90 protein-coding genes, 1 tRNA gene and 2 pseudogenes (1 of these 93 running past the window's edge) are annotated in these 115,343 nt (G+C 63.3%); 33 read left to right on the top strand and 60 right to left on the bottom strand.

The window, feature by feature from the left end:
- Both B9A11_RS12145 and B9A11_RS12140 read left to right on the top strand, forming a co-directional pair.
- Positions 1 to 188 carry the final stretch of a cytochrome b/b6 domain-containing protein gene (locus tag B9A11_RS12145; RefSeq protein WP_306345508.1) on the top strand. 1,000 nt of this gene lie to the left of the window's left edge, so 188 of the gene's 1,188 nt are visible here — the last part of the coding sequence; its start codon lies off the left edge, out of view; it ends in the stop codon at positions 186 to 188.
- A 185-nt stretch (positions 189 to 373) separates the two neighbouring features.
- Positions 374 to 754, top strand: a complete 381-nt coding sequence (locus B9A11_RS12140) for a hypothetical protein (protein ID WP_058248317.1) — start codon at positions 374 to 376, stop codon at positions 752 to 754.
- Positions 755 to 894: 140 nt separating this feature from the next.
- Here B9A11_RS12140 and B9A11_RS12135 read toward each other — a convergent pair whose 3' ends face one another.
- Both B9A11_RS12135 and B9A11_RS12130 read right to left on the bottom strand, forming a co-directional pair.
- The gene (locus tag B9A11_RS12135) at positions 895 to 1,467 is read right to left on the bottom strand and encodes a YceI family protein (RefSeq protein ID WP_058248316.1); all 573 of its coding nucleotides are present in this window, start codon (positions 1,465 to 1,467) and stop codon (positions 895 to 897) included.
- Positions 1,468 to 1,580: 113 nt separating this feature from the next.
- Positions 1,581 to 1,820: a hypothetical protein gene (locus B9A11_RS12130; RefSeq protein ID WP_058248315.1), complete on the bottom strand. Its 240-nt coding sequence runs from the start codon at positions 1,818 to 1,820 to the stop codon at positions 1,581 to 1,583.
- Positions 1,821 to 2,079: 259 nt separating this feature from the next.
- Between B9A11_RS12130 and rpsF the strand changes: the two genes are divergently transcribed.
- The 4 genes from rpsF to B9A11_RS12110 all read left to right on the top strand — a co-directional run bounded on the left by rpsF (position 2,080) and on the right by B9A11_RS12110 (position 4,856).
- Entirely contained in the window at positions 2,080 to 2,442 is a 363-nt protein-coding gene (gene rpsF, locus B9A11_RS12125) for a 30S ribosomal protein S6 (RefSeq protein ID WP_058248314.1), read from the top strand.
- Between the two features lie 21 nt (positions 2,443 to 2,463).
- Positions 2,464 to 2,691, top strand: a complete 228-nt coding sequence (rpsR, locus tag B9A11_RS12120) for a 30S ribosomal protein S18 (RefSeq protein ID WP_005852865.1) — start codon at positions 2,464 to 2,466, stop codon at positions 2,689 to 2,691.
- 12 nt (positions 2,692 to 2,703) lie between these two features.
- Positions 2,704 to 3,312: a 50S ribosomal protein L9 gene (rplI, locus tag B9A11_RS12115; protein WP_058248313.1), complete on the top strand. Its 609-nt coding sequence runs from the start codon at positions 2,704 to 2,706 to the stop codon at positions 3,310 to 3,312.
- Between the two features lie 179 nt (positions 3,313 to 3,491).
- Positions 3,492 to 4,856, top strand: a complete 1,365-nt coding sequence (locus tag B9A11_RS12110) for a methyl-accepting chemotaxis protein (protein ID WP_058248312.1) — start codon at positions 3,492 to 3,494, stop codon at positions 4,854 to 4,856.
- Positions 4,857 to 4,936: 80 nt separating this feature from the next.
- On the opposite strand, the gene tig is transcribed toward B9A11_RS12110, so the two are convergent.
- Positions 4,937 to 6,262 carry a trigger factor gene (gene tig, locus B9A11_RS12105; RefSeq protein ID WP_058248311.1) on the bottom strand — a complete coding sequence of 442 codons (1,326 nt, stop codon included), beginning with the start codon at positions 6,260 to 6,262 and terminating at the stop codon, positions 4,937 to 4,939.
- A 297-nt stretch (positions 6,263 to 6,559) separates the two neighbouring features.
- Here tig and B9A11_RS12100 point away from each other — a divergent pair, with 297 nt between their 5' ends.
- From B9A11_RS12100 to B9A11_RS12090, 3 genes are all read left to right on the top strand, one after another.
- Positions 6,560 to 7,453, top strand: a complete 894-nt coding sequence (locus B9A11_RS12100) for a class I SAM-dependent methyltransferase (RefSeq protein WP_058248310.1) — start codon at positions 6,560 to 6,562, stop codon at positions 7,451 to 7,453.
- Between the two features lie 328 nt (positions 7,454 to 7,781).
- Entirely contained in the window at positions 7,782 to 9,443 is a 1,662-nt protein-coding gene (locus B9A11_RS12095) for a peptidase domain-containing ABC transporter (protein WP_058248309.1), read from the top strand.
- A complete protein-coding gene (locus B9A11_RS12090; RefSeq protein WP_058248308.1) occupies positions 9,440 to 10,765 on the top strand; it encodes an HlyD family type I secretion periplasmic adaptor subunit in 1,326 nt (441 codons plus the stop codon). The genes B9A11_RS12095 and B9A11_RS12090 overlap by 4 nt, the downstream gene beginning before the upstream one ends.
- A 41-nt stretch (positions 10,766 to 10,806) precedes the next feature.
- Here B9A11_RS12090 and B9A11_RS12085 read toward each other — a convergent pair whose 3' ends face one another.
- On the bottom strand, positions 10,807 to 11,658 hold the full coding sequence (locus B9A11_RS12085; RefSeq protein ID WP_058248307.1) for a hypothetical protein: 852 nt from the start codon (positions 11,656 to 11,658) through the stop codon (positions 10,807 to 10,809).
- Positions 11,659 to 11,879: 221 nt separating this feature from the next.
- On the opposite strand from B9A11_RS12085, the gene B9A11_RS21410 reads away from it, so the two are divergent.
- Positions 11,880 to 12,053, top strand: a complete 174-nt coding sequence (locus B9A11_RS21410; protein ID WP_159452495.1) for a hypothetical protein — start codon at positions 11,880 to 11,882, stop codon at positions 12,051 to 12,053.
- 114 nt (positions 12,054 to 12,167) lie between these two features.
- Here B9A11_RS21410 and B9A11_RS21405 read toward each other — a convergent pair whose 3' ends face one another.
- The 7 genes from B9A11_RS21405 to B9A11_RS12060 all read right to left on the bottom strand — a co-directional run bounded on the left by B9A11_RS21405 (position 12,168) and on the right by B9A11_RS12060 (position 16,028).
- Positions 12,168 to 12,326, bottom strand: a complete 159-nt coding sequence (locus B9A11_RS21405) for a hypothetical protein (RefSeq protein ID WP_159452494.1) — start codon at positions 12,324 to 12,326, stop codon at positions 12,168 to 12,170.
- A 235-nt stretch (positions 12,327 to 12,561) separates the two neighbouring features.
- Positions 12,562 to 12,723: a hypothetical protein gene (locus tag B9A11_RS22145; RefSeq protein ID WP_186009212.1), complete on the bottom strand. Its 162-nt coding sequence runs from the start codon at positions 12,721 to 12,723 to the stop codon at positions 12,562 to 12,564.
- Positions 12,724 to 12,789: 66 nt separating this feature from the next.
- Positions 12,790 to 13,044 carry a hypothetical protein gene (locus tag B9A11_RS12080; RefSeq protein WP_058248306.1) on the bottom strand — a complete coding sequence of 85 codons (255 nt, stop codon included), beginning with the start codon at positions 13,042 to 13,044 and terminating at the stop codon, positions 12,790 to 12,792.
- Between the two features lie 73 nt (positions 13,045 to 13,117).
- Complete coding sequence (locus tag B9A11_RS12075; RefSeq protein ID WP_058248305.1) at positions 13,118 to 13,429, bottom strand: hypothetical protein; 312 nt, start codon at positions 13,427 to 13,429, stop codon at positions 13,118 to 13,120.
- A 165-nt stretch (positions 13,430 to 13,594) separates the two neighbouring features.
- Entirely contained in the window at positions 13,595 to 14,716 is a 1,122-nt protein-coding gene (locus tag B9A11_RS12070; protein ID WP_058248304.1) for a cupin-like domain-containing protein, read from the bottom strand.
- Positions 14,713 to 15,192, bottom strand: coding sequence for a toxin-activating lysine-acyltransferase (locus B9A11_RS12065; RefSeq protein ID WP_058248303.1), 480 nt, complete (start codon positions 15,190 to 15,192; stop codon positions 14,713 to 14,715). Before B9A11_RS12065 ends, B9A11_RS12070 begins: the two co-directional genes overlap by 4 nt.
- On the bottom strand, positions 15,186 to 16,028 hold the full coding sequence (locus tag B9A11_RS12060; protein ID WP_058248302.1) for a hypothetical protein: 843 nt from the start codon (positions 16,026 to 16,028) through the stop codon (positions 15,186 to 15,188). Before B9A11_RS12060 ends, B9A11_RS12065 begins: the two co-directional genes overlap by 7 nt.
- A 583-nt stretch (positions 16,029 to 16,611) precedes the next feature.
- Here B9A11_RS12060 and B9A11_RS12055 point away from each other — a divergent pair.
- Together B9A11_RS12055 and B9A11_RS22470 are read left to right on the top strand one after the other, a co-directional pair.
- Entirely contained in the window at positions 16,612 to 18,804 is a 2,193-nt protein-coding gene (locus B9A11_RS12055) for an esterase-like activity of phytase family protein (protein ID WP_058248301.1), read from the top strand.
- A gap of 400 nt (positions 18,805 to 19,204) precedes the next feature.
- A complete protein-coding gene (locus B9A11_RS22470) occupies positions 19,205 to 21,259 on the top strand; it encodes a calcium-binding protein (protein ID WP_058248300.1) in 2,055 nt (684 codons plus the stop codon).
- Positions 21,260 to 21,282: 23 nt separating this feature from the next.
- Here the strand turns inward: B9A11_RS22470 and B9A11_RS12045 are convergent, their stop codons facing one another.
- The 21 genes and pseudogenes from B9A11_RS12045 to B9A11_RS11950 all read right to left on the bottom strand — a co-directional run bounded on the left by B9A11_RS12045 (position 21,283) and on the right by B9A11_RS11950 (position 54,804).
- Positions 21,283 to 22,296, bottom strand: coding sequence for an alginate lyase family protein (locus B9A11_RS12045; RefSeq protein ID WP_058248299.1), 1,014 nt, complete (start codon positions 22,294 to 22,296; stop codon positions 21,283 to 21,285).
- Between the two features lie 3 nt (positions 22,297 to 22,299).
- On the bottom strand, positions 22,300 to 25,077 hold the full coding sequence (locus B9A11_RS22135) for a tetratricopeptide repeat protein (protein WP_058248298.1): 2,778 nt from the start codon (positions 25,075 to 25,077) through the stop codon (positions 22,300 to 22,302).
- A gap of 25 nt (positions 25,078 to 25,102) precedes the next feature.
- Complete coding sequence (locus B9A11_RS12035; protein WP_083499886.1) at positions 25,103 to 25,744, bottom strand: alginate O-acetyltransferase AlgF; 642 nt, start codon at positions 25,742 to 25,744, stop codon at positions 25,103 to 25,105.
- Entirely contained in the window at positions 25,741 to 27,099 is a 1,359-nt protein-coding gene (locus tag B9A11_RS12030; RefSeq protein ID WP_058248296.1) for an alginate O-acetyltransferase AlgX-related protein, read from the bottom strand. The genes B9A11_RS12035 and B9A11_RS12030 overlap by 4 nt, the downstream gene beginning before the upstream one ends.
- Complete coding sequence (locus B9A11_RS12025; RefSeq protein WP_058248295.1) at positions 27,096 to 27,914, bottom strand: hypothetical protein; 819 nt, start codon at positions 27,912 to 27,914, stop codon at positions 27,096 to 27,098. The genes B9A11_RS12030 and B9A11_RS12025 overlap by 4 nt, the downstream gene beginning before the upstream one ends.
- Positions 27,911 to 28,963 carry an alginate O-acetyltransferase AlgX-related protein gene (locus tag B9A11_RS12020; protein ID WP_058248294.1) on the bottom strand — a complete coding sequence of 351 codons (1,053 nt, stop codon included), beginning with the start codon at positions 28,961 to 28,963 and terminating at the stop codon, positions 27,911 to 27,913. The genes B9A11_RS12025 and B9A11_RS12020 overlap by 4 nt, the downstream gene beginning before the upstream one ends.
- 9 nt (positions 28,964 to 28,972) lie before the next feature.
- A complete protein-coding gene (locus B9A11_RS12015; RefSeq protein WP_058248293.1) occupies positions 28,973 to 30,424 on the bottom strand; it encodes an MBOAT family O-acyltransferase in 1,452 nt (483 codons plus the stop codon).
- 4 nt (positions 30,425 to 30,428) lie between these two features.
- The gene (locus B9A11_RS12010) at positions 30,429 to 31,883 is read right to left on the bottom strand and encodes a right-handed parallel beta-helix repeat-containing protein (RefSeq protein WP_143595873.1); all 1,455 of its coding nucleotides are present in this window, start codon (positions 31,881 to 31,883) and stop codon (positions 30,429 to 30,431) included.
- The gene (locus B9A11_RS12005) at positions 31,873 to 33,285 is read right to left on the bottom strand and encodes a mannose-1-phosphate guanylyltransferase (RefSeq protein ID WP_083499885.1); all 1,413 of its coding nucleotides are present in this window, start codon (positions 33,283 to 33,285) and stop codon (positions 31,873 to 31,875) included. Before B9A11_RS12005 ends, B9A11_RS12010 begins: the two co-directional genes overlap by 11 nt.
- Positions 33,286 to 33,383: 98 nt before the next feature.
- Positions 33,384 to 34,469: a hypothetical protein gene (locus B9A11_RS12000; protein ID WP_058248290.1), complete on the bottom strand. Its 1,086-nt coding sequence runs from the start codon at positions 34,467 to 34,469 to the stop codon at positions 33,384 to 33,386.
- A gap of 54 nt (positions 34,470 to 34,523) precedes the next feature.
- Complete coding sequence (locus B9A11_RS11995; protein WP_058248289.1) at positions 34,524 to 35,993, bottom strand: glycosyltransferase; 1,470 nt, start codon at positions 35,991 to 35,993, stop codon at positions 34,524 to 34,526.
- Positions 35,994 to 36,004: 11 nt separating this feature from the next.
- Complete coding sequence (locus B9A11_RS11990) at positions 36,005 to 37,324, bottom strand: nucleotide sugar dehydrogenase (protein ID WP_058248288.1); 1,320 nt, start codon at positions 37,322 to 37,324, stop codon at positions 36,005 to 36,007.
- Between the two features lie 198 nt (positions 37,325 to 37,522).
- Complete coding sequence (locus B9A11_RS11985; protein ID WP_083499884.1) at positions 37,523 to 38,218, bottom strand: LuxR C-terminal-related transcriptional regulator; 696 nt, start codon at positions 38,216 to 38,218, stop codon at positions 37,523 to 37,525.
- 526 nt (positions 38,219 to 38,744) lie between these two features.
- A complete protein-coding gene (locus B9A11_RS22465; protein ID WP_058248286.1) occupies positions 38,745 to 44,990 on the bottom strand; it encodes a calcium-binding protein in 6,246 nt (2,081 codons plus the stop codon).
- Positions 44,991 to 45,670: 680 nt separating this feature from the next.
- Positions 45,671 to 48,070 (bottom strand): annotated as a pseudogene (locus B9A11_RS22115) (hypothetical protein); the annotation flags it as partial.
- An 847-nt stretch (positions 48,071 to 48,917) separates the two neighbouring features.
- Positions 48,918 to 49,904, bottom strand: a pseudogene (locus tag B9A11_RS22570) (hypothetical protein); the annotation flags it as partial.
- A 152-nt stretch (positions 49,905 to 50,056) separates the two neighbouring features.
- Positions 50,057 to 53,245, bottom strand: a complete 3,189-nt coding sequence (locus B9A11_RS11970; protein WP_186009211.1) for a calcium-binding protein — start codon at positions 53,243 to 53,245, stop codon at positions 50,057 to 50,059.
- Entirely contained in the window at positions 53,172 to 53,633 is a 462-nt protein-coding gene (locus B9A11_RS11965; RefSeq protein ID WP_058248283.1) for a hypothetical protein, read from the bottom strand. Before B9A11_RS11965 ends, B9A11_RS11970 begins: the two co-directional genes overlap by 74 nt.
- Positions 53,603 to 54,265 (bottom strand): calcium-binding protein, encoded by a 663-nt coding sequence (locus B9A11_RS11960; protein ID WP_058248282.1) that lies wholly within the window; start codon positions 54,263 to 54,265, stop codon positions 53,603 to 53,605. Before B9A11_RS11960 ends, B9A11_RS11965 begins: the two co-directional genes overlap by 31 nt.
- A 59-nt stretch (positions 54,266 to 54,324) precedes the next feature.
- A complete protein-coding gene (locus tag B9A11_RS11955; protein WP_143595870.1) occupies positions 54,325 to 54,633 on the bottom strand; it encodes a hypothetical protein in 309 nt (102 codons plus the stop codon).
- An 86-nt stretch (positions 54,634 to 54,719) separates the two neighbouring features.
- Positions 54,720 to 54,804 (bottom strand) — tRNA-Leu (locus B9A11_RS11950).
- Between the two features lie 261 nt (positions 54,805 to 55,065).
- On the opposite strand from B9A11_RS11950, the gene B9A11_RS11945 reads away from it, so the two are divergent.
- Entirely contained in the window at positions 55,066 to 55,482 is a 417-nt protein-coding gene (locus B9A11_RS11945) for a Hint domain-containing protein (protein WP_234988821.1), read from the top strand.
- A 42-nt stretch (positions 55,483 to 55,524) separates the two neighbouring features.
- Here the strand turns inward: B9A11_RS11945 and B9A11_RS11940 are convergent, their stop codons facing one another.
- Positions 55,525 to 57,039 (bottom strand): bifunctional ADP-dependent NAD(P)H-hydrate dehydratase/NAD(P)H-hydrate epimerase, encoded by a 1,515-nt coding sequence (locus tag B9A11_RS11940; RefSeq protein WP_058248279.1) that lies wholly within the window; start codon positions 57,037 to 57,039, stop codon positions 55,525 to 55,527.
- Positions 57,040 to 57,207: 168 nt separating this feature from the next.
- Between B9A11_RS11940 and B9A11_RS11935 the strand changes: the two genes are divergently transcribed.
- From B9A11_RS11935 to B9A11_RS11910, 6 genes are all read left to right on the top strand, one after another.
- Complete coding sequence (locus tag B9A11_RS11935) at positions 57,208 to 57,546, top strand: P-II family nitrogen regulator (protein ID WP_058248278.1); 339 nt, start codon at positions 57,208 to 57,210, stop codon at positions 57,544 to 57,546.
- Between the two features lie 43 nt (positions 57,547 to 57,589).
- Positions 57,590 to 58,996, top strand: coding sequence for a type I glutamate--ammonia ligase (gene glnA / locus B9A11_RS11930; protein ID WP_058248277.1), 1,407 nt, complete (start codon positions 57,590 to 57,592; stop codon positions 58,994 to 58,996).
- Positions 58,997 to 59,246: 250 nt separating this feature from the next.
- Positions 59,247 to 59,741 carry a hypothetical protein gene (locus tag B9A11_RS11925; protein WP_058248276.1) on the top strand — a complete coding sequence of 165 codons (495 nt, stop codon included), beginning with the start codon at positions 59,247 to 59,249 and terminating at the stop codon, positions 59,739 to 59,741.
- Between the two features lie 266 nt (positions 59,742 to 60,007).
- Positions 60,008 to 60,835 carry a hypothetical protein gene (locus B9A11_RS11920; protein ID WP_058248275.1) on the top strand — a complete coding sequence of 276 codons (828 nt, stop codon included), beginning with the start codon at positions 60,008 to 60,010 and terminating at the stop codon, positions 60,833 to 60,835.
- Positions 60,836 to 60,925: 90 nt separating this feature from the next.
- Positions 60,926 to 61,726 carry a lytic murein transglycosylase gene (locus tag B9A11_RS11915; RefSeq protein ID WP_058248274.1) on the top strand — a complete coding sequence of 267 codons (801 nt, stop codon included), beginning with the start codon at positions 60,926 to 60,928 and terminating at the stop codon, positions 61,724 to 61,726.
- A 207-nt stretch (positions 61,727 to 61,933) separates the two neighbouring features.
- Positions 61,934 to 62,740 carry a hypothetical protein gene (locus B9A11_RS11910; protein ID WP_058248273.1) on the top strand — a complete coding sequence of 269 codons (807 nt, stop codon included), beginning with the start codon at positions 61,934 to 61,936 and terminating at the stop codon, positions 62,738 to 62,740.
- On the opposite strand, the gene B9A11_RS11905 is transcribed toward B9A11_RS11910, so the two are convergent.
- The 3 genes from B9A11_RS11905 to B9A11_RS11895 are packed head-to-tail and all read right to left on the bottom strand — an operon-like array spanning position 62,737 to position 64,864.
- On the bottom strand, positions 62,737 to 63,453 hold the full coding sequence (locus B9A11_RS11905) for a heme-dependent oxidative N-demethylase family protein (RefSeq protein ID WP_058248272.1): 717 nt from the start codon (positions 63,451 to 63,453) through the stop codon (positions 62,737 to 62,739). The genes B9A11_RS11910 and B9A11_RS11905 overlap by 4 nt on opposite strands.
- 9 nt (positions 63,454 to 63,462) lie before the next feature.
- A complete protein-coding gene (locus tag B9A11_RS11900; protein ID WP_234988819.1) occupies positions 63,463 to 64,002 on the bottom strand; it encodes an NUDIX hydrolase in 540 nt (179 codons plus the stop codon).
- Positions 64,003 to 64,012: 10 nt separating this feature from the next.
- Positions 64,013 to 64,864, bottom strand: coding sequence for an endonuclease/exonuclease/phosphatase family protein (locus tag B9A11_RS11895; protein ID WP_058248270.1), 852 nt, complete (start codon positions 64,862 to 64,864; stop codon positions 64,013 to 64,015).
- A gap of 91 nt (positions 64,865 to 64,955) precedes the next feature.
- Between B9A11_RS11895 and B9A11_RS11890 the strand changes: the two genes are divergently transcribed.
- On the top strand, positions 64,956 to 66,167 hold the full coding sequence (locus B9A11_RS11890; protein WP_058248269.1) for a bifunctional alpha/beta hydrolase/OsmC family protein: 1,212 nt from the start codon (positions 64,956 to 64,958) through the stop codon (positions 66,165 to 66,167).
- Positions 66,168 to 66,238: 71 nt separating this feature from the next.
- Here the strand turns inward: B9A11_RS11890 and B9A11_RS11885 are convergent, their stop codons facing one another.
- Complete coding sequence (locus B9A11_RS11885; RefSeq protein WP_058248268.1) at positions 66,239 to 66,838, bottom strand: biotin transporter BioY; 600 nt, start codon at positions 66,836 to 66,838, stop codon at positions 66,239 to 66,241.
- Positions 66,839 to 66,977: 139 nt separating this feature from the next.
- On the opposite strand from B9A11_RS11885, the gene B9A11_RS11880 reads away from it, so the two are divergent.
- Positions 66,978 to 67,595 carry a class I SAM-dependent methyltransferase gene (locus B9A11_RS11880; protein ID WP_058248267.1) on the top strand — a complete coding sequence of 206 codons (618 nt, stop codon included), beginning with the start codon at positions 66,978 to 66,980 and terminating at the stop codon, positions 67,593 to 67,595.
- A 90-nt stretch (positions 67,596 to 67,685) separates the two neighbouring features.
- Here B9A11_RS11880 and B9A11_RS11875 read toward each other — a convergent pair whose 3' ends face one another.
- From B9A11_RS11875 to B9A11_RS11855, 5 genes are all read right to left on the bottom strand, one after another.
- Entirely contained in the window at positions 67,686 to 69,161 is a 1,476-nt protein-coding gene (locus B9A11_RS11875; RefSeq protein WP_058248266.1) for an NAD(P)(+) transhydrogenase (Re/Si-specific) subunit beta, read from the bottom strand.
- Positions 69,162 to 69,176: 15 nt separating this feature from the next.
- Complete coding sequence (locus tag B9A11_RS11870; protein ID WP_058248265.1) at positions 69,177 to 70,748, bottom strand: Re/Si-specific NAD(P)(+) transhydrogenase subunit alpha; 1,572 nt, start codon at positions 70,746 to 70,748, stop codon at positions 69,177 to 69,179.
- A 126-nt stretch (positions 70,749 to 70,874) separates the two neighbouring features.
- A complete protein-coding gene (locus tag B9A11_RS11865) occupies positions 70,875 to 71,324 on the bottom strand; it encodes a methyltransferase family protein (RefSeq protein WP_058248264.1) in 450 nt (149 codons plus the stop codon).
- 65 nt (positions 71,325 to 71,389) lie between these two features.
- The gene (locus tag B9A11_RS11860) at positions 71,390 to 71,806 is read right to left on the bottom strand and encodes a rhodanese-like domain-containing protein (protein WP_058248263.1); all 417 of its coding nucleotides are present in this window, start codon (positions 71,804 to 71,806) and stop codon (positions 71,390 to 71,392) included.
- A 232-nt stretch (positions 71,807 to 72,038) separates the two neighbouring features.
- A complete protein-coding gene (locus B9A11_RS11855; protein ID WP_058248262.1) occupies positions 72,039 to 72,992 on the bottom strand; it encodes an MBL fold metallo-hydrolase in 954 nt (317 codons plus the stop codon).
- A 112-nt stretch (positions 72,993 to 73,104) separates the two neighbouring features.
- Here B9A11_RS11855 and B9A11_RS11850 point away from each other — a divergent pair, with 112 nt between their 5' ends.
- The 6 genes from B9A11_RS11850 (at position 73,105) to B9A11_RS22460 (ending at position 81,852) form a co-directional block, all read left to right on the top strand.
- On the top strand, positions 73,105 to 73,854 hold the full coding sequence (locus B9A11_RS11850) for an SDR family NAD(P)-dependent oxidoreductase (RefSeq protein ID WP_058248261.1): 750 nt from the start codon (positions 73,105 to 73,107) through the stop codon (positions 73,852 to 73,854).
- Positions 73,855 to 73,966: 112 nt separating this feature from the next.
- On the top strand, positions 73,967 to 75,160 hold the full coding sequence (gene kynU, locus B9A11_RS11845) for a kynureninase (RefSeq protein ID WP_058248260.1): 1,194 nt from the start codon (positions 73,967 to 73,969) through the stop codon (positions 75,158 to 75,160).
- A gap of 141 nt (positions 75,161 to 75,301) precedes the next feature.
- Positions 75,302 to 76,132, top strand: coding sequence for a tryptophan 2,3-dioxygenase (locus B9A11_RS11840; protein ID WP_058248259.1), 831 nt, complete (start codon positions 75,302 to 75,304; stop codon positions 76,130 to 76,132).
- 90 nt (positions 76,133 to 76,222) lie between these two features.
- The gene (locus tag B9A11_RS11835; RefSeq protein WP_058248258.1) at positions 76,223 to 76,678 is read left to right on the top strand and encodes a (2Fe-2S)-binding protein; all 456 of its coding nucleotides are present in this window, start codon (positions 76,223 to 76,225) and stop codon (positions 76,676 to 76,678) included.
- 3 nt (positions 76,679 to 76,681) lie between these two features.
- On the top strand, positions 76,682 to 78,904 hold the full coding sequence (locus B9A11_RS11830) for a xanthine dehydrogenase family protein molybdopterin-binding subunit (protein ID WP_058248257.1): 2,223 nt from the start codon (positions 76,682 to 76,684) through the stop codon (positions 78,902 to 78,904).
- Between the two features lie 329 nt (positions 78,905 to 79,233).
- Entirely contained in the window at positions 79,234 to 81,852 is a 2,619-nt protein-coding gene (locus tag B9A11_RS22460; RefSeq protein WP_058248256.1) for a Hint domain-containing protein, read from the top strand.
- On the opposite strand, the gene B9A11_RS11820 is transcribed toward B9A11_RS22460, so the two are convergent.
- Positions 81,849 to 82,379, bottom strand: coding sequence for a flavodoxin domain-containing protein (locus B9A11_RS11820; protein WP_058248255.1), 531 nt, complete (start codon positions 82,377 to 82,379; stop codon positions 81,849 to 81,851). The two genes, B9A11_RS22460 and B9A11_RS11820, sit on opposite strands and share 4 nt — an antisense overlap.
- A 103-nt stretch (positions 82,380 to 82,482) precedes the next feature.
- Positions 82,483 to 83,259 (bottom strand): gamma-glutamyl-gamma-aminobutyrate hydrolase family protein, encoded by a 777-nt coding sequence (locus tag B9A11_RS11815; RefSeq protein WP_058248254.1) that lies wholly within the window; start codon positions 83,257 to 83,259, stop codon positions 82,483 to 82,485.
- A 209-nt stretch (positions 83,260 to 83,468) separates the two neighbouring features.
- Between B9A11_RS11815 and B9A11_RS11810 the strand changes: the two genes are divergently transcribed.
- On the top strand, positions 83,469 to 83,693 hold the full coding sequence (locus B9A11_RS11810) for a hypothetical protein (protein WP_143595869.1): 225 nt from the start codon (positions 83,469 to 83,471) through the stop codon (positions 83,691 to 83,693).
- 209 nt (positions 83,694 to 83,902) lie between these two features.
- Here B9A11_RS11810 and B9A11_RS11805 read toward each other — a convergent pair whose 3' ends face one another.
- From B9A11_RS11805 to B9A11_RS22095, 3 genes are all read right to left on the bottom strand, one after another.
- On the bottom strand, positions 83,903 to 86,050 hold the full coding sequence (locus B9A11_RS11805; RefSeq protein ID WP_058248252.1) for a malate synthase G: 2,148 nt from the start codon (positions 86,048 to 86,050) through the stop codon (positions 83,903 to 83,905).
- Positions 86,051 to 86,285: 235 nt separating this feature from the next.
- Positions 86,286 to 88,097 (bottom strand): ABCB family ABC transporter ATP-binding protein/permease, encoded by a 1,812-nt coding sequence (locus tag B9A11_RS11800; protein WP_058248251.1) that lies wholly within the window; start codon positions 88,095 to 88,097, stop codon positions 86,286 to 86,288.
- A gap of 123 nt (positions 88,098 to 88,220) precedes the next feature.
- A complete protein-coding gene (locus B9A11_RS22095) occupies positions 88,221 to 89,663 on the bottom strand; it encodes a LysM peptidoglycan-binding domain-containing protein (RefSeq protein ID WP_058248250.1) in 1,443 nt (480 codons plus the stop codon).
- Between the two features lie 121 nt (positions 89,664 to 89,784).
- On the opposite strand from B9A11_RS22095, the gene B9A11_RS11790 reads away from it, so the two are divergent.
- Entirely contained in the window at positions 89,785 to 90,336 is a 552-nt protein-coding gene (locus B9A11_RS11790) for an LOG family protein (RefSeq protein WP_058248249.1), read from the top strand.
- On the opposite strand, the gene rarD is transcribed toward B9A11_RS11790, so the two are convergent.
- The 7 genes from rarD to B9A11_RS11755 form a co-directional block, all read right to left on the bottom strand.
- The gene (gene rarD, locus B9A11_RS11785) at positions 90,279 to 91,217 is read right to left on the bottom strand and encodes an EamA family transporter RarD (protein WP_234988817.1); all 939 of its coding nucleotides are present in this window, start codon (positions 91,215 to 91,217) and stop codon (positions 90,279 to 90,281) included. The genes B9A11_RS11790 and rarD overlap by 58 nt on opposite strands.
- 118 nt (positions 91,218 to 91,335) lie before the next feature.
- A complete protein-coding gene (locus tag B9A11_RS11780; protein WP_058248247.1) occupies positions 91,336 to 91,935 on the bottom strand; it encodes a superoxide dismutase in 600 nt (199 codons plus the stop codon).
- Between the two features lie 100 nt (positions 91,936 to 92,035).
- On the bottom strand, positions 92,036 to 92,452 hold the full coding sequence (locus tag B9A11_RS11775) for a hypothetical protein (RefSeq protein ID WP_058248246.1): 417 nt from the start codon (positions 92,450 to 92,452) through the stop codon (positions 92,036 to 92,038).
- 103 nt (positions 92,453 to 92,555) lie between these two features.
- Entirely contained in the window at positions 92,556 to 93,128 is a 573-nt protein-coding gene (locus B9A11_RS11770) for a sarcosine oxidase subunit gamma (RefSeq protein ID WP_058248245.1), read from the bottom strand.
- Positions 93,121 to 96,138 carry a sarcosine oxidase subunit alpha family protein gene (locus B9A11_RS11765; RefSeq protein WP_058248244.1) on the bottom strand — a complete coding sequence of 1,006 codons (3,018 nt, stop codon included), beginning with the start codon at positions 96,136 to 96,138 and terminating at the stop codon, positions 93,121 to 93,123. Before B9A11_RS11765 ends, B9A11_RS11770 begins: the two co-directional genes overlap by 8 nt.
- Positions 96,139 to 96,199: 61 nt before the next feature.
- Positions 96,200 to 96,529, bottom strand: coding sequence for a sarcosine oxidase subunit delta (locus B9A11_RS11760; protein WP_058248243.1), 330 nt, complete (start codon positions 96,527 to 96,529; stop codon positions 96,200 to 96,202).
- A gap of 19 nt (positions 96,530 to 96,548) precedes the next feature.
- A complete protein-coding gene (locus B9A11_RS11755) occupies positions 96,549 to 97,793 on the bottom strand; it encodes a sarcosine oxidase subunit beta family protein (protein ID WP_058248242.1) in 1,245 nt (414 codons plus the stop codon).
- A 179-nt stretch (positions 97,794 to 97,972) separates the two neighbouring features.
- Between B9A11_RS11755 and ccmI the strand changes: the two genes are divergently transcribed.
- The 3 genes from ccmI to B9A11_RS11740 all read left to right on the top strand — a co-directional run bounded on the left by ccmI (position 97,973) and on the right by B9A11_RS11740 (position 100,051).
- Complete coding sequence (ccmI, locus tag B9A11_RS11750) at positions 97,973 to 99,205, top strand: c-type cytochrome biogenesis protein CcmI (protein WP_058248241.1); 1,233 nt, start codon at positions 97,973 to 97,975, stop codon at positions 99,203 to 99,205.
- 131 nt (positions 99,206 to 99,336) lie between these two features.
- Positions 99,337 to 99,807, top strand: a complete 471-nt coding sequence (gene ruvX / locus B9A11_RS11745; protein WP_058248240.1) for a Holliday junction resolvase RuvX — start codon at positions 99,337 to 99,339, stop codon at positions 99,805 to 99,807.
- A gap of 10 nt (positions 99,808 to 99,817) precedes the next feature.
- The gene (locus B9A11_RS11740) at positions 99,818 to 100,051 is read left to right on the top strand and encodes a DUF1289 domain-containing protein (RefSeq protein WP_058248239.1); all 234 of its coding nucleotides are present in this window, start codon (positions 99,818 to 99,820) and stop codon (positions 100,049 to 100,051) included.
- Positions 100,052 to 100,053: 2 nt separating this feature from the next.
- Here the strand turns inward: B9A11_RS11740 and B9A11_RS11735 are convergent, their stop codons facing one another.
- The 4 genes from B9A11_RS11735 to B9A11_RS21140 form a co-directional block, all read right to left on the bottom strand.
- Positions 100,054 to 101,181 (bottom strand): calcium-binding protein, encoded by a 1,128-nt coding sequence (locus B9A11_RS11735; protein ID WP_058248238.1) that lies wholly within the window; start codon positions 101,179 to 101,181, stop codon positions 100,054 to 100,056.
- A gap of 154 nt (positions 101,182 to 101,335) precedes the next feature.
- The gene (locus B9A11_RS11730; protein WP_058248237.1) at positions 101,336 to 102,151 is read right to left on the bottom strand and encodes a sulfite exporter TauE/SafE family protein; all 816 of its coding nucleotides are present in this window, start codon (positions 102,149 to 102,151) and stop codon (positions 101,336 to 101,338) included.
- Positions 102,152 to 102,153: 2 nt separating this feature from the next.
- Positions 102,154 to 103,164 (bottom strand): tRNA dihydrouridine(20/20a) synthase DusA, encoded by a 1,011-nt coding sequence (gene dusA, locus B9A11_RS11725; protein ID WP_370736541.1) that lies wholly within the window; start codon positions 103,162 to 103,164, stop codon positions 102,154 to 102,156.
- Positions 103,165 to 103,567: 403 nt separating this feature from the next.
- Positions 103,568 to 104,104, bottom strand: coding sequence for a hypothetical protein (locus B9A11_RS21140; RefSeq protein WP_143595868.1), 537 nt, complete (start codon positions 104,102 to 104,104; stop codon positions 103,568 to 103,570).
- 132 nt (positions 104,105 to 104,236) lie between these two features.
- Here B9A11_RS21140 and B9A11_RS11715 point away from each other — a divergent pair, with 132 nt between their 5' ends.
- Positions 104,237 to 111,649 carry a UvrD-helicase domain-containing protein gene (locus B9A11_RS11715; protein WP_143595867.1) on the top strand — a complete coding sequence of 2,471 codons (7,413 nt, stop codon included), beginning with the start codon at positions 104,237 to 104,239 and terminating at the stop codon, positions 111,647 to 111,649.
- 685 nt (positions 111,650 to 112,334) lie between these two features.
- Here B9A11_RS11715 and B9A11_RS11705 read toward each other — a convergent pair.
- The gene (locus B9A11_RS11705) at positions 112,335 to 113,531 is read right to left on the bottom strand and encodes an IS256 family transposase (RefSeq protein ID WP_058248232.1); all 1,197 of its coding nucleotides are present in this window, start codon (positions 113,529 to 113,531) and stop codon (positions 112,335 to 112,337) included.
- A gap of 237 nt (positions 113,532 to 113,768) precedes the next feature.
- A partial coding sequence (locus tag B9A11_RS11700; RefSeq protein WP_084662803.1) for a recombinase family protein occupies positions 113,769 to 115,343 on the bottom strand: 1,575 nt, incomplete at its 5' end.

Below are 115,343 nucleotides of genomic sequence, written 5' to 3'. Positions count from 1 at the left end.
TCAAGGACCAGTCCGTGCCGCTCACCCTGCCCTTTCAGCTGCACATCGACGGCGACACCGCCCAGATGGAAGGCCGCGTGACGCTGGACCGCCGCGACTTTGCCATCGGCAGCAATATGACCGACGAAGGCCAGCTGGGCTTTGCGGTGGCGTTGATGGTCAAACTGACCGCCACCCGCGCGGACTGATCGGGGCGACAGACTTCGGGCTTTTGAAATCCACCGAAATGACGACATGCCAAGGCGCGGACAACGCCTTGGCTTTTTTGCTTTGGTTCGAGGTCTGGCGGAATAATTGTCCGCTTCAAGCCCAACTTGCGCATTCGAAATCCCTACTTTACTGATTTTCAGATGCTGATTGGAGCTGATGCGGTATGACCAAAATTTGGGTAGGCTTTTCTGAAAGCCTCGGCTTCCGGGACTTGATCCCTACGTATATAGATCCGTTTTATGGACCCGTTGAAGAGCACAATGACGATCCCGTCGGTCTGTTAGAGCTTGAGTTTGGGGCTTCACCGAACGGTCCAGGCTCTTTTGAAGCCTATGAAAAGACACCGGAAAACGAACAACAGTTTGGTTTGGAGCACATCATGACCCAGTTCCCATTTGAGGAAGTCCCCGTTGGCTTGCGCACGGTCAACTGGAGTAACGTAAAAACTGTGTTCTTCATCATGAATGACAAAGATCCGAAACGAACAACTGATGGGCGCGTCTCGATCACAGATGTTTTGGACGTCAAGTTCGATTGGGAGTAAGCGGCAGTTTCGTCCGCTTAGCCGACCAAATTGGCTAGCGCACCTTTTGGCGGAATGCCCCACAGAAACAAAAAGCCCCCAACCCGAAAGGGTCAGGGGCAAAAGCCAACCGATCTTTTGGAGATCACGACTGAGACAGATCAGTCGGCCTTCATAGCTTCGATCGAGATGAACAGCTCGACTTCGTCGCTGACATAGGGGGCAAATGCGCCAAGGTTGTAATCCGAACGGATCAGCGTGGTGGTCGCCGAGAAACCGGCCCAGGGCTTGCCTTCCATCGGGTGATCGCCCGCCTGGTTCAGTTGCGCGTCCAGCACAACCGACTTGGTCACGCCGTTCAGGGTCAGATCGCCGGTGATGTTGGCGGTGGTGTCGCCCGTGACTTCGATGCCGGTGGAGGCAAAGGTCACCATCTCGTCGTCGCTCGCGTCAAAGAAGTCGCCGGACATGAAGTGGCCGGTGCGCGCTTCCCAACCGGTGATCATCGACTTGACCGGGAAAGAGACTTCGACGGAGGAGGCAGCCGGGTCTTCCTGGTCGAACTGGATGGTGCCCTCAAAGCCCGAGAACATGCCGTAGGTGGTCGAGAAACCGAGGTGCTCGTAGTTGAACACCACCTGCGAGTGCGACGGGTCGAGGGTGTAGGTTTCGGCTTCGGCAAAAGCGGCGAACGGGGCTGCGGCCAGAGCGGCGGCGAAAGCGAGGGATTTCATAATCTTGGCACCTTTTCGTGTGTCACTGAGATGAACAACATTTGGGGCCTAACGCCTTTGCGCTCAATTGCACGAAAGCCAACAGAGTCTGTGCAAATCCGCGCGGAACGGGCTTACCCGCGCCCGCTGCGCGAGATCACCAGAGAGCACATCCCAGAGATCAGCATGAACAGCGACACGCCCAGCCGGATCAGCGACAGCGCAGGCGCATCCGGCTCGCCGGGGACCAACCACAGCCCAAAGGCCGCCATCACCAGCGCCGCACCGGCCACGGTCAGCACCCCGCGCATCAACAGGCCAAACATCGGCGTGATCGGGGCGGCGGTCGGGCGCGTGGCCATCTGGACGGTCATGGGAAAAGCTCCTGTTGGTGAATATTCCCTTAACCTCGCCGCCGAAATCGGCAGGATTGGGGCAGCCTTGGGGTAATTGCTTGCCGCCAAATCGCGTCAGGTTTCCGCACCCCGGATCAACGCTTGAACTGCGCGCAAAACCGTGTATACCGCGCGGACCTTTCGCGACTTTATATTCATCGCGCAGTCTCTCGTGGGTCGGGGCGAAAGGGGTAATCCCGCACCCTATGAAATGCGCCTAGATAGAAATGGAGAGCACATGCCGCTTTACGAGCATGTTTTCATCTCGCGCCAGGACTTGTCCAACGCGCAAGCCGAAGGTCTTGTTGAACACTTCAGCACCGTGCTGAGCGACAACGGCGGCAAAGTCGTCGAGTCCGAGTACTGGGGCGTCAAGACGATGGCCTACAAGATCAACAAGAACCGTAAAGGCCACTATGCCTTCCTGAAGACCGACGCACCGTCGGCCGCCGTTCAGGAAATGGAACGCCTGATGGGTCTGCATGACGACGTGATGCGCGTCCTGACCATCCGTGTCGACGAGCACGCCGAAGGTCCGTCCGTCCAGATGCAAAAGCGTGACGAGCGTGGCGAACGCCGCGAGCGCCGCCCGCGCGACTAAACCCAGAAAAGGAGTTAAACCATGGCTGCAAAACCGTTTTTCCGCCGCCGCAAGGTCTGCCCCTTCTCGGGCGACAATGCACCTGCGATCGACTACAAGGACACCCGTCTGCTTCAGCGCTACATCTCTGAGCGCGGCAAGATCGTCCCGTCCCGCATCACCGCCGTTTCGGCAAAGAAGCAGCGTGAACTGGCCCGCGCCATCAAGCGCGCCCGCTTCCTCGCCCTGCTGCCCTACGCCGTGAAATAAGGAGCGACTGACATGCAAGTTATCCTTCTGGAACGTGTGGCCAAGCTGGGCCAAATGGGCGACGTCGTTGACGTCAAGCCGGGTTACGCACGCAACTACCTGCTGCTGCAGGGCAAGGCGCTGACCGCATCCAAAGAGAACATCGCCTCTTTCGAAGCGCAGAAAGCCCAGCTCGAAGCACGCAACCTGGAAACCAAGAAAGAAGCCGAAGCGCTTGGCGAAAAGCTGGACGGCCAGCAGTTCGTCGTGATTCGCTCGGCCTCCGATGGTGGCAACCTCTACGGCTCCGTCACCACCCGTGACGCCGCCGAAGTGGCAACCGCCGAAGGTTTCTCGATCGACCGCAAGCAGGTCATCATCCGCCAGCCGATCAAGGTTCTGGGCCTGCACGAAGTCGAGGTGCACCTGCACCCCGAGGTCATGGTCACGATCTCGCTGAACGTTGCGCGTTCGCCCGAAGAGGCCGAGCTGCAAGCGTCCGGCAAGTCGATCCAGGAACTGGCTGCCGAAGAAGAAGCACAGGCCGAATTCGAAGTGTCCGAGCTGTTCGACGACATCGGTGGCGCTGCCTCCGACGACGACGATGCACCGGCCGCTGCCGAGGCTTCGGAAGAAGACTAAGTCTTATTCCTTACCAAAGATTGAACCGCGCAAGGCCCTGCCCTGCGCGGTTTTTCTTTGCCCGGTTTTTGGCGGGCCGATGCCGCTTAGTTCAAATTGCCAGTTTATCAAGTTGTCAGGACTTTCAGTTTAGGCCTGTGCTCCAAGGGGTCCGCTTCCAAGACCCAAAGGAGACTTATATGAGTTTTTTCAAACGCGCGGCGACCACGGGACCCACCGTGACGGACACTGAAAAAGCGCTTTTGCAGATGGTCGAGCGGTCTCAGGCCGTCATCTACTTCAATCCGGACAGCACAATCGTCGACGCGAACCAGAATTTTCTGGATGTCATGGGCTATGAGATTGACGAAATCCGCGGGCAGAAACACGCGATTTTTGTGCCGCCAGACGTGCTTGAAAGCCCCGAATATGCTGCCTTTTGGGAAGATCTGCGCGCAGGCAATTTCTTTACGGACCAGTACGCGCGCAAGCGTAAGAACGGCGACACCATTTGGATTCAGGCCACCTATTCTGCGGTCACCAACTCCAAGGGAGAGGTGACCAAGGTCGTCAAGATCGCCACCGACATCACCGCCCGGCAGACAGCCATTTCCGACCTGTCCAAGGGGTTGAGGGAGTTCAAGAAAGGCAACTTGGGCTATCGCGTGGAACACAGCCCTGGCTCGCGCATGGGGTTCGTGATTGACGCCTATAACGAGGCGGCAGAACAGATCGCTTCCATGGTGACAAAGGTACAGACCGTCAGCAGAACGATCACCGAAACCGGGGCCAAGCTGCAAACCTCTGCGGTCAACCTGTCGTCGCGCACTGAAACGCAGGCCGCCACCTTGGAAGAAACCGCCGCCGCCGTGGAGGAACTGACCACAACGGCGACCGCTTCGGCCGATAACGCCCGCGCGGTGGATGAAACCGCCGCCAAGACGCGCAGCGCCGCCCGCGACAGCGGTCAGGTGGTGGAAAACGTGATCAAGGCCATGAGCCAGATCGAAACCTCCTCCGAGGAAATCTCGCAGATCATCACCGTCATTGACGACATCGCCTTTCAGACGAATCTGTTGTCGCTGAACGCAGGGGTCGAAGCGGCCCGCGCGGGCGAAGCGGGCCGTGGCTTTGCCGTCGTGGCCTCCGAGGTGCGCAGCCTCGCACAGCGCACCGCCGAATCCGCCAAGGAAATCAAGGAACTGATTTCTCAAAGCACCGACCACGTCAGCAACGGTGTGCATCTGGTTGGCGAAGCATCCAGCGAGTTGAGCAAGATTTTTGAAGGCGTCACAGAGATTTCCGACAACATCCGCGAAGTGTCCAACGGTCTGAATGAGCAGTCCCAGACCTTGGTGGAAATCAACGCCGCCATTAGCGAACTGGACCGCGTGACCCAGAGCAATGCGTCGATGGTGCTCGAAGCCACTGACTTTAGCGAAATTCTGTCGCGCGATTCTCAGCGACTCGCTGACGAAATGGCCGTTTTCCACAACACCGGCCCTGGCGAGAACGGGTGGGATGTCGCAGAGCCGGGCGATGCGAGCCTTTCCAAAACAGGCTGACCCCTCGCGCGCAGCCGTTCAACCACAATGCAAAAAGGCCGCCCAAAAAGACGGCCTTTTCGTTTACCTGAAGGCAAAGATTACTCTTCGTCGAGCGCTTCAACAGCCTTCTGAAGGTCTTCTTTCGACACTTCCTTTTCGGCCACGGTGGCGGATTCGGCGATGTGGTCGATGACCTTGTCTTCAAAGATCGGCGCGCGCAGCTGCTGCTGCATCTGAGCGTTCTGCTGAACATACTCAAAGAACGCACGCTCTTGGCCCGGGTACTGACGTGCCTGGTTCATGATCGCTTGAGACATCTCGGCTTGGGTCACTTCGACCTCTGCCTTTTGACCCAGCTCGGCCAGCAGCAGACCCAGACGCACGCGGCGCTCGGCCAGCTTGGTGTGCTCTTCGGTCGGCTCGATGGTGTCGTGGTTGTGGTCGTGCACTTCCGGGTGCTCTTCGTGCCACAGCTGGTGCGCGATCTGGTCGGCCTCGGCCTTGACCAGCGACGGCGGCAGGTCAAAGGACACCATGCCGTCCAGCGCGTCCAGAACCGCGCGCTTCATCACCTGACGGGCTGCGCCAGCGTATTCTGCTTCGAGACGCTCACGGATCTGGCCCTTGAGAGCCTCCAGATCGTCCGCGCCGAATTTCTTGGCCAGCTCGTCGTCGATCTCCGCGGCTTTGGGCGCTTTGACGGCCTTGACGGTCACGTCGAACACAGCGTCCTTGCCGGCGAGGTTCTCTGCGCCGTACTCTTCGGGGAACTTGACCTCGACGGCCTTTTCCTCGCCCGCTTTCACGCCGACCAGCTGCTCTTCGAAGCCGGGGATAAAGGAGCCAGAGCCCAGACCCAGCGGGTAATCTTCGGCTGCGCCACCTTCGAACGCCTCACCGTCGACCTTGCCAACAAAGTCGATCACGACCTGATCGCCGTCTTCGGCTGCGCCGTCTTTGTCTTCGAATTCCTGCGCGGTCTCGGCCAGGGATTTCAGAGCTTCGTCAACGGCTTCGTCTTCGGCTTTGACAACCAGCTTTTCCACGGAGATCGCGGTCAGGTCGACTTCGGGCACCTCGGGGAGCGCTTCGTAGGTCATCTCGACGTTGACGTCGTCGCCCTCTTTCCAGTCCTCGTTGGTCATCTTGACCTCGGGCTGAAGCGCCGGACGATCGCCGGACTTTTCAAAGTGCTCGTTCATCGCGCCGTCGATGGCCTCTTGCATCGACTCGCCCAGAACGCGCTGGCCGAACTGCTTTTTCAGCAGCGCCATGGGCACCTTGCCCTTGCGAAAGCCCTTCATCTCGATTTCCGGCTGCGCTTCAACCAGTTTCTCGTTGACCTTTGCTTCCAGCTCGGCCGCCGTCACGGTGATGGCGTAACCGCGCTTGAGGCCTTCGTTCAGCGTCTCGGTGACCTGCATATCTCTTCCCTCAGAATTGCGGAGCGCCCCGGAAATCAGGGCGCGGGTGTTCGAATTTGGCACCTTCTATTGTCCGAAAGCCCCCGGCGCAAGACGGATTCACCTCTGTTTGGTGGGGAATCCCGCCGCAGCCCGGCCCAAAGCCCAAAGTTCAGCGAATGTTAACCAAAGTGAACGTCAGCCACAGGCATGGCAAAGCGGCCACGCGTCCCGGCAACCGCCTTCGCGGCGCGCCATGCCCGTAGACAGGCGGGAATCGGCCCCGTAGAATCACTAAAAAACCGTTAAGAGGCAGGCATGAAGAGCACCGATCCAACGACCCTTTTAGAAAGGGAGCGCCGGTTCCCGACCGGGCATCGCAAAGGCTATCAAGGGTTCGTCGAAGAGATGGACAAACTGCGCGCACGGCAGCTGACCGGCTGGCGCGACGCCCGCAGCGACGATCTGTTTACCATCAACGATTTCATCGCCGCCTATGACCGCCTGCCCCCGCAAAGCTTTGCCGACCCCTATGACATCGCGCAAAGCGACATGGACAAGCTGGAGCACGTGCAAAAGAAATACCTGCTGCGGTTCAAGAACATCCGGCGGTCCTGGGTGCGGCTGCTGCGCTTTGCCCCCGAGACGATGAACGGCCATAACCGGTTCAAATGTCTGGAAATGTCCACGGCGCACGGCGCGACGCTGGAAATCCTGCACCACTTCGGCCACGAGGTGACCGGTACCGATTACACCAACGAAGGCCTGCGCGCCGCCAATGGCAAACGCTCGATCGACCGCGATCTGGGCGAGACGATCATCGACGCGCAGACCGACACCCGCGACTGGCCCTACAAGCCGATCATCGACAGCATCGGCGCGCGGGTCGATCTGTTCGACGCAGGGATAGTCCCCTACCCGTATGAGGACGCCGCCTTTGACTATCTGTTCTGCTTCGACGCGCTGGAACATTACTGCCATCCCAAGGACTGGATGCAGCTGATCGAGGAATTCACCCGCATCACCAAGCGCGCCATCGTTCTGGAAATCAACCCGATCCGGCGCGAGCGGCTGGACCTCGAAGGCGACTATTACCTAGCCTACAAGACCTTTTACCAAGACATCCTGAACTGCAACGTGAACGGCTTTCAATGCGTGTCCACGGCGGCCAGCTTTAACCAGCCGCGGTTCTTCAAACTGATGAAGGTCTAAGCCACACGGCCAGACAGGCAGATCAGACCGGGCCGCGGGCGGGTGCCTTGCGGCCCGGTTTGCGTTTCATTATCGGGTTTTCTAAAACACATATCCCCCGACAACCGGATAAAAACCGATAAACGGTCGCTAAACTTATCAAACTCTACTTGCAGCTGCATCATGTTCTACTTAAAAGGGATCGCGCGGGTGCAGGTGGGGGATTCATGCGCAAGCTTATTCTATCCGGTGAGTTTTTTCGAACACACGTCAATCGCGACTTCAACAGTATATCGCCGCAGATCAATTGCATCTTTTCCAGCCAATTCGATAGATCGCAGGCCGCCTGATGTCCGGCAATAATGACAAAGATCGCGAGATTCCGCTTTCGTGGTTTACCAAATCCCTGTGGAAATACGCGCCGCTTTATATCGAGTTGGTATTTCTGGCGATTTGCCTGCGTTTGATCGGATTGGTCGAACCCTTTATATTCCAGGTCATCATCGACCGCATTCTGCCCTTTCAGCGCGAAGCCTCTCTGATCGTGGTCGTGGCGATCTTTGCCGCGGTCAGCGTGTTTCAGGTCGGTTTCGAAGTGTTGTCCGGCCTGCTTGGCCTGCTGACCGCCAACCGGGTGACCCGCGAATTCGGGATGCGCATCTTTGACCACCTGTTCAAGCTGCCGTTCAGCCACTTTCGCAAGTGGTCCGTGGGCGAGACCATCGCGCGCATCAGCGAAACGGACACCATCCGCAACTTCCTTGTGGGGACGACCACCGGGGTGTTCCTGGACCTGATGTTCGTGGTGATTTACCTCGGCGTGCTGCTGTCGCTGTCGGTGCCTTTGACGATGATCGTGCTGGCCGCCCTGCCCTTGCAGGCGCTGATCTACTTTGCCTTTGGGCCGTTCCTGCGCCAACGCCTGCGGGTGCAATTCGACGCCGGCGCGCGCCACCAGACCCAGATGGTCGAGAACATCTCTGGCATTGCCGCGGTCAAGGCGCTGAGCGCCGAGGCCAAGATGCTGGGCCGTCTGGATGACACCTTGGGCCAAAGCCTGCGCGCCAGCTACCGCGTTGGCTTGCTGAGGATTTTCAGCAGCAAGCTGACGTTCATGGTCGAGCGCGGCGTGACCATTTCGATCATCTTTGTCGGGGCCAATCTGGTCTTTGCCGGGGCGATCACGCTGGGGCAATTGATCGCCTTTCACCTGCTGGCGGAAAAGGTCACCGCCCCCATCGCCAACTTTTCCAAGCTGTGGGAAAGCTGGCAGAACATCAAGGTGTCGCGGCAGCGGCTGGGCGATATCGTCAATTCCCCAAAGGAGCCCTTTGGCGCCCTCCCCCGCCTGTCCCCGGACATCGAACCGCGCCTGCGGTTTGACAAGGTCAGCTTTGCCTATGTGCCCGGCGCGCCGATCCTGCGTGAGTTCAGCTTTGAGGCTGCGCCCTGCACCTTGACGCTGGTGGTCGGGCCGTCGGGGATCGGCAAGTCGACCTTTGGGCGGCTGGCCTCGGGGATCGACGTGCCGTCCGAAGGCAAGGTGCTGCTGGGCGGCGAAGACATTGCCGGGTACGAGCCGCACGACGTGCGCAGCAAGGTCGCCTATATCCCGCAAGAGCCCTATCTGTTCAGCGGCACCCTGCGCGATAACCTATTGATCGGCAGCGAAGATGCGACCGAGGATGACATCCGCGACGCCCTGCGCACCGCCGCCGCCGATACGCTGGTGGCGCGCCTGCCCATGGGGCTGGACACCGACGTGGGCGAACGCGGCTCGGCCCTGTCGGGGGGGCAGCGCCAACGTATCGCCATCGCGCGCTCGCTGCTCAAACGGCCCAAGGTGATCATCCTCGATGAGCCGACCAGCGCGCTGGACGACGTGGCGCAGCGCACCATGGCCGCCGAGCTGGAGCGGCTGACCCAGACCACCACCTTGATCATCATCACCCACCGCCCGGACGTCTTTGCCGCGCCCGATCAGGTGGTCGATTTCGAGAGCCTGTCATGACCGCCTTGCCCGAGCCCATGCGCATCACCTCGCCGACGCTGCACGCGACGATCTGGTTCACCATCTCGGTCTTTGCGGCACTGGTGATCATGGCCTGCGTGTTCAAGGTCGAGGTGGTCGCGCGCGGGCAAGGCAAGGTGGTGCCGGTCAGCCGCGTGCAGGTGGTCCAGCCCGAGTTCGACGGCAAGATCACCGCCATCCATGTGCGCAACGGCGACGCGGTGGCGCGCGGCGATGTCTTGATCGCGCTGGACCCCACCGACGCCGAGGCCGAGCTGAACACGCTGACCGCCGAAATGGCCCGCCTGCGGATCGAAGGCGCGCGGATCAGCGCGCTGGTGGCGGGGGTCGACGGGGGGCAGATCCAGTCCGCCGGGTTTGCCGCACAGGTCGCGGGTGCCTTTGCCGGGGCCGCCGATACCGCCCACACCTTTTACCCCGAACAGGCGCGCCTGCTGGCCGCCGAGATCGACGATCTGCAAGCAGCCATGGCCCAGATCGCCGCGCGCGTCACCGCGAACCAGCAATCCATAGCCGTCACCGGCGCGAATATCGACCGCATCACCGCCGCCATCGCCATCCAGACCGAACGGCTGGAGGTGGCGCAGAACCTCTTGGAGCGCGGCACCTCGAGCCGGGCGGCGTTTCTGGACGTCCAAGAGGGCTTTACCGCGCTGGAAAAGGAACGCGACATCGCCCTGCGCGAGTTGGACCAAAAGCGCAGTCAGGAAACCGCCCTGCTGGCCGAACGCCGCAGCATCCTGACCGCGCAGCGCAACCAACTGCTGCAACGCCGGGCCGAGATCGAGGCCCGCCTTGCCACGCTCGAAGAGCAGCTGCGCACCGCCGAGCGCCGCAAACAGGGCGCGCAGCTGACCGCGCCCATGGACGGCGTCGTCGACCAGCTTGAGGTCTACACCATCGGCGCGGTCGCCCGCAGCGGCGAGCAGCTGCTGCGCGTGGTGCCAAAGGATCAGAACGTCGAGATCGAGGCGGTCTTTACCAACGCCGACATCGGCTTTGTCGAGGCCGGCCAGCAAGCCAATATCAACCTCGAAGCCTACCCGTCGGAACGCTTTGGCTTTGTCAAAGGCAAGGTGTCAGACGTGGCCGCCGATTCCACCGAAAGCGCCGAGGGCCTGTGGACCTTTGCGGTGCGCATCACGCCTGATCGCAATGTGCTGGACACCGGCGAACAACAGTTCGCCCTGCGCCCCGGCATGACCGCCGCTGTGGACATCACCACGGACAAACGGCGGCTGATCAGCTACTTCTTTGCGCCCATCGTGGACACGATCAACCAGTCTTTAGGGGAACGCTAGGCCGCCTTTGCGTCTGTTGACGCGGGGAAGATCGGGGGTCTTTACGGAACGGTCCAAGAGCACGTCTTGGCGAGAATGCGTTCCGCGTCCTGAGCGGTCTTCTGGTCACGGGCGATAGAAATGGCAGGTATAAGCGACAGCAGATAGTCAGACAGGCCAATATCGCGCAACGGGATGTAGATCAGGTTTTTCTCTTTGTGGTGTCGGGGTCTTTGGTTCGAAAGGATGTGCAAAAGCTGCAAGTCAAATCGGCACACCCCGTCCGGGCTTGTGTTGATTTTGGCGGGGCTGTCCATGCCCCTTTTGGCGGGGCTGACTTCGTGCAGGATCGAAAAGGCTTTTGCCGTTTTATCAATGTCCTGACCGAAAGAGACGGCATGAAACAGCTCTTGCACCAAAGCCTCTCGAAGCTCCCCCCGCGCCTTTAGGTCGGGCCCGTTGACCCAGGCAAGCGATTTCACATTGCGATCCCGGTCGTAGAAAAACGTACTGAACCCAAAACGGGAAGGCGGCGTTTCGATCAGCGCGGTGGCATCCACGGCGCGGGCCGCGTCCGAGAAAGCCGAGAACGTCTCGGGATTTATGGCCTCGGCGCTTACAATAATGTCACCATCGCGCAAGCACTCGGGATACCTTTTGTTGGGCTGTACCGACGCGTCGATGTCGAAGCGCCGCATGAGATCGACAAACCCGTCAAGCACGGTGTGAGCCTGCGCATCCAGTCCCACGGTGCAAAGCCGTATGGGCGTGTCCCATGACACCAGAAATTGCCTCTCATCGACGCCCGGTCGTGCGGTTTGGTGCAAAAACGCCGTGAAGCTTCGGAAATCCATAGCAGCAAAGGCTGCTATGGACCCGAAGGCGAGGATCAGAAATGCTTTCGCCTTAGACACGATTACCTTGCATACGGATCGTCGAACGGGTTGTGGCAAGACGTGCAGTTTGTGGTTGTGGAAATGTCAACGCCTGAGGTGCCGAATGTTGCCGAGGTGCCACCGACCAAGTGGTGCCCAATATGCTGGGCTGTATCAGAAAGAGAGCTCCCACTGCTCGGGTAGGACCCATTGGTCAAACCTGTGTGCGACGTACCGTAGGCCGACACCGGGTTCGGACCATGGTTGACGACACCGGAGTTGTGGCCGCCACCACCGCCGCCACCGCCAAAGGACGCGGTGCCAAAGGACGCGGTGCCAAAGAGGTCATCGGACGAAGTTTGTTTGTAAAAACGGGACATGATTTGTCGTCCCTGTTTGATGTGGCCAATGTCAATCGACTTGGCCTTGCCTGAAGAAGCCGGGCGCGTACCCGGCGGCTTGACCGGGCGGTGGGATGGTTCAGACCCTGCCGCCCTATTTGCAACCGCCCCCTGCGGCGCGGGTGCAAAATCCTTGGAGGATGTGCCTCAGCCGTTGGACTTGCGCAGCACCGTGATCGCTGCCGCCGCCATCACGAGCACGCCAAGGACCAGCAGGTTTTTGCTATCCGAGGCATAGCCTTGCCACGCGGTAAAGGCACCTGCGATGCCAGCAATGATGGCCAGAACCGTGGAAATGACCCTCATTTTCTACCGTCGCTCCCCTTGCAGCAAGGCTGCGGCGTCACTGCGAAAAGAGGGCCGAAGCCCACTCGGCCGTCGCGAACCCCAGCGCGAAAAATCCGATGTATAACAGTACTTTCTTGATTGCTCCGCGACTCGTCAAGGTTCGGTCCTTAGTGTTGGGGCCAATGGTTCCGCCACGTTTTTTTTACTGCGCAATGTCGCTCAAGACCCGATGCAGCCAGCCGCAGATTGGACGTCACTGCGACGTAAAAAATTTCTTGGAGGCCAGCATCGCGCCACAAGAGATGGCCGCAATAACGGCATAGTGAACCAGCGACAGGTTCCAAAACTCGCGCGCGAGCGCCCCGAGGATCACAAAAACCGCGAAGAAAACAAGGAACAGTCTAACGCGATACATTGCGTGTCCTCTGTGTGAGATTGCAAGGATCCCCTAGGCTCAGTGCACATTTGCAAGACGCGCGTTTCAGCGAACACCGACATAAACAAACACACAGCACACCGCCAAAAGAAAGGTAGCAGCCAGCAGTTCCGCGTTCTTGGTGGTCAGAACCGGGGGCAAAGGCATATTCTGCGTGGCTGTTGCAATCTTGTCTTTGCCAAGCATCAAGAACCCAAAAAGCGCAATGCCGGCCGCTCCAAGCGCACGTGCGCTTTCAATATCCAACAACCCAAGAATCACAAGGATCGAGGCCACGGTTGTAAAAGCTAGGAATACCATTCTGCTCTCCATCTGAGCTGATGTTCAATGGTGTTTGCCCGCCGAAAGCTCCAACGGGCAAACGATTGATATCTTACGACATCGCCGGCGCGCAGTAGGCCTCGCCAATTTGGTCCGCAGCATAAGAAACGACACCTGCGCCGGCGCCGACCACACCGGCTGCGACTCCGACAGGCGCCGACACCACTCCAGCGGTCGCCGCAAGGCCCACCGCACTGGCACCAATACCAATCACGGCAAAGCTGTCTGCCACGTTGTCCACGCCCTGACACACGGTCGGCGACCAGCTGCCGCCGCCGCCACCACCGCCACCGCCGCCACCGCCGCCAAAGGACGCGGTGCCAAAGAGGTCATCGGAAGAAGATTGCTTATAAAAACGGGACATATTTTGTCTCCCTATCCATATTAGCCAATGTCTGCTAAACTTGGCCTTGCTTGAAGATGCCGGGAGCTTTCCCGGCGGCTTTGAAGGGCGGTGGGTTGGTTCAGAACCTGCCGCCCGTTTTACGTCTGCCCCATAAAGGCGCGGACGTAACCGGGGTCCGGCGCGTCAGTAGCGCCAGAAATAACTCACGGACATGTTCGGGCTGTCCAGCGCGTGCACCTGGTGGAACCAGCCTGCGGGCTGCACGATCATCTCGCCGGGGTTCAGCGTCACCGACAGGCACTTGGCCTGCTGCGCCTTGGGGAACACCTCTGGGTCCGGCGCCTGCGGGCGGTACCAGCAGGGCTGGTAGTTGTTGTAGGCTTTGTAGGGGTACAGCAGGTCCTCTTGGTCGGCGGAATACAGGTCCAGCCGCTTGCGCCCGATCACCTGCAACAGGAACCCACAACGCGGATCGCGGTGCAGGCTGGAGGTCGGCACATGGGTCGGCACCGCACCCAGCCACAGCTGCGGCGGGATGAAATCCTCGCGGTCAAAGAACAGCGGGCCAAAGTCGTCCCACATCTGCTGCGGCAGCTGCGCGCCTTCGGTGTAGGGCTTGACAAAGCCTTCGACCATCTCGTCGTAGGGATTGGCCATGAAGTCTTTGAGTTCGCGCACAAAATCGCGCATGGTCTGGCTCTGAGTGGCAGAGCGCACGCGCACCACCGCATCGCTGTAATGCTGCGCCAGACGGTCCAGCGTCCAGTCCTTGCAAGGCGGCGACGGCTCTAGCCCGGTGATCACCGCCGGGCAGCTCTCGGCGATCAGCTCGAGGATTTGCCGCTGCGTCGGGCGGTGCAGATAGGGCACCTCTGTCAGGTCGCGATAGCCCTTGGCCCGGTGCAACGCCCCCACCGCGCGGAACCAATCAACCGTAAAGGTGCTGGGCCGCAGGCAGCATTTCGCGAGGTGGTTCGCCAGGTCCAGATTGCCCGAAAACTCCATGGTGCCGATGATCGCAGGATCGCGAAAGTCGATGACCTCGAACTCTCGGAAGAGCCGCTTGAGCGTGGCGATCGGCACGGTAACCGTGGTGTCGGTGGCGCGGTCCAGATCTGTCCAGTCGATGTGCAGCTGGGCGTCCAGCCGCGCGACAAAGCTGTGCTCGGGCCGTTCGGGCACCCGCAGCTTGACCGTGCCGCGCACCCCAAGCGGGTTTTGGTAGCCGCCGATCAACAGCTCGGCAAAGCCCTTGATCGCGGCCACGTCGCTTTCGAATTCCTGTTGTGGGTACAGCGCGTTCATGCGGCGGCTCCCTTGGCGGATCGGCCAGCGCCAGATTGTTCCGCGCGACGCACGTTGATGCCCGTCCAACGGTTGATGCGCCGGACAGAGCCGTCTTGATTGCGCCGCAGGCTGGTCGCCTCGGCGGTATCGGGAAAGACCACGTGCAGCATGTCGTGCAGCACCTCGCGGATATTGCCATAAGGCGTGATCCAATCGTTAAAGAACAACCGGTCGCCGCAGGTCCACTCGGCGGCCCGCAGCGCGCGGCCCGTGGAATGCACCTCTTGCTGCACCTCTTCGCTCAGCCACGCCCAGGTGACCATCGCCGTCGGAACGCCTTGCTCCGTCAAGTAGACGCGCGATTGCCCCCTGCGCAGGGCCGGGAAAATCTCTGTGTGAAAGTAGGTGTTTAGCGGATATTGCTTGTGGTAGCGCGACCTGGCCAACAGTTCGAGCGCAAAGCCCGCGCTTGCGTAGACGTCCTGCTTTACCATGCGGTCTGCTCCTGTCTGGCGCTGCGCGGATGATGAGACCGGGCGCACGCGGTGGCAGGCAATTGCGCCTGAAGCCGCTCTTGCAGTTCAAGATGATCGCCAAAGGGCGCGGCCTGTCGTTTCAGGGTGATAAGGTCCGGATCGGCGGGGTCCACATCCCACAAGGCATAGCCAAAGGGCTTGCCCGCGCGGTCCACCGCCACCAGCGAGGTCTGCGCCTGTAGATGCGCCAGACGCGCAGCGTAATAGGTCTCGATCGCCTTGTCCGGCTCGCCCTGCCGCGTCTCGATATCCAGCAAGACCATCATTCCCAGCACGCGATAGGCGTTGATGGCCGGGCGCTCTTGGTCCGGGTCCGGGACGGCGGGCAGCGTGTTCGCAAGACCCGTTTGCCGCCGTGCCAGCATCTCTGGCAGGGTCAGCTGCGCGCGAAAGATCCTCTCCCACAGCGCGGGCTGGCTGCGGGTGGTGACCGCATGGGCCAGATGGCGGGCCACCGGGTAATTCAAGCGATAGTCATAGGCCGCCTGCGGATCGTCCAGCGCCGCCCGCAGCAGGTCGCCGTCCTGCCCCAGATAAATCGCGTCGTCGGCGCGCGCGGCCGCCTTTAGCGGGGCCGCCAGCTGCGGGTCTTCGCGCTGAACATAGCGCAGCAGCACCGCTTCGGCGAGAAAGGCGGCCAGCTCCCGCAGGATCGGCGGGACAAAGCGCCCCTGCGCCAGGTGGTATTGCAGGGCGTGGCCAAACTCATGCGCCACGCACAGCATGTCCGCAGGCGTACCCTGATAGCACATCGAAACGACAGGCGCGCGCCCAGCCCCGCGATCCAGCGTCATCGGGCGGTCTGCGGCAGGCGCATCGAAAGTCGTCTGACATATATCGCGCGTTTCAAAAGCGATCTTGGATAGGTCAGGAATTGAATGGGAAACGCCGCGCGCCGTCATATTCCAAATATCCAAAGCGGAATAATCGCCAAATTTTGAATCTATGGACTGTGCATTTTTATTTTCGGAATGACCGTTTGAATATTCAATGGGCAACATATCTGAAAAAGAGATTACATCCACCTGATGAAGCCGCGCCCAATCCTGAACAGTATATTCAGAAATTGGCTCTTCTTTTATAGGTATATTGTCGCGCATTGTATTCGCACTCATTATCTTTACGGAATAAACATCCGGCATATTTGGGCTGAGGTTTACTGATTCCAAAACGGATTTCAACCTTAAAGTTAGCGATTTGACGCTAACCCGCATAAGGCGATTACTCGACCAGACTGACACATTCTACAGGTCACATATTTGCCCCCCGCCAAAGCAGCCCCCGCAACCGTCAGCAAAGCTTCACCAGACTGTCACCGCGCCGTTACACAGGGCGGCAAGACACGCCGGACAAACGACCCATAGGAAAGTGACCCCGATGTCCAAGATGACGCTGCCGATGGTCTCCGCCGTTGCCCTGATGGCGACGGCGGTCTCGGCCCAAGAGATGAGCTTTAACCGGATTTCCAGCTTTGCCACGCCCTTGAACAATGGCGATCGCGCCGCCGAGGAAAGCTCGGCCGAGATCATCGGGGCCTCGGCGGATGGCATGACGCTGGTCTATACCGACAGCCCGCTTGGCGTGATCGGCCTGATCGACATCACCGACCCCGCAGCCCCTGCGCCCTTGGGCCATGTCGATGTGGGCGGCGAGCCGACCTCTGTCACCGTCATTGGCAACACCGCTTTCGTCGCGGTGAACACGTCTGACTCCTACACCGCCCCTTCGGGCAAGATCCTGTCCATCGACCTGTCCACCCAAGCGATCACCGGCGAGTGCGATCTGGGCGGCCAGCCCGATTCCACCGATCACACCGCAGCCGGGGACCGCATCGCCGTTGCCATTGAGAATGAGCGCGACGAAAATCTCGGCGATGGCCGCGTCGGCCAGCTGCCCGCGGGCTATGTGGTCACCCTTAGCGTGCAGGACGAAACGCTGGCCTGTGACAGCCTGCAAAAGATCGACGTCACCGGCCTGACCGACATCGCGCCCCAAGACCCCGAGCCCGAGTTCGTCGATTTCAACGCTTTGGGCGAGCTGGTTGTGACCTTGCAGGAAAACAACGCCCTCGTGGTGCTGAACACCGATGGCACCGTCCGCAGCCAGTTCTCGGCGGGCGCGGTCGATCTGGATGGCATCGACGCCACCGATGAGCGCGGCGCGTTGATCTTCAACGAGCGCCAAGCGGGCCGCCTGCGCGAACCCGACGGCGTGCAATGGCTGGACGACGACCACTTCATGACCGCGAACGAAGGCGACATGGACGGCGGATCGCGCGGCATCACCGTCTTCCACAAGGACGGCACCGTGGTCTGGGAATCCGCCAACGCCTCTGAAACGCCGATCATTCAGGCCGGCCACTACCCCGACAAACGCTCGGACGCCAAAGGGGTCGAGCCCGAGGGCATGGAGGTCGCCACCTTCGGCGACAAGACTTTTGCCTTTGTGCTGGGCGAACGCTCGTCCACCATCAGCGTCTATGACGTGACCAACCCGGCGGCCCCGCAGTTCACGCAACTGCTGCCCACCGCCATCGCCCCCGAAGGAGCGATTGCCATCCCCGGACGCAACCTGCTCGCCATCGCCAACGAAAAAGACCTGATCGAGGACGGCGGCGTGCGCTCTCATGTGACGCTGTATGAATACCAAGACGCCCCGGCGGCCTACCCGACCCTGACCTCCGCAGGCGCAGACACCCTGATCGGCTGGGGCGCGCTGTCCGGCATGGTCGCGGATCAGGGCATGATCTATGCGGTGAACGACAGCTTTTACGGCTACCAGCCGCGCATCTTTGAAATCGACCCGAGCCAGACCCCGGCCCGCATCACCCGCGCCATCGACATCACGCGCGGCGGGCGCCCGGCGCAAAAGCTGGACATGGAAGGCATCACCACCGACGGCAAGGGCGGCTTCTGGATCGCCTCCGAAGGCCGCACCGATCGCATGATCCCGCATGGCCTGTATAACGTGAACGCCAAGGGCGAGATCAAAAAGGAAATCCCCTTTCCGGCCGAGCTGCTGGCGCATGAAAAGCGGTTCGGGGCCGAAGGCGTGACCCGCGTTGGCGACACCCTGTGGATCGCCATCCAGCGCAACTGGGGTGATGACGCCGGGAACGACGTGAAGCTGCTGGCCTACAACCTTGAAACGCAGGAATGGGGCGCAGTCACCTACCCGACCGAAGCCCCCTCAAGTAGCGAAGCGGTAGGGGCGAACAAAACTGTCCCGGACACAGGCTGGGTCGGCCTGTCGGAAATCGAGGCGCATGACGGCTATCTTTATATCATCGAGCGCGACAACCAGATCGGCGGCGCGGCAGCGGTCAAGCAGCTGACCCGCGTGGCGCTGGAAGGTCTGACGCCCGCGCCCTTGGGCGGCGAGCTGCCGGTGGTGACCAAAGAGCTGGTGCGCGATCTGATCCCCGATCTGGGCGCTTGGAACGGCTATATCCAAGACAAGGTAGAAGGGTTTGCCATCGACGCCGATGGGCGCGGCTGGCTTGTGACCGACAATGACGGTGTCGACGACAGCTCGGGTGAGTCGTACTTCTGGACCATCGGCAAGATGTAAGACACCTTTAGGTTGATCAAAATCAGCGCGACACCCAACAAAAGGTGCCGCGCTTTTTGCATGTGATTAAATGCACGCTTTTGTAGATAACTCCAATTCATTAAAACCCAAAGAAGACAAACCTCTCCCACGACACCCTCGCCGATGCCCCGCACCAACCCCGCCCAGAGGTTGAGCGGAACACATGTGAACACAGCCTTAAATTTCACCATCCGCACAGCAGTTACGCGCCCAATTTTCGGGCGAAACCTGAAAAATTATGCAGTGCATTCAGGTCGTTACAATCGTCGAAAGTCCAATTTGAAAGTTCAGTCCGCAGTCATGTTTTTGCCGAATTTACGGGTCAACCAACAAGAAATTCACGGATAACCCATCGCTAGAAACGGATCTGACGCACATCATGACCCATTTTGACATCGCCGCTGGCGCTTCGGCGGCAGACATCCAAGCCCTCATCGACACAGCCGAGGCTGGCACCGAACTTCGGCTTGCCGCAGGCGTGTACACCTTCGAGACGACCGTGGTCATCGACCGCTCGGACATCACCGTCTTGGGCGCGGGCAGCGGCGATACGGTGATCACCATGGCCATTGGCGCGATTGGCGAGGCAGCCTTTCAGATCGGGCACGCGCTGTATGACACGCAGGTGCGCGCGGAAACGACGCTGGCGCAGGATGCAAGCCAAGGCGGCACGCAGCTGGTGCTGGCGGCCGGGCATGGCGTGCAGGTCGGCGACACGCTGGGGATTGAGACCGCGAACACAGACGCGTTTTTCGACGCCATCGGCGACACGCTCTGGCGCAAGGACATGCCGCTGCGCACCATGCTGGCGCAGGTCGTCGCGGTGGATGGCGACACCGTCACCCTCTCGCGCGAGACGGTCTTTGACCACGCCGCCGCGCTGACCACCGTCCGGGTGCAGGACATGGTCGAGAATGTCACGCTCTCGGGCTTTACCTTTGATAGCGGTCTGGGCGTGGCCGACCCGTCGCTGTTTTCCAACACCGTCTATGACGCCAAGCGCAGCTCGGCCATCGTGGTCGCCGGGGCGCAGGACAGCACCCTGAGCGACATCGAAATCCTCAACCCCGCCTCGCACGGGCTGACGCTGGACGACAGCATCGGCATCACCGTCACCGGGCTAGAGGTCTCTGGCGCGCACAACAAGGGGTCGGGCGGCAATGGCTATGCGGTCTGGCTGCGCAACGTGGTCGACAGCGACCTGACCGACCTGACCTTGATGGACACCCGCCACGCGGTGGTCTTTGGCTCTTGGAACACCGCCATTGGCAACCTGCTGCACGTGCGCGACACCAACCGCGACATCAACTTTCACGGCGGGCGCGACACCGGCAACACGGTGATCGTCGACCGCTCTGTCCGCACCGAGGCCGAGGCCGATTACATGGCCTCCAACCTGTTCTTCAACGAGGGCGAGCGTTATGGCGCGCCCACCGACATCGCCGCCAACACCGTCACCTTTGGAGAAGTCGCCGCCACCGTGCGCCAAGACCTTGTATTCGCGACGGAAAACGGCTCGATGATCATCACGCGCGGGGCGGCGGACACGGTCTATCTGAACACCGGCAACGACAGCGCCGATCTGGGATCGGGCCACGACACGGTGCACGGCATGGGCGGGCTGGACGTGATCGACGGCGGCTCTGGCGTCGATACCTTTGTGACAGAGCGCGCCTTGGCCGACCTGAACATCACCCGCGACGGTGACAGCGTTGTGCTGTGGGACATGCTGTCCAGCACCACGTTGACCTCGGTCGAGACGGTGATCTTTGCCGATGGGACGCTGGACATCGACACGCTCGACGAGCAGCTGGCCGTGACCTCTGTGATCGGCGAAGTGGCCGACGGGCAATACGCCGACCTGCCGCTGATCCAAGGCAGCGATGGCTGGGAACGGGCGCAGATTCCCGGGTCGATCCGCATGGGCGAAGCGCTGGAGGCGGCGAACTACAGCGGCACAGAGGCGATCACGGTGATTGGCTCGGGGCTGAACAACCACGTGATGACCGGCGCAGGCAGCGACCGCATCGAAGGGCGCGGCGGCAATGACCGCCTGCTTGGGCGCGGCGGCGACGATGTGATGCTTGGCGGCGATGGCGACGACATGCTGTTCGGCATGACCGGCGACGACACGCTGACCGGTGGCGCGGGGCAGGATGTGCTGGACGGCGGCGACGGGGCCGACACCTTTGTGATCGACGGGGATGGCGACGTGGCGGTCGACTTTACCCTTGCCGAGGGCGATACGCTGATCTTCAACAGCGCCGGTCCAGAGGCGAACGTGGCGCTGGCCGACTGGCTGGACGGCGGCAGCGCCGAGGGCACGGGTCTGGGCATCAGCGAAGTGCTGTTTGATGACGCAGAGGCGCTGCGCATCGCCTGGGGATCCGAGGCGATCATGCTGCTGGGTCTGGGGCTGGACGATTTCGCCTAAGCGCCCCGGACACCTTGGGTGTCCTAGCTTTCAGGATCCCAAAGCAGCCTCTGATTGCCGCCCAGCTTGGAATTCGACAGCGTTTCCAGCGCGTTGGCCCGCGTCACCAGCGGGCTACCGGGGAACAGCCGCAGGTAGGCGGGCAAAAAGGCCAGCTCGTGCGGCTCAAGGCTTTCGGTGCCGTCAAAGTAGGATTGATCCTTGCCGGAATAGCCCTTGGTCAGCGCCCCGCCCGCGTCATAATCGGCAAAGGCATAGGCCACCACGCGCTGCAACGCGTCGCCGCACAGCCCGGTGATTGGCCGGCCCACACCATCCAGCCGCGCGGCGATGGTGGTCAGCGGCGACAGCGCGTGAAACTGGTAGTGCAACCCGTAGGCGCCGCGCTTGGTTTCCTGCGGCAGGCTGCCGTCCGCGCGCGCGGTGCACAGGATACGCACCGCCGAGGCAGAGGCCCAGGCCACCAGCGCATCGTCCCCCGTGACCTCGCCCACGTTCAGCAGCGCCAGCGCCGCCCAGCCGCGCAGGTTGCCCACCCGCGCGCCGGTGGTGGCCTCTTTTTCCCAGAACGCCAGCTGCTCTGTGGCGCGGGCGTGCAGCCAGTCCTCGATGGTGGTCGCCGCGCTGAGGTCGCTGGCAAAGGGGCGCACCTGCCGGTAGGCCTCGGCGATGCCAGAGATGCGCGCGCCTACCGAGAGCCGCGCGGTAAAGCTGCCCAGATCGGACAGCGCATCGGCGCGCGCCCAATCGGCGATTTGCGCGATCACGCAATCGGCGGTTTCTTGCGCTTTTGCCCCGCCGCGCAGCACGTCGTCGCTGGCACTGGCCAGATCGCGGATGAAGTCATCCACCGGGCGCAGCGCGTCGTTCACCGCCGCGTTGCTGTCTTCGTCCAGGGTCGACCGAGAGCTGTCGCCGTCCTGATAGCGGCTGCCATAGTCAAGCGAGATGACCGGGTCGGGCGCGGCGGCGCAATTGGCCAGCGCCGGGCCTGCCAGCGCGCAACACATCGGGATCAGGGCCAAACATCGTTTCATCGCTTATCCTCCTTGGCTCAGACGCACGAGACGGGTGATCTCGGCCGACTTGGTGCTGCCGCCCGCGGCGGCGCGTTCCAGCCAAACCAGCGCCAGCGACGGGTTGGGCGGCACGCCAATGCCAAAGGCCAGCGCCTCGCCGTATTCCGCCATCGCCGTTGTATCGCCCCACTCTGCCGCCTGTCGCAGCCAATCGGTCGCTTGGGTCAGATCAGCGGGCGTTTTGGCGTTTGCGGTCAAATATTGACCGTAGCTGCGCATGGAATAGACATCGCCATAGCCCGCAGAGGTCAGCAGCACCTGCGGCAGGTCCAGCTGTGCCTCAATCGCTTGGCGGGTGGCGGGGTCCGACTTGCGGTAGCGGCCCAGATAGCCCACCAGCAGATCGCTTTGCTCGGTCTCCATGGCCGCTTCGATCATCCGCACGGCAGCGGTGGGATCATAGGTCGGATAGCCTTCGTCGATGTGCAGCTGGAACAGCTCGCGCCCCGCAGCCGCATCCCCCATGGCAAAGGCGGTGCGCAGCAGCGGTTGCACCTCTGTAGCGGCGGCGCCTTGGTAGAGGTCCAGCTTGGCCCGCGCCAGATCGGTCATCGCCCAGGCGTTGTCCTCGGTCAGGGTGGCGGCCACCTCGACCCAATGGGCATAGGCGTCGCGCTCGCCAACCTTGCGGTGGATGTTCGCCATCAGCATCGCGTTCTTGTAGTCGCAGGACATCAGCCCCCGCGCCCGGCGCAAGACCTTGTCCCGCGCAGCCCCCTCGACCATGGGCGCCGCGAACAGCATCGCCCAGAAATCGCCGTTGCGGTCGATCACCTCGCGGTAGGTGTCAAAGACCGCCCGGCGGCCTTCGGGCGTGTCCTCAAAGCCCGCGAGCAGTTCGATCGCCTTGCCGTTGCCCAGCGCTGCGATGTCCGCCAGCAGGGTCTGCGCCTCGGCCCGGCCCTGCGCGGCCAGTTCGGGATCGTCCAGCAGGCGGCTGTCCAGCAGCGCCTGCGCCAGCGCGAGCGCCGCCGACGGGCCAGAGCGTTTGTACTCTTCGCGCAGCAGGCCAAAGGCGGCCAGACGCTGCTCGCGGCTTTGCGCCAGCTCGAATTCCAGCTTGGCCAGCGCGGCGATCACATGCGCGTAGCGGTCCGAGTAGTCTTCCCAAAAGGCGCGCTGCTCGGCATCGGCAAAGGTGCCTGTTTCCAACAGCTTGAGCCAGCTCGCCAGCGCTGTCGGGCGGCCATACAAGGCGTGAGATTGCAGCGTTGCGATCTGCAAGGGATCGTCCTGCGGGGTCAGTTCCAGCACCTCCTGCGCGCTCAGGTGCAAATTGGCGGTGGCGGTGGCGTCTTCGAGGTAGTGCCAATAGCCCGCCTCGGCCATGCGTGGCGCGTCGGGGGCCTGACAGTTGTAGGCACCGAACAGCGTCTTGAGCGGCGTCACGCCCCCAAAAACCGCAACCCCGCGCGCCAGATGGTTCACGCCGGTGTTGAACTCTGCCTCGGTGCGGGCATCGGCAAGGATCAACTGGCCAAGGTTGGTGATCCCATCCAGATCGCCCAATGCTGCGGCGCGTTCCAGCAGCGCGCGCGCCTCGGCGGCCCCGTCCCAGCGGCCCTTTTCATCCAGCACGATCTGCGCCATGCGGGTAAAAGCCCAGCCGGGCGGGTCCGGCAGCTTGGTCAGCGCTTGCAACATTTCGATCCGGCGCTCGGCCAGGTGCGGGTAAAGATCGGCGTAGCGTTCGATGAACAGCGCCACGCGCGTCAGGCCGGGGCGCTCGCCGATGCTGGCGGCCTTTTCGTACAGCGCCAGCGCGCGGTCCAGGTCTTGGGGCACCAGAGATCCGACCTCGTAGAGGCGGCCCAGTTCGATCTGCGCATAGGGCAGGCCTGCGTCGGCGGCCTTGGTCAGATAGGTCAGAAGAACCGCGTTATCCTTTTGGAATTCCTCGGCTTCGAGATGGTATTCGACCACCTTCCACGCCGCGTAGGCATCGCCCAGGTCGGCGGTAAAGCGGAACCAGTCATGGGCCAACTGCCGGTCCTGCTGCACCAAAACCCCGTTGTGATACTCACGCGCGATGCGCGCCGTGCGGTCGCAGATCGTCGGGTTCAACTCCCCCACGAGAGAGCCGAAGGCCATGCTCACCGCCAGTTCCAGCGGCACGTCCCACGCCGCCGGGGCTTTGCCCTCTACCGCCATGCGCGACAGCGCCAAGAGCGCATCGGCATTGCCCGAAAAGCCCGCCTGCACCAGCAGCGCGTCGGCGCGCGCCACGTCCCGGTCGATGCCAATGCCATCGCGATAGTACCGCGACAGCGCGGTCAGCGCGCGGCCCGACAGCGTCTCGCCCATGGCGGCCAGTTCCGGCACCAGCTGGGATTTGCGCAGTTCGGTGTAGCGCCCCGCCTTTTCCATCGCCGCAATCCGCGACAGCAGCGCATTCTGCCCGGCAAAGGACGGCTCTTTCTCTTCGAGACGGTCGATGATCTGCACCGCGGTGTCGTACCAGGCCGGCCCGTCCAGATGCAGCAGGCGGTTGAGGTCGCGCTTGATCAGCGCGGTGTCCATGCGCGGCAAGGCCTTGCCGTCCCAGTCCCGCCACAGCGCGGTGGTCTGCTCGTCGGGGGGGCGCACGGTGCAGATCGGCTGCACCTCGATCTGCGGCGGGGCAAAGTGAAAGTCCAGCTTGCCCTCGGCCCGGGTCTGCCCCGCCCCAAGCACAAGACCGCAGGACGCGGCGATGGTCAGGATCCAAGGGCGGGTGCGTGTCGCAGTGTGGCGTATCATGGGGCGGCTCCTTGCCGTGCGGCGGTTAGCGTTCGTAGGAATTGGCAACGGCAAAGGCGTCATAGCCCGCGCCGGTCTGGTTCAGCACGATGGTCACACCGGCCTTGCGCTTGAGCTCGACCGCGGCGACGCTGGCCAGCGCGTCCTCGCCGCTGCGCAGGTCGAAATCCAAGGTCAGGGGCGCCTTGAGCGCAATTGACCGCACATCGGCGGCGGGCACGGCCTTGATCGCCACCGCCTTGGCCAGCGGCACATAAAGGTTCACGTCCCCTTGGGTGGTCAGGTTCACGACGCTGACGTCGGCCTTGGCCGGGCTCAGTTCCAGCGCGTCCTCAAAGACCTGCGGCTCCTGGCCCTCCATCTTGACCACCGTGTAGTGCTTGGACGGGGCGACCTCGACGTCCAGGCTGCCGTCCGAGAACACCACCGGGATCGCGCCCGGCATGACGTTGACATAGCCCGACACCCCGTTGGTCAGCGCGTCCAGCGACTTGCCGTCGATGCTGCCAAAGGTCTGGCCCGGCGCGACGATGCGCACAAAGCTGGAGTTGGGGTCAAACACGTCCTTGTACAGCGCCCCGTCCCCGGCGTGGGCCGGGCTGGCGAGCCCCATCGGCAGGGCAACAAGGGCACCAAGAGCGGCAAGGCAGGTACGACGATCCATCATGATTTTTCCTCCATCAGGGGGGTTGCGCTACATTTTGAAAGGCTGGCCTGCGGTCCCATGGGGGCCGAAAGGGTAATGCTGACGGTCTCGGCGCCGTCCTCCCACAGGCCGGTCATCGGCATGTAGAACCGGCCCGTGCGGCGTAGACGCTCGCCCCGGCGCAGCGCCTTGACGCGGGTGCCCTGCGCGGCCTCAAACCGATAGGTCACGTCCAGCGCGGTGCTGCCGTCACTGTCCAGAAACAGCGTGTCCTGCGCCCCCAGTCCCGCTACCGAGGCCGTCAGGGTCAGGCGATCCTCGGACAGGGCGGCGTCCAGCGGCTGGGTGCAGGTGCCAGAGGCGGCGGCGATCAGCTCTCGCATGGGTTGGTCGCCGTATTGCGCGAGGTTGTTGTAGATCGGGTTTTCCCAGACCAGAAAAGCGGGCGGGCTGTCCTGAAACTCGGTTGAGGTCAGGTAGGACGTAATCGCCCCGAACTGGTTGCCGCCGGTGATGGCAAAGTTGACCACCTCCAGCGCGGCGTGCTGGGCGATGAAGCCGGGAAAGTTGTTGATGGGCGAGTCCGAGAACGACGTGCCAACCAGCGCGACGGGCATCTGCGCGGTGTCGTCGCCAAAGATGTCCAGCCCCCCGCTTTCGTCGCCCAGCCCAAGGTCCAGAGCCCCGTCCAGTCCAAGGTCCAGAACCGTGGCCTGCGTGTCCCATGTCATCGTGGTCGGCTCTGGCAGCGTGTCGTTGCAGCGCGCCTGCAAGATGCGGCGCATCCCGGAAAAGGCGATCTCTTCCCCGAGCGGGGTGCTGGTGTAGGTGGTCTTGTCCAGCGCGTCATAGATCGGCTGGGCGCGGATCACCTCGGCAATCGCCTGCGCGCCCAGATCGGCCCCATAGGCGGACCAGTGGAAATCCGAGTTGAAGAACGCCAGCTTGCCCGGCTCTGCCCGCAGCAGCGCGGCGCGGATATCGGCGGTCAAGACCCCGGCGGCGTTCAACCGCGCCAGCACATCGTCATGCACCGCCGTCGCCACATCCAGATCAAAGCCATACAGCCGCGCCCGGTCCGGCAGGTGATCGGGCATGGACACGCTTTTGGTCGGGATCGGCACATAGATCAGCGTGGTGCCGCGGCTTTCCAGCGCCTGCGACAGCGCCGCCATCTGGTCAACCACTTCGGGCGCAAAGGGATGGTTCATCCGCAAATCGGCGTTGATCCGAAAGAACACGCCGTCCTTGCCCTCGATGGTGGGCAGCTCGCGGTTGGTTTCCAGACCGGCGCAGCCATAGGCGCTGTCGGCCTGCGCGGTGCCCGCCAGCAGGGCAAGCGCAACGGCCATGGAACAGTTCAGCATTCGGGTCATTGGGACACCTCCTGGTTCGGCATGTCTTGGGAAAGCTGCGGCGGCAGCGCGGCGATCTGTTCGTTCACCAGCGGCAAGAGGTTCTCGGCGATCAACCGCAGGCGCAGGCTGTCGGCGCCGGCCACCTTGTCGAGATAGCCCTTGGCGGTGCCCAGGCTGGCGGCGTCCCCGCCCCCCGCGTGCAGGATCTGCGAGGCCAGTTGCAGCGCCACCGCATTGGCCGCCGGGCTGTCGGTCTGCACCACCAAGCGGTCAAGGTCCGGCCCAAGGTCACCAAAGGGCGCCCCGGCCACGTAATAGCGCAGCATCGCCTCGGTGGCGGGGCCGCTGCCCGCCGCCGCATAAAGCAGCAAGGTCTTGCGCAGCGACGTCAGCCGCGCCTGCGAAGTGCTCGCCGGGTCCAGCGCATCCACCGCGCGGATAAAGCCGTAGATCGCCCCGCCGCGCCCCGATTGCGCCGCCATGCCATAGTAATGCGCCGCATCGGCGGCCAGCTGCGGGCGCGCCACGTAGTCGATGCGCTTGGCCAGTTGAAAGGCCGCGTTGCCATCGCCGTAATCGGCCAGCGCCCGCAGATCGGCAAAGCGGACGTACCGCTTGGCGCTCAGGCGTTTGCGCACGGCCACCAGAGGCGCGGGCAGCTGGTCAGAGCGGGTGATGCCGCGCACGATGGTCACATCAACCCGCGCGCCGGCCTCTTGGGCAAAGTCGATCTTGCCGGTGTTCAGGTTGACGGTCTGAGCGCGCAAGGTCTGCGCCGTGGCCAGCGCCGCCCCCACCAGCACCAAAAAGAAAAAGCGTTGAGACAGGGTCATACCTCGCCCTCCGTCTTGCGCGGCTCTGTCAGGTAGCGCACGGGGATTTCCCAGATCACCTGGCCCGCGCCGCTCAGCGGGTCGCGCTGGTCCAGGTAGTCCTGCATCGGCGCAAACGGCCCGCGCCCCTCTTGGGCGTAGTTGATCACATCGCGCGACAACGCCAGCTTGAGCGCCTCGGGAAAGCTCCAGTTCGGGTTGGCCGAATAAGAGGTGCCCACAAGGTCGATCTGATCCTCGGCCCCGCCGCCGAACAGGTCCAGCGCGGCGCCAGTGTCCACGGCGGCGATGGCGCGATAGGGGGCGACCTCTTCGGGGTTCAGACCGATATGCGGGGCCAGCGCGTCAGAGGTCACATAGTTCACCAGATCCCCGGCAAAGCGCGCCGGGACTTCGGTTTCGATGCTGAACACCGTCTCGCCCAAGGGCAGCGCGCCGCTGTCCGCGATGGTCTGCGCCACGGCCTTGGCTCCGCTCGGGGTCCAGTGGGTGTCTGTCGCCAGGAACGGCTGTTCCAGCGCGAGCAGCGCGGGCCGGGTGTCGATGGTCGCCACCCCCGCCGCCGCCAGATCGGCCACAAAGCGGTGATAGAGCGCCTCCAGCTCGGCCCCGGCCGCCGCATCGGGGCTGAGTGCGCCCAGCAGGTCGACCTTGGCGGGCAACGGCGCGACCACCAGCTCGGCCCCCTGCCCCGCCAGCAGGTTGGCGCTTAGCACCACCTCATCCAGCGCGCGGGCATAGACGCCATCCGCCACGGGGCGGAATTCCTCGGCGGTGAACAGCGTGCCGTTCTGCCCCACCACCACGCCGGGGCGGCCCTCGTCCAGCATCAGGTAGCGCGCCGCCCCGATCCAGCCGATGGCCGGGTCTTTATGCGGCAGGTTATCGCGGTACAGCGTGTCGATCTGCTGCGTCAGCTTGCCATTCCAGAACCCCAGCGCGCCGGTCAGTTGCGCCTCGGCCTGCGAGAGCAAAGTCACGTTCGCCGCGCCCGCATAGCCAAAGAAGGCGACCGGCAAGAGGGCTTTGATATACACATGGGTTGTCATCGGCACACCTCAGAATTGGAAGTAGAGAAAGGGGGAAAAGTTCTGCTCGGCCAGCTTGAGGATCGTCAGCGCGCCGACCGACAGCACGAACAGCGACAGCGCCAGCTGCACCACCGGCTGGACGGCGACGGCGGTGGTCCCGTCCGCGCCGGGGGTCTGCGGCGCGGCCATGGTATCCAGCCAGACCGCAAGGCGCGGCTCGGCCCAGGCGACGACGATGGCAATGCACATCAGCGCGATGCTCTCGCGGGTGACCTCGGTCCACAGCGACACATCCCCGGCCCAGCCGTTGGCGCCCAACATGGCGGCGTAGATCTGGAAGCCTTGGGTCACGTCGACCGCGCGGAACATCACCCAGCCGATCAACACCGCCAGCAGCGTCACCGGCAAGGCCCAGACCTGCCCCGCCGCGCGGCGGTCATGGCCGGTGGCCCGCTCGATCGCCAACAGCCCGCCGTGCCAAAACCCCCACAGCACAAACGTCCAGTTCGCGCCGTGCCACAGCCCGCCCAGCACCATCACCGTCATCAGGTTGGCATAGGTGCGCGCAGCCCCTTTGCGGTTGCCGCCCAGCGAGATGTAGAGGTAATCGCGCAGCCAGTTCGACAGCGAGATATGCCAGCGCCGCCAGAACTCGGTGATCGACTTGGAGATATAGGGGTAGCGAAAATTCTCGACAAAGGTGAAGCCCATCATCTTGCCAAGGCCAATCGCCATGTCGGAATATCCCGAGAAATCGAAATAAAGTTGCAGCATGTAGGCCATGGCCCCCAGCCACGCCAGCGTCACCCCCACCTCGCCCGAGTTGCCAAAGGCAAGGTCCGCAAGGGGCGCCACCGCATCGGCCAGCAGCACCTTTTTCGCCAGACCAATCAGGAACCGCGCCATCCCGTCCGAGAACATTTCCAGCGAATGGCTGCGCTCGCGGAACTGGTCTTCGAGGTCTTTGTAGCGCAGGATCGGCCCGGCGATCAGCTGCGGGAACAGCGCGATAAAGGCGGCAAAGTCGATAAAGCGCGCGTCGGCCTTGGCGTCACCCCGGTAGACGTCGATCAAGAAGCTGAGCGCCTGGAAGACGTAGAACGAAATGCCGATGGGCAGCAGCAACCGCCAGTGAATCCCCAGACCCGCCGCATCGGTGCCCACCAGCGCGGCAAAGCTGTCGATGAAGAAATTCAGGTACTTAAAGACCCCCAGCACCCCTAGGCAGCCGATCACACCCACCGCCAGCCAGCCCTTGGCGGCGCGGGTGCCGCGGTGTGCGGCGATGCGCTGGCCCACGAGGTAGGCAAAGCCGGTGGTCAGGAAGAGCAGCCCCAGGAAATCGACCCGCCACCACGCGTAGAACACGTAAGACCCGGCCAAAATCGTGTAGGACTTGGCCTTCCACGGGGTCAGGTAATAGGCGATCAAAAACAGCGGCAGAAACAGGAAAAGGAAGGATTCCGAACTGAATACCATGGCGTCAACCTCCGGTCTGGGTGGGGCAGGACAGCGCGGGCAGATAGGTGTCCCGGGCACCGCCCGCCAGCATCACAAGCGGCTTGGTGCCGGTCAGGTCGGCAATCAGCCGCCCCGTGTCGCCCTGCACGTCGCCCTGAAGAAATCGGGGAAATTGTTGGGAAAAATCGTTTTGCGCCAGATGCAGCTCGGCTGGGGCGGCGGTGGTCAGCCCCACCTTGTTGCCCGCGATGCGGTTGCCGGACAGCGCCAGCACCGTGCCGACGGGTTGGTCGGCGACCATGATCCCGGCGCTGCCAGAGGCAAGGATCGCACTGTCACGAAGCGCCGAAGCACGCGTGCGCCGCAGCGACACACCCTTTTGCCCCGCGCCCACCGCGCGCAGGCCGCTGACCTGCAAACAATCGGAGCGGTCGGCGGCCAGCGCCTCTTTGGCGGGCTGCCAGATCAGCGTGTCCTCGATGCGGGTGCCGTGGCTGGCCTGACGCAGGCGAATGCCGCTGCCGCCGGTCTGGTAGATTTCGATGTCGCGCAACCACGTGGCCTGCGCGCCCTTCTCGATGCGGATGGCGTCGCCACCGATGCGCAGAAAGCGCGCGCCGCTGACATGCGCCCCGGTCGTGCCGACCAGTTCCAGCGCGTTGCCCGCCGCCCCGGCAAAGACCACATCCGCCACCAGGGGGCTGTGCGCCCGTACAAGGCTGAGGCTCTGGACGTCGCTAAACAGCGCCCCGTCGATCACCACCGGCGCGTCGGGCCGGTACAGCCCGCCTTCGATCACCGAAACGCCCGCAAAGGCCGGGCTGCGGCCAAAGCCAAGCGCGCGCAGCTTGGCCCCGCGCAGCACCATCGTCCCGGTGCCCGCCGTCACCACGAAAGGCCGGAACTGTGGCACGCGGGCGGGGGCCCGGCCCTGCCCCGCGATGGTGCCGCCGATCACCTCGAGCTGGCCAAAGTTCACCACAAAGGCGCCCTGCGCCCGGTCCAGCGGCAGCGTGCCGCCGCCGATCACCAGCTGCGCGTCCGGCTCGACCACCACCGGCAGCCCAAGACCATCCGGCCCCAGATGCCCCAGCGCCTGAGCGCGCGCCAAGAGCGTGTCCAGATCCACCCGGCCGCCGCGGACCGCCAGCACCTGCACCCGATCCTGCGGCTGCGCCAGCAGCACCGACAGTTGGTCATTGGCCCCGACCACCCGCGCCAGCCGGACCAGGGCGATCCGCAAATCCATGACGTCAAGCGTTGCAGGCTGGGGGGACGCGGACACAGCGTGGGGACGGATGTCACCGCGCACCGGCAACTGGCGGGGGGTATCGAGGCGCGTAACCTCGTCCGCCAGCGCCTGCTGCATCACTGCAAGCTCGGCCATCACGGTCTCGACCGGATCGCCCTGGGCCACGCCCGCCAGCAGGCTCAGGCCCAACGCCATGCCAACTGGAAGACCGATCCTAGGAAACATGGCGCGGCACCTCGGAGTAGGTGTTGCCCGCCCCCGCCATGATCGACGAGCGCAGCGTCATCAGCAGGATTTCCGCCTCGTCGTCGGTGTTGTTGGTCACCCGGTTGGAGGGCACCCCGTCCAGCGCCGCATGTTCCCCCGGCGTCAGGCGGCGGCGGCGCAGCCCGTCGAACAGGTCAAGGTTGCCCTGCACCATGATCAAGCGCCGCCCCGGCAGCGGGTCGATCGCCAGCGCGTTGCCCGCGTTGATCCGCAGCATCGACATGTCATAGGCCGCCGAGCTGTGCAGCCGCATGGACTGCCCCCAGGCGTATTCGTTGCGGCGGTGGCGGCGCACTTCGGCGCGCTCTTCCTTGCGCAGCAGATCCACCACGGTCTTGACGTCCTGACAGCGCCCGCGCTGGGTGACCAGCAGCGCGTCGGGTGTGTCGATCACGATCACATCGGGCACGCCGACCAGCGCCACCAGACGCTCTTCGGAGCGCACCAGCGCGTTGTTCGTCTCTGTCGAGATCACATCGCCATGAAAGACGTTGCCCTGCGCGTCGGCCTTGCCCACCCCGTGGATCGAGGTCCAGCTGCCCACGTCGTTCCAATCCAGCGCGGCGGGCAACAGCGCCACCCGTTCGGTCTTTTCAAAGACAATGCGCTCTGTCGGCTCGTTCTCGGCGCGGCGAAAGGCGTCGGCGTTCAGGTGCAATTCGCCCTCGCGGCGCTCGCCGTTGCCGACGGCCAGTTCCACCGCTTCGTAGGTGCGCCGGTCGAGGCGCTTGAACTCTTCGATGATGGTGGCCGCCGAGAACAGCGAAATCCCCGACGCCCAAAAGGCCGTGCCCGTGGACATCAGCCCCAACGCCTCGTCGTAGGGCGGCTTTTCGATGAAATGCGCCACGCGCCGTAGGCCGGGATGGGTGGTATAGGCGCCGCCGTCGCAGATGTAGCCATAGCCGGTTTCGGGGTACAAAGGCTTGATCCCCAGCATCACGATGCGCTCATCCATCGCCGGACCAATGGCGCGCTGCACCACCTCGTCCATGTTGCCGTTGATGACGTGATCGGACGGCAGCACCATCATCAGCGCCTCGGGGTCGCGCGCGGCGACCTCTAGTGCGGCGGCCAGTACGGCGGGGCCGGTGTTGCGCGCCACGGGTTCGGCGATGATCTCGGCGGGGCATTGCAGCTCTGCCAACTGGCGGCGCACGGCGGGCAGATGCGCCGCGGCGGTGACCACCACCGGATCGCCGTAGCTAAGCCCGCGATGGCGCTGCACGGTGGTCTGGAAGAAGGTCAGCGAAGCGGGGCCGTCCACCTTGTGGAATTGCTTGGGGCTTTGGCTGCGCGACATGGGCCACAGCCGGGTTCCGGTGCCACCGCAGAGGATAATGGGAACAATCTGAGTCATTTGAAATTTCTCCGATTTCTGAGCCGTTTCTGGACAGTTTCTGAGCAGTTTCTGAGCAGTTTGGGGGCAACGGGCGCGCGGCCCGCCGCATCAAAAGGTCACCCCGCCATGCGCGCCTGCGCCGCAGCGATCCACGCGCCCAGCGTCTCGCGCAGAGGGCCAAACATCTGCCGTTCAAAGCGCAGGCGCGCGCTGTCGCCGGCGGCCAGATCGGCGCCTTCGGGCAGGATCACCGACACCGGCTGACCGCTGCCCGAGCCTTGGTCGGACACCAGCAGCTCCAGCCCCACGGGCACCACACGGCCATCGGCCAGCACCAGCTCTGGCTGATCCCCCGCCAGCAGACGCGCGGTGCCGTCAAAGGTGATCTCTGTGGTGGCGGTCAGATCGCCGCTTTGATCCACCAGCCGCACCAAGGGCGCGCCGGGCATCACGGTGGAGCCCATGGCAAAGGCGTCAGTGGGCTCCAGCGCGCAATCGCAGGGCATCCGAAAGCTCAGCAGATCGCCGGAGTTGGACAGCAGCGAATAGACCACCTCGCCCTCGGCGGCTTCGGCATCGACGTAGGAAATCTGGCCGCCGGTGGTGGCGCGCATGATCTGCCCGTCCTGCACCAGCTTGACCGGGCGCGGCTCGTAGGCAAAGACCACGCGGTCGTGCAGGATATTGCCCGCCACCGCGATCAGCCCCACGGTCAGCGCCAGCACCACCGCCTTGCGCCCCAGCGTGGCGGCGCGCGACAGCAGGCCGGGACGGGATTTGGCGACGGCGGGCTTGATCTTGACCGGACCGGTGTAGTTCAGCATCCCGCCCACCGACACCACGTCGCCGGAAATATAGCTGTTGAGGATGTAGCGCAGCACCGGCAGATGCGGCCCCGTGGGGTTGGTGAAATGCAGCACCACCTGCGCGTCCTCTGATGCGTCGGCCACTTGCAGGCGCACATCCACCGGCATCGAGACCGCAAAGCCTTCGAGATCAAAGCGCAGCGTCGCAGGCCCGGTGTTGCCATCCTTGGCGCGGTTGACCAGCCCGGTGGCGACGGCCTTGGCCACCGACAGGCTCTCGCCGCGCAGCTGGCGCTGGCCGAGGATGACCGTAAAGGGCAGACGCACCTGAGGGTGTTCGCTGTCGAGGATGAAGTCGGGCGGCAGATCGGCGGTGTTGGTGTGGACTTCGGACATGAAAGGCACTCCTTGGCAGAGAAATTTCTATGGAAAATCAAGGGGAAAAGGCGGTCAGAACATCCCGGCGAACCAGAACAGCCCGATGGCCAGCCAACCCAGCGTCAGCGCGTGCATGTGCAGCGAACTGGCGGCCAGCAGCCGGTCGGCCATGGTCCGCGTGCCGGCCGGGCCGCTGGACTGGCGGGTCCAGCGCTGACGGTCGAGCCGGAAGAAGACGTAGCTTTTGACCAGCGCGCCAAAGAGCTGACCGAAATACAGCAGGAACGGAAAGGTGATGGGAAAGCCGATGCGCCCGCGAAACGCCGAGATCACCCAGACAAAGACGTAACGCGTCAGCATGACCCAGGCGATGTAGGCGGGCAGCACCGCCAGATCAAAGGCCAGCGTCGCGGTGATCGCCAGGATCGGCCCGGCCAGCGTCGTCCAGATCGACACCCGCTGGTCCAGGATCGACCACCACGTGAAATAGCCGATCTTGCGCGGCGACAGCTGCAAGGCGCGGCCATTGGTCCGCAGCATGTTCCCGAACCAGCGCACCATCAGCACAGAGGCGCTTTCAAAGAAACCGGGCTTGGGCTGGGTTTCCGCCGACAGCGAACTGACGTCCGGCAGATAGAGCATCTGGTAGCCCTCCTTCATCAGCCAGAACCACGTGGACTTGTCGTCTCCGGTCAGGAAATCGACGCGCCCCAGCCGCCAGTGGTCGATGAAATCGGCCTGCACCATGCGGATAAAGCTGGGCTCAACCGCAAGGCTGGCGCGAAAGACCGACATGCGCCCGGTCAGGGTCAGCACCCGCTTGGACAGCCCCATCGAGCACATCATGACTTGCCGCTGGTCAAAGCGCAGCTGGAACCAGTCGCGGAACAGACCCGGCTGCGGGATGTCCACCGCCTCGTCCGTGGTCAGCGCGCCGACCTTGGGATCGGTAAAGAACGGCGCGGTCTTGGCGATCAGGTCCGGCGGCACACAGCTGTCGCCATCGACCACCACGACCACGTCGTTCGAGCTGGGCATCTGCCGCCCGATCAGGCGCAGGCTGCGGGCCAACGCGTCGCGCTTGCCGGTGCCCGGGATCCGGTCAAGGATCAGTTGCACATGGGGGTTTGGGTTGGCCAACTGCGCGGTCTGGAACACCTGCCGGATGATCCTCTCATCCGCACCATCCACCACCGACGCCACGATCGTCGCCCCGTCGCGCGCGTTCTGCGCCGCCTGAAACACCGAGCGATAGACTGGGATCGTCACCTCTGGCTCGATTTTGTAAGACGTCACAAGGAAATACGCATGGGCGCGCACCCCCGTTTCGGCGAACCGCCCTTCGGCGATGCGGCGGCGGCGCGGGTGGACCCGCAGGCGAAACCACACCGCCCGCGAGAAATTCAGCGCCGCCCAGGAATAGCGCCACATGCCAAGGGCACCGACCACCAGCGCCGCTTCCTTGGCGGCGCCCAGCATCTGGGTGGTGGCAAAGGACGCCAGCACCACGATGGCAGAGAGATACGCAAGATGCCCCAGCATGTGCCCGCCCCTTACCAGCAGATGCCGGAATAGCTGCCGCCCGAGACCTTTTTCCGGTCGAGCCGCGCTAGGTCGATGGTCGGCTTGGTGCCCGCTGCGGCGGTCAATTCGGCCAGCGCATCCTTGTAAATGTTGCCGACGATGATCGCGTCGTTGTCGGCGATCAGCTTTTCCAACTCGCCCACCAGACGGCCTTCGAGATCGGGCACCACATCGTTGCCCCGCCCGGCAGTCGAGTTCTGCTCGGCAAAGGCTTCGTGCACGAAGGGATCGTAAATCTCGACGCCAACGCCGTTCTTGATGAGCCGCCCCGCCAGTTCGGCCAGCGGGCTTTCGCGCAGATCATCGGTGCCGGGCTTAAAGCTGACGCCAACCATGCCGACCTTTTTCGCCTTGGTGGTTTCAACCATGGTCTCGGCGCGGGCGATCTGGGCGGCGTTGGCTTCGAGCACCGCGTTCAGCATGGGGGCGGCGACTTTGTTTTCTGCCGCCAAATGGCGCAATGCGCGCACGTCTTTCGGCAGGCAAGAGCCCCCAAAAGCAAAGCCGGGACGCATGAAATAAGGCGAGATATTCACCTTGAGATCAGAACACAGGATTTCCATCACGGTCTGACCGTCCAAGCCGCAGGACTTGGCGATATTGCCGATTTCATTGGCAAAGGTGACCTTGACCGCGCGCCAGGTGTTCGAGGTGTATTTGACCATCTCGGCGGTGCGCAGATCGACCGAGTGAATTTCGCAATCCAAAGGCGCGTTCAATTCGTTCAAAATTGCTGCCGTCGGCTTGTCCATCGACCCGAAGACAATCAAACCGGGATCGTAATAGTCTTCGATTGCGGTGGATTCGCGCAGGAACTCTGGATAATATCCGACGCCGAACTCTGTACCGGCTTTTTTGCCAGACTCCGCTTCGAGCGTTGGAATACAGGTACCTTCACACGACCCCGGTACGATGGTCGACCGGATAATGACCGAATGGAAGCCGTCTTTCTTGGCCAGCGCCTCTCCGATGGATTTGCAAACGCTTTCCACATAGACAAGACCAACTGCCCCATTCGGCGCAGAGGGCGTGCCAACACAGACAAATGACGCGTCGGTGTTTTGAATGGCATATTCGATATCGGCGGTGGCCGACAAACGCCCGGCGGCCACGACCTTTTCCACCAAGGGGCCAAGTCCCTTTTCCACGATCGGGGATTTACCGGCATTGATCGCGTCGATCTTGCCTTGATCCACATCCACGGCAATTACGTCATGACCATCCTGCGCAAGACACGCCGCCGCGACGACCCCGACATACCCAATTCCGAAAATACTGATCCGCGCCATGTTGACCTCTTTGAGCTGAAATACGTTTCAAACTCAGCGTGCCGCAGTGCAGAAAATCGGACCAGTCGGTAAGTTCCCTACAGCTGTAGGCAGAGTCCCGACAGGCAGGGCAAAGCATTCAAGCCATTGAATTAAATAACTAAACCACCCCTTCCGAAAAGAAGGAGTGGTGCATGTAAGGTCTAGGAAAACGATGTCTCAGCCAAGCCAGCCTTGAGCGATTGCATGGTCGACCAATTCGGCCCGACTGCTCAAACCCAGCTTTTGCAAAGCCCTCGATTTATACGTATCCACAGTCTTGGAACTGATAGACAGAGCGTGCGCAATATGTTTCGCCTGCTGCCCACGCGCAGTACGAACGATGACTTCTCTTTCACGATCGCTCAGAATTGGATCATCAAAAGGTGTAGAACCTATGGTGGCGTGAAAGAATTGCGCATAGGTGGGGTCGATATAAATGGCACCGCCACAAACCGCCCGAAGCGCAATATCCAGCTGTTCTAGATCATTATCTTTGCCGACACAGCCGACAAATCCGGCCTCAATAACTGCCCGCAGCATGACATCATCCATACGCGCGCAATATCCGATCAAGCGAATATCTCCACAGGCGCGACGGATATTAGATGAAAAGTCACATAAGTCCTGCTCTGGACCAAGAGTCAGCTGCCCAGGATCAACAATTAACACATCAGGTTTCCAATCGCAAAGCGTTTCAATCAAACTGTCGCCATTCAGCTTCACACCCTGACAGCTTCCGGCTAAAATGGCATCAAAATGCAATGCCAAAGCATGACTGAGCGCCGGGTTGGAATCAACAAACAAAACGGATTGGCACACGATAGCGTCATCCGTTTTCGAATCATCCGTGGTCCGCGTTTCCACAAGTCCCATAAAAAATCTCCATCGTCGTCCTCCCGATAGAAATCAATCGGCCTTTTGGCCATTTTTGAAAAAATTCAACCGAAACTTTTAATCGCAAGACAGGTCTGCGATCCCTCCGAAAGTCCGGCCCCTGTTTTTCTTTTGGGGTGTATTCAATATTTTGGTTATTCCCACCGTGCAGTAGGTGGCGTCTGCTCTTGCAGTTCGGACAAAATACAGGCACGCGTCCGCATGGCTTGGCCTTGACCTATAGATCCAAGAACAATTTACGCTACCAAGGGTAGAATCGGTCTATTTTCGAGTCAACAAATGAAGCGGGCGTGCCTGCGATGCCCCATGAAAAACCGGCAAACTAGGTTAAATTGTCGTAAATTTCAGCACGCAGCCGCAGCAAACCCGCGCAAAGAATGAAAAAATCGCCTGAGCCGCACGGTGATCTGAGCGAATCTTTGTGTCACAAGCGCCTTTTGCGGCCCCCTCCCGCCGCAATGTCGGAAGAGGGCGCAAAGCTGGCCTCATCGCGCTTCAGAACCGCTTAGACAAAGACGAACTGATCGGCCTGCGTCAACATGTGGGCAAGCGTGACGTCCACAACCCGCACGCTGTCCGTTTCAGAGAAGCGGATCTCGACCGCGCCGCCCGTCTCCACCGCGTTGTTGGTCAGGAAGGCCGTGATCTCGGGCGCGCCAATGCTCTGCCACAGCGCCGTATCAACCGCGATCTCATCCTCGGCCCCGAAGTCCAGGATCAGATCGTGGCCAGAGCCTTGGGCGAACACAAAACGGTCAGCATCAGCGCCGCCAAACAGCCGGTCATCCCCTGCGCCGCCGATCAGCGTATCGGCCCCGTCACCGCCCGACAACACATCGCGGCCCGCGCCGCCCCACAGGCTATCCGCGCCCGCGTTGCCCGACAGCAGGTTGTCGCCCGCGTCGCCGCGCAGCGTGTCGGCAAACTCCGACCCGACCACCCGTTCAATGCCTGTCAGAACATCGCCCGCTGTGTCGCCGCCTTGGCCTTCGCCCAGCGAGAGGTCCACGGTGACCCCCGCGTCAGAGCCGCGATAGACCGCGCGGTCGACACCTTCGCCGCCGTTGACAGTGTCCGGCCCGACCACGCTGTCCGCCGCGCCGGTGCCGCGCATCCGGTCCGCCTCTTCGAGGCCCACGATCATCCGATCCGGCGCAAGAGCGTAGCTCAGCTCCAGATGGGTGCTCAGCCCGTCGCTGCCGGTGGCCGTGATGGCAAAGAGGATGTCGCCAGAGCGCGGCAAGGCACGCGGCAGCAGCAGCTCGACCTCGACGCCAGTGTCGGTCGTGACCAAACCAAAGACCTGGGCTGCGAACTCGGCGCTCAGACCGCCGTCCAGATCGGCAAAGGCGTAGCTCTGGGTGTCGCCAAAGGGCGCGTTCCCGTCCTCGGCGGCGATCCGTGCCACGATGGACCCGGCCACAAGGCCGCGCCCCATCAGCGCCTGATCCACCAGGGTCAGCTGTGCCGCCTGCGGTGTCAGGGCTGCGGTCGCAACCCGCTGGTCGCCAACCTCCAGCGCGTTGACGCCGGACAGCGTGTTGCTGCCAAGGTGCCCGGCGATGGACGCATCACGCATATCGGTGACCACCAGCGCGCCGCTGTCCGTGGTGCTGAACGCCAGATCCGACCACAAGACCCCGTCAAAGCGCGCGATGGCGCCACTGCCCTGCGCCTCGATCAGGTCGTTCCCGGCGCCGCCCTGAATCGTCGCCGCCCCCGAGCCGGTCATGATGATCGTGTCATCGCCCGCGCCTGCGTCGATCAACGCGGCCCCCGCGCCCAGCACCACCGTATCGTTGCCCGCCCCGGCGGACACCACGGCGTCGCCGTCGCCCAGCACGATCACGTCACGCAAGAGGCTGCCGGTCACCGTGTCGTCGCCGCCCAGACCTTGGACAACCGTGCCGCTGGTCAGGGTGATCGTGTCCGCCCCGGTGGTCCCGGTGACGGTGTCGTCCGAGCCGTTGAAATAGATCTCGAACGGCACAAAGGTCGGGAAGTCGCCTTCGGGCGACAGGGTGTCCGTCACCGCCACCCGCAGTTCCAACCACACGGCGGTAAAGAAGCTGGTGTAGTCGGACATGTCGAACAACGCCCCGTCCCATTCGATCATCACATCCGGCAGGTAGTCGGGCAGCGTCATCTCGACCCAGCCGTCCTCGGTCATGGTCAGGCTGGCGGCGATATCCGCCTGCACGCTGCTGACCGGATCGCTGACGCGCCATTGGTAATCGCTCGCGTAGATGTCCAGCTGCGGCGCAAAGATGCCGTCCACATGCAGCGTCAACGGGTCAAAGCTGTTGGGGTCGGTGACATAGTCAAAGACGTTGAAGCGCAGGGTTGCGTCTTCGTCGACGCTCAGCACCCGGTCGGTGCCGTTCACGACAGGCCGCCCGAGGTTGACCCGGTCAATGCTCAGATCGAAGGTCTGGGTATGGGTCAGCCCGGCGCTGTCCGTCACCTCGATGGCGATCTGCGGCGCAGGCCCATAGGCCAGCAGATCGCTGCCCGCGACCCGCAGCTTATCGCCTTGGATGGTGAACAGCTCCGCCGCCTGCGCCGCGCTGAGCCCCCCCGCCGCATCGACAAAGCGATAGGCAAAGCTTTCGCCCGGGTTGATGTCGCTGGCGCTGAGGCTGGCCCAGACCGTGCCGATGGCCGCGGTCTGGGGCAAGTGATCGGCAAGGGCGTAAGACGCACCGTCCAGCGTGATCTGGTCCAGCCCCTCCAGCGTGTCCGCGCCTTGGGCGCTGTCCACCCAGTAGACGTCGGTATGGGCGTGGGTGACCTGAACGTCGGCAACCGTCAGATCGCCGTAATCGGCGGTGCCGCTGCCGGTGCCGATCAACAGATCGTCGCCCGCGCCACCCCTGACGGTGCCGGCACCGTCTTCCGAACCACCCTGCACGGTGCCCACGCCGTCGCCCAGCTCCAGCCGGTCGTGGCCGTCCGAGCCGATCAGCAGGTCCGCCCCGCCGCCGCCAAGGATCGTGCCCGGCGCGCTCAGGGTCAGGGTCTCGGCCCCGCTGGTGCCGGTCAGCACCGTATCCGCGCCGTCAAAGTTGACCTGCGCCGCGCCGCGATTGGCGGACACACGCCCGTCCTGATCGACAACGCTATAGCCGATGGTGACGCCAAGCCGGTCAAAGCCCCCCTCCCCATCGCTGGTCATCAGCAGATCCTGCCAGACCTGCGGCAAGCTCAGCGACAGCGTGCTGCCGTCAAGGCGCGCCAGCCCGGTACCCGCATCGAACAGCGCGTCGCTCAGCGCCTGTGCCAGTTCGGAAAGATCATAGGTGACGCCCGCCACCTCGACCGTGCCGCCCGCCAGAACGTCGATGCGGGCATAGGGGGCTTGCAGCGTGACCGCGTCGAGGGTCAGCGCCCCCGCCGCGCCCTGCGGCAGGTTCAGGACCGACACCACGTCCAGCGGGTCGGCATCGCTTGCGCCGGTCAGCAGGTCGATGCGCAGCGTGTCGCCTTCGCCGCCGGTCACACGGCCACCGCCCGCCACCGGGGCGTGCAGGTTGGCCGCAGTGATCACAATCGAGCGTTCAAAAACCGTGCTTTGCCCGGTGCTGTCCGTCGCCTCGAACGCCAGATCCAGCGTGTCGCCGTACATCCGCAGGTTTGTCCCCGCCGTGCGCAGATCGAACCCGTCCAGCGTCACAAGGCTTGCCGCCTCAGCCGCGCTTAGCCCGCCCGCGCGGTCGACAATCCGCAAGCTCACCGTGTCGCCAAAGGCGCTGTTCGCATCCACCGGCGTCAGCGTCGCGATCAAATCGCCAAGCGCGCGCGTCTCGGTAAAGCTGTCGACCGAGAGCGTCAGATCGCTCGGGGCCTGCGTCACCGCATCCAAGAGCGCGCCCAAAACGCCGCCGATCTCGACCATCACGTTCTGGAACGGCTGGCCGGACAGCAGCATCAGCGTGTCACTGCCAAAATGGCCCGGAACGCTGGCGTCGCGCAGATCGGTGATGGTGACCGCCTGCGGGTTGCTGGCGTTGATCTGCATCTCGGCAAAGGTCACGCCCTCGTAGGCAATCACATGGCCGCTCGGCGCATCGCCGAAATTCCCAAGGCTGTCGAAGACGATGAACGTGTCGTTCCCCGCCCCGCCGGTCAGCGTCACATGGCCCGCACCAATGTCAAAGATCGTGATCTCGTCATTGCCGGTGCCGCCGTCGATCAGCGCCGTCGCGCCGTCTGTCACATCGACGTAGCGGATGGTGTCATCGCCCGCCCCGCCGGTGTAGTCGCCAGAGGTGCTCCAGTTGAGGATATCGTTGCCCGCGCCCGCATCCACAGTAGCCGCGCCGCTGATCTGGTGCAGCAGGTCGTGCCCGTCGCTGCCCAGCACCGTATCCGCCGCGCCGCTGCCCGCGTAGATGCCCGGCGTGTCCAGCGCGATCCATTCGCTGCCAGTGGTGCCGGTTGCGGCCTGATCCTCGGCGGTGAATTTCAGCTGCTCGAATTGCTGGCCCGACAGCGCGCCAAAGCTGTCCTCGGCGTAATAGCTGACCGTCAGGACCATATCGCTGAGGATCTGCCGCGCCTCGGCAAGCGGCAGGGACGACAGGTAGGTGCCGCCGCTGGCAAAGCTCGCCTCGGTCACAAGGTCCGGCAGGGTCACGACCAGCGTCCCGCCCTGGGTGCTGATCCCGGCCTCGAGCGCTGCGAACAGCGCCGCGCGGGTGACCTGCACCGTGCCGAGGTTCAGCAGCTCTTGGGGGTCGCCCAACGGGGTAAAGTTGCCGAACTGCACAACCTGAACCCGCGCGCCGTCCTGCTGCGAAATCCGCAAGGGAGCTTTCGCGTCACCGTCGGTGTCGTTGCCGATCAGGTCGAACTGCGCCGTGGTGCTTTCGCTGACCGGGGCCCCGGTAAAGTCATCGCCCACCGCCACAGGGATGTGCTGGTTGACCCGGTCGACGGCCATGTCAAAGCTCTGGATCAGGCTGTGACCTGCGGCGTCCGTCGCCTCGATCGCGAAGGTAAAGGCCAGACCGTGGCTCAGCAGATCGCCCGCGCGCAGCAGGCTGCCGCCTTCGATGGTGAACAGGGCCGCGGCCTCGGTCGCCGTCAAGCCCCCCGGCGCATCGACAATGCGCAGGCTGACCGTGTCGCCAAAGGCGGTGTTGGGGTCATAGGCGTGGATCACCGCCGCCACGTCGCCCATCCCGAGGGTCTGAAGCACGTTGTGGGTGGAGAGGCGAATGCTCTGCGGAGAGGCGGAAATGGCATCCGCCACCGCCCCGCGCGCCCCGTTCAGGTCAAACAGCTCGACCCCAGTCAGCAGATCGCTGCCAGAGGCGCCGGTGACGCGGAAACCGCCGCCTTCGGCCACAACAGTCACGTCGTCCCAGCCTTCGGCAAAGAACGCCACGTCGCCGCTGCCCGACCCGCCGATCAGCGTGTCATCGCCGCCCGCGCCGGTCAGGCTGTCATCGCCCGCGCCGCCTTGGAGCGTATCCGCGCCCGCCCCGCCGATCAGCAAATCGTCGCCGTCAAGGCCGCGCAGCTCGGTCGGGCCAGAGCCTGCGCGCAGCACGTCCGCGCCCGCCGTTCCGGTCACCAGCCCCTCTGGGGTCACGGTAAGGCCCAGGTCAAAACTTGCGCTCAGGCCGTCGAGGCCCGTGGCGGTGACCGCGATCAGCAGGCTATCCGGCCCCGCCGCGTAGTCGACACCGCCCTTGGCCACCAGCCATGTGTCCACGCCGTCGGTCTGAAACCCGAACTGCGCCGCCGCCTCGGCCGCGCTCAGGCCGCCCACAGCGTCGGCAAAGGCAAAGCTCTGCACGTCGCCGCGCGCAAGGTCGGCGTCGGTGACCTGCAACAGGCCGATGCGGGTGCCGTCGCTGGCCATGCCCGGCACCACGCTGTCCCCTAGCGTCACGTCGCTGGCGGGGGTGCCGCGCAGCGCGTCGATGGACAGGCGCGCCGAGCGGAACTCGACGAATTCCACACCGCTGAGGGTATCGCTGCCCTCTAGGGTCGTCAGGATCGTGTCCTCGCCGCTGCGCAGGATGGTCACCGCGCTCCAATCGACGTTGTAGCGCGCCACGTCGGCCTCGCCTGCGCCGCCGTCCAGACGGTCGTTGCCCAGCCCGCCGATCAGCGTGTCCTCCCCGGCCCCGCCGAGGATCGTATCATCGCCCGCGCCGCCTTGGATCAGGTCGTCCGCGTCGGTGCCGGTGATCGCGCGGTCCGTCGTGCCTGCGGTCAAGCTTAGGGTGCGCGTCACGCTGAGGCCCGCCATATCGGTGGCGGCCAGCGCAAGGCTCACGCCGCCTTCGATCCGGGCGGCGCTGTCCGCAAGACGGGTGCGCAGCTCGCTCAGGCCATTGGGCAAGACTACGATCTCGAACAGCGCGGCGGCCTGCGCGGCGCTGAGCCCCCCAGCCGCATCGGCAAAGGCAAAGGTGCTGAGATCGCCCAGCGGGGCGTTGCCATCCACCGCGCGCAGGGTGCCGACCACAGCCCCCGCGCCATCGTCCACCGCGCTGGCGCTGAGCGTAATGTCGGTGGGCGCCAGCGGTGTCAGCGCGTCCACCCCCATGTCCGGCGACCAATACAGGCTGCCGTCGATGGTGATATTCGCCCCGCGCACAATGTCGACGCCTTGGTCATCCGCGTCATAGCGGTCGCGCAGGTCGGTGACCTGTATGTCGCCATTCGCAAGGGCGTGGAAACGGAAGTTCTGCCAGCCCTCGTATTGCGCAGCCAGATCAAGGCCGAACTGCCCCACGAAAGTGTCGTTGCCCGCCCCACCCCACGCAAGGTCAGAGCCGCCGGTGCCAAGGAACAGATCGTCGCCATCGCCGCCCAGCAGCGTGCGTCGCCGCCCATCCCGCGCAGGGTGTCGTCGCCGATCCCGCCGGTCAGCGTCTCGGACGCGTCGGTGCCAGTGACCAGCACCCCGCGCTGCACGTCCAGCGCAAAGGTCTTGGAGTAGCTCAGCCCCGCAAGGTCCGTCGCCGTCAGGGTAAAGTCCGCCAGCCCTTCCCAGCGGTCAAAGATGCGGTCCGTGGTGGTGCGCAGCTCATAGCCTGCGTCGGTCTGGACCAGCGCGATGAACAGCTCGGGCGACCAGTTGAGCGTCGCGCGGGCAAGGGTCAGCGTCGCGGAATCGCCAAAGATCGCGTTCACATCGGTGACCGACAGCGTGCCGATCAGCGTGCCTGCGGCGGAAGTGGTCTGCACGCCGTTCGCCGACAGGGTGATGTCGGTGGGCGCCTGGTTCACCGCGTCGGCGACGGCCCCAGTGAAGGACCGGGTGCCGCTGTCGAAGGCGATCTGCTCGACCCCGATCAGCGTGTCGGTGCCAAGGCTCGCCGGGCTGCCAAGGTCGGTGACGGTGTAGCCGCCCGCCACGGCCTCGACCTGCATCTGGGTCCAGTCGGCCTCGAAAACTGCCGTATCCGTGTTCTCGCCGCCGATCAGCGTGTCGTCCCCAGCGCCGCCGCTGAGGGTGTCACGGCCAGTGTCGCCGGACAGGTCGTCGTCGCCGTCCCCGCCGGACAGGCTGTCCGCCCCTTCACCACCGATCAGCGTATCCGCGCCCGCGCCGCCGTCCAGCGTGTCATCGCCGATGCCACCGTCCAGCGTGTCACTCCCCGCAGCGCCCGACAGGCTGTCGTTCCCGGCCTCGCCAAGCACGCTGTCGGCCCCGGCCCCAGCACCCACGGTGTCATTGCCATCCCCGGCGAGGATCAGGTCATCCCCTCCGACGGTGGACAGGAAGGTCAAGTCGCGCAGGTGGATTTCACCCATCTCGACCCAGCCGATCTGCCCGGCCACCAGCATCGGCTGCGACGACGCGCGCTCCGACACCGCTGCCAAAGCCCCGGTCCACAGGTCATGCACATAGACCCGCGTCAGGCCATCGCCCGGGCCGTCATCCGCCCCATCCAGCACAAGGTTGCCCGCCGCGCTTTCAAAGGCGACGTAGCGCCCGTTGTCAGACACCACCGGAGCCCACGCGCCGCCCTCTGCCGCGCCATCAAGGCCGGTCGAGACCAGCGTCACCTGATCATTGGACAGATCGCGCAGATAGACCTGGCGGACGCCATCCTCCTGCGTTTCATAGGCGATCAGCTCCGCGTCGGACGCGTAAGAGAACGCGCCAACCCGGTTGATCAGCGGCGTCAGGGCACCCGTGGTCAGGTCGACCTGCATCATCAGCCCGTTGCCATAGACAAAGACGCCGCTCTGGCCGTCGGCGCTGATCTGCGCCTTTTGCGGCGAGCCAGAGCCGCCCGTCAGCTTGGTCACCGCACCGGTCGTCATGTCGCGCAGGTACAGCTGTTGCGTGCCGTCGCCGGACAGCGTGTTGCTCTGGAACAGGACGCGCTGGCCGTTTGCGCTGAGGCTGCCGGCGCTGCCGCCGGTATCGACCCCGTCCACCATGGCCCCGATCGGCGCATCCACCGACACGATTTCCAGCAAAAGGTTCACCGTATCAAAGCGATAGACCTGCTGGCCGGTGGTGCCAAAGCCCGCGTCGGCAGCGCTGTTGAACAGCACGTAGCGGCCATCGTCCGACACGTCGAGCAGGGTGCTGTCCCCCTCGAGCGCAAAGCCGTAGCGGTCGACGCTGGCCAGCGCCATCTGCCCGCCCGTGGTGCTGACAAAGATGTCGCGCGTCCCGGTGAGCCCCTCGACGGGGCTTTCGCCAAAGGCGTCGGTGGTGGTGGTCAGGACCACGGTGCCACCCGCCAGCACCCGCACGTCCTGCGGATCGGCGGCGGCGGGCGTGTCCAGCCCCAGCGTCAGCACGATGCTATCGGTGTCGGGGCGCGTCTGCTCGGCCCCGGTGTCGGTGATCCGGTCGTCGCCCACGCCGCCAAGGATCGTGTCCGCGCCTGCCCCGCCGTCGATGGTCTCGCCCGTGTCACCCAAGCGCAGAACAGCGCCCGGCAGCGCGGCGCTGCCCACGTCGCCCACAGCAACGGTGTAATGGCTGGTGATCTGGGTGTCGCCCGAGGTCAACACGATCTCCAGCGTCACGTCCTGCCCCGCCACCAGCTTGGACGGGTCGTCCAGCCGCAACTCGCGCCCGTTCAGCGTGACCGCGCCCGGCGGATCGGTGACAGCGATGTCCCAGTCATAGAGCGCGCCATTGAGCGCCCCCGACAGGGTCACGCGCCCCAGCACCGTGCCCTCGGGCATGTCGGTGGCCAGTTGCACCATGCCCGACAGGTCAGAGCCGTCCAGCAGCGCCACCTCTTTGCGGGCGCTGGCGGCGGCCTCGAGGGTGATCAGCTCACCGCGGACCGCGATCACCTCGACCCCGATCAGCGTATCGGTGCCGAAATGCCCCGGCGTGCCCGCGGGACGCAGGTCGGTGACCGTCCAGACGCCGTAGTCATCCAGCGCAAAGCCCATGTCTTCGAGCGCCGCGTCATAGGCCGCGATGTCCTGCCCAACGCCGCCGTAGATCGTGTCATTGCCCGCACCGCCCGACAGCATGTCCGCGCCGCCAAGCCCGCTCAGCAGGTCATCGCCCGCGCCACCGTGCAGCGTGTTCGCCCCCGCGTGGCCGGTCAGCGTGTCATCGCCGCTGGACCCCTGCCCTGCATCCGCGAACAGGTCCAACGTCAGCCGCCGCGCCTCGGTGCCCAGCATCCAGTCGATCTGCGCGATGATATGGTTGCCCGCCTCGACGTTGTTCTCGATCCAGCTGTCGACCACCACGTCGCCCCAGTTGTCGACGTAGTAGACATCCGCGCCGGTGCCGCCTTCCATCCGGTCCGCGCCGGTGCCACCGTCCAGCGTGTCGCTGCCCGCAACGCCGCCCAGCAGCGTGTCCGAACAGCTGGTCGTCAAAGCCAAGCAGTTCGTCCACCGCTTCGCCGGGTTGCAGCACGTCGCCGTTCATCACATCGTCACCCGCGCCGCCATAGATCTGGTCGTCGAACATCCAGCCGTTCAAGGTCTGGTCACCGTCCCCGCCATACAGCGTAAAGTCATCCGGGTAGAACTGGTTCAGCTGGAACAGCGCGTCGGATTTGAACTCGGACCACTCATAGGCGTCGCCCCAGACCGTCACCGGCAGCACCGAGCCAAAGCCAAAGCGGTCCGTCACCTCGACGCCAAACACGAGGATGCCAGAGCCCGCACCGCCCAGCTCGGCCAGCCTGTCCATGCTGTCGACGCTCAGGTGGCCATCGGCGGTCAGGTCGACCAAATCTTCGGCCTGCGCGGCGCTCAGCACGTTGATGTCGGCGCTGCCGACCTGACGCGTGCCCCAGAACCCAAGGCTGTCATCGCCGGGGCCGAAATCCGCCAGCGCGAATATGTGGCTCTCGCCAATGGCAAAGTTGATGTCGTGGACGACCAGATTGCCCAGTTCATAGCCCGCGTCCATGGATTGCGACAGGTAGAGGAAGTCCCAGTCCCGCGCCGGATCGTCGCCAAGGCTGTCCCAGAACGGAAAGACCATGCGCTGTTCGACGCTGCCATCAATGTAGCACGCGATCCCCGCCAGATGCGCCGCCGTGGGCACGATTTCGGCAAAGTCATAGGTGGCGTCGGTGAACTCCACCCGTTCAAAGCCCGACACGGTGTCGGTGCCAAAGCGGTCTGCCACGGTGTCGCGGATCTCGAACATCCCGTCGCCCAGCGCGGTGACCTCGAACTCGGGCTGGGCGGCATCTATGCGCAGCACGTCAAGGCCTTCGCCGCCCTGCAGGGTGTCGTCGCCCTGCCCGCCTTGGATGGTGTCGTTATACTCGGAGCCGACGATCAGGTCGTCGCCGTCGCTGCCGGTGGCCACGGCCCAGTTTTCCAGAACCAGTTTTTCAACGTGCTCGTCCAGCTGCACCGCGCCAGTGGCGGCGAAATACAGCGTGTCATAGCCGCCGCCTGCGGTCTCTTGGATCGCAAAACTCTTGTCGTTGCCGACTTCCCAAATGCGATAGCTGTCGTCGCCCGTGCCGCCCGCGAGGGTCGCGTCATGCTGCGCCCCGTTGAAGTGTTCATCGCTGCGCAGGGTCATCTCGATCAGGTCATTCCCCGCCCCGGTGGTCACCGAAATGGCGTTGATGACATGGGCGCTAAGGTCGGCGGCGCTGGTCAGGGTCAGGTTGATATTGCCAAAGTGCGAATCCACCACCTCGATGTCGTCCAGCGTGATGTCGACGATCTGCGGCAGGTTGTAGCCGGTGTTGCGGTCGTCCAGCACGACCCGGTCGATCTTGGGCCAGGGGGTGCCCTCGGCGATGCCCGACCATTCCTCAAAGTCGGGCGCGCCTTCGAGGTGAAAGCGCCCGTAGCCAAGGATCAGCGTATCCAGACCCTCGCCGCCCGACAGGACGACCTGCGGCCCCAGCGTGCCGTCCCATTGTTCGCCGTCATGCACCACGATCGTGTCGTTGCCGTAATCGCCGTGCAGCTCGGCACTGCCCCACAGCGCGCCTTCGAGGATGTCATCGCCAAAGCCGCCGTGCACCGTCGCCGCGCCATAGGCGGAATAGACGACGTCGTCACCCTGACCGCCATCCACCACATCCGCGCCGCGGATCGCCTCGATGGTTTCGTCGCCAGAGCCGCCGGTCTGCGTGGCGCCAAAGATCGTGTCGTTGCCGCCTTCGCCCAGAACCGTATCGCCCCCGGTGCCGCCGCGCAGAACCGAGCGGACCGAGTTGCCGAGGATGACCACATCGGTGTCATCGGCCTGCACCTCCTGGACCAGCTCATCGGCGATGGTGCGCTCGTAGGCGGTGGTGAACTCGTGCAGGCGGATTTCCTCGAACCCGTTGTTCCCCGCGAGGTCATAAGAGGTGACAATCGTGTCCTCGCCCTCGCCGCCGATCACGTCGGGGTGCTGCCCGCATCCCACGGGACAATCTCGTAGTTGATGTCAAAGTGATAGGTCAGCCCGTTGCTGATGACCTGCACAAAGTCATTGCCCCATCCGGCGTCGATCTGTTCGGTCCCGCTGTGGTCGCTGCCGCCGCCGTAAATCTCGTCGCCGCCGTCGCCGCTGAGGATCGTGTCGTTCCACACGCCGCCGATAATCGTATCGCGCGAGGCGGGGCTTTGGGACAGGTCGGTGACGCGGTCGTCGCTGGTGTGGGCAATCCATTGCCCGGGGATCTGCGCAAAGTTGACCTCTAGCGGGTAAGCGCCAGTGCTGCGCCCGGTGATGTCATAGGCCTCGACCCAGATCACACCCACGCTGGCGGGCGGGTCTTCGGGGTTGTCGGTGGTGCTGAGGTCCTGAATCAGATCAGACCCCGCCTCGGGCAGGCTGTTCAGCGTCAGCGTGCCGGGGCGCGTGGTGCCATCACCGTCGGTGACAAAGCTGAACAGCGCGGTGGCCTCTGCGGCGCTGAGGTTGGTCAGCCCCGCCAGCGCGGGCGTGCCGTCCGGCGCATCGACAAAGCGGTACATCGGCTCGCCATCAAACGGCACGTTGTTGTCGGTGGTCATCACCGAGAACACCGGCACCCCGACCGAGGTGTCCAGAGAGATGACATAGCGCACCAGCTGCGCACCTGTCCCATAGCCCAGCGCGGCGGGATCGCCCAACAGCGCGGCCTCGATGGTGGCGTGGGTGGCGGTAAAGCTGTCCGGCGTCAGCTCTTCGGGCGCCACGGGCAGCAGTTCCACCGGCGTGGCAGAGACCTGCACGCCTTGGTAGTTCAGCTCGATATGCTCGACGCCGTGAACGGCAAAGGTGTAGTCGACAATCTGCCCCGGCGCGACTTCGGCCTGCCCGACCATTTGCAACACGGGCAGGTCGTATTCCGCGACGATCCAGCTTTGGCTGTCGGCATCCCAGCGGGTGACGGTTTCGGTGGCGGTGGCTTCGGTGATCCAGAGGACTTCGTAGTCGACCGGCAGGGTGACGGTATCCCCCCCCTCACCGCCGACAATCACCGTGCGGGTGGTGCCGCCCGTGCCAAGCAGGTGCGTGTCGCTGTCGTTGCCCGTGCCCAGATCGACAAAGACCGACCCCGTGCCGGTGACCGAGTCGTCGCCGCCTTGCGCCAGCAGCTGCACGCCCTGCCCGGTCAGCGCAAAGGCGTTGCCCTGCACAAAGCTGTCGTTTTGCGTGATAACCGTGGTGCCGGTGCCCCCGACGAACAGCTCGGTGTCCGCCTCAAGGAAAACGGTGCGCTCGACATTGGTGATCTGATCCGGGCCAACGGCGGCATTGACGAACAACTCGTCCTGCCCCGCGCCGCCATCGACGCTATCCCCGACCGAGGCAAAGATCGTATCGTCCCCGGCGCCGCCCTTCAGCACGTCATGGGTGCGCGCGTCGTCACCCGCGACCTCCTCGCCCAGCACGTCAGACAGGCTCTGGCCATCGCGGCCCAGTGTCCCGCGTCCGCCAAGGTTCAGGTCGTTGCCAAAGCCGCCGTCGATGGTGTCGCTGGCGGCGTTGCCGATGATATGGTCGGCCCGCGCATCGGTGCTCAGCGAGACTTGGCCAGCAGCGGACAGGTCAATGCGCAGCGTTTCCACCTCGCGCATGTTCATGACGCTGGCGTTATAGGTCAGATCACCTTCGGAGGCGTGGAACCAAACGGTGTCCTCGGCGCCCGCGTCTTCGGCGCTGTCTAGGGCCACGTCGCCGGCGTTGTCGACGATATAAAGGTCACTGCCCAGCCCGCCGCGCATGAAGTCGGCCCCAAGACCGCCGTCCAGCGTGTCATCCAGCCCCGAGGCGACCTGCATCCCGGTGTCCGCATCGGTCACCGTCCGGGTGCCCCGGTCCTCGATGAAGTCGCGGCCCGCGCCGCCTTCGTACAGGTCCGCGCCAGAGCCGCCCATCAGCGTGTCATCGCCCGCCATGCCCCGCAGCGTGTCATCGCCGATCCCGGTCTTGAGCGAGTTGCCCACCGAGTTGCCCTCGACGTACAGATCCTGCCGAACCTCGACCCCAAGGACATAGCTGCGCTCGTAGATCAGCCGCTCGACGTTCTCGCCCTGCCGGGTCGCGCCTTGGGTGATGATCTGCGTGTCATCGCCGCCAAGCGCGTCTTCGATGATGACAGAGCCCAGCGATACATCGCGGTAAAAGTCATCACCGTCGCCGCCCGCCAGCGTGTCATTGCCATCCGAGCCGATCAGCGTGTCGTCACCGGTGCCGCCGTACACCTCGTCATGGCCAGCACCGCTTTCGAGATAATCGTCGCCCGCATCGCCATAGAGCGTGTCATTGTCCACACCGCCGTAAAGCGAGTCATTGCCCTCGCCCCCGGAGAGATAATCGTTCAGACCGGCCCCAACCAAGCTGTCATCGCCACCATAGCCATAGAGCTTGTCGAGCGAGCCGCCGCCGACGATGTCATCGCCGCGCTCGGACCCGTGCACGGTCCATGGCTCGCCGCGAACAAAGCGCCAGCCGAGGTTCTGAAAATTGAGGTTGGAATTCTCGCTGTTGCCATCGTAGGTGGCAATCACGTGTTCAAACTCGGCGTTCTCCTTGCGCAGATCGACGTCGACCCGCGTATACAGCGTATCGTCGCCCTCGCCCGCATAAAGCGTATCGCCGCGGTGCAGGCCATAGAACGCCTGCGCCTGCCAGGTGCCGTAGATCTCGCGGCTCAGGCTGGAGCATCCGAGATGGATTTCTTCGACGAAGTAGAGCTGGGCCACAATGTCCGCGAGCGGATCCACATGAACGATGTCATAGCCCTGATCGGCAAATTCCACGATCACCTTGTCACGGGGACTCGAATAACTCCTCACGCCATAGTGGTAATACACGTCGTCCCCATAGCCACCATAGGCAATTGCGCCCGGGCCGGTAATATGGATCTTGTCGTAATACCACTGGTCGTAGGCCGGCACATATTTATGCGTTGGCACGTGTTGCCAGGTGTAGATCGCGGGCATGTCGATCGTGTCATTGCCCGCTTCGACAATCAGCGTGTCGACCGTGTTTTCATAACCTTTCCCGGCTGTGATCAGGTCATTGCCGGGCCCGCCATTCAGGAAATCCTGAGAGCTGCCCCCCCAAGAGCGTATCGTGGCCATAGCCGCCATAAAGGATGTCACCCCCCCAATCGCCGACAAGCAGGTCGTTGCCATCTCCACCTTCCAGCATGTCGGTTGTGCCGAAGTTCTGTTCGGGAGTCTCGTTGAAGATATAGCGAAACGCCATGATCAGCGCTTCCGTGGCCTTATCGACGGCCATGCCAATGACCACGCCCTTGAGGCTGGCTGTGAACCCCACCTGCGCCACCGAGACGCCGAACTGTACAGCCTCCGAATAGCCTGCATCCAGCAGCGCGTCGGCCGTAGCGCCGGTCGGGTCGTCGTAGAATTGGTAGAACTTATACAGCCCCTCGAATAAGTCGATGGACGAAGACCGGGTATGGGTGATTTCGGTCGATGTCCCGATCACAACGTCAGAGTAGCCCGCGTACAGCATGTCGTTGCCCGCGCCGCCGTCAGGTGATCGGGCCCATCGCCGCCCTCGAGCAGATCGCTCCCGCCGCCGCCCTCGATCGAGTCCTGGTAATGGCCTTCGCCCCCCGAAATCGTGTCGGAGCCGGGCGAGCCAAACAGCCGGTCATTGCCTTTGCCGCCCCAGATGAAGTCAGAGGTGTTGTTGCCGCTCAGCGTGTCGCTGGCCGCACCGCCAAAGATCAGCAGACTCTGACCGCTATACTGGCCGGTAAAATCCTCTTCCCATTCTACCGCGTCGGCCAGGATCCACTGCTTGAAATCCTCGGAGGCTCCTTGGGTTTTGACGATCAAATCGTTCGGGTTGATGATGCCGTTCACGATCGGCAGGGCGCCGGTCGCGGTCGTATCCGCCAAATCAAAGGGGTTGAGCTTGTAAGGCGACTTTTTGTCCTCAAGGGACAGATCCTCGCCGGTGACCAGATTAAGAAAATCCAACAACGTCTCGGCAAACGGCTCAGCGAAGGTCAGCGGGTTCTGGGCACGTTCATTGTTCGCGGCCCAACCTTTGTAGAGGTCTATGAATTTGAGATAATTTTCAGGGTGGGTAAATTCGCCCGAGAGTTGCACTTGATCGCTGGGGGGATCGCTGGACAATTTCTTGGCCCCGAAGAGGTAAAATAATGCCTCTCATCAGTCGTTAATTTTCCGTTAAGTCAACTGGAATCCGCCGGTTTGCACGGAACGTGACGGCACGGATGGACGCCTTGCACGAAAGGCCCACCTTCCAATTTTGGGATGCCTGAAAAAGCGGCGTTTGCCCCCAGATCAAGGGGTTTGGGGCGCGTCACGTCGGGGCCGCCGATCAGGATGCCCTCTCCGATGCCGCCCAGCCGCGTGGTTACGTTGTCACCGCCCAACTGATCGTTCGGCGTTCTGGCAAAGGTGACCACCAGTTCGACAGTCTCGAGGATATTTTCGCGTGCTTTCGCTGTTGAAAAGGGCCGAATGCGTTTCTGTCGCATCGGCCCCGTGGCCCACGCAAAGGCGGGCAAAAGCACCTGACCTTAGCGGCTCTGAAGGGTATTTCTATTTAATTTCAAATGCTTTGTGGTGCGGGTGGAGGGACTTGAACCCCCACGCCTTGCGGCGCCAGAACCTAAATCTGGTGCGTCTACCAATTTCGCCACACCCGCATCCGTCGGGGCCAAAGCCGCCGATGCGCGGTATCTAGCAAAGCTTTGCGGCAGTGGCGAGAGGAAAAATCGTGTTAAATTGAATGCTCTTAAAACCCAAAAAGGACGCGACATTTACCCATTGTTGCCATAATGTGGCAGAAAAACTTGAGGCAGAACAGTACAGGAAGAACGCCCATGGAACCGAAAACGGTCCGGCGTGCACAGGGGGCAATCCGCCCCGCACGTCATGTTGCGCCCGAATCCGCGAAAAACGCATTGATGGCTGGCACCGTCGTGCTGACCTTGGACGGCGCGCTTCCGGTGGAATTCATCAACGAAGGCGACCGCGTCATCACCCGTGACAGCGGCATGGCCGTGGTCAAACAGGTGCGCCGCATTCGCCGCAAACTCCCCGCCGTGGGGATCAAGGCCGGCTCGCTGGGCAATACCCGCCCCGACCGTGACGCGGTTTTCCCGGCGACGCAGGAACTGCTAGTGCGCGACTGGCGGGCGGAAACGCTGTTCGGCGCGTCCCAAGCCTTGGTGCCGGTGGCGCGTCTGGTCGATGGCGAATTCGTCCGCGACCTTGGCGAGGTCGAGATGGAGACGGTGGAACTGGTCTTTGACGCGCCGCACATCCTTTATGCCGACGGGCTAGAGGTCGCCTCGGCCACGCAGGAAATGGCCACAGTATAAGAGAGTGAGGGCGGGACTTCCCCGCCCTTGTCCATTCCGGGGCTAGGCGTTCAGCGCGCGCAAGACTTTGGGCAGCTCTTCGGGCAGATCCTCGGCGATCAGGCCGGGACCAAAGGACAGCGCCGCCTCTACATGCAGCCAAGCGGACAGTTCCGCCGCGGCAAAGGCGGGCACATGCCGCGCCATCAGCCCGCAGATGAACCCCGCCAGCACATCGCCCGCCCCCGCCGTCGCCAGCCAAGGCGCCGACCGCGCGCCATGGGCCGAATGCACCACGCAGGCGCCTGCCGGGTCCGCGATCACCGTGTCCGCCCCCTTGAGCAAGACCACGCAGCCCGCCCGCGCCGCCGCCTCGCGCACCGCGTCCACCTTGGAAAAGGCCGGACCGCTCTCGGCGTCATCCTCCAATCGCTCGGCCAGATCGGGGAACAGGCGCGCGAACTCTCCCATGTGCGGGGTCAGCACCACGTCACCGTGCAGCATATCGAACAACGCCTGCGGCTGGCGCTGAAACCGGGACAAAGCGTCGGCGTCCAGCACCACCGGCAAGCCCGACTGCAAGGCCACCTTGACCAGCTCGGCGGTCGCCTGCGTCAACCCAAGCCCCGGCCCAAGGCACAGCGCCGAGACGCGGTGATCTTCGAGGATCTCGTGCAGCCCGTGCGGGCCGTCCATGCCGCGCAGCATGATAGCGTTCACATGCACCGCGTTTTCGGCCACCGCGCGCAACGGGCAGGCCAGAGTCACCAGCCCCGCGCCGATCCGCAACGCCCCGCGCGCCGCCATCCGGGCCGCGCCGCCTTGGCCGGGCGCACCGCCCAGCACAATCGCATGGCCGCTGTCGTATTTATGGGCGCCGCCCTTGCCGACCTCCAGCGTCGTGGGCGGGGTGACCAATTGCGCGGCCTCGGCGCAGCCTTCGGTCAGCCCGATGTCATGGACAACCAAGCTGCCCGCCTGCTCGGCCCCTTCGGCCAGGACATGCCCCAGCTTGGCGCGGTGAAAGCTGACAGTCAGATCGGCCTGCACGGCCACGCCCTGCCCCAGCACCCGCCCAGAATCCGAGCACACACCGCTGGGCACATCGACGGCCACGGTGCGGGCCCCACCCTCGAACAGCGCTTCGAACGGCGCGACAGCCTCTGGTGCGATGCCGCGCGTCAGGCCGGTGCCGAACAGCGCGTCGACAAACAGGTCTGGCACCGCGCCGCCGTAATCGGCAACCGCGCCAATCGCGCCCAGCTCTGCCCAGCGGGCGGCATTGGTGCGCGCGTCCGGCGGCAGGCTGTCCACATCGCCCAGCAAATAAACCGACACCGCCCAGCCCCGCGCCGCCAAAAGCCGCGCGATGACAAAGCCATCGCCGCCATTGTTCCCCGGCCCGCACAGAATCACCGCGTCAAAGCGCCCCTCGGACAAGTCCGGCCAATGGGTTAAGATCGACTCAACAACCCCACCCCCGGCCCGTTCCATCAGCTCCAGCCCGGAAACTTTGCCACTTTGAATGGCAGCTTGCTCGATTTCGCGCATTTGCGCCGCTGTCAGCAATTCACTCATAAATCCTCGCGATTCAATTTCGCCCAGTTTGCAGGCGTTTTGCCTATTTTTTAATCACGCCACATTTTTCAGCAGTCTGTAAGCACCTGATCAAAGCCTATCCGATTGTCCCCGCCTCTGAGAAGTGATCTGCCGTCAACAACACGAATGACAGGAGGGCGGAGGCTCATGAAAAAGATCGAAGCCATCATCAAGCCGTTCAAGCTTGATGAAGTTAAAGAAGCGTTACAAGACGCAGGAATCCAAGGCCTGTCTGTGGTCGAAGTCAAAGGCTTTGGCCGTCAGAAAGGCCACACCGAACTGTACCGCGGTGCCGAATACGTCGTCGACTTCCTGCCCAAGGTGAAGATCGAAATCGTGCTGGACGACGACCAGGTCGACGGCGCCATTGACGCCATCGTCGGCGCGGCCAAGACCGACAAGATCGGCGACGGCAAGATTTTCGTCTCGCCCGTCGAACAAGCCATTCGCATCCGCACCGGCGAGTCCGGCTCGGACGCGCTGTAAACCACGCCGAAACATCAAGTTAAGCAACTGAGGGAATAATCCAATGAGCGCAAAAGACCTGCTCAAGAAGATCAAAGACGAGGAAATCGCATACGTCGATATCCGCTTCACTGATCCGCGCGGCAAGCTGCAGCACGTGACCGTGATCGAAAGCGAAGTCGACGAAGACTTCCTCGAAGAAGGCTTCATGTTCGATGGTTCCTCCATCGCTGGCTGGAAATCGATCGAAAACTCGGACATGAAACTCATGCCCGACTGCGACAGCGCCTATGTCGACCCCTTCTACGCCGAGAAAACCATCTGCGTGCACTGCTCGATCGTCGAGCCGGACACCGGCGAAGCCTATGGCCGCGACCCGCGCAGCACCGCCGAAAAGGCGGAAGCCTACCTCAAGTCGTCCGGCATCGGCGACGTGTCCTACTGGGGCCCCGAGGCAGAATTCTTCCTGTTCGACAACGTCCGTTTCGCCAACACCATCAACAAAGTGTCCTACGAAGTGGACGCGGTTGACGCATCGTGGAACACCGACGCCGAGTTCGAAATGGGCAACACCGGCCACCGTCCGGGCCTCAAGGGTGGTTACTTCCCGGTGAACCCGACCGACCACGCGCAGGACATCCGCGGCGAAATGCTGTCGACGATGAAGCGCATCGGCATGAAGGTCGACAAGCACCACCACGAAGTGGCGTCCTGCCAGCACGAGCTGGGCCTGATCTTTGGCACGCTGACCCACCAGGCGGACGAGCTGCAAAAGTACAAGTACGTCATCCACAACGTGGCCGACGCCTACGGCAAGACCGCAACCTTCATGCCCAAGCCGATCTACGGCGACAACGGCACCGGGATGCACTGCAACATGTCGATCTGGAAGGACGGCAAGCCGCTGTTCGCAGGCGACAAATACGCAGATCTCAGCCAGGAAGCGCTGTACTTCATCGGCGGTATCCTCAAGCACGCCAAGTCGCTGAACGCCTTCACCAACCCGTCGACCAACTCGTACAAGCGTCTGATCCCGGGCTTCGAAGCCCCGGTTCTGCGCGCCTACTCGGCACGTAACCGTTCGGGCTGTGTCCGTATTCCGTGGACCGAAAACCCCAAGGCAAAGCGCGTCGAAGCCCGTTTCCCCGATCCCTCGGCGAACCCCTACCTGTGCTTCTCGGCTCTGCTGATGGCTGGCCTCGACGGCATCAAGAACAAGATCGATCCGGGCGAAGCCATGGACAAGAACCTCTACGATCTGCCCGCCGAAGAGCTGGCCGGTATCCCGACGGTTTGCGGCTCGCTGCGTGAAGCTCTCGAAGAGCTCAAGGCAGACATGGATTACCTGCTGGCCGGTGACGTGTTCACCAAGGACCAGATCGAAGGTTACATCGAGCTCAAGATGGAAGAGATCGAAAAGTACGAACACACGCCGCACCCGGTCGAGTTCGGCATGTACTACTCCTGCTAATCCCCCTTGGGATCGCAGACTGGCGGGGCGTCCTTTTGGGCGCCCCGTTTTCGTTTAATGCCCTTTTGGGTGCCCTGCCCGCCCGGTTTACGGCGCGGATATGGCGCACGGCCTTTTGAAGTTACAGGATTTTGCGCAAAATCGCCCCAAAGCGGTCGCGGAGATGCCCCGGTGCGCTGTGAAAACGGGTTAACCGCGCATCACGACCCGCGCACACATCCTTAACGCGTGGCAACAAAGGGCCAAGGCAATGAGCAACTCCTTTCAAGATCGACTGGCCCGGCTGGAACAGACCCACGCGCCCAAAGCCCCCGATCCCCAACCGCAGCCGCAGCCCGAGGTCGCGCCCGATCTGGGTCACGCTCGCCAGAGCAGCGTCTTTACCCCCAAGATCGTGCTGGGCCTCTTGGCGGTGCTGCTGCTGCCAGCCACGGTCATGGGCGGAGCGGTTCTGCTGTCGCATTCCCTACAAGGCGGACAAGCGGTCGCCACCGCCGAGCCAGAGCTTTTGCGCCCCCAAGACGTGAAATCCGCAGAGGATCTGATGCGCATGAACGAAGACATGAAGGCGGGCAAATACTCGGTCGCGCAGATGGCGACGATGATGGACCGCGAAGGCTTTGACACTATGGCGCGCGTCGCCCTGCAAGAGGCCGGGACCGATCAAAAGATGATCGAGTCCATCATGCAGTCCGTGGATGCCGACAAACCGATGGGCCTGCTGGCCGACATCCCGGATGAGTGACGTAAGGTATAGTCGCAGCCTCTAACGTATAGTCGCCCCCCACTCTAAAGCGCGCAAGCGCCCACAGATCAGGGCAAAAACGTGTCAAATCGGGCGTTTCGTGTCAGAAATGCCCGATTTGTTAACCTTTATGGCAGGCTTTGCCCCATTGCGGCACAAAAAGGTTAACGCAGCCCAAGTGTGATCCAGATCACATCTCATTCCTTCCCCAATTGCTGGCCAAAAATTGGTTAACAAAACGGACATCCTAAAAAGGAGACGGGGAAATGAACGCGATGAACACCACCGCAGCACAGCTTATCTTTGACGGCGAGCGCCTTGTGTCCCTGCCGAACATTGCCGATCTGCTCGGCGCTGACCTGCGTGTTCTCGAGGCGGGCCTGACCTCTTTGACGCTGACCGATGGCGCGCTGACCTTTGATCTGGAGCTGGCCTTTGTCGCCCAAGAGACCCTTTTGACCCTGTCTATCCTTGGCAACGACGATGTCGCGACGCTTCAGGCACGGCTGGCACCGATGCTGTATACGCTGGCCAAAACCTTGCCGATCCAGGCGGTTGTCTGGGGCGAAACCGCGCTGCGCATCCCGGCGCAGACCCTTGTCGCGGGCCTTGCCGCCAGCTTTGAGCCCGCCGAGACCGTCACGCCCATCGCCCCCCGCCGCGTGTCCGGCACCAAACCGGCCACCGCCCGCCCGTCCAAAGCCGACCTCGCCCAGATGTTGCCGCAGGTCAACAGCGCCGCCCGCATGGCCGCCGCCAACGACAACGCCGACATGGGCGCGCCGCAATTCGACGCCCACGTTAAGGCTTTTGAAACGTCTCTTCGGGCCACGCTGCTGCGCCCCGCGTCCAAGGCAGAAATCGAAGAAATCCGCGCCGAAGACGGCATCATCCCGATCGAGGCGCGCCTGTCCACCTGGGCCGTCAGCCTGACCGTCGCCACCGTGTCGCTGCCGGTCGCCGCCCCGATCATGGCCTACAACGTGATGCGCGGCGAAGACCTGCGCGCCGCCTCCTTGGCCATGGGGCTGGCCGGGTTCTTTGTCGCCATGGACACCTCGGGGGCTATGGCTGGCATCGCCTCGATGCTGTGATCACAGCTGAGGCTGGTCAGGAATTCCCCCTTGGATCGTGCCGCCCATTGCGGCTAACCTAACCGCAATACTCAACCTCCGGAGAGCCTCATGCGCCGCATTTTATCCGCCCTTTGTTTGTCCCTTCTCGCCGCTGGCCCCGGTTTTGCCGCAAGCTGTGGCAACACTTCCTCTGGCTTCAACGCGTGGAAATCCGAATTCGCCGCCGAAGCCAAAGCCGCCGGCGTCAAGGATCGCGGCATTGGCGCGCTGATGAATGCCAGCTACAGCACGCGCACCATCAACGCCGACCGCAACCAAAAGGGCGTCAAATACAGCTTTGATAAGTTTGTGCAAATCCGCCTCGGCTCGCTGTCCAGTTTCGCCGCGACGGGCAAGAAACGCCTCGCGCGCAACGCTGCCTTTTACGGGTCGTTGGAACAGCGCTACGGCGTCCCGGCGGGCATCTTGATCTCGATCCACGGGATGGAAACCGGGTTTGGCCGCAACATGGGGTCCGAGCCGGTGATCAACTCGATCCTGACCGTCGCCTATGACTGCCGCCGCCCCGGCCTGTTCCGTCCGCACGCCATCGCGGCGCTGCAAATGGTCGACCGCGGGATGCTAAGCCCCAACCAAAAGGGTGCCTACCACGGCGAGCTGGGCCACACCCAGTTCCTGCCCGGCAACGCCATGCGCTTTGGCGTCGATGGCAACGGCGATGGCCGCGTTGACTTTTATAACGAAGCCGACGCGCTGGCCTCGACCGCCAACTACCTGCGCCAGAAGGGCTGGAAAAAGGGGCAACCCTACAGGCAAGGCACCGCGAATTTCCGCGTTCTGAACGAGTGGAACGCCGCAACCGTCTACCAACAAGCGATCGCCGCTGCCGCCGAGCGTATCGACAACTAAGTCCAAAAAGAATCGCGGGTGGTCGCGTATAAAGTGTGACGCGACCGCCACGATGCACGCCTAACGAACAAACGGTAACCAAGGGTTAACCACTTTGTCCGTTTTAGCGGAACATACATTTAAAATTACCAGATTTTGCCCGAATGTAACCAAGATCATCCGGCATACCTGTCCTCAACGCAGACCTCTCGCACGAGGATTTCACCGATGACCTGTACTGAGTATCCCTACGCTGGCCTCATCCTGCCAGACACCCAAGACCTTGATCCGGATCCCTATTTGGACACTGCGGCGCGGGTTGTGGCGCAGCTTGATCCACGTCAGGGGCGCGCACCGCAGCGCGGCAGCAACGCCGTGATGGGCCGGTCCTTGGGCATTCAGGTCATCTCTGAAGAAGACAGCGATTATGGCCCCCGCGTCTTGATCGAGGTCATCACCCGCGCAGGCGGCCTGCCCACCGAAGATCAGGATGAAGCCGCCGCGCAGCTGCTGTCTGCGGTGGTTCTTGCCGCGCTAGAGCATTCGTCCGCCGACATTCTCGAATGGTATTCGCCCGACGTGCTGCTGGACCGCGAAGATTTTATCCGCCTGCGTAGTTATGTGTCGCCGCGCCGCGCCGAACCGGTGGTTCGGTCGGTCGATGAGGTTCTGAACGACGTTCAGCCTGCGCAGGACTACAGCGCCGACGACCATTTGGCCGACGATATTCGCGGCGCGCTCTATCCCGCTGGCGAAGAGGACGAGCGCCCCGCCGTCACCGACCGCCTTGCGCAATACCGCATCCAAACAGCTGAAGTCGAGCCAGAGCAAAGCCGCATGTCCGCTGCCGGATGGCTGCTGACCGGCGCGCTGGCGATCATCAACCTGCCGCTGGCGGTCTTTGTCGGGATCATGAATGGCGGGCGCGGTGTGGACCTGCGTCTGGTCAGTCAGGCGCTGGCCGTGACCGGCCTGTTCACCGTGCTATACCACACGGATAGATTGCATCAGGTGGCCCGCCTCCTGATCCATTAACGCCGCAAGGTCACAAAGGTGTGGATGCCAAAAACCACTGCTCGCGTTTCTGGCAACCTCAGCATCGTTTGACGTTCCGAGCGTAGAAAGGGCGCTGTCGCTGGGTCGATAGGCGCCCTTTCGTCATGTTCAGCCCGCGGTTGGTGCAGGTTCGGATCGTCGTAATACAGGGCGTTGAACCGCCACAAAGGCCGCCCCACCTGCACCCCATCGAACAGGCGCTGCACACGTTTTGCGAGCATTTCGTCATACTCTGCCACTGGCGTGTGGATCCCGATCAAAGGCCGCTTCAGCTTTTCTGACAGCATCCAATTGGCCGGAAAACACAGCACCGCGGCTGTCAGCACATGCGCGTCCCCGTGCTTTTCCAGCAGGCAAAAGTCTTCTTGGACCAGGCGTCCCAGGGTGCCAAGCGGGTCTGTTTCATCCACATCGATCACCGCGCCGTCGGGACGGCGTATCCGCGTGCCGTGCCGGTCGAACCCCGCCGGGAGCGTTTCTTGAACCACGTTCAACAGCTCTTGCGCGGCGGGCACAGCGCCTTCGGTCATGGCCAGAACCGCCTCGCGCGCATCGCGTAGCAACCGCTCTCGTTCTGCCATCTGGGCCGCATAGGCATCGTCGACGATCAACCACTCGGCCAGCGGCAAAGGCTGTATCCCCGGCAGGGCGCGCGGGCTGATGTCATAGGGAATTCTGGACTGCAAAATCATGCGCAAACCCTAGACCTGCGCCGCGCCCCAGGCCACCGCCTTGTCCCGCAAGCGCAAAACCGAAGGCGCGTCCGTGTAGGCCGCAAGCTCTGACAGCGGCACCCACGCCAAATCCAGCGACTCGGATGAGACGCGAAACGCGCGCGACCTCGCCTGGAAAAGGAACCGCACATCGTAATGCAAATGCGCCGGCTCGGCCCCACGGGCCGGAATTTCGTGAATGTCCACGTCCAGCACCTCTGGCCGCAGCAGATCAATGCGCGACAGCCCGGATTCCTCGTAGGCTTCCTTTTGCGCCACAAAGCACGTATCCGCGATCCCGTCGCAGTGCCCGCCCAGTTGCAGCCAGCGATCCAGTTTGCGGTGATGGGTCAGCAGCACCGACACCCCCTCTGGACACAGCACAAAAGCCGAGGCGGTCACATGCCCGCCAATCAAAGCATCCCGCGAAAACGCGCGATCCCCCCACTCTGCGCAAAACGCCCGCAATCGTGCCCATTCTGCCCGGTCGCGATCTGTCTCTACCTCGAAATGCCCAATTTCGTGCATCATCTTCCCCTTACGGCCGCACCACCGCGCGCAGCCCGTGATGGTCCGACCCCAGTTTCGGCATGACCTGCACCGTGCCAGAGCCACTGGTCAGCACATGGTCGATTCCAATCTTGATCAGCGGCAAATCGAACGTCCCCAGCACAGGGCCGATCCGCCGCGCGTCGGTCGCCGCGCCCACACGCGCCACCGTATGCGACCACGCCACCGAATTGAAATCCCCGGCAAGGATCACCGGCCCGGAAATGCGCCTGAGAGCAGGCAAAATCTGATCCACCTGCGCCGCCTGCCCGTGCGGCCAGGGCCAGCTTAGATGCAGGGACACCACCCAGACCGGCCCCTCTGGCAGGTCGACCTGCACCGCCGCGATCCCGTCGCGCTTTGAGCAAAAACCACTGCCGGCCACCACCGGATGGCGGGTCATCACCATCTCTCCCATCCGGCCCAAAGGACAATGAACCGCGTTCACATACCTCTCCAGCCCGGAAAGCATCGCCAGATTCGCCGGTGAGACCTCTTGCAGCGTCAAAAAATCCGGCTCTTCGACACGTACGCGGGACAGCCATTCGGCGCTGTCGGCCCGGTTATGCAGCAGGTTCTGTTGATACAGCACATAGCCCGCCCCCGGCGTGTCAGGCCGCGACGCCCAGACAAAAGCCCCGAGCCAAGCCACCGCCAGCCCGGCCAAGGGCCAGCGGACCCACGCGGGCCAGCCCGTCCAGATCAGAGCCAAGGCAAAGCCGATGACAAACTCGCGCCGGAACACCGCAAGCGAATCGCCCACCGGATGCCACGCGCCGCCATAGGACGCCGCCACCAGCGCGCCCAAAACCACCGCCAAAACCGCCAAGATGTGTCTCATTCGCTCTCACCATCCCGTGACGCGTGTGACAGGTCGCTTGAACCCCGCCGCGCCGCGCCACATTGTTACCCTCTGACCACAAGGACGCCCCATGCCCACCGAACGCATCACCTTTCCCGGCCACGCTGGCCACGATCTGTCCGCCCGGCTCGATTTGCCCAGCGGTCCGCACCTGGCCACCGCTCTCTTTGCGCACTGTTTCACCTGTGGCAAGGACATCCCCGCCGCGCGCCGCATCGCCGGGCGCCTGGCGGCCATGGGGATCGCGGTTTTGCGCTTTGATTTCACCGGCTTGGGGCATTCCAAGGGCGAATTTGCAAACACCACCTTTAGCTCGAACGTCGCCGATTTGCACGCCGCCGCCGACTATCTGGCCGGGCGGGGCATGGCCCCTGACCTGCTGATCGGGCATTCGCTGGGCGGCGCGGCGGTGTTGCGCGCGGCGCGCGATCTGCCCAGCGTCAAGGCGATCACCACCATCGGTGCGCCCTTTGATCCGGGCCATGTGGCGCATAACTTTGGCGATGCCGAACAGGTGATCCGTAACACAGGTGAAGCGCAGGTTAACTTGGGCGGGCGCCCGTTTACCATCCGCAAAGCCTTTCTCGACGATGTGGATGCGCAGGAACTGGCCCCCTCGCTAAAGGATCTGAACCGCGCCCTGCTGGTCTTGCACGCCCCGCACGATTCCATCGTCGATCTGTCGAACGCAACGCGCATCTTCACCGCCGCCAAGCACCCCAAGAGCTTTGTCACGCTGGACGAGGCCGACCACTTGATCACCAATCCGCGCGACGCCGAATATGCCGCCGAGGTGATCGCCGCCTGGGCCTCACGCTATCTGGACCTCAGCCCGCCTGCCCCGCCCATTGGCGCGCCCGAAGGCGTGGTGCGCGTGACCGAGGCGGACGCGGCCGGGTTCTTGCAGGACGTGCAGAACGGCCCCTTTCACCACACGCTGGCGGATGAGCCAGAGGCCTACGGCGGGACCAATCGCGGCATGTCGCCCTATGGGTTCGTGTCGGCGGGGCTGGGGGCTTGTACGTCCATGACGATCCGGATGTACGCGCGGCGCAAGGGCTGGCCGCTGACGGGGATTCGCGTGGATGTGGTGCACGACAAGGTCCATGCGCAGGACGCCAACACGGTGGCCGAGACGCGGATCGACCGCTTTGTCCGGCGGATCACGCTGGAAGGTGATCTAAGCGCCGATCAGCGCGCCCGCCTGCTGGAGATCGCCGACAAATGCCCCGTGCACAAAAGCCTTCAGCACAGCGCGCGGATCGACACCGAACTGGCGTAAAGCTTTGCGTAGAAAAGCAAAAAGGCCGGGACGCGATGCCCGGCCTTTTCGTATTGTCATGCCAGAAAGGCTTAGCCGCGGGCGCGGCCCACCAGCTTCCATGCGGCGGGCAGGATCAGCGCGGCCAGCGCCAGCTTGATCACGTCACCGACGATGAAGGGGGTCAGGCCCCACTGCAGGATGGGCTTGTCCCAGCCGTACAGCATCCCCAGCCAGATCAGGCCCGGCACGTAGATGATGACGTTGCCCAGCAGCATCGCGCCGGCCATTTTCGGCGCCGAGCGGTCCCAGCCCATGCGCGCCAGCATACCCAGCAGGACGGTGGCTGCGACGTAGCCCACGAGGTAGCCGCCGGTGCCGCCCATCATGTACTCGAGGCCGAATTTCTCGGCGGAAGAGCCTGCAAAGACGTCAAAGCCCAGAGCGCCAACCAGCATGTAACCCATGATGGTCGCCAGACCCAGACGCGGGCCGTAGGCTGCGCCCATCGCCAGCACGGCGAAGGTGCCCATGGTGATCGGCACGGGCCACATCGGCACCTTGATCTTGGCGGCCACGGCCAGAACGGCGATGCCAAGAACGACCAGAGCGGCCTGTTTGACGCGCAGCGCGGCGCCTTCGGTCGCGCCGAACGCTTCGACCAGCACGTTACGATTCATCGTGAGGTTCATAGGGTCCCCCTAATTCTCAAAAACCTGTTCGCCCTGTTTGTGCCTTAAGCCCCTGTTCATCGCAAGCCTGCTTGCGCTCGCGGTGCTTGATAAATTTGCAAAATCGGCCTTAGCTAATGCAAAAGTCGGAGGGTTTGCCATGTCGGACGCGCGCCGCGCCCATTGGGACCGGATGTATGCCAGCCGCCCAGAGGGGAACTTTGGCTGGACGGAACACGCGCCGGAGGCGTCCCTGGCGTTGATCGGAACGCTGGAGCTGCCCTTCGATACGGCGGTGATCGACATTGGCAGCGGGCTGTCCGCCCTGCCCCTTGCGCTGCTGGCGGCGGGATTGGGCGATGTGACCTGTCTGGACATCTCGGGCGAGGCGGTGGCGCGGGCCAAGGCACAGCTGGGCCACGCCGGGGACGCGGTGACTTGGATCGCGGCGGATGTGACCGAGTGGCACCCGGCGCGCAGCTATGATCTGTGGCACGACCGGGCGGTGTTTCACTTTCTGACCACGCCAGAGGGGCGCAAGGCCTATATCGACCGGCTGGCCATGGCCTTGGAGCCCGGTGCGCACGCGGTGATCGCGAGCTTTGCGGCAGATGGCCCGCAGACCTGCGCGCGCCTGCCGGTGCAGCGCTATTCCCCCGCCCTACTGGCGCAGACGCTGGGGCCGCGCTTTGCGCTGGTGCAAAGCTTGCGGCACGTCCACATGACCCCCGGCGGGGAGGCGCAGCCCTATCAGTACAGCCTGTTTCGGCGAAACTGACCCATCCCAGTCTCTGCCCCCCACGCCAAGCCGCAAACGTAAAAAGGCGACCCGAGGGCCGCCCTTTTCGTATCATAATATCTGGCCAGATCAGTCGATCTTGGGCAGCAGCGCGCCGATCGAGTCCTTGGCGTCGCCGTAGTACATGCGGGTGTTCTCTTTGTAGAACAGCGGGTTCTCGATGCCCGAGTAGCCCGTGCCCTGGCCGCGCTTGGACACGAAGACCTGCTTGGCTTTCCACACTTCGAGAACCGGCATCCCCGCGATGGGCGAGTTCGGGTCGTCCTGCGCCGCCGGGTTCACGATGTCGTTCGACCCGATCACGATGACCACATCCGTTTCCGGGAAGTCTTCGTTGATCTCGTCCATTTCCAGAACGATGTCGTAGGGCACCTTGGCCTCTGCGAGCAGCACGTTCATGTGACCGGGCAGACGGCCCGCCACCGGGTGGATCGCAAAGCGGACTTCCTTGCCCTTGGCGCGCAGCTTGCGGGTCAGTTCCGCGACGTTCTGCTGCGCCTGAGCGACCGCCATGCCGTAACCCGGCACGATGATGACGCTGTCGGCTTCGTCCAGCGCGTTTGCCACGCCGTCCACGTCGATCGCCACCTGTTCGCCTTCGACTTCCATCTGCGGGCCTGCTGCGCCGCCGAAGCCGCCGAGGATCACCGAGATGAACGACCGGTTCATCGCCTTACACATGATGTAGGACAGGATCGCCCCCGAGGAACCGACCAGCGCGCCGACCACGATCAGCAGATCGTTGCCGAGGCTGAAGCCGATGGCCGAAGCGGCCCACCCCGAGTAGGAGTTCAGCATCGACACAACCACCGGCATGTCGGCACCGCCGATGCCCATGATCAGGTGATAACCGATAAAGAACGCCAGCAGCGACATCACGATCAGCGTCCAGCCCGCGCCGGTGGTCATGTAGATCACCAGCAGGATCAGCGACAGGATCGCCGCGCCCGCGTTCAGGAAGTGACCGCCCGGCAGCTTTTTCGCCGCCGAGGTGACCTTGCCCGCCAGCTTGCCAAAGGCAATGACAGAACCGGTGAAGGTCACCGCACCGATGAACACGCCAAGGAAGACTTCGACCTTGAGGATGTTCAGCTCGACGTTGGTTTTGTGCGCGACCTTGGCGGCAAAGCCGTCAACGCCCTGCTCGTGCAGCCAGCTTTCCAGACCGGTGCCGGTCAGGCTGGCCGGGGCCGCCGCGATCAGATCCGCCACGCGGTTCATTTCCAGCTCGGCGTTGTAGCCGATGAACACAGCCGCCAGACCCACAAAGGAGTGCAGCGCCGCGACCAGCTGGGGCATCTCGGTCATTTCGACCTTTTTGGCCAGGAACTGACCAATGCCCGCGCCGACGATCATGACCAGCACGACCACCACATAGGCACCCATGCCGGGGCCAAAGAAGGTGGCGAACACGGCCGCCGCCATGCCCACGATGCCGTACCACACCGCGCGCTTTGCGCTTTCCTGACCGGACAGGCCGCCCAGCGACAGGATAAAGAGGATGGCCGCCGCAATGTAGGCGGCGGAAACGATTCCAATGCTCATAAGTCTTTCCCCCGCTTACGATTTCTGGAACATGGCGAGCATACGGCGCGTCACCATGAAGCCGCCGACGATGTTGATCGTCGCGATCAGGATCGAGATGGCGGACAGCAACATGACCAGCCAGCTGCCAGAGCCGACCTGCAACAGCGCGCCAAGGATGATGATCCCCGAGATTGCGTTGGTCACGGCCATCAGCGGCGTGTGCAGCGAGTGCGACACGTTCCAGATGACCTGGAAACCGACGAAACACGCCAGAGCGAACACGATGAAGTGCTGCATGAAGCTGGCCGGAGCGAACGCGCCGATGATCAGCATGACAGCCGCGCCCACCGCCAGCAGGGTGACCTGGCTCTTGGTTTGCGCTTTGAACGCCGCGATTTCCTGCGCGCGCTTTTCTTCGGCGGTCAGCTCTTTGGGCTTTTCTTTCTTCTGCGCCGCGATGGCAGCCACTTTGGGCGGCGGCGGCGGGAAGGTGATTTCGCCCTGATAGGTGACGGTCGCGCCACGGATGACGTCGTCTTCCATGTTGTGGTTGATCTGGCCGTCCTTTTCGGGGGTCAGGTCAGCCATCATGTGACGGATGTTCGTCGCATACAGCGTCGAGGACTGCGCCGCCATGCGCGACGGGAAGTCCGTGTAGCCGATGATGGTGACGCCGTTGTCGGTCACGACCTTCTCGTCCATCACGGTGCCTTCGACGTTGCCGCCTTTTTCCGCCGCGAGGTCAACGATCACCGAGCCCGGCTTCATCGCTTTGACCATGTCCTCGAGCCACAGCTTGGGGGCTTCGCGGTTGGGGATCAGCGCGGTGGTGATGACAATGTCGATCTCGGGGGCCAGTTCGCGGAACTTGGCCAGCTGCGCTTCGCGGAACTCAGGCGAGGAGACAGAGGCGTAACCGCCGGTGGCTGCGCCGTCCTGCTGTTCCTCTTCGAAGTCCAGATAGACGAACTCTGCGCCCATGGATTCGACCTGCTCGGCCACTTCGGGGCGCACGTCGAACGCATAGGTGATCGCGCCCAGCGAGGTGGAGGTACCGATCGCGGCCAGACCAGCCACACCCGCACCGACGACCAGAACCTTGGCCGGGGGCACCTTGCCCGCAGCGGTGATCTGACCGGTGAAGAAGCGGCCAAAGTTGTTGCCGGCTTCGATCACGGCACGGTAGCCGGCGATGTTCGCCATCGACGACAGCGCGTCCATTTTCTGCGCGCGCGAAATACGCGGCACCATTTCCATGGCGATCACGTTGGCGCCTTTGGCCTTGGCCTGCTCCAGACCTTCGGTGTTGCCACCGGGGTTGAAGAAGGTGATCAAGGTTTTGTCGGCGGTCAGCTTGTCCAGCTCTGCCGAGGTCGGGATACGCACCTTTGCGATGATATCCACGGCGCTCCACAGCGCGTCTGCCGAGCCGAGAACTTCGACCCCGGCTGCCTCATAGTCGGCGTCTGCAAAGCCCGCTTGCGCGCCTGCACCCGTCTCGATTGCACACTCATAGCCCAGCTTTTGCAGCTGGCGTGCCGAGTCCGGCGTCATGGCCACACGGGCTTCGCCTTTCTCGACCTCTTTGGGCGTCCCTATTTTCAACGTCCATCCCCCTTTGTCAGGAAAAGTCAAAAACGCCCGCAGAACGGGCGCATTGCGAATTGGTCTACCTTGCTGACCTAGCGATCACAAGTTGTGCGCCCGTCTAGATCACAAAGAGACCGGAGTTTAAACCCACCTTCTCGTTTGTTGCGCATATCGTGTATACTCGGCAACAAACTTTCGCCTTAAACGATCCTCTTCTGGCTCGATAAAGCGCTTTTCGATGACCCAGACAAAGATCGGGATCAGTGGTAGCGCAAGCACCGCGTCCCAATAGAGGATCATTCCGGTCAAGATCATCGAATCGCCCAAGTAAATCGGGTTGCGCGAGCGTTTGAAGATGCCGCTGGTGACGATCCTGTCCGCCGTGCGGTGCGGAATCACCGTGGTGCGGTGGCGGCGCATTTCAAAGATCGCAAGGGCCATCAGGATCAGCCCACCCCCGACCAAAATCCCCCCCAGCAGGTCCGCCCAGACCGGGCCAAAGCCGCCCATGGGGTGATAAGTCTTTTGCCACCACGCCGCCGATAGGAAAGCCAACAGCCACACCGGCGGCATGTCGATCCATTTGAGCATTGTCTCTCTCCTGCCCGTTCTGGGCGATGATTCACCTGGCCTTTGGTTCAGACCTTAAGATCCGGTTAACCCGGATGATAGGCTCCGTTTTCGCGCCAGCCAAGGATTCCGGTCTGCAAGACCACCACATTGTCGTGCCCGAGCAGCCGCGCCGCAAAGGTCGCCTGCGCCGACAAGCTGCCGGTATTGCAGAACAAAACGACTTTGCCGGTGGTCGGCAGCTCGTCCAGGCGCCCCGGCACCTCGCGCCATTCCATGTGGATCGCGCCGGGGATGGTGCCTGCGGCAAATTGCGCCGCGTCGCGGGTGTCGACGAAGGTGATGTCGGCCCAAACGTCCTCGGTCAGTTGCTCGGGGACGATGATGCCCGAGTCGTAGGGTTCGAATTCGATGTAGCCGGTGATCTCGTCCACGAGGTCTTGGGCCGCCAGAGGGGCCGCGAGGATGGCGGTTATGGCGGCGGCGATGAAGGGGGTGCGCATGGGTCTGGGTGTCCTGTGTGTGAAAATGTGGGCCTGGGGTCTAGCGGGCTTGGGTTAGCTTTCGGTTGCCTTGCCTGCGCACTCGTCCGCCCTGATGGGCGGCCTCGTTTTTTTGTTTGGTGCGCAAACATGACCTTGCCGCCGGGCGTTGCGTGAAGGCCCTCACTGTGCGGCTGTCACGTTTGCTACGCAAACATGACCTTGCCGCCGGAATAACGAGGCCTTCGCCTCGTTATTCCCACTCCATCTCCTCAAACACCCTGCCGGCGTTCTTGGTCGCCAACTCCTCGAAGGTATCCAGATAGGCCCAGGCCGACTGGTCCACGTAATAGGCACTGCCCAGATCGCCGCCCTCGTCGATATGCGCGCCGATCTTGGCCCTCAGGTCGTGCAGGTAGCCCACTGTCTCGCGCGTCACCATCTCCATCGAGGTCGGATGGCCATGCCCCGGCACCACGTAAGTCGCGCCCAGATCGGTGAACGGGCCTTCGAAGGTCTCGATCCAGCAGGAGGTGCAGGTGCCTTCAAAGATCGGCGGCATCCGTTCGTGAAAGGCAATGTCCCCCGCGATCACAACGCTTTTGGACGGGATCCACACCTGCACATCCCCGGGATCATGCGCCGGGCCAAGGTGCAGCACCTCGACCGTCAGATCGCCCATCTCGACCACGTATGTATCGTCAAAGGACAGGTTGGGGATCACCATCCGCGTCCCCTCGGCCTTGTCACGATTATAGCGCTGCATCCCCATCAGGATGAAATCGCCGTCTTGCTCCAGCACCTCGATGGCGTCCGCATGGGCGAGGATATCCACACCCTGATCGGCCCAGTACGAGTTGCCCAGCGCCGCGTGCCCCTGCCCGTTCTCGTTGATCACCAGACGCACCGGCTGATCGGTCACCGCCTTGATCTCTTCGTGCAAGGCCTGCGCCAGCCGCGCCGAGGCCCCGCCGTTCACCACGATCACCCCGTCCCCCGTGACGATGAACGACAGGTTGTTGTTGTGGCCAGAGTTCTCATAGGTCGGCGGCGCGGTCGCCCCGATCGCGCTATAGACGCCCGGCAGCCACTCCACTGGCTTCGAATACAGCTCGGACTGCGGATACTGATCCGCGATGTCTTCGCTGGCCACAGCCATGCCACAGGCCAAACTGCCCAGCAGCGCCACAATTGCCGTCCGTACCATGGTGATCCTCCCCTTATATACGCGCACACATTCGCATACGTGAATTCCATACGCAAGAACCCTTGCGCGACAGGCCCCGCCCGCTACGCTGCCCCAAAACAGGGAGGATACCATGCTCAACGGCAAACACGCGCTGGTCACCGGCGGCGGCACCGGGATCGGCCTCGCCATCGCGCAGGCACTGGCGGCACAGGGCGCAACCGTCACCATCACCGGCCGCCGCCTGTCGAAACTGCAAGAGGCCGAGGCGGCCCACATCCACCCGTTGGAGATGGACGTCCAGTCTGAGGATTCCGTCACCCAAGGCATCGCCAGCGCCGTCGCCGCCCGCGGCCCCATCCAGATCTGCGTGCCCAACGCAGGCATCGCCGAAGGCCGCGCGATCCTGAAAACCGACCTCGCGTTCTGGCGCAACATGATGGCGACCAACCTCGACGGGGCCTTTTTGACGATCCGCGAGTCGCTCAAATCCATGACCACCACCGACTGGGGCCGGGTCATCGCCGTCAGCTCCATCGCCGGGGTCAAGGGCCTGAAAGGCGCGCCCACCTACACCGCGTCAAAGCACGCGCTGTTGGGGCTTATCCGCGCGCTCGCCGCCGATTATGCCACCAAGCCCTACACCTTCAACGCGCTCTGCCCCGCCTATGTCGACACCGACATCGTCAGCCGCAACGTCGATAGCATCATGGCCCGCACCGGCATGGACAAAGACGCCGCCCGCGATCTCATGGTTGGCGTCAACCCCCATGGCCGCCTCATCACCCCCGCCGAAGTCGCCGAGGCCGCGCTGTTCCTGTGCGGTGAAAACTCTGGAAGTCTGAACGGTCAGGCGCTACAGATCGCCGGAGGAGAAGTCTGAGATGCGTTACACCTGCCGCCGCCCCGATCCGCCGACGCGCGGGCGCTTTGGATTGATGTAACCCCGTCCCTCTGCGGCGGGGCCCAACCCCACGCGCGCATAGGACACTGAAATGACTGACTTTAGCAAAACCCGCGACCTCTTTGATCTGCCAAAGGGGGTGACCTACCTCGACGGCAACTCGCTTGGGCCACTGCCCAAGGCCACCCCCGCCCGGATGCAGAAAATGCTGACCGAGGAATGGGGCCACCACCTGATCGGCGCATGGAACGCCTGCGACTGGATGGCCCTGCCGGGGCACTTGGGCGACCGCATTGGCCGCCTGATCGGGGCCGAGGCAGGCCAAACGGTCATCGGCGATACCCTGTCGATCAAGGTCTTTCAGGCGCTCGCCGCCGCGCTGAAACTGAACCCGACCCGCAAGGTCATCCTCTCCGACAGCGGCAACTTCCCCTCGGACCTCTACATGGCCCAAGGGCTGGTCCAGCTGCTCGGCCAGGACTACGAACTGCGCGTCGTCGCCCCCGAAGAGGTCGAGACCAACATCACCGATGAGATCGCCGTGACACTCATCACAGAGGTCGACTACCGCACCGGCCGCCGCCACGACATGCCAAGCCTCACCGCCAAGGCCCACGCAAACGGCGCGCTCGCGATCTGGGACCTCGCCCACTCCGCCGGGGCCTTTGCCCCCGATGTGGCCGCAGGGGGCGCCGACTTCGCCGTGGGCTGCACCTATAAATACCTCAACGCCGGCCCCGGCGCGCCCGCCTTTATCTACGTCGCCCCGCGCCATGCCGATCATGCCGAACCGGCGCTGGCAGGCTGGCTGGGTCACGACGCGCCTTTCGACTTTGACCAGGCCTACCGCCCCGCCCCCGGCGTCACCCGGATGCGCGTCGGCACCCCGCCGGTGCTGCAAATGGCGGCGCTGGACGCGGCGCTCGACATCTGGGACACCGTCGACATGGAGGCCCTGCGCGCCCGGTCCCTAGAACTCACCGACCGCTTCATTGCAGCCGTCGAAAGCACCTGCCCAGACCTCACCCTCGCGACCCCGCGCGAGCACGCCCAGCGCGGCAGCCAGGTCTCCTTCCGCCACCCGCAGGGCTACGCGATCATGCAGGCGCTCATCGCACAGCGCGTCATCGGCGACTTCCGCGCCCCCGACATCCTGCGCTTTGGCTTCACCCCGCTCTACACCACCGACGCAGACGTCGACCACGCCGCCACAACACTGGCGACAATCCTCGACCAACGCCTGTGGGACACGCCAGAGTTCCAAGCCCGCAAAGCCGTCACCTAAGCTTTCTTCTCTTTAAAAATATCCTGGGGGGAGCCCTCCGGGCGGGGGGCAAAGCCCCCCTCCTCTCAAAGTGCACATCTTCGGTGTGACGCTCCCCTACAAACATTCCCGGTTCAAACCGGCCCGCCTGGACAAACCCACATGACCCACAAACCCTACAACCCCGAAACCGAAGGCGCGCAGATGTCCTTTGCGCAGGACATGTCCTACACGGACTACCTGCACCTCGACCCGATCCTCAGCGCCCAGCACCCGCTCAGCGCCGCCGAGGACGAGCTGCTGTTCATCATCCAGCACCAAACCTCGGAACTCTGGATGAAACTCGCCCTGCACGAACTCGGCAAAGCCCGCACGCTCCTGCAATCCCCCGACGCCCGCCAGGCGTTCAAAGGCCTCTCTCGCGTCGCCCGCATTTTTGAACAACTCAACGGCGCGTGGGACGTGCTGCGCACCATGACGCCGTCGGATTACACCGCCTTTCGCGACGCGCTGGGGCAATCCTCGGGCTTCCAGAGCTTTCAATACCGGATGATCGAATTCACCCTCGGCAACCGCAACGCCGCGATGATCCGCCCCCACGCGCACCGCCCCGACCTGGCCCAGCAACTAGAACACGAACTCACGCAGCCCTCGCTCTACGATGTCGCCTGCCAGCGCCTCTCTGCCGCCACAGGCGTCCAAATCCCAGCCAGAAACCGCGCCGAACCGCACGCCCCGGACCAACAGCTCCAAGACGCATGGCGCAAGGTCTACGAGGACCCCGCCCGCTACTGGGACCTTTACGAGCTGGCCGAAAAGCTCGTCGACCTCGAAGACTACTTCCGCCGTTGGCGCTTTAACCACCTGACCACCGTCGAACGGGTCATCGGCCTCAAACGCGGCACCGGCGGCACCGGCGGCGCGCCCTACCTCAAACGGATGCTCGAAACAGAGCTTTTCCCCGACCTGTGGCACCTGCGCACCGCGCTTTGACGCCGCGCCAAGGGCGGCGCGGCCTTGCCCCCGCCGCCCAACGTGCCACAATAGGAAGAAACGCTGATCCGTCACCTTCCGGAGTCCTCTATGCCCACCACCCTCACCGTGAATGGCCAAACCCATGACATTGACCTGCCCGGCGACGTGCCGCTGCTCTGGGCGTTGCGCGATGCGCTGAACCTGACCGGCACCAAATACGGCTGCGGCGTCGCTTCTTGCGGGGCCTGCACCGTGCAGATCGACGGCCAAGCGGTGCGCTCCTGCCAAGTGGCGATCGAGGATGTGGACGGCGAGGTTACCACCATCGAAGGTCTCGGCACCCCGGACGCCCTGCACCGGTTGCAAAAGGCGTGGATCGACCACCAGGTGGCGCAATGCGGCTACTGCCAGTCGGGTCAGATCATGCAGGCCGCCGCCCTTCTGGCCGAGGCCCCCGACCCCACGGACGCGCAGATCGACGCCGCCATGTCCGGCAACCTGTGCCGCTGCGGCACCTACCCGCGCATCCGCGCCGCCATCAAATCCGCCGCAAAGGGGGCCTGATCCATGGCAAGCATCGGTAAAATCGCCCGCCGCACCTTCCTTTTCGGCGCCGTGGCCGTGGTCGGCGGGGCCGCTTTTGGCACCTATGTCGTCACCAAACCCGCGCCCAATCCCTTGAACCCTCAGGACGGCGCGCTGAACGCCTTTGTCGTCATCAACGGTGACGGCATCACCCTGATCGCCCCCCGCGCTGAAATGGGCCAGGGCACCCAGACCACCTGGGCCGCCCTGATTGCCGAAGAACTGGACGTCACGCTGGATCAGGTCACCATCCTGCACGGCCCCCCGGCGCAGGCCTATTTCAACAGCGCCCTCATGTCCGAGGCACTGCCGAACAAGGGCTATGACGCCTCCGCCTTTGAACATTCGCTGGGCGAAGTCATGGGCCAACTGGGCAAGGTCTTTTCCCTGCAAGTCACCGGCGGCTCCACCGCCATGAAGGACGGTTTTGAACGGATGCGCCACACCGGCGCCGCCGCCCGCGAAATGCTCAAATCCGCCGCCGCCAAACGTCTGGACGTGCCCGCGCGCGATCTGACCACCAAGGCCGGGATGGTCATCGCCCCCGATGGCACGGAAATCGCCTATACCGACCTCGCCGCCGAAGCGGTGAATGAAAAGCCGGGTAAAATCCACCTGCGCGACCGGTCCGAGTGGACGATCCTTGGCCAGACCCAGCCGCGCTTTGATATTCCCGGCAAATCCACCGGCACCGCGCAATTCGCCATCGACACCCGCCTGCCGGGGATGAAATTCGCCGCCGTGCGCCGCGCGCCGACCCGCGCCGGGATGCGCAGCTATGACGATTTTGAGGCGCGCCGCGCCCCCGGTGTCGACAAGGTCGTGGATCTGGGCGACGGTCTGGCGGTGATCGCCAACAACACATGGACCGCCATGAAGGTGCTGGAATCCATCCCCGTCGAATGGGAAGAGTCCACCCACCCCGCCACCACCGCCGAGATGTTCAAAGCCATCGAGGACAGCTTTCTGGGCGAACAAGACAGCCAGATGCGGGACGACGGCGATGTGAACAAGGTTCAGAACACCGTTCACGCCGAATACCGCGCGCCCTTCCTCGCCCACGCCACGATGGAGCCGATGTCCACAACCGCTTGGTTCGATGGGACAAAACTGCGAATCTGGACGGGGAACCAAGGCCCGACCTTCCTGCGCACCGCCTGCGCCGACGTGGCGGGCATCGACGAGGCCGACGTCGAGGTAAACGTCACCCTCATGGGCGGGGGCTTTGGCCGCCGGGGCGAGTTTGACTACGCCGTGATCGCCACCAAGGTCGCCAAGGCCATGCCCGGCACCCCCATCAACGTGGTCTGGTCGCGCGAAGAGGACATGACCCACGACTTCTACCGCCCCGCCGCCATTGGGCGGTTCAGCGGCGCGGTGGAGAACGGCAAACCGGTGTCCATCGACGCGCAAATCGCCTCTCCCGCGGTGTCTGCGCAGGCCTTGGAACGCTGGATGGGCACCGCCCCCGGTGGCCCCGACCGCGCCATCGTCGACGGCAGTTTCAACCAGCCCTACGGCGTACCGAACTACTGCGTGACCGGCTTTGCCACCTCTGTCACGCCGCCCGTCGGGTTCTGGCGCGCGGTCGGGACCAGCTTTAACGGCTTCTTCCACGAAAGCTTTATGGACGAACTGGCGCACGCCGCCGGGGCCGACCCCATGCAGATGCGGCTGGACCTGACCCGCGACGAATGGCTGCCGGCCTTTTACTGTCTCGAAGCGGTGCGCGACATGTGCAATTGGACCGGCGAAACGCCCGAAGGCGTGGGCCGTGGCCTTGCGCTGACCTATGCCTTTGGCACGCCGGTCGCCATGGTGATCGAGGTGCAGGATCAGGACGGGGCCATCCGCCTGACCAACGCGTGGATCGCCGCCGACCCCGGCGTCGCGCTGGACCCCGGCAATATCGAGGCGCAGCTGACCGGGGCCATGGTCTATGGCCTGTCCGCCGCCATGGGCGAAGAGATCACCTTTGCGAACGGCGCGGTCGAGCAGCTGAACTTCCCCGACTATGAGCCTTTGCGCATGTCGCAAATGCCCAACACGCAGGTGACGATCCTCGAAAACCAAGAGCGCATCGGCGGCATCGGCGAGGTCGCCACGCCCCCCGCCGCCCCGGCGCTGGCCAACGCATTGTTCGACCTGACGGGACAACGCGTTCGCGAGTTGCCGCTGAATAAGGTCTTTACCTTCGCCATTTAAGCGAATCGCGAAACAGACGAACTGTGCACAATCCGGGGCCGCTTTTGCGCTTTATCCACAAAGCCAAAACGCGGCCCCGCTGCGTTCAAGGCCCAAAATCGCGCCTTAAACCCCTTATATTCAAAGCTTTATACCTGAAACGCCCGGTTTCGTGCGGCAAATGCCACCGTTTCCAAACGGGGTAATTTACCTCAATTCTGCCTTAATTGTTCCCGATCTCCGCCCCGCTCGCACTGTAGCCATATTGGAAACGGCCCAAACGGCCATTCGAGCAGCACGCCCAACAGACCGAAAACGGCAGGGCCAAGGGGAAGACAGGAGAGACAGATATGCCCAACGGTTATCTCGTCACATTGGGGGACGGCAATCTCGATCCCAATGATGTCATCTCTGGCGGCGTTATCTTTTTCGACACGCAGCAAGTCCTTGGCAACGGCACTTGGGAATGGTCCGGCACGTGGTCCGGCCAAACCTTTACCAACGAACAAGAGCCGGGCAGCTACCAGCTGGGCACCGATGGCAACGTCTACTTCGTGCCGGATTTCGGCACGGTGGACACGCTCACCAGCGCCACGGTCATCAGCGCGCCTGCCTACGCCGTGCCGCCCGATGGCTTTGTCGATGGCACCGCAGGCGCGGACGTCATCAACCCCGGCTACGTGGACAACACCAACGACACCGTCGACGGCACCGGGGCGGACAACATCCGCGCAGGCGGCGGCGACGACACGGTCACCGCAGGCGAAGGCAGCGACACGGTCGACGGCGGCGACGGCAACGACCTGATCTATGGCGACTACGGCAATTACGACCCCGCCCCCATCGCGGGCGACCTGAACTGGAACCTGCAAGGCCCAGACAACGCGAACCTCGCGGGGGGCTTTACCCAAGACACCGGCGCGATCGACGTCACCTTTGGATTTACCGACGATGGGAACCCGGCTGACGGCACCGACGCCTCGACCGCCGAAGTGGACACCGCCACCGCCAACTACGCCGCGGGCGGGTATAACCCCAACTCGTCCCTGTTCCTTTATGGTCAGGGCGCGGGCGACACCTCCACCGCGACGCTGAGCTTTGCCGCCTCGGCGGGCAGCGACGTGGCGGATGAGGTCACCAACGTCAACTTCCGCATCAACGACATCGACTGGGGCGCGGGCAACCACACCGACCTTGTCACCGTCAACGCCTATGACGCAGACGGCAACCCCGTCACCGTCACCCTGACCCCGGCGGGCGGCGACACCGTCAGCGGCAACACCATCACCGCCAACGAGGTGGAAAACGCCACCAACGATGCCGACGGCTCTGTCCTTGTGCAAATCGCAGGCCCGGTGTCCAGCATCGAGATCATCTACGCCAACCTGCAAGCGAACACCCAAGGCATCTGGATCACCGATGTGGCGTTCGAGGCGACACCCATCGCCTTTGGCGACGACAGCCTGCTGGGCGGCGCAGGTGACGACACGATCTTTGGCGAGGCGGGCAATGACACGCTGCTCGGCGGCGACGGTGCGGACAGCCTGAACGGCGGCAGCGGCGACGACATCCTCGACGGCAACGGCGGCGATGACACGCTCGAAGGCGGCGCGGGCGCGGACACGCTGCGCGGTGACAGCGGGATGGATTACGCGTCTTACGCGGGCTCGGACGCGGGCGTCACCGTCAACCTGTCCAACGGCACCTTCAGCGGCGGCGACGCCACGGGCGATGTCAACGGCGGCGGGCTCGATGGCATCATCGGCTCGGACTACAACGACTCGCTCACTGGCTATGACGCGCAAGGCCCCGACTGGACCAACGATATCTACGGCGGGCTGGGCGATGACACCATCGACGGCATGGGCGGCGACGACAGCCTGTACGGCGAGGAAGGCAACGACTCGATCATCGCCGGTTGGGGCAATGACTACGTCGAAGGCGGCGTCGGCGACGACACGATCCAGGGCGACGACGGCAACGACACTCTGCTGGGCGGGGACGGCAACGATTCCATCGACGGCGGCACCGGCAGTGACACCCTAGAAGGCGGCGCGGGCGACGACATTCTGGTGGGCGGCACGGGTCCGGACAGCCTTGTGGGCGGCGCGGGCAACGACACGATCTACGCCTCCGCAGGCGATACGATCAACGGCGGCGACGGCGACGACGTCATCACCCTGGTCGATCTGGCCGAAGGCCCGGGCACCATCACCATCGAGGGCAGCACCCTGTCGCAGACCTCGGGCGATACGCTTGACCTCAACGGCCTCGGCGACCGGACCACCCTGACCTACACAGAGAACAACGGCGAGCTGACCGGCTCGATCACGCTGTTCGACGGCACCGTGGTGAACTTTAGCAACATCGACGGGGTGATCTGCTTTACCCCCGGCACGCGCATCCTGACCGACACCGGCTATCGCCCGATCGAAGACCTGCGCCCCGGGGACCTCATCATGACCCGCGACGACGGCCCCCAGCCGCTGCGCTGGAAGGGCGAGCGCACGGTGCTGGCGCGCGGCAAAAGCGCCCCCATCCGCATCCGTCGCGGCGCCCTGCCCGGCGGTCAGCGTGACCTGCTCGTCTCGCCCCAGCACCGCATGGTTCTGGACGGCTACCAGACCGAGCTGATGTTCGGCGAGGCAGAGGTCTTTGCCCACGCGACCCACATGGTCAACGGCTACGACATTATCCGCGAAGAAGGCCAGCTGGTCACCTACATCCACCTGCTGCTGGACCGCCATCAGGTGATCTTTGCAGAAGGCATGGCCACCGAGAGTTTCTTCGTCGGCACCGAAGCGCTGCGCAGCCTCAGCGCCACCGCCCGCGCCGACCTGTTTGAAACCTGCCCGCATCTGGCGGACGACCCGACCGTTTTTGGCGACACCGCGCGCCTGTGCCTGAAAAAGCATGAAACCCAGATGCTTATGGCGCAGATGGCCGAGGCGATCCCGATGGCGGCTTAACCCGCCTCTCGCGCCCAATTGTCCAGCATCGCCGCCAGCGCCTCCCAATCGGTGTACTCGCGGTCCTGCCCCGGCGTCAGCGTCTCATCCCGCTGCTTGGCGATCCGCCGCATCATCCACGCCTTAAAGAAATCATACTCGGTGAATTTGAACGCCCCGGCGATGTGTTCCACCCGCTGCGGCTGCCAGCCAAAGCTGTTTGTCATGCGGCCCGCGATGGCGCGCAGCTCTTCCCAGCCGTCCGGGTCATCATCCGCCGCCGCCAGAGACACCTGTAGGTACAGCGACTTCAACGCGCTCAAGCCCTTGGTCTCGCGGGCAAAATCCACCAGTTCGCCCTGCACGCGCCCCAGATGGATTGACCCGGCCAGGATCACCGCGTCAAAGCGCGCCGCCTCGATCCCCTCGCCATCTGACGCGTGCAACAGCTCCACCGAATGGCCCCGGCCTGTCAGATGATCGGCGGCAAAGCGCGCGATCTTGCGGGTCTGCCCTTCGGTCGTGGTGTAAGCGATGAGAATGCGCATGGCGTGCCCCCTTTTGTTGCGTGCCAAGTCTGGCACCACGGCGGGGGCACCGCCTTAACCTGGATCAGGATTTTGCTCAGGTCACCCTGGTCGCTCAGCTCGCTCAGGCCGAGCGCAACAAGCCCTTTTGCTTGGCCCCGTGCCAGTCATGCGCCGCCTTGCCAAAGGCCTGGAACAGCGGGCGCGACACCGGGTCATTGGCCGCGTCCCACTCGGGATGCCATTGAACAGACAGGGTAAATCCGGGCGCATCCTTGATGTGGATCGCCTCGGGGGTGCCATCGGGCGCGTGGCCTTCGATGATCACACGCGGACCGGGGTCCTTGATCCCCTGCCCGTGCAGCGTGTTGGTCAGCACCTCGGTTGCGCCGAACAACTGGGCAAAGACCCCGCCCTCGCTCAGCGACACCACATGGCGCAGGGCGAATTTTTCCTCCAGCGTGCCATCGGGAGGCATCCGGTGGTTGTCACGCCCCGGCAGGTCGCGAATCTCGGGGTAAAGCGTGCCGCCCATGGCCACGTTCACCTCTTGGAACCCGCGGCAAATGCCAAAGAACGGCTGCCCCCGCTCGACGCAGGCGCGCACCAGCGGCAAGACGATGGCATCGCGCGCCCGGTCATAGTCGCCATGCGCCTCTGTCCAGTCCTCGCCATACTCTTCGGGATGGACGTTGGGCCGCCCGCCGGTCAGCAAAAAGCCGTCGCAGGTCTCCAGCAATTCCTCGACCGACAGGTAACGCGGATCGGCGGGGATCAGCAGCGGCATACAGTCCGAAACCGTTGCAATCGCTTCGGAATTCATCGACCCACCGGCGTGCGCGGGGTACTGGTCGTTGATCAAATGCTGGTTGCCGATAATGCCGATAATCGGGCGGGCCATGTGGATGCTCCGGTTGTTGTGACTTCTATGTAATGCACATCTTTGCTGCCGAAAAGGTGAACGGGCGCAGAGGCGCTTTGCGCTGATGCAGATATGCCGTTTTCGCCAGCAAACCCGTCGGATTTTGACGCATGGGCAAAAGCGTGTAGGCTGCTCCCGTCGGCGCGCGGATTTCAGCGCGCCGCAGTTGCGAGTATTGGAGAGAAACGATGATTAGATTTGCAATGGCTTCGGCCGCTTTGACCCTTGGCACTTTTGCGGCTAGCGGCGCGGTGGCCCATGACGGACCAGAGCCGCATGTGATCGGCCCCTACACCTACAGCCAGTACACCCCGATCAAGGTCACCTGCCCCAAGAACACCACCGTCGCCAGCGACCGGGGCGTTTTGTATTGCGTGCCCAACACCGCCTGGGCACCGGTGGTCTGCGACTGACACTCTGGCACTGAAAGCGAGGCCGGGATGCGCCGCTTGGGGCGCGCCTTCACCTTTCGTTAATTTGTCAGACATTTAAATGTCTGACATTTGAACAGGCCTATCGGTGTGCAAAGGGGGGCCGGTCCATCAGGACCGGCCCCCCTCTGGCGACGCGCCAAAGGCGCGGCGCTAACCCTGCCGACGCACATTGTGCGTCGCCCGCTGGATTACCCCTGCGCCTTCAACTCCAAACGGCGGCGATGCAGCACCGGCTCGGTATAGCCCGAGGGCTGCACCCGTCCTTCGAACACCAGCTCACAGGCCGCCTTGAACGCGATCCCGTCAAAGCCCGGCGCCATCGGCGTATAGCCCGCGTCGCCCGCATTCTGACGGTCCACCACCTCGGCCATGCGCTGCATGATCTCCATCACCTCGTCGCGGCTGACCACGCCATGATGCAGCCAATTCGCGATGTGCTGCGAGGAAATCCGGCAGGTTGCGCGGTCTTCCATCAGGCCCACGTCGTGAATGTCCGGCACCTTGGAACAGCCCACGCCCTGATCGATCCAGCGCACCACGTAGCCAAGGATCCCTTGCGCGTTGTTCTCGACCTCGGCCGTGATCTGCGCGGGCGTCCATTTGCGGTAAGTCGCCAGCGGGATGTCCAAAATCTGGTCCACATGCGCGCGCCGCCCGCCCTTGAGCAGACCTTTCTGAACGCCAAACACATCCACCCGGTGGTAGTGCAGCGCGTGCAGGGTCGCGGCGGTCGGCGATGGCACCCAAGCGCAGTTCGCGCCGGACCGCGGGTGGTCGATCTTGGCGTCCAGCATCGCGGCCATCTTGTCGGGCATGGCCCACATGCCCTTGCCGATCTGCGCGCGGCCCGACAGCCCGCATTCCAGCCCGATATCCACGTTCAGCGCCTCATAGGCAGTGATCCACGCCTTGCGCTTGATGAAATCCTTGCGGCTGAACGGCCCCGCCTCCATCGAGGTGTGGATCTCATCGCCCGTGCGGTCGAGGAAGCCGGTGTTGATAAAGGCCACACGGTTCTTGGCGGCGCGGATGCACTCCTTGAGGTTGACGCTCGTGCGGCGTTCCTCGTCCATGATGCCCAGCTTGACCGTATACTGCGGCAGGCCCAAGGCTTTCTCAACAAAAGAGAAAATCTCATCGGCAAAGGCAACCTCCTCGGGGCCGTGCATCTTGGGTTTGACCACGTAGACGCTGCCGGTGTGCGAGTTGCGCAGGCCGCCGGTCTTGGACAGATCGTGCTTGGCGATCAAGACGGTGATCATCGCGTCCATCAGGCCTTCGAAAATCTCCGAGCCGTCCTTCAACAAGATCGCCGGGTTGGTCATCAGGTGGCCGACGTTGCGCACCAGCATCAAGGCGCGTCCCTTGACCGACAGCGCCGAGCCGTCCGGCGCGACATAGTCCAGATCACCGTTCAGCGCGCGCGTCAGCGTCTGACCGCGCTTTTCAAAGGTCTCAGACAGATCGCCCTTCATCAGCCCCAGCCAGTTGGCATAGGCCTGCACCTTTTCCTCGCCATCGACACAAGCGACCGAGTCCTCGCAGTCCATGATCGCCGATACGGCGCTTTCCAAACGCACATCCGCCAGCCCCGCCTGATCGCGCGCGCCGATGTTGTGCGTGCGGTCAAAGACCAGCTCCACGTGCAGGCCGTTGTTGCGCAGCAGCACCGCGTCCGGGGCCTTGGGGTGGCCCTTGTAGCCCACGAATTTCTCTGGCGCGATCAGGGGCTTGTCGTTCACCAGCAGCGCGCCATCCTCGACGTGGTAGCGCGTGGCGTCAGAATGGCTCAGCCCCTCGACCGGGAAGGCTTCGTCCAGAAACACCCGCGCCCGCGCCACAACCCGCGCGCCGCGCCCGCGCTCAAAGCCCCCAGCCGGCGGCAGCGAGCCCATGGCGTCGGTGCCGTACAGACCATCGTACAGGCTGCCCCAGCGGGCATTGGCGGCGTTCAGCGCGTAACGCGCGTTGGTGATCGGCACCACCAGCTGCGGACCGGGCACCGAGGTAAACTCGGGGTCCACATTGGCGGTCTCGATCTGGAAATCCCCGCCCTCGGGCACCAGATAGCCGATCTCGGTCAGGAACGCCTTATAGGCGGTGTGGTCGTGCGGCTGGCCCTTGCGCGCCTTGTGCCAGTCGTCGATCTGCGCCTGAAGGCTCTCGCGCTTTTCCAGCAGCGCCGCGTTGCGCGGGCCGAACTCATGCGCCATTTGGCTGAGCCGATCCCAAAAGACAGCGGCCTCGATCCCGGTGCCGGGCAGCGCCTGCTGCTCGACGAAATCCACCAGCAGAGCATCCACCTGCATCCCGCTGCGGTCCATCCGATTACCCATTGCGCTGTCTCCTGTTTAGCCTGCGGCCCTAGTGCCTTGTTTCCAGATACGCCGCAAGTTTCCGATCGGCAACATGTGCGGTAAGGTTTTCTGACCAATCCTCGCCTTTTCCGCCATAAAGGCAAAAATAAAGGTGCAGACCGTTCGATCTGCACCCTACCCCAGACAATCGCCCGGTATTATCAAGTTTTCACAGAAGATGCTTGTGCCGAAACACAAAGCTCACGCCCAAGAATTAGGCAGCGTCCTCTTCTTCGGCCTGCTGACGCGCCCAAAGCGCCGCATAGCGCCCCCCGCGCGCCAGCAGCGCGTCATGAGTGCCTTCCTCGACCACTTCGCCGTTTTGCAGCACCACGATGCGGTCGGCGTCGGCGATGGTCGACAGCCGGTGCGCGATGGTGATGACGGTGCGCCCTTCGCCGGCGCGGCGCAGCGCCTCTTGGATGGACGCCTCGGTTTCAGTGTCCAATGCGCTGGTCGCCTCGTCCAGCAGCAGGATCGGCGGGTTCTTGAGCAGGGTGCGCGCAATGCCCACCCGCTGTTTTTCGCCGCCCGACAGCTTCAGGCCCCGCTCGCCCACCTGGGTGTCGTAGCCTTCGGGCAAGGAGGTGATAAAGTCGTGGATCTGCGCGGACTTGGCGGCGGCGATGATCTCTGCTTCGGTGGCGCCATCCCGGCCATAGCCGATGTTGTAACGGATGGTGTCGTTGAACAGGACGGTGTCCTGCGGCACCACGCCAATCGCCGCGTGCAGGCTGTCTTGGGTGACGTCACGCACGTCCTGCCCGTCGATCTGCACCGCCCCGCCCTGCACGTCATAAAAGCGGAACAAGAGCCGCCCGATGGTCGACTTGCCCGACCCAGACGGGCCGACCAGCGCGACATTCTCGCCCGCGCCGACATTCACCGACACGCCTTTCAGGATCGGCCGCGACGGGTCATAGCCAAAGGCCACATCGCGCAAGGCCACCGCGCCACCGCTGACCTTGATGTCCGGCGCGCCGGGCTTGTCCGCCACCTCGGTCGGTTGTTCGAGCAGGTCGAACATCTCGCCCATGTCCACAAGGCTCTGGCGGATCTCGCGGTACACCGTCCCGAGAAAGTTCAGCGGCATGGTGATCTGGATCATGTAGGCGTTGACCATGACGAAATCGCCCACGGTCAGATCGCCATTCTGCACGCCAAACGCCGCCATCACCATCACCGACACAAGGCCCGTGGTGATGATCGCGCTTTGGCCCGCGTTCAGCATCGCCAGCGAGGTCGCCGTCTTGATCGCCGCGCTTTCGTAATGCCGCATGGCCCCGTCATAGCGCTGCGCCTCGCGCGCCTCGGCCCCAAAGTACTTGACGGTTTCAAAGTTCAGCAGGCTGTCGATGGCCTTTTGGTTGGCGTCGGTGTCCTGCTTGTTCATCTCGCGGCGCAGTTTGACGCGCCATTCGGTCACCGCGAAGGTGAACCAGACGTAAAGGGTGATGACCACCATGACGACCAGCATGTACCAGACATCCAAGAGGAAAAACAAAGCGATAGAGACAAGAAGCAGTTCCAGCGCCAAGGGCCCAACGCTGAACAGCATGAACCGCAAGAGGAAGTCTACCCCCTTGACCCCACGTTCGATGATGCGGCTCAGGCCGCCAGTCTTGCGGGTGATGTGATAGCGCATGGACAGGCGGTGAATATGCGAAAACGTCTCAAGCGCCAGCGTCCGCAAGGCCCGCTGCCCCACCTTGGCAAAGATCGCGTCCCGCAGCTGTTGAAAGGCCACCGTCATCAGCCGCGCCATGCCATAGGCCACGGTCAGGCCAACCGCGCCCAGCATCAGCTCCGACACCTCGCCCGACAGCGTGTCCACCGCCAGCTTGTACAGATACGGCGTGCCAATCGCGATCAGCTTGGCAAAGACCAAGAGCGCCATGGCAATCACCACCCGCTGCTTGACCCACAGTTTGCCCTCGGGCCACAGGTACGGCCCCACCCGGCGAATGGTGCGCAAGCCCGAACGGCGTTCCTCGGCGGCGATCTCGGCAGACGTGTCTGGCGGCATGAGGCTCTCCTAAAGTCAGCCTCTCTGACTTACGCCCTGCCCCTCGGAAAGACCAGAACCCCTGCTTCTTCTCTTTTCAAATATCCAAATCCGAACCGCGCCCCACGCGCCGCCCCCAAGGGCCTACTCCCCCCGTTCCGGCAAATCAAAGATCTGGCCCGGATAGATCAGATCGGGGTCGCGGATGCGGTCGCGGTTGGCGTTGAAGACGCGGACATAATCCAGACCGTCGCCATAGCGGTCACGCGAAATCCCCCACAGGGTATGGCCCGGCTGCACGGTGATCGAGGTGATCGGCCCGTCGATCTGCGCGGCCTCAAGGACCTCGGCGCTTTCGCGCAGGAACGGGCTTTCGACGCGGGCGACCACCTGCCCCGCCTCGTCGATCTGGTCAACGCGCAGGGTGTAGGTGCCGGTGTCCACCTGCGGCAATTCAAGACGCCAGCGCCCGTCGTCGCGGATGCGCGAGGTGGTCACTGGGCGGTTGTCTAGGTACACGCGTACAAAGCCCGCTTCGCCCCCGCGCCCGGACAGAAGCACCTCGCCGCGCGCATCATAGCTGATGGAATCAAGGGCGACTTCGCCGGGGGCCAGCGGCGCGGTCTGCAAGACTTCAATCCCGTCGGGGCCATTAAGCAAGACCGTCGGCGCGGCGGCGCTGGCCGGGGCTTGTGCGGCGGCAGGTTCGGCCCGCGCGAGGATTTGCGGATCGTCCGAGGTCGCCACGCCCGCGGCCCCGGTTGGGGCCACCGCTGCGGGAGCCTCTGGGGCCTCGGCGGTCACCTCGGGCAAAGGCGCGGGGGCAACGGCGACCTCGTCCGCCTCTGGCAAGGCGGCCTCGGCGGTCACTTCGGGCATCGGCGCGGCGGCGCCCTCTTCAGCCCCTTGCAGGGCTGCCTCGGGGGGGGGCGGCGCGGCGGGGGCGCTTTCCAAGACCATGTCGGGCGTTTCAACCGGCGACAGGGCCGCCAGTTGATCGGGTTCGGGCGCGGGCATCGGGGCGATCAGGACTTCGCTGTCCGACAGCACCTCGGCCCCGTCTTGGGTGGCGCGCAAGGTCACCGACGCGCCGTCCGTCTGGTCCGACAGGTCGACAAAGGCCACGAACTGCCCGGCGCTGTCCACCACGGTTTCCGCCACGGCGGCACCGTTGACGATGACCTCTAACACGGCGCCGGGCGCGCCTTGGCCAGCGACCAGCGTGTTGCCATCCGCTTCGGCGCGGACGATGTCAAAGCTTGGGACTTCGGGGGCGGCGTCCTCTGCGACGTCGGGCGGAACTGCGACTTCGGGCGCGGTCTCTGGGTCGGCGGGGCCCGCGTCCATGTCCAAAGGCGCATCTAGCACCGGGGCCACGGCGGGCGGTGCGGGCACGGGTGTGACTTCGGGCGCGACCTGCGGCGCAGGCGCAGCCGCCACCAAGGGCGCAGGCTCTGGCGCTTTGGGCGCATCGGCCAGCGGCGCGCCATCGGTGCCCAACGTGATCCAGCCCTGTGCCACCGCCAGCGCCACCACGCCCGCGGTGCCAGCAACAGCCAGCGAAGAAATCATTGCTTTCGTGCTCATGGCAGCCTTTTTCCGTCCTCCCCTCGCAGCCCCCCAGCCGCAAGGTGCGCAATTGTGCGCCTATCCCCGTTACGCTAACAAGCCTAAAGTTACGTTTACCATCCCCCAGAAGGCCCCACCCATGTCGATCAAGTCCATCTGTGTCTATTGTGGCTCACGCTTTGGCACCCAGCCCGCCTATACCGAGCAAGCCACCGCCCTGGGTCGCGCCATTGCAGAGCACGGCTGGCGCTTGGTCTATGGCGCGGGGGACGTGGGCCTGATGGGCACGGTGGCCTGCGCCACGCAGGACGCGGGCGGCGAGACCTTTGGCGTCATCCCCGAGCACCTCTTGCGCCGCGAGGTCGGCAAGACCGATCTGACCAGCTTTATCGTCACCGAGACCATGCACGAGCGCAAGAAGGTCATGGTGATGAACGCCGACGCCATCGTGGTGATGCCCGGCGGCCCCGGCACCTTGGACGAGTTCTTTGAGGTGCTCACGTGGCGGCAGCTGGGCCTGCACGACAAGCCGATCGTGGTGATGGATGTCCAAGGTTTTTGGGGACCGCTGCGGGCGCTCTTGGATCACGTCAGCGATCACGGCTTTGCCGATGCGTCGCTGCTGGACTACGTTCAATACGGCAGCGATGCGTCCGAGGTCTGCGCCATTTTGCGCCGCGCTCTTTCCTGAGCGAGGCTTTTGGCCTGAGAGAGGCTGCTGGCGGAATAGAGCGCCAGCCCCGCCCAGATCAGGCCAAAGGCGATGGCGTGCACGGGCGTGAAGGCTTCGCCAAAGATCACCACGGCGCAAAGGAATTGCAGCGTCGGGTTGAGGTATTGCAGCAGGCCCACGGTGGCCATGTTGACCCGCTGCGCGGCGGCGGTGAACAGCACAAGCGGCAGCGCGGTGATGATGCCAGAGAAGATGAGCAACCCGAGGGTATACAGGTCGGCGATCCCTGCCCCGCCCGGGCCGACGTGGATCAGCCAAAGGGCCGCGGGCACAGCAAGCAAACCCGCCTCGGCGGTGACAGAGGCGACCGGGCCCATGGGCAGGCGCTTTTTCACCAGACCATAGAGGCCAAAGGTCGTGGACAGCACCAGCGAGATCCACGGCAGAATGCCAAGGCCGATGGACAGCGTCAGCACCCCCGCCGCCGCAAGGCTCACCGCGCCCCATTGCCATAGGCTCAGCCGTTCGCGCAGGACAACGACGCCCAGCAGCACGGCGATCAGCGGAAAGATGTAATAGCCCAGCGAGGTTTCCGTCACCCGGCCCGCGATCACCGACCAGATGAACAGGAACCAGTTGCAGCCCACCATCAGCGCCGCAAAGACCACCGTGGCAAAGACGCGGGGCGATGCCACCGCCCCCCTGAGCGCGCGCAAGTCCCCTTGCAGCGCCAGCACGCCCGCGAAAACCACCGTCGACCAAACGGTGCGATGCGCCATCAGCTCTAGCGGAGGCACATGGGTTAGCAGTTTGTAGTAAAGCGGCGACAGCCCCCAGATCGAACAAGCGCCGATCATCAGGAGGATGCCTTGTCTGGCTTGATTGGTGGGGTGGCTCATAGCGCTATTGCTGCGCCCCCGCCCGCCGATGTGCAATCGCAAAAGCGACAGCGCAAACGAAAAACCGGGACGCACATTCCTGCACGCCCCGGCTTTGATCACATCCGATGGATGGAAATTACAGGCGCGAGGCCACGTTTTCCCAGTTCACCAGGTTGTCGAGGAAGTTCGCAAGATACGCCGGACGCTTGTTGCGGAAGTCGATGTAGTAGGAGTGCTCCCACACGTCACAGCCCAGCAGCGCGGTCTGGCCAAAGCACAGCGGGTTCACGCCGTTCTCGGTCTTGGTGACTTTGAGGCCGCCGTCGGTGTCCTTGACCAGCCATGCCCAGCCCGAACCGAACTGGCCCGCGCCCGCGGCGGCGAAGTCTTCCTTGAACTTGTCAACGGTGCCGAAGGATTCCTTGATGGCGGCTTCCAGCTCGGACGGCATGGTCTTGCCGCCGGGGCCCATCATTTCCCAGAACTGGGTGTGGTTCCAGTGCTGCGAAGCGTTGTTGAAGATGCCGTTCTGGGCAACCGCGCCGGCCTGGTAGGTGCCTTTGACGATCTCTTCGACGGATTTGCCTTCCCACTCGGTGCCGGCGATCAGCTTGTTGCCGTTGTCGACATAAGCTTTGTGGTGGATATCGTGGTGATATTCCATGGTCTCCTGGGACATGCCCATAGAGGCCAGCGCGTCATGTGCGTAGGGAAGATCGGGAAGTTCGAAAGCCATGGTGTCACCTCTTTTGTGATGTGGCGAATTGTTACCGCAATACCTGTCGCGGCGATGGGGCAAGGTCAAGGCTTGGGTTAAAAAATTCCCGGCCCGGTGGTCACTTCTTGAGTCGATTGACCTGGCAGGTGCCACCTTTGTTGAACATGTTGCCATAACCCTGCGGCTGGGCAACGACGGTCACGCGGTGGTCGGCCTTGGTCACGGTGGCGCGGTAGCGCATGATCACCCGCTGGTTGGTCGCCGAGCGCATTTCGAGGTTCCATTTGACCGACAGACGCTTGGCGTTGTCCTTGGTCACGGTGCCGTCCAGCGGCTGGCCGTTGTTAAAGCCCAGGATCGCGGGGTCCGAGACGATGACTTTGCCCGTGTCGGTGTCGTGGGCGATGAAAATCGTGGGGGAAATCCACTCCAGCTCGCGCGCGCCGCTCATGATGCAGTTGTAGCCAAGCGTTTCGGCAAAAACGGGCATCGCCGCCAGCGTCAGACCGGCGGCGAGGGAAAGCGTTTTCAACATGTCCGTGTCCTGTCGTTAAGTGACGCCACTATGAGACAGGGCCAAATCGGGCGCAACCCAAGCGGGTGGCGCCCGTGGTTTAGGCAGTGGCTTAATCCGGGGCTTAGGCGGTGAACACGCCCACCTCGGAACCGGTCACGGACACGGCGCGCAGGGTGTTGAACATGTATTCGGCCACCGAGCGGAAGCAAAAGACATGCGCCGTTTCCGCGTCCGCCAGCCAAAAGCCCGCAGCCACCTGGGCAAAGCGGGTGCGGCGCACCTCGCCGGGGGCGAAGGCGGCGGGGGACAGATCCACCGGGGCGATCTTGGCGATCACCTCGCGGACGGCTGCGCCCTTGAGGATGAACTGCGCCCGCGCGTCCGAGACGTTGACGGCCAGAAAATGCGTCCCCGCCAGCGCGGTGTCCAAGGTGGCCACGGCGGCGTCGGCCTCTGCATAAGGCAGCAGGATCAGCAGCTCGTCCGGGGACATCCACAAGAGGCCGTAGTCGCCGTTGGTGTTGGCCCCGCGCTGGCCGGGCATGGCAGCGCCGGTCAGGTCGGTGACGGCCTTGATCAAGGCTTCGGACGACAGATCGCCGCGCAGGGTGATCATCCCCGCCGGGCCATGTTCGGCCACGGTGACGATGCCTTGGGAGGATGCGCCGCCAAGCGGCAGGACAGGCTTAGACATTCTGCTTCTCCCCTTCGGGGTCAAAGAACACCGGGCTGACGATGGTCGCCCGAACGATGGTTTCGCCATCGGCGCACATGAACGGGATGCTCTCGCCCATGCGATCCGGACCGTTCAGCACGAGGCCCATGGCGATGCCCTTTTTCAAGGTCGGCGAATAATAGGTCGAGGTCACGCGCCCTTGGGTGTTGCACTGCTTGTTGGCGTTGTGGCCGCTGGCGACCGCATAGGCGCCATCGGGCAGAACCGAGCCATCCTCGGTTTCAAGGCCCACCAGCTGCCAGCGCGACGGATCGGTCATGTGGCTCCGCTGTTGCGCGCGCTTGCCGATGTAGTCCTCTTTCTTTTTCGAGATCGCCCAGTTCAGCCCCAGATCCTGCGGGATCACGGTGCCGTCGGTTTCGTCCCCGATCATGATAAAGCCCTTTTCGGCGCGCATGACGTGCAACGCCTCGGTGCCATAGGGGGTCACGTTGAACTCTGCCCCGGCCTCGATCAGCTTGTCCCAGAAATCGCGGCCCTGGTTCGCAGGCACGCCAACCTCGAACGACAGCTCACCCGAGAACGAAATGCGGAAGACGCGGGCGCGGGTCCCGGCCAGCTCGCCGTCTTTCCATTCCATGAAGGCGAGGTTTTCCTTGGACAGATCCATGCCGCCAAGCTTCTCCAGCACCTTGCGGGCGTTGGGGCCGACCACGGCGAATTGCGCCCACTGCTCGGTGACGTTAGCGGTGTAGACCTGCCAATCCCACCATTCAGTTTGCAGCCATTCCTCCATGTGGGCGTGGATGCGATCCGCGCCGCCGGTGGTGGTGTGACACAGGAAGGTGTCCTCGTCCAAACGCGCGACCACACCGTCATCGGACAGGAACCCGTTTTCCGAGCACATCAGGCCATAGCGGCATTTGCCCGGCTTCAGGGTGCTCATCATGTTGGTGTAGAGCATGTCCATGAACTTGCCCGCGTCAGGGCCTTTGACGATGATCTTGCCCAGCGTGGATGCGTCAAGCAAACCAAGGCTTTGGCGGGTGGCGTTCACCTCACGCGTGACCGCGTCATGCTTGGACTCGCCGGACCTAGGATAGCAGTAGGGACGCCGCCATTGACCGACCGGCTCCCACGCCGCGCCATGCGCTTCGTGCCACGCGTGGATCGGGGTCTTGCGGATCGGCTGAAAGATGTCACCGCGCGCCTCGCCGCCAATCGCCCCCATCGAGATGGGGGTATAGGGCGGACGGAAGGTGGTGGTGCCGACCTGCGGGATGCTTTCATTCAAAGCATTAGAAAGCGTCGCCAAGCCGTTGATGTTGCTCAACTTACCCTGATCGGTCGCCATGCCCAGCGTGGTGTAGCGCTTGGTGTGTTCGACGCTCTCGTAGCCCTCTTTGGCGGCGAGCTGCACGTCGGAGACTTTGACGTCGTTCTGGTAGTCCAGCCAGGTCTTGAGACGCAGATCATAGCTTGCGCCCTGCGGCATCAGCCAGACTTGCTCCATGGCGGCCTCGGGCTGTGCCTCGGCGGTGGGGGCGCTGCCCGTCGCGGTGAAGCCAACCGCAGAAGCCACGGATTTCGCAACGGCGTCAGCGTCTTGCATGACGTCGTTCAACTGCAAGTACCCGTTGGCCGCGCCTGCCACGGCGACAAAGGGCTTGCCGTCGTGCGAGGTGGGCGCGCGGGAGGCGTCGGGGCGGAAGAAGGCCTGTTCCTCGTCCCAGGTCAGCTTGCCGCCGCAATGCGACCACAGGTGCACCACCGGGGACCAGCCGCCGGACATGGCGACGCATTCGCAGGGGATTTCCTCGATGGTCGCGCCTTCGCCCTGCTGGTTGCAGAGCATCACGCCCTTGACGCGCTTGCCGCCAAGCACCTTGGCCACGCCGCGGCCAGTTTCGACCCGGATGCCCAGAGCCTTGGCCTCGGCCATCAGAGCGCCGCCGCCGGTGTGGCGCGCGTCGATGATCGCGGGCACGTCCATGCCGAGGTTTTTCAGAGCAATCGCAGTGCGATAGGCGTCGTCGTTGTTGGTTACAACCACGGTGCGATCGCCGACGGAGACGCCGTAGTTCACCGCGTAGTCGCGCACGGCAGAGGCCAGCACCACGCCGGGGATGTCGTTGCCTGCAAAGCTCAGCGGGCGTTCGATCGCGCCGGTGGCGGTGATGATCTGCTTGGTGCGGATCTTCCACAGACGGTGACGCGGCCCCGGCATCTGCGGCGCGTGGTCGGTCAGACGCTCGTAGCCCAGCATATAGCCGTGGTCATAAACCCCTGCGCCCATCATCCGGGTGCGGATGGTGACATTGGGCATGTTTTCAAGCGCTTGCAGCGTGTCGTTGATCCAGTCCTCGGCGGGTTTGCCGTCGATGGTGCCGCCGTCCACGGGCGCGCGGCCACCCCAATGCGGGGTCTGTTCCATCAGCAGGACCGATGCACCGCTTTCGCCTGCGGCCTTGGCCGCTTGCAGGCCCGCGACGCCGCCGCCCACCACGACCACGTCGTAGAAAGCGTAGAAGTGTTCATAGGTGTCGGGGTCGCGCGCCTCTGCGTCGGGGGCTTTGCCCAGACCGGCGGACTGGCGGATAAAGGGTTCATACAGGTGCTTCCAGAACGGACGCGGGTGGATGAACATCTTGTAGTAGAAACCGGCGGTCAGAAAGCGCCCGAACAGCCCGTTCACCGCACCGATGTCGTAATCGAGGTTCGGCCAGTGGTTCTGGGAGGTGGCAGTCAGACCGTCGAAAAGCTCGGTGGTGGTGGCGCGCTGGTTCGGCTCGTGCTTGTCGCCCTTGCCGAGGTTGACCAGAGCGTTCGGCTCTTCGGCGCCAGAGGCGACCACACCGCGCGGGCGGTGGTATTTGAACGAGCGGCCCATCATCATCTGGTCGTTGGCCAGCAGCGCAGAGGCCAGCGTATCGCCCGCGACCCCGGTCAGGCGTTTGCCGTTGAAGGTGAATTCGATCTGTTTCGAACGGTCGGTGAGGCGACCGCCCTTGGCGAGACGTGTGCTCATGATGTCAGGCCCTCGCGCGTGGGAAGCGGGTGGAATTGGATATTTGGAAAGAGAAGAAGCATCAGGAGAAGTCTCTCCATTTGAAGCCGGGGCGCTTGGCGCGGATCGTCTCTAGCAGGTCCTCGGGCGGGGTGGAGGTCTGGGCGGTGTAGGTGCCGAAGACTTCCATGGTGTTGGTGTCGCGCGCCGCGTGGAACCACTTGCCGCAGCCATTGGCGTGGCGCCAGCGTTCAAAGTGCACGCCCTTGGGGTTTTCGCGGGCGAACATGTAGCCCTCGAACTCTTCGTCGGAGGAGCCGGGGCCAAAGCGTTTGAGATGCGCTTCGCCGCCTGCGGTCAGTTCGGTTTCTTCGGCGTGGACGCCGCAATAGGGGCATTCAAGGATTAGCATGTCCGTATCTCCTTGCGGCTTAGTGGGCGACGCCGGCGGCGACGGATTCGTCGATGAACCGGCCTTCGCGGAAGCGGGTGAGCGAGAATTCCTCGGTCAGGGGTGAGTGGCCCTTGGCCATCAGTTCGGCAAAGCCCCAGCCCGAGCCCGGGATCGCCTTGAAGCCGCCCGTCCCCCAACCGCAGTTGATAAAGACGTTTTCCACCGGGGTTTTCGACAGGATGGGCGAGCGGTCGCCGGTCATGTCCACGATACCGCCCCACTGGCGCAGCATTTTCAGGCGCGAGATCATCGGGAAGGTTTCGACCAGCGCGCGCACGGTTTCCTCGACGTGGTGGAAAGAGCCGCGCTGCGTGTAGGCGTTGTAGCTGTCGGTGCCGCCGCCAATGACCATTTCGCCCTTGTCCGACTGCGACATATAGCCGTGCACGGTGTTCGCCATGACCACGCAGTCCATGCAGGGTTTGATCGGCTCAGAGACCAGCGCCTGAAGCGGGGCCGCCTCGACCGGCAGTTTGAAGCCCGCCATTTCCGCCAGTTGGCCCGAGTGGCCCGCCACGACGATGCCCAGCTTGTCACAGGCGATGTGGCCCTTGGTGGTGTCGACGCCGGTGACGCGGCCTGCAACGCGGGTGACACCGGTGACCTCGCACTTTTGGATGATGTCCATGCCCATGTCAGAGCACGCACGCGCATAGCCCCAGGCCACGGCGTCGTGGCGCGCGGTGCCGGCGCGTTCCTGCCACAGCGCGCCCAGAACGGGGTAGCGCGGGCCGTGGATGTTCATGATCGGCACGATTTCCTTGACGCGCTCGGGGGTGATGAACTCTGTCTTGACGCCTTGCAGCGCGTTGGCGTGGGCCGTGCGCTGGTAGCCGCGGACTTCGTGTTCGGTCTGCGCCAGCATCATCACGCCGCGCGGGCTGAACATGACGTTGTAGTTCAGGTCCTGCGACATCGTCTCGTACAGATCGCGGGCCTTTTCGTAGATCGCCGCCGACGGATCCTGCAGGTAGTTCGAGCGGATGATCGTGGTGTTGCGCCCGGTGTTGCCGCCGCCCAGCCAACCCTTTTCGATCACCGCCACATTGGTGATGCCAAAGTTCTTGCCAAGGTAATAGGCCGTGGCCAGCCCGTGGCCCCCGGCCCCGACGATCACCACGTCATAGCGTTTCTTGGGCTGCGCGTTGCGCCAGGCCCGTTCCCATCCGGTGTGGCCCCGTAGGGCTTCGCGGGCGATGGCAAAGGCGGAATATCGTTTCATGAGCGCTCGAATCCGATCTGCTAGGTCTTAGGCGATAAATGCCTAAATTCCTTAATACGCCCCTTGCTGCAACCGTCACTTGGGGGTGCAGTTGCGACATGGGGTGACATCGCGACGTTTTGCCCTTTTTTCCAAGGGCCATGCGCCTTAGATGAACACCACTCGGAAGGGGAGGCAACATGACGTTCTGGATTGTGACGAGCTTGGCGACGCTGGCGCTGACGGCGAGCTTGGTGATGGCGGTGCTGCGCGGGCGGCGCGAAACCGGCCCGGCAGAGGCGTTTGACCTGCAAGTCTACCGCGACCAGCTGTCGGAAATCGAACGCGATGCCGCCTCTGGCAAGATCCCCGCCGAAGAAGCGGAACGCCTCAAGGTTGAAATCTCGCGCCGGATCCTGTCGGCCGATGCCAAGCTGCGCGCCGGGGCCGAGACCGGCGGCCAGCCGCGCGCCGCCGCTGTGGTGATGTCGGCGCTGATGGCGCTGGTGCTGCTGGGCGGGGGCTTTGGCCTGTACACTTGGCTCGGCGCCCCCGGCTACCCCGACCTGCCGCTGCAAGCGCGCAAGGACGCCGCCGAAGAGGCCCGCAAAAGCCGCCCCTCGCAGGCCGACGCCGAGGCGCGCGTGCCTGCGCAGGCCAACCCAGAGGTGCCCGCCGAATACATGGATCTGGTGACCAAACTGCGCGAGGCGGTGGCCAACCGCCCCGACGATTTGCAAGGCCACGTGCTGCTTGCCCGCTCCGAAGCGGCGATCGGCAACTACAAGGCCTCCTATCAGGCCCAAGCCCGGATCGTGCAACTCAAGGGCGAGGATGCTACCGCCAAGGACTACGCCGACCTGGCTGATATGATGATCCTCGCCGCCGGGGGCTTTGTCTCTCCCGAGGCGCAGAAAGTCATCGAAAAGACCCTCTCCATCGACCCGCGCAACGAGGTCGCGCGCTTTTACGGCGGGCTGATGATGGCCCAGACCGGCCGCCCCGACATCGGCTTTCGCATGTGGGACGAGCTGCTGCGCAACAGCGCGCCGGACGCCCCTTGGGTCCAGCCGATCCGGCAGCAGATCGAGGAAATGGCCTTCCGCGCCGGGGTCTCCGACTACCAATTGCCCGCGCAAACCCCGCCGATGCTGCGCGGCCCCTCCTCCGATGACGTGGCCGCCGCCGCCGAGCTGACCGGCGAAGAACGCATGGACATGATCCGCGGCATGGTCGGCCAACTCTCCGAACGTCTCGCCACCGAAGGCGGCACCCCGCAGGAATGGTCGCGCCTGATCTCCTCGCTCACGGTGCTGGGCAATATGGAACAAGCCACCGAAATCTGGGTCGAGGCGCAAACCGTCTTTGCCAACGAACCCGAAGCTCTCGCCACCATCCGCAGCGCCGCCCAAAACGCGGGTGTCGCCGACTAACCCCAAGAACCCCAAGGTCTTCTTCTCTTTACAAATATCCCGGGGGAGCCGCTTTGCGGCGGGGGCAGAGCCCCCTCCTCCCCCCAAAAAAATCAAACCTCCGGTGTGACCCCAATCAAAAAGCGCCCGATATGATCCACGACGACATCGCAGACTTCGCCCCCGCCCTGCCCCCGATGACGGCGCTCGCGGGCCTTGACCTTGGCACCAAGACCATCGGCGTCGCCGTCTCCGACAGCCTGCGGCAGGTCGCGACCCCCTTGGAAACCATCAAGCGCAAGAAGTTCACCACCGACGCCGAAGCCCTTCTGGCCATCCTGCAAAAACGCGCCATCACCGGGATCATCCTCGGCCTGCCGCGCAATATGGACGGCACCGAAGGCCCGCGCTGTCAGGCCACCCGCGCCTTTGCCCGCAACTTTTCGCGGCTCTGGGACGGGCAGATCACCTATTGGGACGAACGCCTGTCCACCGTCGCCGCCGAACGCGCCCTGCTAGAGGCGGATACGTCCAGAAAACGTCGCGCCGAGGTGATCGACCACGTCGCCGCCTCTTATATCCTGCAAGGAGCGCTGGACCGCCTGCGCCACCTGAACACCTAAGAGACCTCTCATGACCGACCACATCTGGAAACGACAAGAGATCGAAAGCCCCTGCACCAAGGTCTGCGTCATCCACCCGGCGGCGCGCATCTGCACCGGCTGTTTTCGCTCGATCGACGAGATCACCCGCTGGTCAAAAATGACCCACGAGGAGCGCCGCGAAACGATGAAGGCCCTCCCGTCACGGGAAGGCCTCTTGAAACAACGTCGTGGCGGACGGGCTGCCCGGTTGGCGGACAGCTAGGGTCAGACCTCTTCGATCGTCACCACTTCGACCAGCACCACGTTCTCAAGGCTAAAGCCAGAGGTCGCGCCACCGGTGATATAAGCCAGCTCGGTGGACACATCGCCATCGGTGTAGAACAGCTGCACGTCCTCGGTGCCGTCCACTGCGACAACCGACAGATCGTCCAGCGTCACATCGCTGCCCACGCCCACTTGCAGCACGTCGGCCTCGTCCCCGGTGGTGACAAAATCGGTGATGGTGGTCGAGCCTTCGCTCACCGGCAGATCGGTCCAGAACACGTCCGCCCCGGCCCCGCCGGTCATCACGTCGTCGCCCATGCCGCCCACCAGCGTATCGGCCCCCGCGCCGCCGTCCAGGGTGTCGTCCCCTCGGCTGCCATACAGCTGGTCGTCACCATCGCCGCCAAGCAGCGTGTCATCGGCCCCACCGCCGGTCAGGTCATCATTGCCCGCGCCGCCATCCAGCAAGCTGCCCGATGTCGTGCTGCCATAGCTTTGCACGTTCAGCACATCGTCGCCGTCGCCGCCGATCAACGTGTCACTGTCACCCTCGGAGATCAGCGTGTCGTTGCCATCGCCACCGTCGAGGCTGTCCAGCCCCGGACCGGCGTCCAGCAGGTCATTGCCCAGACCACCCAGCAGCGTGTCGTTGCCCGATTGGCCATAGCCGCTGTCATTGCCGCCGCCAAGGTCCAGCACATCGTCGCCGGTGCCGCCGTGACCCAGATCGCCGCCATTGCCGCCGATCAGGCTGTCGTCGCCCGCGTCGCCATCCATCTTGTCATTGTTCGGCCCGCCATCCAGCGTGTCGTTGCCCTCACCGCCCAGCAGCTTGTCTTCGCCGAGGTTGCCGCCAAGGTGGTCGTCGCCGCCCTGCCCGCGCAGCGTGTCATTGCCGCCGTTGCCATCGACGGAGTCGTCTCCGTCGCCCGCATAGACCAGATCGTCGCCATAGAGCGCCGCCAAGGTGTCATCACCATCGGTCAGGTCCAGAACGTCATCGCCAGAGGTCGGCTGGGGCGGGTCGACCGGCTCTACCGGTGTTTCCGTTTCATCGTCATCATGGCCGCCAACGTCCACCAAGGCCCCAAGCATCAACAAGGGCAACATCGTCAGAAGATACAGCATGGGCGGACACCTGCGCTTGAATAGTTAACAATCCGTTAACCATACCACAACTGTCCGGAAAGACGAAAGAAATTCGACTCCACCCACGCGTGAGGCAGACAATACCCACGCAACCCGTAAACTGTTTTCAATTCCCCGACAATGACGCCTTAATTCACGCGCCCAAGGCCTTGCGCAGCATGTTCGCCGCCACGATCAGGATAAAGACCGCAAAGATTCGCCGCAGCGTCAGCGCCGGCAAGGCGTGGGCCATTTTCGCGCCATAGGGCGTGGTCAGCATGGTCATGGCGATGGCAATCACCAGCGCCGGAATGTTCACCGCGCCAATGGTAAAGGGCGGCGCGCCTTCGACCGGCAGCAGCAGGAACCCGATGACAGAGGGCGCCGCGATCAACAGGCCAAAGCCCGCCGCCGTGGCCACCGCGCGGTGCATCGGCACGTTGTACAGCGTCATCAGCGGCACGCCAAAGCTGCCCCCGCCAATGCCCATCAGCACCGACATAAAGCCCACCATGGGCGACAGGATGGCGCGGGTGATCCCGCCGGGCATCGCTTGGCCAATGCGCCAGTGCTGCTTGCCAAACGCAAGGTACAGCCCCACCAGACCGGCCAATACGCCAAAGATCACCGTGAGCACTTCGGACCGCAACCGCGCCGCAATCGCCACGCCGATGATCGCACCAACGACGATGCCGGGGGCCCAGGTTTTCAGGATTTCCCAGTCCACCGCGCCCTTCTTGTTGTGCGAATGCACCGAGCGGATCGAGGTAAAGACAATCGACGCCAGCGAGGTCGCCAGACACACCTGCATGAGCAGCGGCGTGTCATAACCCAGCCCCGTGAGCACGAAAAAGAACACCGGAACCAGAACGATCCCGCCGCCGACGCCGAACAGCCCCGCCAGGATCCCGGCAAAGGCCGACGCCGCCATCAGCAGGCCCACAAGCGGCAAGAGGGTCGAGAGTTCCATGGTCAGTCTGCCTTTTCCGGTCCAAGTTCCGCCAGCGCCTGTTCCACCAGTTCCGGCCCTGCCCCGTCGCGCGTGGCCCCCGTCGACAGGATCTGCCGCCAGCGCCGCGCACCGGGACGGCCCGTGAAAAGCCCCAGCATGTGCCGTGTGACCTGATGCAACTTGCCGCCCGAGGTCAAGTGCCGCTCGATATAGGGCAGCATGGCGCGGGCCACCTCTGTGGCGCCCTGGTCGCGCGGGTCGCCATAAATGCGCGCATCCGCCTGCCCCAGCACGTCCCATGGATTGTGATAGGCCGCGCGCCCGATCATCACCCCGTCAAGGCCCGCATCGAGAAAGGCCTCAGTCTGGTCCAAGGTGGTGATCCCGCCGTTGATCGACAGGTGCATGTCGGGGAACGCCTGCCGCATCGCCAGCACCAGATCGTAATCGAGCGGCGGGATGTCGCGGTTTTCCTTGGGGCTGAGCCCCTTGAGCCACGCCTTGCGCGCGTGGATCGTCACGCGGGTGCAGCCTGCGTTTTGCATCTGCTCAAGGAAGTCAGGCAAGACGACGCTCGGGTCTTGGTCATCGACGCCAATACGGCATTTGACGGTGACTTCGGTGCCGATGGCGTCCTGCATGGCCTTGACGCATTGGACCACGAGGGGCGCGTCCTTCATCAAGATCGCGCCGAAGGTCCCCGATTGCACCCGGTCCGACGGGCAGCCGCAGTTGAGGTTCACCTCGTCATAGCCTGCGCTTTCCGCCAGCTTGGCCGCTTGCGCCAGCTCTGCCGGGTCCGAGCCGCCCAGTTGCAGCGCCACGGGGTGCTCTTCGGGATTGTAGTCCAGCAAATGCAGCGCCCCACCCCGCACCAAAGCCGGGGCCGTGACCATTTCAGTATACAACAGGGCGTGGCGGCTGATCAGCCGGTGCAGATACCGGCAATGCCGATCGGTCCAGTCCATCATAGGCGCGACGCTCAGACGGGCAGCCTTTGAAGCAGTTGTAATATTTGAATTCTCCAACAGACCTCTCCTATTGCGCGCGACAGATTTTGCCGGAATTTGCGACAAAACTCAGGTTTTTCCGGCTTGTTCGAACCGAGTTGCCACGCCGTAGCAACTTTTCGGGGCTGATGCGAGCGCGCCTGTGCAATTGTCGCAGGGTTAAGGGAACGAACTCCCGCCCCCGCTAACGACCTCACCTCGGCCATAAAACGACCACACCACGGAAAAGGCCGCGTCTCTGTGTCAACCGCCCAAGGACTGCATCCAATATACGGCTCGCGGGCTGCCCGCGTGACGCGCCAAGGAAACGCGATCAAAAATGCCAAACAACGATTAAAAAAGGAAAATCTAGGTCGCGTGGCGGGCCGCAGGTGATAAAAACGGGCACCGCTATCGCATTGAGATTTCTATATCTTTCTCGTTGTCAGATTTGAGCGGAGCCCAGCGCAGTCGTCACATAACCCGGGCGCGCAAGCTGGCCGCGGAGGCTTTCGGCAATGGTACAGACATCAACGATGCGGACTTCCGCATGTGTCTCAGAAGGCAGATCCAAGCTGAATTCGAAGTGAGCGATGAAGGAGCCCGAAAGGCGGTTTGGAAAGTCATCGATCAAATCTTGAAGCCAGAAAAGTACGGCCTGAAGTAGGACATCCCTTCCGTAACTACTGTAAGTGGCAGTGGCGGTTTCACGAACCAGGGTGTTCTTGCAGACGTCCCCTCGTACGCCGACGGCTTTGGCGTCGAGGGCAACCACAGCGCCTTCCCTGAGCGTGCGTTGTAGCCCTTCTGCAGCGCGGATGCCAACTTGTTTTTCATTGTCATACCACCGGGACCAAAGCGGGTTGATGGAACTGACGCGCTCCCTGCAGCGGTCCGACCGTGATGCGTCGCCGCCGATTGCGCCATCCACTAATTCCGGCCACACATTTTTGCATTCGGTCCAGGAGGTGCGCTTTTTCATTGTAGTTTAGCGTACTGGCTGCAACGCTGAAATATTGAGTAACAGCCCATAAAGAATACTGAATTGCCAACGTCTGCACTTGCCGCTCAGAACGAGCGACCGCCCCTCCCCGCAATTTCTTCGAAGGCGCTTTTGAAATTGCCCTTCTTTGCCACGGTCGAAACGATCGTCTCGGACAGGGGGTTCGGGTTTCTGAAAATCGAGGGCAGCCAAGACCAGATCTTCTTTCATGCCACGGCTGCCTTGCAGAACGATCAAGACCTGTTCCCGACATTGAAGGAAGGAGACGAGCTGATATGTCAAATCGGCAGCACTCTGCGGGAACCGTCCAAGCCCGCTGCCGTGCTCTGGACATCGGTCAACGGTCGGGACTGGGCAAGGACGGGCAGACCTGACAGTCAGACGGCGCTGGACCAGATGCGGCGCGATCTCTTCGAGACGATCGGCACGAAAGAAATCGAACTTACCCTTCGGGCAAGCTGGTATCGCCGCAAGTGGCATGATCGCCCACCTGCCGATCTGAAGGATCCCGTCCTCCAGCAGGTCTTCGCCAAGGCCCTGGCCGCGCTCAGCCCAGGCGAACTGTCCAGCGGCCTCGATGCGGCGCAGGAATGCCCCTTTGCCTTCGTGGCAGCTCTTGATCCGGTGTCGGATGCCGCCGACCTGTCCGCATTGCTGGCTTTCTTCGCGCCACAGCAGCTCGCGGCAGTTTGCGCGCCCCGGATGGAGTGGGCGCAAGCCCTGAGATCTCGGGACAAGGTTGCGACGTTGACCGAGGAGCATAAGGCCAACCTGCTCGATTGGGCCGCTCTGGGCAGCGCTGACGACCCCGATGGCTTCCGGGTCACTTGGCTGAGCGGCAAGTGGGGGCACGAGGCTATTTTCGCACGGCGATGGCTGGCCTCCAAAGCCCCTGTGCCACGAACGCTTTTGTCTTGGCTGATAAGCCTGCTGGAGAAGGAGTTGCTGCAAATCGACGACCTGCGGGATCTTGCGCTATGCGATCCGCATGCAGGCGTCGTTCTGTACCACTCGCTCTCGGATGAGGATCAGGCACGCGTGCAGGAATGCTGGACGCGCGATCCTTCTGCGATCGAGATGGCGCTGAAAGACGATCCCATGCTGGCGGGACGGTTACTGGAGACCACCGTGCTGGCGGTCGATCTCGAGACGGACGGGGTGCGGATCCATCAACTCGGACAGGCCGATCACCGCGGCAGTATGCGTCTTGAGGGGGACAGCTTGACCGAGAGCCTCCAACAGGGGCTGCCCGACTTGGTAAGCACCATGACGAAGGCCCGACTGGCGGTCGGGCACAACGCGATCGGCTGGGACTGGCCCATCTTGTCACGTGCTGTACCTACCCTCCCTGGAACCCCAGTCTGGGACACGCTCCTGGTCGCCTTCCTGCTCGAGCCTCAAGCGCTGTCCCATGCTCTTGGCGGAGATCATACAGCTGATGCCGATGCCCGGGCGGCACTCGATCTCTTCCGTCGCCAAGTTGAGCGTTTCAACACCTCGCTGCACGAGGCGATCTTGACCGGACGCTGCAACTCGACGGAGGAGCTTTTCACACTGATCGTTGATGCAGGGCCCGGCGACCTCTCTGTCGCCCGAGCTACGCCCGACGTCCTCAAGACAGTTGATCGCGAGCATCCCCTACTCCTTCCGGAACGGCTCTTGCGGCTGCTGGACTGGGTACCCGGATACGTGGTCACGCCCGCCGACCCGGAAACCCCGCTCGATCCGGGTTTCCTGGAAATCCAAGCGATACACCTGTTCGCCGGGATGACGGCAGCGCAACGTCAGACGCCCGAGGTCGAGGTGCTGATGGCGGTCCTACTACGTGCGCAGGCTCAAGGGATCTCCGTTCGTCGCAACATGGTTCCTGGCTGGCTTACGGAGCGGCTGCCCTGGCTGGAGGCCGCGCTGAATGGTGCCACAGGCCTTCCGGACACGGAGGCCGGCTGCAGGGCATCCCCGCTCCCCACGTCGCTGCAGTGGTGGACGCAGGGAGAAACGTGGTCAGGGCAAGCCGTGCTGCCCGATGACGGTCAACGGATGATCGTTGCGCGGGCAGACGCTTCCACTTGGGTTCTTGCGAAAGCCCCGATCCGCGAACGCACTCTTCTGTTGGGCTTTGCCGACGGGACAGGCTGGGCTGTGCGAGATCCGGCAGCGGACCGGCTGGAGATGGGCGGAAGCTGGCGAAGCTTCCACACTATCACCGTGCCAAAGACGGTGACGCCGATAAAGGAACCACACAGCCCGCAGACGAGCAGACCACTGTTAGTTACTCGCCAGTCAACAGTGCGCGATCCCGGCTCCCGGACGCAAGCCGGCTACTGGTTGGAACAGTTGGCGACGCTGCGTAGCCTGCCCGGTGAAAGCGAAACGGTACCGATCCTGCTCGTCGGCAGCACCCGCAGCCGAAAGATGCTGAACCTTTTGGAAACGGCGCTGGCCGAATTGGGGCTGGGAGAGAAACAGCCCCAGCATCGTAGCCGCCGCGAACACCTGAAACGGGCAGCGGCCAACGGGTACTGCCTCGTCGCATGTCTCGATGCCTGGCGAGACTGGATCGCGCTGGCGACAGATCTCGGCATTACCCTCCAGCCGGTCGTCGATGCGGCCCCTCTTGAGGAGTGGTACGCTCTGGAGGCTCCCGCCATTGTCGAGCAAGATGAGGGGCAGGATGAAGGCCCACGCGAGTTTTCCACATCCATGGTGCTCGACGGGATCGACAAGAGGGTAGGAAAGTGGCTGCGGCCGTGGCTGCGCGAAACCGCCTTGGCGGAGAGCACCAAGGTTCCCATACTGCTCGACCCCCGACTGGAGGACACCCGACACCTGACAGGAGGTGCTTTCAAGTGGCTTGCAGTGGAACTCGTTCCCTGGACCGCCGAGGAGAGCCAACGACTGGATACTGTCTTCGCACCGTTGCAGATCGTAAGGGAAGAAGCCCCCTCCGGGATGGAGGCGATGGAGCACTTCCTGGTGACGCACTGGCAGCCGTCCGGCGCAGCCGGCAACAATCCTGTAACTGGGTTCAAGCCGACGCAGCTTCAGGCAATGGAACATATTCGCGACTGCGGAGCTGACGTGATGGTCACCCTGCCGACTGGCGAGGGCAAATCGGTTCTCTTCCAGGTCCCGGCCCTGGCCCGTGGTCTGCGCAACCGGCGGCTCACCCTTGTGATCTCGCCGTTACGGGCGCTGATGCGGGACCAAGTTCTGCGCCTTCATGAACAGGGCTTCGAAGAGTCCGTGGACTTCTTGAGCGGTGACCAGTCCTCTGAGGAGCAACGTGAGGTCCTGCAAGGCGTTCTCGACCAGCGGATCGTGATGCTCTATGTCGCTCCGGAACGGCTTCGCGTGGCCGGTTTCGTCGACGTGCTGCTGCGCCGGATCGAGTCCGACGGTGGATTGGAATACATTGTCTTTGACGAGGCACACTGCATCAACCAGTGGGGCTATGAATTCCGCCCCGACTACTTCTTCGCCTTCAGCTTCTTGATGAGGCAATTGCGGACTGGTCGCCTTCCGGACCCGACGCCGGTTCTGCTGCTATCGGCTACCCTCACAGCCTCAGACCGTCGGCGGATGCGCGGTCTGTTGAAGCGCAGGTCGAAAGATCCGGACCGGTTGCCGCTTGCGATATGTCCAGATCCTACGACCCAGGTCAGCCCGTTGCGCGGGCATATCCGTGTCCGCGCGCACCAGCTGCAGGGTAACATTTTCGAACAAGATGGCAGGGCGTTGCAGGAACGGGTTCCGGAACTTGTGCAGGTCCTACGAACTGCTCGCAGCAATGTCGAGAAGACCGGACAGCGCAGCGCTGTACTGGTCTTTGTCCTCTCTCGCTCTCATGCTGACACGCTGGCTGAGCAGCTGACGCGTGAGATCGGTCGGGAAGTCGAGAGCTTCCACGCCGGTCTCGATGGTGCCACAAGGGAGGACATCTACGATCGCTTTCGAAACGGTGACTTCGACGTTCTGGTGGCGACCAAGGCTTTCGGGATGGGGATGGACATTCCAGACATCCATTGGGTCGTGCATCTGGCGTCTCCCGGATACCTGGAGGACTACTTGCAGGAGGTGGGCCGGATTGGGCGCGGGATCAGAGAGCGCGAGCAGGCAGGGCTCGATCGACTCGACGCACTGATGCTGTACTCGGCGCAGGATTTCGAAGCGATCCGGAGCATGCGGGCCGATAACCAGCTGGGAGTGCCGCAGATCGACCAGATAGAGAGAAGCATCCTTGAGGCTGTTGAGACCGTCGGAGACAGCCAAATAGCTATTGTTCCCCAGGATGGCTTCTCCACCGAACCGTACCGGACACCAGCGAAACGTCGGAGTGATGCCACGCGCCTACGCTTAGCGCTTTATTGGCTGGAGGAGGCAGAGCATCTCTCGCAGGCAGGCATGGTGCCAGACCTGATAAAAATTCGTTTCTCCCCTGATCGGTTGAAGCGAGCGTCCGAGGAGGCCAGCCGGTCGGGAAAGGCGGCAACGGCCATTCTGGAAGCGACGTCCGGCACGGTGAATGAAAAGGAATCCGCGCTCCCTGACCTGATGCGCAGGCTCTCACTTGGCGTCGGTCTGCGGACCGGCAGTAAGGGCGAGCACTCCGGGGAACGCGAGGCTGTCATCAACCTCTCCGGAATCCGGCGTCACTGTGGGCTCGACAGTCTCGACGCGGCCATGTCTGTAATCGCGGACCTCGCGCGCCGCGAGGCACTAACCCTTGTCTGGTTGATCGACTTCAGGACACGGCCCATGTTGTCCGAGAGCGAGGCAAAGGTTCAGATCCTGATGGAGCGGGTCGCGGCTGCGGTGCGCCGGTTGCTCGGCGAACTGCACGGCAGGGCCACGTTCCGCTTCAATCCAAACGACTGGTACGATCCCGAGCCGTTCCAGCTGGTGGATCCCGAGGTTCGAAATCTCCCGAAGAAGACCCGCGAGCAGGTCGAACTCATCCTGCGCGAAGACCGGTTTCGGCGCAACTACATCAATGGCTTCCGCACCCTGGCACGGGTTGTCGGAATCCGGCTCAAGCAGGGGCTCGACCCCGAAAACGATCACCTATACTGGCAGGCAGGCTTGCCGGATGCCGCACGCTGGATCGCAGCGCAGCAACTCGATTCCCTTCTGCCTCAGGCCGCCGCCCTTCTGCGCCTGTTTCCCAAAGACACGAAGGATGGGAGCCTCGAGGTCGCAGACATCATCAGCGGAATGCAGGAAGCCCATCCTGCAGGGACGTTCCACGCCTCGGATCTCTCCAGTTTGATCCGCCTGCTGTCTTCGCTTGGACTTGTGAGCACCTCACCCGACCTGTTGCCACCGTCCTACATTCTTCAGCATCAGGATCGCCTGCCGGGTCTGGGGCAGTATCCCGATCTGGTCGAGGAGCTCGACAGCGTCAACCGCTTCGCAGAGACCAGGATTTTCGGCATGGAGGTCCATGCCAACCTGCCCGAGGAGGCGCGGGATCGGTTCGTGCCGGGCTATTTCGCCTGCGCTGACGTGGATGCGCTCAAGGGCTTTATCGACGAGCAACTGGGTGAGATCGAAGACGAAACAGGCGTTTTCGCCGAAAAGCGCGACCAGCTGCGCGCAACCCGTGCAACGGAGTTCTTCGACTTCTACCGGGACTCGCCGGAAAAGGCGCAATGGGAGGCGATGCAGTACCCCTACAATCGCCACCTACTGGTGAATGCAGGACCAGGCGCTGGCAAGACCTCCGTTCTCGTAGGGCGGATCGCCCACCTCATCCGCGAGCAACACGTCAAACCCTCGGAGATCATGGTACTGGCCTTCAACCGTGCCGTGGTCTTCGAGATCCGCAAGCGGGTCCGGGACCTGTTCCGCTCGCTCGGCTACGCGGCCTACGCATCCCGCGTTCGGGTACATACTTTCCATGGTCTCGCGATGCGTTATCTGGGCGAAACGACACCGCCGGCAACCGAAGAGCTCCTGCCGACCTTTGCCCGCAGGCTGAAACAGGATGTGGCATTCAGGGCCACGGTGGCGGGCGAGTGTCGGGCGCTGCTGGTAGACGAGTTCCAAGACGTCAACGATGAGGTCTACGAGATCATCCGTGCGCTCCATGCAGGGAGCGGGGACCGCGCCGGGATCATGGCGATCGGCGATGACGATCAGGACATCCTACGATGGAACCGCAAGCCTGCCCACGTGGCCTGGGGACGCCCTGCGGTTCAAGCCGGAGGCGTATTCGCCGACCATTACTTTGGGCGTTTCCGGGCGGACTTTGGCGGCGAGCATCTGTCCGAGCTGACGCTGGGGGTAAATTTCCGATCCAGTCCGGAGATCGTCGAGAAGAGCCAGGAAATGATCAACGGCTTCTTCGGCCGTCGGACCCAGTCACGGCGTCTCAAGTCCGACCGACTGCGCGCCGTTGACGGGGCACCATCGGGAACGGTGGAGCGTGTCGATGCTCAAGGTTGGAGTTGGGAGCGGACGCTGCAGGAGGTTCGCGCCACCAGTCAGCGGCTCCTTTCGGAGAACCCGGGTTCATTGGCGGTCCTTTGCCGGTCCAACGACGAGGTGGCCAGCGTCCATCGGGCACTCTCTGGCATCTTCCCGATCGTCACCGTGCAGAGCAGCGAGAACATCGCGATACGCTCGCTTCGTCATGTCGCTCTCTGGTTGGACCTTCTGGAACGCGAGATCGCGCAGCAGGACCAGGCTCTCACCGATCCGCTGCGTGCGCGACTTCTGGAGACCTTTCACGCGGAGACGGACATTCCAGAAACCCGTGCCGGAGGCCGAATGGACCCGGATCTCTCCGTCTTATGGGACCTCTGTGCGCAAGAGACCGTATTCCCTTACCTCTCGACGCTGGTCGAGTTCCTGAAGGATCTGCGGAGCGACGAATTGCAGCGCCTCCTCGGCGCTACGCGTCCTGAGGGCGAGATCCTCGTCTCCACGATCCACAAAGTGAAAGGGCTTGAATACGACAACGTCGTGGTGCTGCCGTCCAGGATGTCGTTCGGCGGCAGCGGCACAGAGATCGAGGCGAATGCGGCAGAAGAGGCGCGGCTGCTCTACGTAGCGTTGACCCGGGCGAAGTCCCGGTTGGTCTTTCACCTTGGTGATCGCGAGCTTGCCTGGGCGGGCAAGACGATCGCACACTTCAAGGGCGCGCAGGACGGTGGCCGTATCCTGACCGGAACACCGAAAGAGGTTTTCATCAGTTGGTCGATGAACCGGTCAAACTCCAATGCAGACCCTGAGCGCACCCAGGTCTACATTGAGACCTCAGTGTCAGTCGGTGATCCGATCAGCATTGGGACGCCCGGCCATCGCGCGGGAATGGCCCTGATCCACGGATCCGGAACGGGCGAAAGACGTCAGATTGGGTCGCCGTCCAAGGCCGTTGGGCACGGCGGCGATGTCACGGATCTGAAAGTCAGCGCCGTGATCCGCTACGAGCTCAAGCCGGATGATCGTGCGCAGCCCTGCCCCAAGGTCGCTGCGCAGGGTTGGGGCTATGTGGTCTTGGTGGAAGGGGTTCTGCGCTGAGGTCCGAGGCTGGCGGAAACGACCAGAAATGTGTCCGATGCGGTCGCAGGTGACAACGCCAAGGCGGGCCTCAGCAGGTGCTCGATTTTCGGATTTTCTATCGTGCGCTCCGCTCGACGGGGCGGCCGAGGCGTTGACGGAGGATATCCCCGCGTCGAAAAATGAAGTACCATGGTGTCGACCAGGATTGGCAAACCAAGCCGACATGAAAAGGAACGTGACCACAAATGTCCAAGAGAGAGGATGATGAGCGCTTCAAAGAGACATTTCTGAAATGCCGTGCAACTGTCCCGCCGGATTTTGATCTGGATGTATTCGACACCGAGAACGAGGATAGTGCGACCGGCCACCTAAGTAGTTCAAGTGATCACCCCGACGGGATTGCCGAGGCTGATACCGGCTCTACTCCGTCTGAGAAGACATAGGCTGCCAGTCGCCCCGCCCTTACCGATACACCCTGAAAGTATTGGAAAGCATCGCAGTTCCCGGTTCACAGATCTTTACCCACACGCGCGGAGCTGCGCCTCTTTAGCACTTGCAATCTGACAATGTTGCTCCTCGTATGCCCATCACCCGGCATTCTGGATGCCAATTAAAACGGCTTCGCGGCGTTCACCGTGAGATCGCGGATAGTGCCCCGGGGCGTGGTGTAGGAGCGCCGACCTTCGGAGAAGTCCAGGTCTGATCAGGATGCCACGGCGGGCAACCTGACGGTTGGATTGTCGGTGACGCGGGCCAGGGTTTCAAGGCTCATATATCGCCGCGCCACGGCCCACTCGTCGTTGGTCTCGAGCATCAGTGCGCCGACGAGCCGAACGATGGCGGCGTCGTTCGGAAAGATCCCGATGACATCCGCACGCCGTTTCACCTCTCGGTTCACCCGTTCCAGCGGGTTCGTGGACGCGATCTGGGTCCAGTGTTCGCGAGGAAACGACATGTAGGCGAGGACATCGTCGCGCGAGGCATCCAGCAGGGCTCCGAGCTTGGGCCGTTTCTCGCGCAGGGCGTCGGCGACGATGGCCCATTGGGCCTCGGCATCGGACTTGCTCTCTTGGGCGAAGATCGTCTTCAACATGGCCGCCACCGCGGTGCGCTGCTTGGTCGGGGCATGCGCCAGGGCATTGCGCATCCAGTGGATGCGGCACCGTTGCTGGGTCGCGTTGAAGACCCGCCGGGCCGCGGCGCGTAGCCCTTTGTGATCATCTGCAATCACCAATTTCACCCCTCTCAGACCCCGGTCGGCGAGGCTGCGCAGGAACTCGGTCCAAAAGGTTTCCGCCTCGGATGGGCCGGTGGCGACGCCCAAGACCTCACGCTTTCCGTCCTCGTTCACGGCTACAGCGAGTATCACTGCCTTGCTCATGATCCGTCCGCCCTCCCTGACCTTGAGGTAGGTTGCATCCAGCCAGAGGTAGGGCCACGCCCCTTCCAGGGGGCGGGCCAGGAAGGCGTCGACCCGCTCGTCGATGTCCATGCACAGCCGGCTGACCTGGCTCTTGGACATGCCCCCGGCGCCCATGGCCTTGACCAGATCATCGACCGACCGCGTGGAAATGCCATGAACATAGGCTTCCTGGATCACGGCTACCAAGGCCTTCTCTGCGGTCCGGCGGGGCTCGAGGAAGCTGGGGAAATAGCTGCCCTTGCGCAGCTTAGGGATTTCCAGCGCGATCCGACCGGCACGCGTGTCCCAATCCCTCTCTCGGTACCCGTTCCGCTGGGCCTCGCGCATGGGCGAGCGCGTGCCCTTGGCCGCGCCGGTCCGCGCCTCGATCTCGGCCTCCATGATGCGTTCAGCTGCGAAGGCCAGCATCTCGCGTACGAGATCGCCATCGGCCTGCTTCTCAACCAACTCGATCAGCGCCATTCTATCGTCGGTCATCGTCGTCTCCGTTTCTGGTTTCAGGTGTTGCAACCCAAACCTTCTCTGAAGATCGACGGTGACCGCCAGCGTCGCCTGTGGCGTCGCCCGCGGCTTCCTACACCACGCCCCGGGGCACTATCAGATCGCGCCGCACCCAGAGCCGCGTTTGGATCAATCTCAGCAGGAACGCTGCGGCGGTGACATCGTTCACGATGATGAATTGAAGTCGTCCTTTAGACCAGCAGTGCAGCTTGGTCAGTGAACGGCGCTCGCTCTCACGTTCGAGTGACGCCGGGAACTGGATGCCCCGACGATTTTGATGGTGTTCTCGTTGACGACGATCTTGTCGATGACAGCGCGGAGGTATGCGCGTTTGAACTGGGTGTCGCCGCCTTTCAACCGCTCGCGAACGAAGTCCGTGAACCGCTCGATGCTCTTGTCCGTGATTTCCGTCTCTGGTGCGAGTTCGGCAAGGGCGCGGTCGCGGGCGGCCTGGGCAAAGTCCTTGCGCTCCTTCGCGTCCGCGATGTGTTGCTGAAGCGTCGGGTCGCTGGAGTCGAGCACGCCGGTTGCGATGGCCCCGTAGATTCTCTTCAACCCTTGCTCCGCTTCATGGAACTCCGAAGTGACCCGCTCGAGGTGACCACTGTTGTCCAGCCGCTTTGCCGCCTGGCGCTCCATAAGACCGGCCAGCATTTCCTGCATTCGATCTTTGGTGAACAGCTTGTCGCTGACCTCGTCGATGATCAGCGTGTCGAACGGATCCATGGGAACGATCATCCCCGGGCAAAAGGTTTTCCCCTTCTTCATCTCCCCGCCGCACTTGTAATATCGATAGCGCCCGCCTTTGCCGGTCGCGATCGTCATGCCCGAACCGCAATGACCGCAGCATGCTATCTTCGACAACAGGATGTCACTGGTAGTGTCCCGGGGCGGCGTTTTTTTCGGGTCACGCGCTTTCAGCATCCGTTGGACAATATCAAAGTCATAGGGCTTGATTATCTCCGGGACTGACACCGTTACCGTATTGTCGATGTCCCTGGTTTTTCCGAATACGAATTCGCCTTTCACGGTCGTAGACGTTAAGAGTTGGTGTACGACTTTAATACTCCACTTGCTTCCGCGACGTGTCCGATATCCATTTTCGTTCAGCCAGGATGTAATCCGCTTGACGCCCATCGGGCCCGACGAGCCGTCCCCTGTCAGGAAAAGATCGAAGATGATCTTTACCAGATCCGCCTCGTCCGGCGCGATTTCAAGCTTCTTTTTTATAGTCTGACCACGCTGCTCGGCGACGTAGGTCCTGAAGCCAAATGGGGTCGGACCACCGTTCCAGAACCCCTGCTTGGCATTCTCGGTCATCGTCCGCCGCACGTGCTTCGAGGTCTCCTTCGACGAGTGCTCATCGAAGAGCATAAGCAAGCGACGCACCAGTTGCCCGCCCTCATCGTCCCCGAAATCCTGGGTGATGCTGATCAGGGTGGTGCCGCGCTTCTCGAGCGAGCGAAGGGTGAGTTCCGCCTCCACGGCATCGCGAAAGAAGCGGCTGAAGGAATGCACCACGATGAAATCGACGCGCTCGCTACCATGGTTCGCCGCCTCGATCATTTCGTCGAAGATCGGTCGGTGTCCATGGAACGCGCTGCCGGTCTCGACATATTCGTTGGCGATTTCCCAGCCTTCGCGCTCGCAATAGGCCCGCAACTGCTTCCGCTGGTCGGGAACCGAAAGCTCTTTCGCTGCCTGTTTGCCCGATGACACGCGCAGGTAAAGAAAAGCACGTGCCCCGGATCCGCGAAACTTCTTCGTCTTGCTCATGAAATTCGGCCC

This window comes from Tropicibacter naphthalenivorans (assembly GCF_900176475.1).
GTDB lineage: Bacteria > Pseudomonadota > Alphaproteobacteria > Rhodobacterales > Rhodobacteraceae > Tropicibacter > Tropicibacter naphthalenivorans.
Note: the sequence above shows the minus strand (reverse complement) of the source record. Positions and strands in the feature narration are given on the sequence as shown.

Bases quoted from the DNA above. Each gene is read 5' to 3' on its own strand.
- B9A11_RS12005 (WP_083499885.1), bottom strand. From the start codon at position 33,285: ATGACTCAGATTGTTCCCATTATCCTCTGCGGTGGCACCGGAACCCGG.
- B9A11_RS11915 (WP_058248274.1), top strand. From the start codon at position 60,926: ATGCGCCGCATTTTATCCGCCCTTTGTTTGTCCCTTCTCGCCGCTGGC.
- B9A11_RS12100 (WP_058248310.1), top strand. From the start codon at position 6,560: ATGAAGAGCACCGATCCAACGACCCTTTTAGAAAGGGAGCGCCGGTTC.
- B9A11_RS11995 (WP_058248289.1), bottom strand. From the start codon at position 35,993: ATGCTGGGGCATCTTGCGTATCTCTCTGCCATCGTGGTGCTGGCGTCC.
- B9A11_RS11955 (WP_143595870.1), bottom strand. From the start codon at position 54,633: ATGCGACAGAAACGCATTCGGCCCTTTTCAACAGCGAAAGCACGCGAA.
- B9A11_RS11875 (WP_058248266.1), bottom strand. From the start codon at position 69,161: ATGAGCATTGGAATCGTTTCCGCCGCCTACATTGCGGCGGCCATCCTC.
- B9A11_RS11805 (WP_058248252.1), bottom strand. From the start codon at position 86,050: ATGGGTAATCGGATGGACCGCAGCGGGATGCAGGTGGATGCTCTGCTG.
- B9A11_RS11840 (WP_058248259.1), top strand. From the start codon at position 75,302: ATGACCCACAAACCCTACAACCCCGAAACCGAAGGCGCGCAGATGTCC.
- B9A11_RS11890 (WP_058248269.1), top strand. From the start codon at position 64,956: ATGCCCACCGAACGCATCACCTTTCCCGGCCACGCTGGCCACGATCTG.
- B9A11_RS12090 (WP_058248308.1), top strand. From the start codon at position 9,440: ATGACCGCCTTGCCCGAGCCCATGCGCATCACCTCGCCGACGCTGCAC.
- B9A11_RS11985 (WP_083499884.1), bottom strand. From the start codon at position 38,218: ATGGGACTTGTGGAAACGCGGACCACGGATGATTCGAAAACGGATGAC.
- tig (WP_058248311.1), bottom strand. From the start codon at position 6,262: ATGCAGGTCACCGAGACGCTGAACGAAGGCCTCAAGCGCGGTTACGCC.
- B9A11_RS12110 (WP_058248312.1), top strand. From the start codon at position 3,492: ATGAGTTTTTTCAAACGCGCGGCGACCACGGGACCCACCGTGACGGAC.
- B9A11_RS11740 (WP_058248239.1), top strand. From the start codon at position 99,818: ATGACCGACCACATCTGGAAACGACAAGAGATCGAAAGCCCCTGCACC.
- B9A11_RS12010 (WP_143595873.1), bottom strand. From the start codon at position 31,883: ATGTTTCCTAGGATCGGTCTTCCAGTTGGCATGGCGTTGGGCCTGAGC.
- B9A11_RS12065 (WP_058248303.1), bottom strand. From the start codon at position 15,192: ATGGTAAAGCAGGACGTCTACGCAAGCGCGGGCTTTGCGCTCGAACTG.
- B9A11_RS11990 (WP_058248288.1), bottom strand. From the start codon at position 37,324: ATGGCGCGGATCAGTATTTTCGGAATTGGGTATGTCGGGGTCGTCGCG.
- B9A11_RS12020 (WP_058248294.1), bottom strand. From the start codon at position 28,963: ATGACAACCCATGTGTATATCAAAGCCCTCTTGCCGGTCGCCTTCTTT.
- B9A11_RS11760 (WP_058248243.1), bottom strand. From the start codon at position 96,529: ATGCTAATCCTTGAATGCCCCTATTGCGGCGTCCACGCCGAAGAAACC.
- B9A11_RS11925 (WP_058248276.1), top strand. From the start codon at position 59,247: ATGAGCAACTCCTTTCAAGATCGACTGGCCCGGCTGGAACAGACCCAC.
- rpsR (WP_005852865.1), top strand. From the start codon at position 2,464: ATGGCTGCAAAACCGTTTTTCCGCCGCCGCAAGGTCTGCCCCTTCTCG.
- B9A11_RS21410 (WP_159452495.1), top strand. From the start codon at position 11,880: ATGGTTGACGACACCGGAGTTGTGGCCGCCACCACCGCCGCCACCGCC.
- B9A11_RS12025 (WP_058248295.1), bottom strand. From the start codon at position 27,914: ATGACCCTGTCTCAACGCTTTTTCTTTTTGGTGCTGGTGGGGGCGGCG.
- B9A11_RS12095 (WP_058248309.1), top strand. From the start codon at position 7,782: ATGTCCGGCAATAATGACAAAGATCGCGAGATTCCGCTTTCGTGGTTT.
- B9A11_RS11835 (WP_058248258.1), top strand. From the start codon at position 76,223: ATGCCCACCACCCTCACCGTGAATGGCCAAACCCATGACATTGACCTG.
- B9A11_RS11735 (WP_058248238.1), bottom strand. From the start codon at position 101,181: ATGCTGTATCTTCTGACGATGTTGCCCTTGTTGATGCTTGGGGCCTTG.
- B9A11_RS22470 (WP_058248300.1), top strand. From the start codon at position 19,205: ATGACCCATTTTGACATCGCCGCTGGCGCTTCGGCGGCAGACATCCAA.
- B9A11_RS12045 (WP_058248299.1), bottom strand. From the start codon at position 22,296: ATGAAACGATGTTTGGCCCTGATCCCGATGTGTTGCGCGCTGGCAGGC.
- B9A11_RS11970 (WP_186009211.1), bottom strand. From the start codon at position 53,245: ATGGCGGCTATGGCCACGATACGCTCTTGGGGGGGCAGCTCTCAGGAT.
- B9A11_RS11755 (WP_058248242.1), bottom strand. From the start codon at position 97,793: ATGAAACGATATTCCGCCTTTGCCATCGCCCGCGAAGCCCTACGGGGC.
- B9A11_RS12000 (WP_058248290.1), bottom strand. From the start codon at position 34,469: ATGTCCGAAGTCCACACCAACACCGCCGATCTGCCGCCCGACTTCATC.
- B9A11_RS11965 (WP_058248283.1), bottom strand. From the start codon at position 53,633: ATGCTGTACGCGGGCTACTCTGACGTTGTGATCGGGACATCGACCGAA.
- B9A11_RS11900 (WP_234988819.1), bottom strand. From the start codon at position 64,002: ATGCACGAAATTGGGCATTTCGAGGTAGAGACAGATCGCGACCGGGCA.
- B9A11_RS11765 (WP_058248244.1), bottom strand. From the start codon at position 96,138: ATGAGCACACGTCTCGCCAAGGGCGGTCGCCTCACCGACCGTTCGAAA.
- B9A11_RS11780 (WP_058248247.1), bottom strand. From the start codon at position 91,935: ATGGCTTTCGAACTTCCCGATCTTCCCTACGCACATGACGCGCTGGCC.
- B9A11_RS11820 (WP_058248255.1), bottom strand. From the start codon at position 82,379: ATGCGCATTCTCATCGCTTACACCACGACCGAAGGGCAGACCCGCAAG.
- B9A11_RS11705 (WP_058248232.1), bottom strand. From the start codon at position 113,531: ATGACCGACGATAGAATGGCGCTGATCGAGTTGGTTGAGAAGCAGGCC.
- B9A11_RS12015 (WP_058248293.1), bottom strand. From the start codon at position 30,424: ATGGTATTCAGTTCGGAATCCTTCCTTTTCCTGTTTCTGCCGCTGTTT.
- kynU (WP_058248260.1), top strand. From the start codon at position 73,967: ATGACTGACTTTAGCAAAACCCGCGACCTCTTTGATCTGCCAAAGGGG.
- B9A11_RS11935 (WP_058248278.1), top strand. From the start codon at position 57,208: ATGAAAAAGATCGAAGCCATCATCAAGCCGTTCAAGCTTGATGAAGTT.
- rpsF (WP_058248314.1), top strand. From the start codon at position 2,080: ATGCCGCTTTACGAGCATGTTTTCATCTCGCGCCAGGACTTGTCCAAC.
- B9A11_RS11730 (WP_058248237.1), bottom strand. From the start codon at position 102,151: ATGGAACTCTCGACCCTCTTGCCGCTTGTGGGCCTGCTGATGGCGGCG.
- B9A11_RS11895 (WP_058248270.1), bottom strand. From the start codon at position 64,864: ATGAGACACATCTTGGCGGTTTTGGCGGTGGTTTTGGGCGCGCTGGTG.
- B9A11_RS11810 (WP_143595869.1), top strand. From the start codon at position 83,469: ATGATTAGATTTGCAATGGCTTCGGCCGCTTTGACCCTTGGCACTTTT.
- B9A11_RS12030 (WP_058248296.1), bottom strand. From the start codon at position 27,099: ATGACCCGAATGCTGAACTGTTCCATGGCCGTTGCGCTTGCCCTGCTG.
- rarD (WP_234988817.1), bottom strand. From the start codon at position 91,217: ATGAGCCACCCCACCAATCAAGCCAGACAAGGCATCCTCCTGATGATC.
- B9A11_RS22145 (WP_186009212.1), bottom strand. From the start codon at position 12,723: ATGTATCGCGTTAGACTGTTCCTTGTTTTCTTCGCGGTTTTTGTGATC.
- B9A11_RS11850 (WP_058248261.1), top strand. From the start codon at position 73,105: ATGCTCAACGGCAAACACGCGCTGGTCACCGGCGGCGGCACCGGGATC.
- B9A11_RS12070 (WP_058248304.1), bottom strand. From the start codon at position 14,716: ATGAACGCGCTGTACCCACAACAGGAATTCGAAAGCGACGTGGCCGCG.
- B9A11_RS11775 (WP_058248246.1), bottom strand. From the start codon at position 92,452: ATGTTGAAAACGCTTTCCCTCGCCGCCGGTCTGACGCTGGCGGCGATG.
- B9A11_RS11880 (WP_058248267.1), top strand. From the start codon at position 66,978: ATGTCGGACGCGCGCCGCGCCCATTGGGACCGGATGTATGCCAGCCGC.
- B9A11_RS11790 (WP_058248249.1), top strand. From the start codon at position 89,785: ATGTCGATCAAGTCCATCTGTGTCTATTGTGGCTCACGCTTTGGCACC.
- glnA (WP_058248277.1), top strand. From the start codon at position 57,590: ATGAGCGCAAAAGACCTGCTCAAGAAGATCAAAGACGAGGAAATCGCA.
- B9A11_RS12140 (WP_058248317.1), top strand. From the start codon at position 374: ATGACCAAAATTTGGGTAGGCTTTTCTGAAAGCCTCGGCTTCCGGGAC.
- B9A11_RS12135 (WP_058248316.1), bottom strand. From the start codon at position 1,467: ATGAAATCCCTCGCTTTCGCCGCCGCTCTGGCCGCAGCCCCGTTCGCC.
- B9A11_RS11830 (WP_058248257.1), top strand. From the start codon at position 76,682: ATGGCAAGCATCGGTAAAATCGCCCGCCGCACCTTCCTTTTCGGCGCC.
- B9A11_RS21405 (WP_159452494.1), bottom strand. From the start codon at position 12,326: ATGAGGGTCATTTCCACGGTTCTGGCCATCATTGCTGGCATCGCAGGT.
- B9A11_RS11945 (WP_234988821.1), top strand. From the start codon at position 55,066: ATGGCTGGCACCGTCGTGCTGACCTTGGACGGCGCGCTTCCGGTGGAA.
- B9A11_RS12080 (WP_058248306.1), bottom strand. From the start codon at position 13,044: ATGGTATTCCTAGCTTTTACAACCGTGGCCTCGATCCTTGTGATTCTT.
- B9A11_RS22135 (WP_058248298.1), bottom strand. From the start codon at position 25,077: ATGATACGCCACACTGCGACACGCACCCGCCCTTGGATCCTGACCATC.
- B9A11_RS22095 (WP_058248250.1), bottom strand. From the start codon at position 89,663: ATGAGCACGAAAGCAATGATTTCTTCGCTGGCTGTTGCTGGCACCGCG.
- B9A11_RS11905 (WP_058248272.1), bottom strand. From the start codon at position 63,453: ATGATTTTGCAGTCCAGAATTCCCTATGACATCAGCCCGCGCGCCCTG.
- B9A11_RS21140 (WP_143595868.1), bottom strand. From the start codon at position 104,104: ATGAAAAAGCGCACCTCCTGGACCGAATGCAAAAATGTGTGGCCGGAA.
- B9A11_RS11815 (WP_058248254.1), bottom strand. From the start codon at position 83,259: ATGGCCCGCCCGATTATCGGCATTATCGGCAACCAGCATTTGATCAAC.
- B9A11_RS12075 (WP_058248305.1), bottom strand. From the start codon at position 13,429: ATGTCCCGTTTTTATAAGCAATCTTCTTCCGATGACCTCTTTGGCACC.
- B9A11_RS11855 (WP_058248262.1), bottom strand. From the start codon at position 72,992: ATGGTACGGACGGCAATTGTGGCGCTGCTGGGCAGTTTGGCCTGTGGC.
- B9A11_RS11920 (WP_058248275.1), top strand. From the start codon at position 60,008: ATGAACGCGATGAACACCACCGCAGCACAGCTTATCTTTGACGGCGAG.
- B9A11_RS12055 (WP_058248301.1), top strand. From the start codon at position 16,612: ATGTCCAAGATGACGCTGCCGATGGTCTCCGCCGTTGCCCTGATGGCG.
- B9A11_RS11885 (WP_058248268.1), bottom strand. From the start codon at position 66,838: ATGAACCTCACGATGAATCGTAACGTGCTGGTCGAAGCGTTCGGCGCG.
- B9A11_RS11860 (WP_058248263.1), bottom strand. From the start codon at position 71,806: ATGCGCACCCCCTTCATCGCCGCCGCCATAACCGCCATCCTCGCGGCC.
- ccmI (WP_058248241.1), top strand. From the start codon at position 97,973: ATGACGTTCTGGATTGTGACGAGCTTGGCGACGCTGGCGCTGACGGCG.
- B9A11_RS12060 (WP_058248302.1), bottom strand. From the start codon at position 16,028: ATGACGCTGGATCGCGGGGCTGGGCGCGCGCCTGTCGTTTCGATGTGC.
- B9A11_RS12130 (WP_058248315.1), bottom strand. From the start codon at position 1,820: ATGACCGTCCAGATGGCCACGCGCCCGACCGCCGCCCCGATCACGCCG.
- B9A11_RS11865 (WP_058248264.1), bottom strand. From the start codon at position 71,324: ATGCTCAAATGGATCGACATGCCGCCGGTGTGGCTGTTGGCTTTCCTA.
- B9A11_RS11800 (WP_058248251.1), bottom strand. From the start codon at position 88,097: ATGCCGCCAGACACGTCTGCCGAGATCGCCGCCGAGGAACGCCGTTCG.
- rplI (WP_058248313.1), top strand. From the start codon at position 2,704: ATGCAAGTTATCCTTCTGGAACGTGTGGCCAAGCTGGGCCAAATGGGC.
- B9A11_RS11770 (WP_058248245.1), bottom strand. From the start codon at position 93,128: ATGTCTAAGCCTGTCCTGCCGCTTGGCGGCGCATCCTCCCAAGGCATC.
- B9A11_RS12035 (WP_083499886.1), bottom strand. From the start codon at position 25,744: ATGATGGATCGTCGTACCTGCCTTGCCGCTCTTGGTGCCCTTGTTGCC.
- B9A11_RS11940 (WP_058248279.1), bottom strand. From the start codon at position 57,039: ATGAGTGAATTGCTGACAGCGGCGCAAATGCGCGAAATCGAGCAAGCT.
- B9A11_RS11910 (WP_058248273.1), top strand. From the start codon at position 61,934: ATGACCTGTACTGAGTATCCCTACGCTGGCCTCATCCTGCCAGACACC.
- B9A11_RS22460 (WP_058248256.1), top strand. From the start codon at position 79,234: ATGCCCAACGGTTATCTCGTCACATTGGGGGACGGCAATCTCGATCCC.
- ruvX (WP_058248240.1), top strand. From the start codon at position 99,337: ATGATCCACGACGACATCGCAGACTTCGCCCCCGCCCTGCCCCCGATG.